The 104,338-nt window shown below is 36.2% G+C and carries 90 protein-coding genes, 4 pseudogenes and 4 riboswitches; of the genes and pseudogenes, 66 read left to right on the forward strand and 28 right to left on the reverse strand.

From position 1 onward, the window contains the following. Nucleotides 1–292 (reverse strand): hypothetical protein (locus tag LOK41_RS15855; RefSeq protein ID WP_241817373.1); only part of this gene is annotated, 292 nt, incomplete at its 3' end. Nucleotides 293–1,127: 835 nt separating this feature from the next. Further along, nucleotides 1,128–1,229: riboswitch (purine riboswitch) on the forward strand. A gap of 110 nt (nt 1,230–1,339) precedes the next feature. Here LOK41_RS15855 and purE point away from each other — a divergent pair. From purE to purD, 12 genes are all read left to right on the forward strand, one after another. Beyond that, a complete protein-coding gene (gene purE / locus LOK41_RS15860) occupies nt 1,340–1,825 on the forward strand; it encodes a 5-(carboxyamino)imidazole ribonucleotide mutase (RefSeq protein WP_174102294.1) in 486 nt (161 codons plus the stop codon). Further along, nucleotides 1,822–2,973 (forward strand): 5-(carboxyamino)imidazole ribonucleotide synthase, encoded by a 1,152-nt coding sequence (gene purK / locus LOK41_RS15865; protein WP_241817374.1) that lies wholly within the window; start codon nt 1,822–1,824, stop codon nt 2,971–2,973. The genes purE and purK overlap by 4 nt, the downstream gene beginning before the upstream one ends. Continuing rightward, nucleotides 2,970–4,271, forward strand: a complete 1,302-nt coding sequence (gene purB / locus LOK41_RS15870) for an adenylosuccinate lyase (protein ID WP_174102296.1) — start codon at nt 2,970–2,972, stop codon at nt 4,269–4,271. The genes purK and purB overlap by 4 nt, the downstream gene beginning before the upstream one ends. 94 nt (nt 4,272–4,365) lie before the next feature. Then, nucleotides 4,366–5,085 carry a phosphoribosylaminoimidazolesuccinocarboxamide synthase gene (gene purC / locus LOK41_RS15875; RefSeq protein WP_241817375.1) on the forward strand — a complete coding sequence of 240 codons (720 nt, stop codon included), beginning with the start codon at nt 4,366–4,368 and terminating at the stop codon, nt 5,083–5,085. Then, a complete protein-coding gene (purS, locus tag LOK41_RS15880) occupies nt 5,078–5,332 on the forward strand; it encodes a phosphoribosylformylglycinamidine synthase subunit PurS (RefSeq protein WP_000278826.1) in 255 nt (84 codons plus the stop codon). Before purC ends, purS begins: the two co-directional genes overlap by 8 nt. Continuing rightward, entirely contained in the window at nt 5,329–6,012 is a 684-nt protein-coding gene (purQ, locus tag LOK41_RS15885; RefSeq protein WP_174102298.1) for a phosphoribosylformylglycinamidine synthase subunit PurQ, read from the forward strand. The genes purS and purQ overlap by 4 nt, the downstream gene beginning before the upstream one ends. Next, nucleotides 5,996–8,215: a phosphoribosylformylglycinamidine synthase II gene (gene purL / locus LOK41_RS15890; protein WP_241817376.1), complete on the forward strand. Its 2,220-nt coding sequence runs from the start codon at nt 5,996–5,998 to the stop codon at nt 8,213–8,215. Before purQ ends, purL begins: the two co-directional genes overlap by 17 nt. Further along, nucleotides 8,200–9,615, forward strand: coding sequence for an amidophosphoribosyltransferase (purF, locus tag LOK41_RS15895; RefSeq protein WP_241817377.1), 1,416 nt, complete (start codon nt 8,200–8,202; stop codon nt 9,613–9,615). Before purL ends, purF begins: the two co-directional genes overlap by 16 nt. Before the next feature lie 99 nt (nt 9,616–9,714). After that, a complete protein-coding gene (purM, locus tag LOK41_RS15900) occupies nt 9,715–10,755 on the forward strand; it encodes a phosphoribosylformylglycinamidine cyclo-ligase (protein ID WP_241817378.1) in 1,041 nt (346 codons plus the stop codon). Beyond that, the gene (purN, locus tag LOK41_RS15905; RefSeq protein ID WP_174102302.1) at nt 10,752–11,339 is read left to right on the forward strand and encodes a phosphoribosylglycinamide formyltransferase; all 588 of its coding nucleotides are present in this window, start codon (nt 10,752–10,754) and stop codon (nt 11,337–11,339) included. The genes purM and purN overlap by 4 nt, the downstream gene beginning before the upstream one ends. 24 nt (nt 11,340–11,363) lie before the next feature. After that, nucleotides 11,364–12,899: a bifunctional phosphoribosylaminoimidazolecarboxamide formyltransferase/IMP cyclohydrolase gene (gene purH, locus LOK41_RS15910; RefSeq protein WP_241817379.1), complete on the forward strand. Its 1,536-nt coding sequence runs from the start codon at nt 11,364–11,366 to the stop codon at nt 12,897–12,899. A gap of 165 nt (nt 12,900–13,064) precedes the next feature. Then, nucleotides 13,065–14,330, forward strand: a complete 1,266-nt coding sequence (purD, locus tag LOK41_RS15915; RefSeq protein WP_241817380.1) for a phosphoribosylamine--glycine ligase — start codon at nt 13,065–13,067, stop codon at nt 14,328–14,330. Between the two features lie 361 nt (nt 14,331–14,691). Here the strand turns inward: purD and LOK41_RS15920 are convergent, their stop codons facing one another. Continuing rightward, nucleotides 14,692–15,888 carry a YbfB/YjiJ family MFS transporter gene (locus tag LOK41_RS15920; RefSeq protein ID WP_241817381.1) on the reverse strand — a complete coding sequence of 399 codons (1,197 nt, stop codon included), beginning with the start codon at nt 15,886–15,888 and terminating at the stop codon, nt 14,692–14,694. Nucleotides 15,889–16,102: 214 nt separating this feature from the next. On the opposite strand from LOK41_RS15920, the pseudogene LOK41_RS29000 reads away from it, so the two are divergent. From LOK41_RS29000 to LOK41_RS15945, 5 genes and pseudogenes are all read left to right on the forward strand, one after another. Then, nucleotides 16,103–16,183: pseudogene (locus LOK41_RS29000) on the forward strand (hypothetical protein); the annotation flags it as partial. Between the two features lie 18 nt (nt 16,184–16,201). Further along, nucleotides 16,202–16,894, forward strand: coding sequence for a LysR substrate-binding domain-containing protein (locus tag LOK41_RS15930; RefSeq protein WP_241817382.1), 693 nt, complete (start codon nt 16,202–16,204; stop codon nt 16,892–16,894). A 583-nt stretch (nt 16,895–17,477) separates the two neighbouring features. Continuing rightward, complete coding sequence (locus tag LOK41_RS15935; RefSeq protein ID WP_174102307.1) at nt 17,478–17,687, forward strand: hypothetical protein; 210 nt, start codon at nt 17,478–17,480, stop codon at nt 17,685–17,687. A gap of 1 nt (nt 17,688) precedes the next feature. Then, a pseudogene (locus LOK41_RS15940) lies at nt 17,689–17,972 on the forward strand (DUF4176 domain-containing protein). A 160-nt stretch (nt 17,973–18,132) separates the two neighbouring features. Next, complete coding sequence (locus tag LOK41_RS15945; protein ID WP_241817383.1) at nt 18,133–18,513, forward strand: BA_1872 family lipoprotein; 381 nt, start codon at nt 18,133–18,135, stop codon at nt 18,511–18,513. A 198-nt stretch (nt 18,514–18,711) separates the two neighbouring features. Here the strand turns inward: LOK41_RS15945 and LOK41_RS15950 are convergent. Continuing rightward, nucleotides 18,712–19,136 (reverse strand): annotated as a pseudogene (locus LOK41_RS15950) (ABC transporter ATP-binding protein); the annotation flags it as partial. Between the two features lie 172 nt (nt 19,137–19,308). On the opposite strand from LOK41_RS15950, the gene LOK41_RS15955 reads away from it, so the two are divergent. The 5 genes from LOK41_RS15955 to LOK41_RS15975 all read left to right on the forward strand — a co-directional run bounded on the left by LOK41_RS15955 (nt 19,309) and on the right by LOK41_RS15975 (nt 22,712). After that, the gene (locus tag LOK41_RS15955) at nt 19,309–19,605 is read left to right on the forward strand and encodes a WXG100 family type VII secretion target (protein WP_174100419.1); all 297 of its coding nucleotides are present in this window, start codon (nt 19,309–19,311) and stop codon (nt 19,603–19,605) included. Nucleotides 19,606–19,791: 186 nt separating this feature from the next. After that, nucleotides 19,792–20,067, forward strand: coding sequence for a TIGR04197 family type VII secretion effector (locus LOK41_RS15960; RefSeq protein WP_241817384.1), 276 nt, complete (start codon nt 19,792–19,794; stop codon nt 20,065–20,067). A 41-nt stretch (nt 20,068–20,108) separates the two neighbouring features. Then, complete coding sequence (locus LOK41_RS15965) at nt 20,109–20,471, forward strand: DUF3958 family protein (RefSeq protein ID WP_174102312.1); 363 nt, start codon at nt 20,109–20,111, stop codon at nt 20,469–20,471. Continuing rightward, on the forward strand, nt 20,468–22,075 hold the full coding sequence (locus LOK41_RS15970; RefSeq protein WP_241817385.1) for a T7SS effector LXG polymorphic toxin: 1,608 nt from the start codon (nt 20,468–20,470) through the stop codon (nt 22,073–22,075). The genes LOK41_RS15965 and LOK41_RS15970 overlap by 4 nt, the downstream gene beginning before the upstream one ends. Then, nucleotides 22,059–22,712 carry an SMI1/KNR4 family protein gene (locus LOK41_RS15975; protein ID WP_241817386.1) on the forward strand — a complete coding sequence of 218 codons (654 nt, stop codon included), beginning with the start codon at nt 22,059–22,061 and terminating at the stop codon, nt 22,710–22,712. Before LOK41_RS15970 ends, LOK41_RS15975 begins: the two co-directional genes overlap by 17 nt. A gap of 117 nt (nt 22,713–22,829) precedes the next feature. On the opposite strand, the gene LOK41_RS15980 is transcribed toward LOK41_RS15975, so the two are convergent. From LOK41_RS15980 to LOK41_RS15995, 4 genes are all read right to left on the reverse strand, one after another. Then, nucleotides 22,830–23,402: a tyrosine-type recombinase/integrase gene (locus tag LOK41_RS15980; protein WP_241817387.1), complete on the reverse strand. Its 573-nt coding sequence runs from the start codon at nt 23,400–23,402 to the stop codon at nt 22,830–22,832. Nucleotides 23,403–23,859: 457 nt separating this feature from the next. Next, complete coding sequence (locus LOK41_RS15985; RefSeq protein ID WP_003194620.1) at nt 23,860–24,024, reverse strand: type II toxin-antitoxin system antitoxin; 165 nt, start codon at nt 24,022–24,024, stop codon at nt 23,860–23,862. Nucleotides 24,025–24,038: 14 nt separating this feature from the next. Beyond that, on the reverse strand, nt 24,039–24,884 hold the full coding sequence (locus LOK41_RS15990; RefSeq protein WP_174102316.1) for an SPFH domain-containing protein: 846 nt from the start codon (nt 24,882–24,884) through the stop codon (nt 24,039–24,041). Nucleotides 24,885–25,196: 312 nt separating this feature from the next. Further along, nucleotides 25,197–25,577 carry a YgaP family membrane protein gene (locus LOK41_RS15995; protein WP_241817444.1) on the reverse strand — a complete coding sequence of 127 codons (381 nt, stop codon included), beginning with the start codon at nt 25,575–25,577 and terminating at the stop codon, nt 25,197–25,199. A 570-nt stretch (nt 25,578–26,147) separates the two neighbouring features. Between LOK41_RS15995 and pcrB the strand changes: the two genes are divergently transcribed. The 6 genes from pcrB (at nt 26,148) to pruA (ending at nt 34,885) form a co-directional block, all read left to right on the forward strand. Beyond that, a complete protein-coding gene (gene pcrB / locus LOK41_RS16000; RefSeq protein ID WP_174102317.1) occupies nt 26,148–26,837 on the forward strand; it encodes a heptaprenylglyceryl phosphate synthase in 690 nt (229 codons plus the stop codon). 12 nt (nt 26,838–26,849) lie between these two features. Then, nucleotides 26,850–29,084: a DNA helicase PcrA gene (pcrA, locus tag LOK41_RS16005; protein WP_241817388.1), complete on the forward strand. Its 2,235-nt coding sequence runs from the start codon at nt 26,850–26,852 to the stop codon at nt 29,082–29,084. A 14-nt stretch (nt 29,085–29,098) separates the two neighbouring features. Further along, nucleotides 29,099–31,108, forward strand: coding sequence for an NAD-dependent DNA ligase LigA (gene ligA / locus LOK41_RS16010; protein ID WP_241817389.1), 2,010 nt, complete (start codon nt 29,099–29,101; stop codon nt 31,106–31,108). A 16-nt stretch (nt 31,109–31,124) separates the two neighbouring features. After that, nucleotides 31,125–32,315: a CamS family sex pheromone protein gene (locus tag LOK41_RS16015; protein ID WP_174102320.1), complete on the forward strand. Its 1,191-nt coding sequence runs from the start codon at nt 31,125–31,127 to the stop codon at nt 32,313–32,315. 94 nt (nt 32,316–32,409) lie between these two features. Beyond that, complete coding sequence (locus LOK41_RS16020; RefSeq protein ID WP_241817390.1) at nt 32,410–33,180, forward strand: TSUP family transporter; 771 nt, start codon at nt 32,410–32,412, stop codon at nt 33,178–33,180. Between the two features lie 157 nt (nt 33,181–33,337). Continuing rightward, complete coding sequence (gene pruA / locus LOK41_RS16025; protein ID WP_241817391.1) at nt 33,338–34,885, forward strand: L-glutamate gamma-semialdehyde dehydrogenase; 1,548 nt, start codon at nt 33,338–33,340, stop codon at nt 34,883–34,885. Between the two features lie 241 nt (nt 34,886–35,126). Here pruA and LOK41_RS16030 read toward each other — a convergent pair whose 3' ends face one another. After that, nucleotides 35,127–35,684: a cysteine hydrolase family protein gene (locus tag LOK41_RS16030; protein WP_241817392.1), complete on the reverse strand. Its 558-nt coding sequence runs from the start codon at nt 35,682–35,684 to the stop codon at nt 35,127–35,129. A 334-nt stretch (nt 35,685–36,018) separates the two neighbouring features. Then, nucleotides 36,019–36,123, forward strand: a riboswitch (SAM riboswitch). A 121-nt stretch (nt 36,124–36,244) separates the two neighbouring features. Here LOK41_RS16030 and LOK41_RS16035 point away from each other — a divergent pair. Genes LOK41_RS16035 through LOK41_RS16045 form a run of 3 tightly spaced genes read left to right on the forward strand, consistent with a single transcriptional unit; the run spans nt 36,245 to nt 38,780 of the window. After that, nucleotides 36,245–37,264: a methionine ABC transporter ATP-binding protein gene (locus LOK41_RS16035; protein ID WP_241817393.1), complete on the forward strand. Its 1,020-nt coding sequence runs from the start codon at nt 36,245–36,247 to the stop codon at nt 37,262–37,264. Beyond that, nucleotides 37,254–37,919 carry a methionine ABC transporter permease gene (locus tag LOK41_RS16040; protein WP_241817394.1) on the forward strand — a complete coding sequence of 222 codons (666 nt, stop codon included), beginning with the start codon at nt 37,254–37,256 and terminating at the stop codon, nt 37,917–37,919. The genes LOK41_RS16035 and LOK41_RS16040 overlap by 11 nt, the downstream gene beginning before the upstream one ends. Before the next feature lie 21 nt (nt 37,920–37,940). After that, entirely contained in the window at nt 37,941–38,780 is an 840-nt protein-coding gene (locus LOK41_RS16045) for a MetQ/NlpA family ABC transporter substrate-binding protein (protein WP_241817395.1), read from the forward strand. Between the two features lie 221 nt (nt 38,781–39,001). Here LOK41_RS16045 and LOK41_RS16050 read toward each other — a convergent pair whose 3' ends face one another. The 3 genes from LOK41_RS16050 to LOK41_RS16060 form a co-directional block, all read right to left on the reverse strand. Next, nucleotides 39,002–39,196, reverse strand: coding sequence for a DUF3926 domain-containing protein (locus LOK41_RS16050; protein WP_174102324.1), 195 nt, complete (start codon nt 39,194–39,196; stop codon nt 39,002–39,004). Beyond that, nucleotides 39,189–40,367 carry an ArsA family ATPase gene (locus tag LOK41_RS16055; protein ID WP_241817396.1) on the reverse strand — a complete coding sequence of 393 codons (1,179 nt, stop codon included), beginning with the start codon at nt 40,365–40,367 and terminating at the stop codon, nt 39,189–39,191. The genes LOK41_RS16050 and LOK41_RS16055 overlap by 8 nt, the downstream gene beginning before the upstream one ends. A 78-nt stretch (nt 40,368–40,445) precedes the next feature. Next, nucleotides 40,446–40,928, reverse strand: coding sequence for a MarR family winged helix-turn-helix transcriptional regulator (locus tag LOK41_RS16060; RefSeq protein WP_241817397.1), 483 nt, complete (start codon nt 40,926–40,928; stop codon nt 40,446–40,448). A 432-nt stretch (nt 40,929–41,360) separates the two neighbouring features. Between LOK41_RS16060 and LOK41_RS16065 the strand changes: the two genes are divergently transcribed. The 10 genes and pseudogenes from LOK41_RS16065 to LOK41_RS16110 all read left to right on the forward strand — a co-directional run bounded on the left by LOK41_RS16065 (nt 41,361) and on the right by LOK41_RS16110 (nt 52,436). Further along, nucleotides 41,361–41,597, forward strand: a complete 237-nt coding sequence (locus tag LOK41_RS16065) for a YiaA/YiaB family inner membrane protein (protein WP_241817398.1) — start codon at nt 41,361–41,363, stop codon at nt 41,595–41,597. Nucleotides 41,598–41,739: 142 nt separating this feature from the next. Further along, nucleotides 41,740–42,030 (forward strand): Asp-tRNA(Asn)/Glu-tRNA(Gln) amidotransferase subunit GatC, encoded by a 291-nt coding sequence (gene gatC / locus LOK41_RS16070; RefSeq protein ID WP_241817399.1) that lies wholly within the window; start codon nt 41,740–41,742, stop codon nt 42,028–42,030. A gap of 15 nt (nt 42,031–42,045) precedes the next feature. After that, nucleotides 42,046–43,503: an Asp-tRNA(Asn)/Glu-tRNA(Gln) amidotransferase subunit GatA gene (gene gatA, locus LOK41_RS16075; protein ID WP_174102334.1), complete on the forward strand. Its 1,458-nt coding sequence runs from the start codon at nt 42,046–42,048 to the stop codon at nt 43,501–43,503. Between the two features lie 13 nt (nt 43,504–43,516). After that, entirely contained in the window at nt 43,517–44,944 is a 1,428-nt protein-coding gene (gatB, locus tag LOK41_RS16080) for an Asp-tRNA(Asn)/Glu-tRNA(Gln) amidotransferase subunit GatB (RefSeq protein WP_016112844.1), read from the forward strand. A gap of 483 nt (nt 44,945–45,427) precedes the next feature. Then, a complete protein-coding gene (locus LOK41_RS16085) occupies nt 45,428–46,333 on the forward strand; it encodes a diacylglycerol kinase (protein ID WP_241817445.1) in 906 nt (301 codons plus the stop codon). 311 nt (nt 46,334–46,644) lie between these two features. After that, nucleotides 46,645–47,391 (forward strand): HAD family hydrolase, encoded by a 747-nt coding sequence (locus tag LOK41_RS16090; protein WP_241817400.1) that lies wholly within the window; start codon nt 46,645–46,647, stop codon nt 47,389–47,391. Nucleotides 47,392–47,549: 158 nt separating this feature from the next. Then, nucleotides 47,550–48,911: a 4-aminobutyrate--2-oxoglutarate transaminase gene (gene gabT / locus LOK41_RS16095; protein WP_241817401.1), complete on the forward strand. Its 1,362-nt coding sequence runs from the start codon at nt 47,550–47,552 to the stop codon at nt 48,909–48,911. Between the two features lie 316 nt (nt 48,912–49,227). Further along, nucleotides 49,228–50,610 carry a sigma-54 interaction domain-containing protein gene (locus LOK41_RS16100; RefSeq protein ID WP_241817402.1) on the forward strand — a complete coding sequence of 461 codons (1,383 nt, stop codon included), beginning with the start codon at nt 49,228–49,230 and terminating at the stop codon, nt 50,608–50,610. Next, a pseudogene (locus LOK41_RS16105) lies at nt 50,588–50,890 on the forward strand (amino acid permease); the annotation flags it as partial. The gene LOK41_RS16100 and the pseudogene LOK41_RS16105, both read left to right, overlap by 23 nt. Nucleotides 50,891–50,984: 94 nt before the next feature. After that, nucleotides 50,985–52,436: an NAD-dependent succinate-semialdehyde dehydrogenase gene (locus tag LOK41_RS16110; protein ID WP_174102338.1), complete on the forward strand. Its 1,452-nt coding sequence runs from the start codon at nt 50,985–50,987 to the stop codon at nt 52,434–52,436. 282 nt (nt 52,437–52,718) lie between these two features. Here the strand turns inward: LOK41_RS16110 and LOK41_RS16115 are convergent, their stop codons facing one another. The 4 genes from LOK41_RS16115 to LOK41_RS16135 all read right to left on the reverse strand — a co-directional run bounded on the left by LOK41_RS16115 (nt 52,719) and on the right by LOK41_RS16135 (nt 58,423). Continuing rightward, nucleotides 52,719–53,948 (reverse strand): aminopeptidase, encoded by a 1,230-nt coding sequence (locus tag LOK41_RS16115; RefSeq protein WP_241817403.1) that lies wholly within the window; start codon nt 53,946–53,948, stop codon nt 52,719–52,721. Between the two features lie 101 nt (nt 53,949–54,049). After that, a complete protein-coding gene (locus tag LOK41_RS16120; protein ID WP_241817404.1) occupies nt 54,050–55,141 on the reverse strand; it encodes a polysaccharide deacetylase family protein in 1,092 nt (363 codons plus the stop codon). 462 nt (nt 55,142–55,603) lie between these two features. Then, a complete protein-coding gene (locus tag LOK41_RS16130; protein WP_241817406.1) occupies nt 55,604–56,722 on the reverse strand; it encodes a polysaccharide deacetylase family protein in 1,119 nt (372 codons plus the stop codon). 504 nt (nt 56,723–57,226) lie between these two features. Beyond that, nucleotides 57,227–58,423, reverse strand: coding sequence for a NupC/NupG family nucleoside CNT transporter (locus tag LOK41_RS16135; protein ID WP_241817407.1), 1,197 nt, complete (start codon nt 58,421–58,423; stop codon nt 57,227–57,229). Nucleotides 58,424–58,841: 418 nt separating this feature from the next. Continuing rightward, nucleotides 58,842–58,943: riboswitch (purine riboswitch) on the reverse strand. 121 nt (nt 58,944–59,064) lie between these two features. Here LOK41_RS16135 and rlmD point away from each other — a divergent pair. The 5 genes from rlmD (at nt 59,065) to LOK41_RS16160 (ending at nt 64,823) form a co-directional block, all read left to right on the forward strand. After that, nucleotides 59,065–60,441 (forward strand): 23S rRNA (uracil(1939)-C(5))-methyltransferase RlmD, encoded by a 1,377-nt coding sequence (rlmD, locus tag LOK41_RS16140; protein WP_174102344.1) that lies wholly within the window; start codon nt 59,065–59,067, stop codon nt 60,439–60,441. 514 nt (nt 60,442–60,955) lie between these two features. Next, the gene (locus LOK41_RS16145; RefSeq protein WP_241817408.1) at nt 60,956–61,933 is read left to right on the forward strand and encodes a tRNA dihydrouridine synthase; all 978 of its coding nucleotides are present in this window, start codon (nt 60,956–60,958) and stop codon (nt 61,931–61,933) included. Between the two features lie 496 nt (nt 61,934–62,429). Then, nucleotides 62,430–63,278, forward strand: a complete 849-nt coding sequence (locus LOK41_RS16150; protein ID WP_241817409.1) for a pyridoxamine kinase — start codon at nt 62,430–62,432, stop codon at nt 63,276–63,278. A 183-nt stretch (nt 63,279–63,461) separates the two neighbouring features. After that, complete coding sequence (locus tag LOK41_RS16155) at nt 63,462–63,992, forward strand: YehS family protein (protein WP_241817410.1); 531 nt, start codon at nt 63,462–63,464, stop codon at nt 63,990–63,992. 123 nt (nt 63,993–64,115) lie between these two features. After that, on the forward strand, nt 64,116–64,823 hold the full coding sequence (locus LOK41_RS16160) for a M48 family metallopeptidase (RefSeq protein ID WP_241817411.1): 708 nt from the start codon (nt 64,116–64,118) through the stop codon (nt 64,821–64,823). A gap of 177 nt (nt 64,824–65,000) precedes the next feature. Here the strand turns inward: LOK41_RS16160 and LOK41_RS16165 are convergent, their stop codons facing one another. Both LOK41_RS16165 and LOK41_RS16170 read right to left on the reverse strand, forming a co-directional pair. Next, complete coding sequence (locus tag LOK41_RS16165) at nt 65,001–65,696, reverse strand: N-acetyltransferase (RefSeq protein ID WP_241817412.1); 696 nt, start codon at nt 65,694–65,696, stop codon at nt 65,001–65,003. A gap of 13 nt (nt 65,697–65,709) precedes the next feature. Beyond that, the gene (locus tag LOK41_RS16170) at nt 65,710–66,819 is read right to left on the reverse strand and encodes a mandelate racemase/muconate lactonizing enzyme family protein (RefSeq protein WP_241817413.1); all 1,110 of its coding nucleotides are present in this window, start codon (nt 66,817–66,819) and stop codon (nt 65,710–65,712) included. 240 nt (nt 66,820–67,059) lie between these two features. Between LOK41_RS16170 and LOK41_RS16175 the strand changes: the two genes are divergently transcribed. Together LOK41_RS16175 and LOK41_RS16180 are read left to right on the forward strand one after the other, a co-directional pair. After that, complete coding sequence (locus LOK41_RS16175) at nt 67,060–68,166, forward strand: M20 peptidase aminoacylase family protein (RefSeq protein WP_241817414.1); 1,107 nt, start codon at nt 67,060–67,062, stop codon at nt 68,164–68,166. Nucleotides 68,167–68,443: 277 nt separating this feature from the next. Beyond that, nucleotides 68,444–69,061, forward strand: coding sequence for a class I SAM-dependent methyltransferase (locus LOK41_RS16180; RefSeq protein ID WP_241817415.1), 618 nt, complete (start codon nt 68,444–68,446; stop codon nt 69,059–69,061). Between the two features lie 85 nt (nt 69,062–69,146). Here the strand turns inward: LOK41_RS16180 and ahpF are convergent, their stop codons facing one another. Then, on the reverse strand, nt 69,147–70,673 hold the full coding sequence (ahpF, locus tag LOK41_RS16185) for an alkyl hydroperoxide reductase subunit F (RefSeq protein WP_241817416.1): 1,527 nt from the start codon (nt 70,671–70,673) through the stop codon (nt 69,147–69,149). A gap of 14 nt (nt 70,674–70,687) precedes the next feature. Continuing rightward, nucleotides 70,688–71,251 (reverse strand): alkyl hydroperoxide reductase subunit C, encoded by a 564-nt coding sequence (gene ahpC, locus LOK41_RS16190; RefSeq protein ID WP_241817417.1) that lies wholly within the window; start codon nt 71,249–71,251, stop codon nt 70,688–70,690. A 718-nt stretch (nt 71,252–71,969) separates the two neighbouring features. On the opposite strand from ahpC, the gene mtnK reads away from it, so the two are divergent. The 3 genes from mtnK (at nt 71,970) to LOK41_RS16205 (ending at nt 75,279) form a co-directional block, all read left to right on the forward strand. After that, entirely contained in the window at nt 71,970–73,199 is a 1,230-nt protein-coding gene (mtnK, locus tag LOK41_RS16195) for an S-methyl-5-thioribose kinase (RefSeq protein ID WP_241817418.1), read from the forward strand. A 12-nt stretch (nt 73,200–73,211) separates the two neighbouring features. Next, nucleotides 73,212–74,252 (forward strand): S-methyl-5-thioribose-1-phosphate isomerase, encoded by a 1,041-nt coding sequence (mtnA, locus tag LOK41_RS16200; RefSeq protein ID WP_241817419.1) that lies wholly within the window; start codon nt 73,212–73,214, stop codon nt 74,250–74,252. A 385-nt stretch (nt 74,253–74,637) separates the two neighbouring features. Beyond that, entirely contained in the window at nt 74,638–75,279 is a 642-nt protein-coding gene (locus LOK41_RS16205; RefSeq protein WP_241817420.1) for an L-fuculose-phosphate aldolase, read from the forward strand. 54 nt (nt 75,280–75,333) lie between these two features. On the opposite strand, the gene LOK41_RS16210 is transcribed toward LOK41_RS16205, so the two are convergent. Genes LOK41_RS16210 through LOK41_RS16220 form a run of 3 tightly spaced genes read right to left on the reverse strand, consistent with a single transcriptional unit; the run spans nt 75,334 to nt 78,341 of the window. Continuing rightward, entirely contained in the window at nt 75,334–76,335 is a 1,002-nt protein-coding gene (locus LOK41_RS16210) for a FecCD family ABC transporter permease (protein ID WP_241817421.1), read from the reverse strand. Continuing rightward, nucleotides 76,332–77,366 carry a FecCD family ABC transporter permease gene (locus LOK41_RS16215; RefSeq protein ID WP_241817422.1) on the reverse strand — a complete coding sequence of 345 codons (1,035 nt, stop codon included), beginning with the start codon at nt 77,364–77,366 and terminating at the stop codon, nt 76,332–76,334. The genes LOK41_RS16210 and LOK41_RS16215 overlap by 4 nt, the downstream gene beginning before the upstream one ends. A 51-nt stretch (nt 77,367–77,417) precedes the next feature. Continuing rightward, entirely contained in the window at nt 77,418–78,341 is a 924-nt protein-coding gene (locus tag LOK41_RS16220; protein ID WP_241817423.1) for an iron-hydroxamate ABC transporter substrate-binding protein, read from the reverse strand. A 315-nt stretch (nt 78,342–78,656) separates the two neighbouring features. Here LOK41_RS16220 and LOK41_RS16225 point away from each other — a divergent pair, with 315 nt between their 5' ends. After that, nucleotides 78,657–79,706, forward strand: a complete 1,050-nt coding sequence (locus LOK41_RS16225; RefSeq protein ID WP_241817424.1) for an NAD(P)/FAD-dependent oxidoreductase — start codon at nt 78,657–78,659, stop codon at nt 79,704–79,706. Between the two features lie 289 nt (nt 79,707–79,995). Here LOK41_RS16225 and LOK41_RS16230 read toward each other — a convergent pair whose 3' ends face one another. Continuing rightward, on the reverse strand, nt 79,996–80,364 hold the full coding sequence (locus LOK41_RS16230) for a hypothetical protein (protein WP_241817425.1): 369 nt from the start codon (nt 80,362–80,364) through the stop codon (nt 79,996–79,998). A 190-nt stretch (nt 80,365–80,554) separates the two neighbouring features. Here LOK41_RS16230 and LOK41_RS16235 point away from each other — a divergent pair, with 190 nt between their 5' ends. The 8 genes from LOK41_RS16235 to LOK41_RS16270 all read left to right on the forward strand — a co-directional run bounded on the left by LOK41_RS16235 (nt 80,555) and on the right by LOK41_RS16270 (nt 87,632). Continuing rightward, the gene (locus tag LOK41_RS16235) at nt 80,555–80,794 is read left to right on the forward strand and encodes a helix-turn-helix domain-containing protein (RefSeq protein WP_241817426.1); all 240 of its coding nucleotides are present in this window, start codon (nt 80,555–80,557) and stop codon (nt 80,792–80,794) included. A 322-nt stretch (nt 80,795–81,116) separates the two neighbouring features. After that, entirely contained in the window at nt 81,117–81,587 is a 471-nt protein-coding gene (locus tag LOK41_RS16240; protein WP_241817427.1) for a spore coat protein, read from the forward strand. 108 nt (nt 81,588–81,695) lie between these two features. Next, nucleotides 81,696–82,145: a spore coat protein gene (locus tag LOK41_RS16245; RefSeq protein WP_241817428.1), complete on the forward strand. Its 450-nt coding sequence runs from the start codon at nt 81,696–81,698 to the stop codon at nt 82,143–82,145. 204 nt (nt 82,146–82,349) lie between these two features. Next, entirely contained in the window at nt 82,350–83,018 is a 669-nt protein-coding gene (locus tag LOK41_RS16250; protein ID WP_241817429.1) for an LSm family protein, read from the forward strand. Between the two features lie 498 nt (nt 83,019–83,516). After that, nucleotides 83,517–84,770, forward strand: coding sequence for an ATP-binding protein (locus tag LOK41_RS16255; protein ID WP_241817430.1), 1,254 nt, complete (start codon nt 83,517–83,519; stop codon nt 84,768–84,770). Nucleotides 84,771–84,980: 210 nt separating this feature from the next. Then, a complete protein-coding gene (locus LOK41_RS16260) occupies nt 84,981–85,361 on the forward strand; it encodes a hypothetical protein (protein ID WP_241817431.1) in 381 nt (126 codons plus the stop codon). 106 nt (nt 85,362–85,467) lie between these two features. Continuing rightward, entirely contained in the window at nt 85,468–86,577 is a 1,110-nt protein-coding gene (locus LOK41_RS16265; protein ID WP_241817432.1) for a PRK06851 family protein, read from the forward strand. Between the two features lie 275 nt (nt 86,578–86,852). After that, nucleotides 86,853–87,632, forward strand: coding sequence for a nucleotidyltransferase domain-containing protein (locus tag LOK41_RS16270; protein ID WP_241817433.1), 780 nt, complete (start codon nt 86,853–86,855; stop codon nt 87,630–87,632). A gap of 28 nt (nt 87,633–87,660) precedes the next feature. On the opposite strand, the gene LOK41_RS16275 is transcribed toward LOK41_RS16270, so the two are convergent. Continuing rightward, nucleotides 87,661–89,187 (reverse strand): FAD-dependent oxidoreductase, encoded by a 1,527-nt coding sequence (locus LOK41_RS16275; RefSeq protein WP_241817434.1) that lies wholly within the window; start codon nt 89,185–89,187, stop codon nt 87,661–87,663. A 611-nt stretch (nt 89,188–89,798) separates the two neighbouring features. Here LOK41_RS16275 and desB point away from each other — a divergent pair. Beyond that, complete coding sequence (gene desB / locus LOK41_RS16280; protein ID WP_174101268.1) at nt 89,799–90,884, forward strand: Delta(10) desaturase DesB; 1,086 nt, start codon at nt 89,799–89,801, stop codon at nt 90,882–90,884. Between the two features lie 70 nt (nt 90,885–90,954). Here the strand turns inward: desB and LOK41_RS16285 are convergent, their stop codons facing one another. From LOK41_RS16285 to LOK41_RS16300, 4 genes are all read right to left on the reverse strand, one after another. Next, nucleotides 90,955–91,647 carry an amino acid ABC transporter permease gene (locus LOK41_RS16285; RefSeq protein WP_241817435.1) on the reverse strand — a complete coding sequence of 231 codons (693 nt, stop codon included), beginning with the start codon at nt 91,645–91,647 and terminating at the stop codon, nt 90,955–90,957. 98 nt (nt 91,648–91,745) lie between these two features. Continuing rightward, the gene (locus tag LOK41_RS16290; RefSeq protein ID WP_241817436.1) at nt 91,746–92,540 is read right to left on the reverse strand and encodes an ABC transporter substrate-binding protein; all 795 of its coding nucleotides are present in this window, start codon (nt 92,538–92,540) and stop codon (nt 91,746–91,748) included. Nucleotides 92,541–92,653: 113 nt separating this feature from the next. Then, nucleotides 92,654–93,376 carry an amino acid ABC transporter ATP-binding protein gene (locus tag LOK41_RS16295; protein WP_241817437.1) on the reverse strand — a complete coding sequence of 241 codons (723 nt, stop codon included), beginning with the start codon at nt 93,374–93,376 and terminating at the stop codon, nt 92,654–92,656. 502 nt (nt 93,377–93,878) lie between these two features. Then, nucleotides 93,879–95,219 (reverse strand): FAD-binding oxidoreductase, encoded by a 1,341-nt coding sequence (locus tag LOK41_RS16300; RefSeq protein ID WP_241817438.1) that lies wholly within the window; start codon nt 95,217–95,219, stop codon nt 93,879–93,881. A 409-nt stretch (nt 95,220–95,628) separates the two neighbouring features. Next, a riboswitch (cyclic di-GMP riboswitch) is annotated at nt 95,629–95,721 on the forward strand. Between the two features lie 146 nt (nt 95,722–95,867). Between LOK41_RS16300 and LOK41_RS16305 the strand changes: the two genes are divergently transcribed. From LOK41_RS16305 to argF, 5 genes are all read left to right on the forward strand, one after another. Continuing rightward, nucleotides 95,868–99,503: a SpaA isopeptide-forming pilin-related protein gene (locus LOK41_RS16305; protein WP_241817439.1), complete on the forward strand. Its 3,636-nt coding sequence runs from the start codon at nt 95,868–95,870 to the stop codon at nt 99,501–99,503. Nucleotides 99,504–99,536: 33 nt separating this feature from the next. Then, a complete protein-coding gene (locus LOK41_RS16310) occupies nt 99,537–101,198 on the forward strand; it encodes a SpaH/EbpB family LPXTG-anchored major pilin (protein ID WP_241817440.1) in 1,662 nt (553 codons plus the stop codon). A gap of 360 nt (nt 101,199–101,558) precedes the next feature. Further along, nucleotides 101,559–102,008, forward strand: a complete 450-nt coding sequence (gene argR, locus LOK41_RS16315; protein ID WP_241817441.1) for an arginine repressor — start codon at nt 101,559–101,561, stop codon at nt 102,006–102,008. 279 nt (nt 102,009–102,287) lie between these two features. Continuing rightward, nucleotides 102,288–103,520, forward strand: coding sequence for an arginine deiminase (gene arcA / locus LOK41_RS16320; protein ID WP_241817442.1), 1,233 nt, complete (start codon nt 102,288–102,290; stop codon nt 103,518–103,520). Nucleotides 103,521–103,550: 30 nt separating this feature from the next. Continuing rightward, nucleotides 103,551–104,338: ornithine carbamoyltransferase (argF, locus tag LOK41_RS16325; RefSeq protein WP_241817443.1), on the forward strand; the 788-nt coding region annotated here is incomplete at its 3' end.

A 104,338-nucleotide genomic window follows, 5' to 3' on the forward strand; every position in this document is an offset into this window, starting at 1 on the left:
TATATTCAGGCATAAAGGCATCATTTAAAACAACTATTGGAAAACTGCGAAAAACTTCGCTTTGAACTACTTCTTGAATTAATTCTCTTGCAGATATTTCTCCATAATCCCTAATAAATACTTTTTTATCTAATGGGAACTTCCACACATTCAACTTTTCCATTTCCTCATTATTATATCCTGCGGCATCTCTTAACCAAAAAACAGCAATATCTTTACTATTGCTAATAACAACTTCATAACAGCGATCATTACCTATTGCATAGGCTTTTAATTCTTTATCCTTTTTCATTGTTATTTGCTCTCTCTAAGCTTCTTATTTTTTATTTTAAACATATAGTGCTATTCAATTTGTATGATAAAAAAGAGCATTTTGTCCCAGATTTTTACGCTTACTACCAGAGCAGATAACAAGTCTAGGAACTGGATGCATGACAAAGTGTTCTAGCCTCGATATAAGAAAAAGTAGCTGTACCTATTTTGTTTGCCTTTCGTCGGAAGAGAGAATGGGGCGTCTTACATTACATACAGACACTACCGAACTCTTATCGTTGTATCCTCTTTGTTGAACGAGAGGAACTGTTTTTGTGAGGACAGTGACAGGAGAATCTCCCACCTCAAGCTCTTGTAGAGGTAGGTGGGAGTAGTTCAATATCTTTAAGGTCTACATACCATTGGGAATATTTTATCATTGTTTAATGTTCAATCTCCTGATACGATTGAACCGTTTAAACCACCTGAAAAGTCTAGTACTGTTAATTCATCAACTAGCTTTTCTCATAACAATTTTTTCCGTACACATTAATATAAGCACAAAGCTCATAAATAAAAAATATATGCTGAATCTTGATAACTGTAAATGATTCATATGCTTTAAAAAATGCTTGATTCATTTATGTAATTCTTTTTAGCTCCATTGATATAGTACCCTAATGAAACCTTGTAGTTACAGGGAAATCCTTGTATATCTATATTTTGAATTATTATCTTAATTTCCTTTCTGATTTGTATATATTTTCACTTCCTCTTTTGAATATAACTAAAACACGAACGTTATCAATAACTAATAAAAAAATATTCGATTATTTGTTGACATTGTTCATGGAATATTGTTAATATAGCCATAGAAACAATATTATATCGCACCTCATATAATCGCGGGGATATGGCCTGCAAGTCTCTACCTAACGACCGTTATTCGTTAGACTATGAGGGAAAGTCACTCGGTATTTTTCTATTCACAAAGGATACGTATGCCTGAGTAGAGCGCTTTCTCTCATAGTAAAAGAGAAAATGTTCTATTTCAGGCTTTTTTTATTTGAATCGGGGGGATTCTAATATGAAATCACTAGTTGGAGTCATAATGGGAAGCACGTCAGACTGGGAAACAATGAAATATGCTTGTGACATTTTAGATGAATTAAATATTCCGTATGAGAAGAAAGTTGTATCCGCTCATCGGACTCCAGATTATATGTTTGAATATGCAGAAACAGCTCGTGAACGTGGATTAAAAGTTATTATTGCTGGAGCTGGAGGAGCTGCTCATTTACCAGGAATGGTTGCAGCGAAGACCAATATTCCTGTAATCGGTGTTCCTGTTCAATCAAAAGCGTTAAATGGTTTGGATTCGTTACTGTCTATCGTTCAAATGCCAGGAGGAGTTCCAGTTGCAACTGTTGCGATTGGTAAGGCTGGTTCAACAAACGCAGGACTACTTGCAGCACAAATACTTGGCTCATTTCATGATGATATACATGATGCACTAGAACTGAGACGAGAAGCAATTGAGAAAAATGTGCGTGAAGGTAGTGAACTAATATGACAAGAATCATTTTACCAGGAAAAACAATTGGAATTATTGGCGGTGGCCAGCTTGGAAGAATGATGGCGCTAGCAGCGAAGGAAATGGGTTATAAAATTGCTGTACTAGATCCGACAAAACATTCACCATGTGCACAAGTTGCTGATATTGAAATTGTTGCATCTTATGATGATTTGAAAGCGATTCAGCATTTAGCAGAAATAAGCGATGTTGTCACATATGAATTCGAAAATATTGATTATAGATGTTTACAATGGCTTGAAAAACATGCGTATTTACCACAAGGCAGTCAGCTACTATACAAAACACAAAATCGCTTTACAGAAAAGAATGCAATTGTAAAAGCGGGTTTACCGGTAGCGCCATATCGACTTGTCCAAAAGCAAGATAGTCTTCTTGAAGCGATTCAAGAACTGTCCTTCCCTTGTGTGTTAAAAACAACAACAGGAGGATATGACGGTAAAGGACAAGTGGTTTTAAGAAGTGAATCAGATGTTGAGAGAGCAAGTGAACTTGCTAGTCAAACTGAATGTATTTTAGAAAAATGGGTGCCATTTGAAAAAGAAATATCAGTGATTGTAACTCGTAGCGTAAGTGGTGAAACGAAGGTATTTCCAGTAGCTGAAAATATTCACGTGAATAACATCTTACATGAATCTATTGTACCAGCTCGCATCACAGAAGCACTTTCACAAAAGGGAATTGAATACGCACAGGTACTTGCGGATGAACTTCAGCTTGTGGGAACACTAGCGGTAGAGATGTTCGCTACTGCAGATGGTGAGATTTATATTAATGAATTAGCACCAAGACCTCACAATTCAGGACATTATACAATCGATGCATGTGAAACAAGTCAATTTGGGCAACATATTCGAGCAATCTGTAATTTACCTCTAGGAGAAACAAATTTGTTAAAACCAGTTGTCATGGTAAACATTTTAGGCGAACATATAGAAGGGGTCCTAAGCCAAGTGAATAGATTTACCGGGTGCTATTTACATTTGTATGGAAAAGAAGAAGCAAAAGCGCAGCGTAAAATGGGGCATGTAAATATTTTAAATGAAAATATTGAAGTTGCTTTAGAAAAAGCGCATAGTTTGCATATTTGGGACCATCAAGAACAACTTTTGGAGGGAAAAAGATGATTAGTCGTTATACACGCCCTGAGATGGGTGCGATTTGGACGGAAGAGAACAAATTTAAAGCATGGTTAGAAGTTGAGATTTTAGCTTGTGAAGCATGGGCTGAACTTGGCGATATTCCAAAAGAAGATGTGAAAAAACTTCGCGAGAATGCAGCATTTGATATTGATCGTATTTATGAGATTGAAAAAGAAACACGTCATGATGTAGTTGCTTTCACTCGTGCAGTATCAGAAACACCAGCATTAGGCGAAGAGCGTAAATGGGTACACTACGGCTTAACATCAACTGACGTGGTTGATACAGCGTTATCTTACATCTTAAAACAAGCAAATGAAATTTTATTAAAAGACTTAGAAAACTTCATTGAGATTTTAGCGAACAAAGCAAAAGAGCATAAATACACAGTTATGATGGGAAGAACACACGGTGTGCATGCGGAACCAACAACATTTGGTTTAAAACTTGGTCTTTGGTATGAAGAAATGAAACGTAACTTAGAGCGTTTCAAGCAAGCAGCTAACACAGTTCGCGTGGGTAAATTATCTGGTGCAGTTGGTACATACGCGAACATTGATCCATTCGTAGAGAAGTATGTTTGTGAAAACTTAGGTTTAGAAGCAGCACCAATTTCAACACAAACATTGCAACGTGATCGTCATGCGCATTACATGTCAACACTTGCACTAATTGCTACATCTATTGAAAAGATTGCGGTTGAAATTCGTGGCCTGCAAAAGAGTGAAACACGTGAAGTAGAAGAGGCTTTCGCCAAAGGACAAAAAGGATCTTCTGCAATGCCGCATAAACGTAATCCAATCGGATCTGAAAATATGACTGGTATGGCTCGCTTAATTCGTGGTTACATGTTAACTGCTTATGAAAATGTCCCATTATGGCACGAGCGTGATATTTCTCACTCTTCTGCAGAACGCGTGATTTTACCAGATGCAACTATCGCATTAAACTACATGTTAAATCGCTTTGGTAATATCGTGAAAAACTTAACGGTATTCCCAGAGAATATGAAGCGCAACATGCAAAGAACATACGGCTTAATTTACTCTCAACGCGTAATGCTTACGCTAATTGACAAAGGTATGGTACGTGAAGAAGCTTATGATATTGTACAGCCTAAAGCGATGGAAGCTTGGGAGACACAAGTACAATTTAAAGAGCTTGTAGAAGCAGATGAGCGTATTACAAGCAAATTAACACAAGAAGAAATCAACGAATGCTTCAACTATGAGCATCATATGCAACATGTTGATACAATTTTTGAACGTCTTGGACTGAACTAATCTGAAAATTTTATATGGCACAGAATAGAGTCATTCTGTGCCATTCTTTATAAAAATACTATTCACATTTTTCAAACTACAGGGGGCTTGCGAAATGCAAAAGCTAGAATTGCTGTATGAGGGTAAGGCAAAAAGGATTTATCGTACAGAAGCAGCAGATATGGTTTGGGTAGAGTACAAAGATAGTGCTACTGCTTTCAATGCGGAGAAAAAAGCGACAATTACAGGAAAAGGTCGTCTGAACAATGAGATTACAACTCTTTTATTCAAAAAGTTACAAGAAGTAGGAATTAAAACACACTTTGTTGAGAAGCTGTCAGACATAGAACAACTTGTGAAAAAGGTAAGTATTATTCCATTAGAAGTTGTCACAAGAAACGTAATTGCGGGAAGTCTTTCAAAACGATTAGGAATGGAAGAAGGAACTGCACTTGCAGCACCAATCGTAGAGTTTTACTACAAAGATGATGATTTAGGAGACCCACTTGTAACAGAAGACCATATTCGTGTGTTAAACGTTGCAACGCCAGAACAAGTAAGTACATTAAGAGAAAAAGCTCTACAAATCAATCAAGTATTGATTGAGCACTTCGCAAGCTGTCGTGTAAGATTAGTAGATTTTAAATTAGAGTTTGGATTAACAGAAGAAGGCGAAATCATATTAGCAGATGAGATTTCACCAGATACTTGTCGTTTATGGGATGAAGAGAGTAATGAGAAATTGGATAAAGATGTATTCCGCCGTGATCTTGGTAATTTAACAGAGGCATATGAAGAAATTTTAAAACGTTTAGGGGGAGCTTCACATGTATAAAGTTAAGGTATATGTAACATTAAGAGAGAGCGTATTAGATCCACAAGGAACAGCAGTGAAAGGTGCTCTTCACAGTCTTTCTTTCACAGAAGTACAAGATGTTCGTATCGGTAAATATATGGAATTAACAATTGACAAATCAGTAACTGACCTGGATAGCAAGGTAAAAGAAATGTGTGAAAAACTATTAGCAAACGTAGTAATGGAAGACTTCCGTTATGAAGTTGAGGAGGTTGTCGCACAGTGAAATTTGCCGTAATCGTTTTTCCAGGTTCAAACTGTGATGTTGATATGTTTCATGCAATTAAAGATGAGCTTGGCGAAGAAGTAGACTACGTTTGGCATGATGCAGAGAATTTAGATGAGTATGATGCGATTCTTTTACCAGGAGGATTCTCTTACGGTGATTATCTTCGCTGCGGTGCCATTTCTCGCTTCGCAAATGCAATGAAGGCAGTACAAAAAGCTGCTGAGCAAGGAAAGCCAATTCTAGGTGTATGTAATGGATTCCAGATTTTAGTTGAATCAGGATTGTTACCAGGTGCATTAATGCGAAATAAAAACTTAAAGTTTATGTGCCGTACTGTTCAGTTACGTGTTGAAAATAACGAAACGATGTTTACATCGCAATATGAAAAAGGTGCAGTAATTAACATTCCAATTGCACATGGTGAGGGAAATTACTATTGTGATGAAGCAACGCTTAAAGAACTAGAAGAAAAGAACCAAATTGCATTCCGTTACGTAGAAAATCCAAACGGAAGCGTTTCAGATATTGCAGGTATTGTAAATGAAAAAGGTAATGTACTTGGCATGATGCCACATCCAGAGCGTGCTGTTGATGAACTTCTTGGCGGCGCTGAAGGTTTAAAAGTCTTTCAATCTATTTTGAAACATTGGAGGGAAACATATGTCGTTAATGCTTGAACCAAATCCAACACAAATTAAAGAAGAACGTATATATGCGGAAATGGGGCTAACAGACGAAGAGTTTGCCATGGTTGAAAAGATTTTAGGACGTTTGCCGAACTACACAGAAACAGGACTATTCTCTGTTATGTGGTCAGAGCATTGTAGTTATAAAAACTCAAAACCGGTTCTTCGTAAGTTCCCAACAACAGGAGATCGCGTATTGCAAGGACCTGGCGAAGGTGCAGGGATTGTGGATATCGGTGATAATCAAGCGGTTGTATTTAAAATGGAAAGTCATAACCACCCTTCGGCAATTGAGCCATATCAAGGTGCGGCAACGGGTGTTGGTGGTATTATTCGCGACGTATTCTCGATGGGAGCGCGTCCAGTAGCATTATTAAACTCACTTCGCTTCGGTGAACTACAATCACCACGCGTAAAATATCTATTTGAAGAAGTAGTTGCAGGGATTGCAGGATACGGTAACTGTATTGGGATTCCAACTGTGGGCGGAGAAGTACAATTTGATCCATGTTATGAAGGAAACCCACTTGTAAACGCAATGTGCGTTGGCTTAATTAATCATGAAGATATTAAAAAAGGGCAAGCACACGGTGCTGGTAACACGGTTATGTACGTAGGTGCTTCAACAGGACGCGATGGTATTCACGGTGCAACTTTCGCATCAGAAGAATTATCTGAGAGTTCAGAAGCGAAACGACCAGCAGTACAAGTAGGCGATCCATTTATGGAGAAACTTCTTATCGAAGCATGTCTAGAGCTAATCCAATCTGATGCTCTTGTTGGAATTCAAGATATGGGAGCGGCAGGTTTAACATCATCTTCTGCGGAAATGGCAAGTAAAGCAGGAATGGGTATTGAAATGTATTTAGATGATGTACCACAACGTGAAACAGGTATGACACCATATGAAATGATGTTATCTGAATCACAGGAACGTATGTTGATTGTGGTGAAAAAAGGCAGAGAGCAAGAAATTGTAGACTTATTTGAGAAGTACGGTTTAGCGGCTGTTACGATGGGGAAAGTAACGGAAGATAAAATGCTTCGCTTATTCCATAAAGGTGAAATGGTAGCAGAAGTACCTGCGGATGCATTAGCAGAAGAAGCACCGGTTTATCATAAACCTTCAAAAGAGGCAGCATATTTTAAAGAGTTCCAAGAAATGAAAATGGAAACACCAAAAGTAGATAACTATAAAGAGACATTACTAGCTTTATTACAACAACCAACGATTGCAAGTAAAGAGTGGGTATATGATCAGTACGATTATCAAGTACGCACAAGCACAGTTGTTACACCAGGGTCAGATGCGGCAGTTGTACGTGTACGTGGCACAGAGAAAGCATTAGCAATGACAACAGATTGTAACTCTCGCTACATTTACTTAGATCCTGAAATGGGCGGTAAAATTGCAGTAGCAGAAGCTGCACGTAATATCGTATGTTCAGGCGGAGAGCCACTTGCAATTACAGATTGCTTGAACTTTGGTAATCCAGAGAAACCAGAAATTTTCTGGCAAATTGAGAAATCAGTAGATGGTATGAGTGAAGCTTGTCGTACACTACAAACTCCAGTTATCGGCGGAAACGTATCAATGTACAACGAACGTAGCGGTGAAGCTGTTTATCCAACACCGACTGTTGGTATGGTAGGTCTTGTTCATGACTTAAAACATGTAACAACACAAGAGTTTAAGGAAGCTGGAGATCTAGTTTATGTAATTGGTGAAACGAAAGCTGAGTTTGGTGGAAGTGAATTACAGAAGATGGTATACGGTAAAATCTTTGGTCAATCACCAAGCATCGACCTAGAAGTAGAATTAAAGCGCCAAAAACAATTACTAGAAGCAATTCAAGCTGGACTTGTTCAATCTGCACATGACGTTGCAGAAGGCGGATTGGCAGTTGCAATTTCTGAAAGTGCAATCGGTGCGAAAGGCTTAGGTGCTACTGTGAAATTAGCTGGGGAAGCAACAGCAGCATTATTCGCAGAATCACAATCACGCTTTATCGTAACAGTAAAACGTGAACAACAAGAAGCATTCGAAAAAGCAGTAGAAGCAATTCAAGTTGGGGAAGTTACAAGTACAAATGAAGTAACAATTCATAATGAAGAAAACGAAGTATTACTTGTAGCAAATGTTGATGAAATGAGAAAGGCTTGGAAAGGGGCAATCCCATGCTTGCTGAAATAAAGGGGTTAAATGAAGAATGTGGCGTTTTCGGAATTTGGGGGCATGAAAATGCAGCACAGGTTACGTACTACGGCTTGCACAGTTTACAGCACCGTGGGCAAGAAGGCGCAGGCATTGTTGTAAATAATGGGGAGAAAATTGTTGGTCATAAGGGGTTAGGTTTAGTATCAGAAGTGTTTTCAAGAGGTGAGCTAGAAGGCTTAAATGGAAGATCAGCAATTGGACATGTACGCTATGCAACAGCAGGCGGAAGTGAAGTAGCGAACGTTCAACCACTACTATTCCGTTTCTCTGATCATAGTATGGCATTAGCTCACAACGGAAATTTAATTAATGCAAAAGTGCTTCGTCGCGAATTAGAGGCAGAAGGAAGTATTTTTCAAACGAGTTCAGATACAGAGGTACTACTTCATTTAATTAAGCGTAATACAAAAGGTTCACTCATTGAGAGCGTAAAAGATGCGTTGAACAAAGTAAAAGGCGCATTTGCGTATCTTTTACTAACAGGTAATGAAATGATCGTTGCGTTAGATCCGAACGGTTTCCGTCCACTTTCAATCGGAAAAATGGGAGATGCGTACGTTGTAGCATCTGAAACATGTGCTTTTGATGTAGTTGGTGCGACATACATTCGTGATGTTGAACCTGGGGAACTACTTATCATTAATGATGAGGGCATTCAAGTAGATCGTTTTACAAATGATGTGGAACACGCAATTTGTAGTATGGAATACATTTACTTTGCACGTCCAGATTCCAATATTGCTGGTATCAATGTTCATGCAGCGCGTAAAAACATGGGGAAAGCTTTAGCAAAGGAAGCTCCTATTGAAGCAGATGTTGTAACAGGTGTACCAGATTCTAGTATTTCGGCAGCGATCGGTTATGCAGAAGCAACTGGCATTCCATATGAATTAGGATTAATTAAAAATCGTTACGTTGGTCGTACCTTTATCCAACCTTCTCAAGAATTGCGTGAGCAAGGGGTAAAAATGAAGCTTTCAGCGGTACGAGGAGTAGTTGAAGGGAAACGCGTTGTAATGATCGATGATTCGATTGTACGAGGAACAACAAGTAAACGTATTGTTCGAATGCTTCGCGAGGCAGGGGCGACAGAAGTGCATGTGAGAATTGCTTCTCCACCACTTAAATATCCTTGTTTCTATGGCATTGATATTCAAACAAGAAAAGAATTAATCGCAGCAAACCACTCTATAGAAGAAATACGTCAAATCATTGGCGCAGATTCTTTAACATTTTTAAGTGAAGATGGTTTAGTAGATGCAATTGGACGCCCATATGAAGGGAAATATGGCGGCTTATGTATGGCGTACTTTAATGGGGATTATCCAACAGCTCTTTATGATTACGAGCAAGAGCTTTTAGAAAGTATGAAATAAAAAAAGTGAGGAGCTTCTACTTTATTTGAAGTAGAAGCTAGCTCTTTTCTAAAGCGCCCGCTTTGGTGGGAGAAATTAAAAGACGAGGTGTAAAAAACGATGGCGAATGCATATAAGCAAGCAGGAGTAGATATTGAAGCTGGATATGAAGCGGTATCTCGCATGAAAAAACACGTACAAACAACAATGAGAAAAGAAGTACTAGGAGGTCTTGGCGGTTTTGGAGGGATGTTTGATCTATCAAAATTTGCATTAGAAGAACCTGTATTAGTATCTGGAACAGACGGTGTAGGTACAAAATTGATGCTCGCTTTCATGATGGATAAACATGACACAATTGGTATTGATGCAGTAGCAATGTGTGTAAATGATATTGTTGTCCAAGGGGCAGAACCGCTTTTCTTCCTTGACTATATTGCTTGCGGTAAAGCAGAACCTAGTAAAATTGAAAACATCGTCAAAGGTATATCAGAAGGTTGTCGCCAAGCTGGCTGTGCGCTAATTGGTGGAGAAACAGCTGAGATGCCAGGTATGTATTCCACTGAAGAGTACGACTTAGCAGGCTTTACGGTTGGTATTGTTGATAAAAAGAAAATTGTAACGGGTCAGTCTATTGAAGAAGGTCATGTGTTAATTGGTTTAGCATCTAGCGGTATTCATAGTAATGGTTATTCTTTAGTGCGCAAAGTGTTATTAGAAGACGGACAGCTATCTTTAGATCGTATACATGGTCGTTTAGAACTACCTCTTGGTGAAGAACTATTAAAGCCAACGAAAATTTATGTCAAACCTATTTTAGAACTATTGAAGAAATATGAAGTGTATGGCATGGCTCATATTACAGGTGGCGGTTTTATTGAAAATATTCCACGTATGTTGCCAGAAGGAATCGGTGCGGAAATTGAACTAGGTTCTTGGCAAATTCAACCGATTTTTAGCTTGCTTCAAGAGGTTGGAAAACTAGAAGAAAAAGAGATGTTCAATATTTTTAACATGGGTATTGGTATGGTAGTGGCAGTAAAAGAAGAAGATGCAAAAGATGTTGTTAAGCTTCTTGCAGAGCAAGGAGAAAAAGCACACATCATTGGGCGCACTGTAAAAGGATCAGGTGTCACTTTTCATGGAGGCACAGAACTATGAGTAGATTGGCAGTTTTTGCCTCAGGAAGCGGCTCTAACTTCCAAGCGCTAATGAATGCAGTGGAAGAAAAAAGCTTACAAGCTGATATTAGTTTACTAGTATGTGATCAACCTGAGGCACGTGTTATCGAACGAGCGCATTATCATCATGTTCCATGCTTTGCTTTTTCAGCGAAAGAATATCAATCAAAAGAAGCGTTTGAAAATGAGATACTAAAAAAACTGCGAGAATACGAGATCGATTGTGTTATTTTAGCGGGATATATGCGTCTTATCGGGCCAACATTATTAGAAGCATATGGCGGGAAAATCATTAATATTCATCCATCATTATTGCCAAGTTTTCCAGGGAAAGATGCTGTCGGTCAAGCGTTAGAGGCAGGAGTGAAAGTAACAGGAGTGACAATTCACTACGTAGATGCAGGGATGGATACAGGACCGATTATTGCACAAGAAGCAGTAAATGTTTCTGACGTGGATACGAGAGAGAGTTTACAAAAGAAAATTCAGCAAGTTGAACATAGATTGTACGTAGATACGGTGAACGAAATCGTTCAATATATGAAAGAGAAGACTGTTAAATAACATTCAACTAGGGGTGAAGGATAAATGAAAAAGCGTGCATTAGTAAGTGTTTCAGATAAAACAGGTGTTGTAGAGTTTGTTAAAGGGCTACTTGAACAAGGGATTGAAGTTATTTCAACAGGTGGAACGAAAAAATTATTGGAAGAAAATAGCTTGCAAGTAATTGGGATTTCTGAGGTAACAGGATTCCCGGAAATTATGGATGGTCGTGTGAAAACATTACATCCAAACATTCATGGTGGTTTACTTGCAGTACGTGATAATGAAACGCATGTAGCACAGATGAATGAATTAGGCATTCAGCCAATCGACTTTGTTGTTGTAAACTTATACCCATTTAAAGAAACAGTTGCTAAACCTGATGTGACATTTGCTGATGCAATTGAAAATATTGATATCGGTGGTCCAACAATGATTCGTTCAGCTGCGAAAAATCATAAATTTGTATCAGTGATCGTTGATCCAACAGATTATGATGTTGTACTAGCTGAGCTAAAAGAAAACGGTGAAGTTACAGACGAAACAAAACGAAAATTAGCAGCAAAAGTATTCCGCCATACAGCGGCATATGATGCATTAATCTCAAACTATTTAACTGAACAAATGGGAGAAGAAAGCCCAGAAACATTAACAGTAACATTCGAGAAAAAACAAGATTTACGTTACGGTGAAAATCCGCATCAAAAAGCAACATTCTATAAAGCGCCATTTGCAGCAACTTCTTCTGTTGCATATGCAGAACAATTACATGGAAAAGAATTATCTTATAACAATATCAATGATGCAGACGCAGCACTTAGCATTGTAAAAGAATTTACAGAGCCAGCAGTGGTAGCTGTAAAACATATGAACCCATGTGGAGTTGGTGTTGGTACTGATATTCATGAAGCATACACACGTGCTTACGAAGCGGATCCTGTATCAATTTTTGGAGGCATTATTGCAGCCAATCGTGAAATTGATAAAGCTACGGCTGAAAAGTTACATGAAATCTTCTTAGAAATTATTATCGCACCTTCTTTCTCACAAGAAGCTTTAGAAGTGTTGCAAAGTAAGAAAAATTTACGTCTGTTAACTGTAAATATTGAAAAAGCAGCAAATGCAAGTAAAAAATTAACTTCTGTACAAGGTGGCCTTTTAGTTCAGGAAGAAGATACACTAGCACTAGATGAAGATGCAATTACAGTTCCAACAAAACGTGAACCAACGGAGCAAGAATGGACCGATTTAAAACTAGCTTGGAAAGTTGTTAAACACGTAAAATCAAATGCGATTGTTTTAGCAAAAGATAACATGACAATCGGTGTTGGCGCTGGGCAAATGAACCGCGTTGGCTCGGCGAAAATTGCCATCTCGCAAGCTGCTGACAAAGCGCAAGGTAGTGCCTTAGCATCTGATGCATTTTTCCCAATGCCAGACACAGTAGAAGAGGCTGCTAAAGCAGGGATTACAGCCATCATTCAACCTGGTGGATCTATCCGTGATGAAGATTCTATTAAAAAAGCTGATGCATATGGAATTACTATGGTGTTCACGGGCGTACGTCATTTCAAACATTAATAGAAATATACAAGTATATGAAATTTTATCGGCGCAAATTCAAATATATCGACCGTTTCTCATGATATATCGGCGTTTCGACATGGGATATCGACTTATCTACAAAATACGACACGGAAAATAGGCTTGCTCCTATTTTCCGTTTTAAAAAGTGGAGGATAATATATGAATGTTTTAGTAATCGGTCGCGGTGGGCGCGAGCATGCTTTAGCTTGGAAGTTTGCACAGTCTGAGCAAGTGGAGAAGGTGTACGTAGCACCAGGCAATGAAGGCATGAGAGATGTGGCAATGCCAGTTGATATTGATGAAAATGATTTTGATGCACTTGTTCTGTTTGCGAAAGAGAACAATATCGGTTTAACATTCGTTGGTCCTGAAATTCCTCTTATGAATGGAATTGTTGATCGTTTTGAAGCAGAGGGGCTTCGCGTTTTTGGACCGAATAAAGCAGCCGCTGTAATTGAAGGAAGTAAAGCTTTTACAAAAGAGCTTATGAAAAAATACGATATTCCAACAGCAGCATATGAAACGTTCACAAACTATGAGGAAGCAGTAGCATACATTCAAAAAGTTGGTGCACCTATTGTTATTAAAGCGGACGGTTTAGCAGCTGGAAAAGGTGTAACAGTAGCAATGACGTTAGAAGAGGCATTGCAAGCTGTAAAAGAAATGCTGCAAGATGTAAAATTCGGTGAAGCGAGTAAAAAGGTTGTTATTGAAGATTTTTTAGATGGACAGGAATTCTCTTTAATGGCATTCGTAAATGGAACAACTGTTTATCCAATGGTTATTGCACAAGATCATAAACGTGCTTTTGACGGTGATAAAGGACCGAATACAGGAGGAATGGGAGCATATTCTCCAGTACCACAAATTCCAGAATCAGCAGTTAGCGAAGCAATTGAGACAATTTTACATCCAACTGCCAAGGCAATGATTCAAGAAGGGCGTTCATTTACAGGTATTTTATATGCGGGACTTATTTTAACAAATGAGGGACCGAAAGTAATTGAATTCAACGCTCGTTTTGGTGATCCAGAAACGGAGGTTGTATTACCTCGTTTAGAAAGTGATTTAGTCGACGTATGTAATTATGTATTAGATGGGAAAGAGTTAACACTTGAGTGGTCAGAGGAAGCAGTTATTGGTGTCGTACTTGCTTCAAAAGGATACCCAGAAGCATATGAAAAAGGTGCTGTGATTTCTGGATTAGATACATTAGAAGATGTAATTGTCTTTCATGCAGGCACAGCTATGAAACATGGAGATTTTGTAACAAATGGTGGCCGTGTTTTATTTGTAGCTTGTAAAGCAAAAGATTTACAAACAGCGAAGGATAACGTTTATAAAGAAATCAAGAAAATTGAGAGTGACGGATTATTTTATCGAAGTGATATCGGATACCGCGCAATTGCAAAGGTAGATTGCTAGAAGCTAACATATTTTATGTTAGCTTTTTTTTATCCTGCATTAAAGGGCAGTAATACTCCCACCTCAAAATTCGGCGGGAGCAATGTCCAGCTCTAGCGGCTAGAATCTCCGGTCGTTTCACTCCCTCGGACGAGGCAAAAGACGCCTCTCTGCTTAGGGCTCCAACGTCCTGCGATTCTGAGCGAGCCGCTTCCACTTTTCTAAAGAGGGATAAACTGCCCGTAAAAGCCTGATTGGTGAGGGCCGATTAAAGTTTCACTTTATGAAGAGGGTTATGAGTTTATGAATGTCACATAAGTAAGATAGGAAAGTTTGCATACTATGTGGAATAACTTTAAGATTCATGCTTTCAAAAAGGTACTTAGCCATTGATATCTACATAGGATCGCTTTCTCTCGACTTGTTTACATCGTAATTCTCCAATCAACAATAGAAAAATAGAAATTACTAATGTAAGCGCAGCACCAATGAGTGGAAAAGAGAAGCTCTGTGTCTGTTTCGCGATAATCCCTGTAAAAATTGGTCCAATAATTTGTCCAATACCATAAATTCCAGTTGTATAACCGATAACTTTATTACTTTCATTTGGTTTGCTTCTTTTTGCTTCTGTCGTTGTTAAAATAGTGATACCTACGAATGTAGCTCCGAGAAGAAAAGCACTTAAAAATGCTCCGATTACGTTAGAAATAAGGAGTGGAGAAAGAACGCTTATAATTTGTAGACAGTAGGCGGAGATAAGAGCGCGTGTTGTTCCATACTTTTGAGCAATGCTTGACCAAATATAGCTAGATGGAATAACGGCGATACCAACAATAATCCAGCTGCACGACGCATAAAAGGATGAGAGGGTAATTCTTTCTACAATAGTGACAAGAAAAGTTCCGGTAATGATGTAGCCAAATCCTTCAAATCCATAAGCTAAAATGAGCCAAAATAAATAGTTTTTTCTATGAGTCGTATTTATTGTAGTAACTTTTGATTTTTGCACAGTATGTCTAGTATCTTCTTTTAACCATTTCCATACAAAAATAGTTAAACTAAAGCTAATAAGACCGAGTCCAATCCAAGATCCCTTCCAATACCAAAGCGAGTTGAACAGAGGGGCGAATAATCCAGCGAAAATAATTCCAATTCCAACACCACTATAAATCATCCCGCTTAGTACAATCTTATTCCGATGAAATAAATAATCTAGAACAATACTAGAGGCAAGAACAAACACGATAGCACTCGTAAAACCTCCAATAAACCGAAGAGGAAACCAAAGGGAAATTTGAGAGGTAAAGCCCATACAAAGGGTCGAAAGGACGTTGAAAAATAAACAATGATGTAACACTTTTTCACGATTTTTTAACGTAATAAATCCAATAAAGAAGGCACCAAGCAGATAGCCGAGATAGTTACTGGATGCTAAATATCCAGCGAGGTCTTCTTCTACATGAGCCTGTTTTTCCATAAAAGAGATAATTGGCGTGTAAGCGAAACGACTAATGCCCATTACAGCTATTAAGGCAAAGATACCGGATAGAATCATTTTCCATGTCTTTGTTTCTTGCATGTAATCTCCCTTCTTGACGCAGCTTTTAATACATATGATAGGGGAATATACATAGTGCGTAAAATACTGTTTTTTAATATGTAATATCAAAAATAATGATACGAATGAAAGGACGAGAAAAATGAACTTACAAGATTTTTTAGCTTTTTATATGGTAGCGCAGGAAAAAAGTATTTCAAAAGCAGCAGTTCGTCTTAATTTTGTCTAATCGAATATTACAGCTAAAATAAAAAGATTAGAAGCGGAGTATGAGACACAGTTATTTTACCGGCATCGCAATGGGGTCACACTAACGCCAGCAGGAGAAACATTATTGAAATATGCTGAAAAAATGATTCAATTATTGAATGAGTCAAAAAGAGAGATTAAATATACGAAATTGCCAGGGGGAATGTTGAAAATCGGAGCAATGGAAACGGCAGCAGCAGTTAGATTGCCAAACATTCTTTCTAATTATCATACAAAATATCCAGAGGTTGAGATTGGGATTCAAACGAACAGCACGGAAAAATTAACAAAAAAAATACTTTTACATGAATTAGAAGGAGCATTTGTAGCCAATATCACTGACGATCCAGCATTAGAAAAGATAGAAGTATTTCAGGAGGAAATGATGTTACTGTCAAAGAGAAAGTTTTTATTGGATCATAAATATATGGAAGAGCAGTCATTTATCGTTTTTCAATCTGGCTGTTTTTATAGAAAGGTATTGGAGGAATGGTTATTGTCGGAAGGGATTGTTCCGAGGAAGGTAATGGAGGTAAACTCCTTAGATGGTATTATCGGATGTGTAAAAGCTGGTCTTGGAGTATCCATGCTCCCGCGGGAAGTAGCAGAGCAAGTTGATTCTCATAGGGAGCTCGTCCGTACACCGTTATTAAATGAAAATAGATTTATTCCAACGTACTTTATTTATCGGAAAAATAGTGTGAAAACACCGGCATTATGTAAATTTATTAAATTGCTTTATAGCATAGAGGAAAAGAGGAATTGTAAATATTCCTAAAACATATCAAATGATTACCTAATATGAAAAGTAATTGGGATTATATTGCTCCTCATTCTTTTATTTATAAAGTTTGGGTAACTTCCTTCGCTGAAGTAGAAAATTAGATAAAATACGTTATCTCGCACTAACGCGGGCAGTAATACTCCCACCTCAAAATTCGGTGGAAGCAAAGAAGTGAGGTGAGAGCTAATAATTAGTGGGCGATGAAGCCCCCACTGATTAAGGTTTCACTTTATTGGAAAAAGTCGAACTTTTGATAACACTAATTATACGAACGAAAGTCCCTTCAAATCTTCTAAAGGGACTTTTCTAAGTTTCTAGATATATTGAATTCCGATAATGATATTTTATGTTAGTTTCATTTAACAAATGATTAATTGTATGATATGTAATCTATTTAATTTTATTTTACAAAGAGTAAATTCCGGTTTTTTACATGGTATAATTTTGAACTAGAGAGAAAGAGGTATATAAAGGCTGGAAACAGCGGATTCAAATTCCATTTACCATTTGGTCCTGATGTAGGTTTATGGGGATTTGGTTTAGAAGTTGCTGTTAAGGAGTAAAGGAGATAATTAGTATGAATAAAAAAGTGAAAAATTTTAAATATCTTATGATTATATTAGCGTGTATTGCAATTTTCGGTACAATTTTACCTAATGCATTAGATCCGAATGAAACACTAGCTGGTAAAATTTCAATTGTAGTTTTTGGTACAATTGGTACTTGTTTATTATTTTCTATTACTTATTTTATTGTAAAAAAAGCTATTTTAAGAAAGGGAAAATAAGGTGGGACAAAATTTAGAGTTAGAATTACTTCCAATAGGTTCTGTTGTAATGCTTAAAGATTGGGAACATCCATTAATGGTTTATGGAAGAAAACAGATCGATTCTGAAACAAAAAAACATGGGATTATGTATGTTATTATTTTCTTCATGGTAATATTTCTTCAGAGTATAATTTCTTTTTGAATCATGAAGATATTTCTAGTGTTTTACATCTTGGTTTTATTAATGAAAGAGAATTAGAATTTCAAAAATTATTTAAAAAGGAAGTTGAAGAAAAACAGTGATTCTTTTAAGCTGTTGGTGTTTTTGAAATAGTTAAAGAGTGAATCTTTATATATTTTTATAAGCTTTAATTTTGATGAATATGTTGGTTTATCAAAAAATGATAAAATAGTTACCGCAATGGTAAAATTTTATCATGATAAAAAACAAAGGGGAATCTCTATGAAATTGCTACGTTCATTTCTCATTCTCACTCTTGTTGTATTGTTAAGCGCATGCAATACAGCAACAAAAGTCACAAAGGTTCAAAAAAATGGCGAAACGACTTTAAAAATTGGCTCCCTGCAAGGGTATTACGATGTGCAAACGATTAAAGCTGAAAAAGGAAATGTGGAAATTCCTTATGAGGCCGCGGTTGAAGAAGGTACGATTTTATTGCAAGTCACAAAAGACGATAAGGTCATTTATGAAGAAGAAGTCACTTCTCAAAAAGGAGGTTTGCTTTCTTTTGAAGCACCAAAATCCGGATCATATGATTTAATTGTACGCGTGAAGGGTGAAGAAGAGAAAGCGAAAGGAATTCAAATACATACGAAGCTATGAAAAAACGGCAAGCGGGTACACCCCGCTTGCCGTTCCCATTTCCAGTTGGCTCTGGCATAACACATGCTCATCAATTTAAGAAGTAAACGTTAAACTTCAAAATATATAATAAAAGTTGATTTTGGAGTTACTTTCACTTTGGGTGATGTGACCCCTAATAAAATATTCAATAAATTTTTATAATCTAAATATTTAATTCTAATCATTAAAAATCCTACTTTTTCTTACTTTAATCGTTTCTAAAATATAAAGAAGAATACCTAAACCAAATATCTTTTCAGCATTAGAAATATTATTACCTAATTTAATAATAGGTACATTTAATCCAAATCTTTCACTCCATTCAAAGGCATATATCCTCTCTTACAGTTTATTAATATACGATCATCTATCGTACGAAAAGACGTTTCGAAAAAATCAAATTCAACTTCTACCTCAGAAAGTTTTATTTCTTTTTCATTCATTAAAGAACCACGTACCATTCCAAATCCCTGTATAGTATTTTCTTTAAACATACCTACACAATTATAATTTGAATCATAAATAGCCCAATCATAATTTTCAACTTCACTATGAAAATATGCAAGAATTTCTCCATCACTTGCTTCCAATCCAAAAACTTGAAAAATCGGTATCTGAAATTGAAAAAGAAGAGAAGGAAAAAAAACAAGAGTAGCCTCTTTAACTATTTTTATTTCTTTATTTTAGTAAAATAAAGTCTTTAAAAGATTCTTACAATAATTTATAATAAGTTAGTAAAATTAACCAATTCATATTTTTAAAGGGGAGATTAAAATGGCTGGACAAATTCGTATGAGCCCTGAAGAACTAAAATCAAAGGCTGCATTATATGGACAAAGTTCTCAACAAATTGATGATATTCTTCGTAAATTACAAGGATTGCAAAATGAATTACGCGGTGAGTGGGAAGGTCGTGCTTTCGAAGGTTTTGATCGACAATTTAACGAATTAAGACCAAAAGTAGAAAACTTCTCACAATTACTACATGAGATTAATGTTCAACTTTCCAAAACTGCAGAAGCTGTTGCTTCTCATGATGAAGAATTATCACGTAATTTCGGTTTGAAATAAAAAACGTTTTACTCTACATAACAAGAATTTCAAATGAGCCATACAACTTATATTGTATGGCTCATTTGATTGCGTACCCAGCTAGGTTGGGCACACGTTTAAAAAGAGCGATATTAATAGGGAAATCTCATATATTTATTGGGATTTCTTTGGCATGTTCTGAAAATCAGAGAAAGGATTTGAGCGATGGGACAATTTCAAAGTAATTTTCAAACGGCACAACAAATTGCTACGCAGATGAGAAATGCTTCGGATACAATCGAAAGTGCAACAAATCGTTCTATAAAGAAGGCGACGCGTACTACACTATCTGTTAACTCCAAAGCACAAGAAGCGAACCAACAAGCTTTAGATTTAACGAAACAATTTTGTTCCGCCCTTCAACAAGCGGTGGATAATATTCATTTAGTAGCCCAAGAGTTTGAGAGAATGGATAACGAACTTCACAACACTTTTCGCTAATGTGACAACCTACGTAAAGGTAAAACGGTAGGAGGAATATGATGAGTCAAGATATTGAAAACCAAATTAATCAATTAAACCAAAAGTTACGAAGTGTATTCGAAGAACAAGACCGAAATCAATCTGCGATTCACACTCAGGAGCAAGCGGAAGCAGATTTTCACGAATGGAAAAGTCGGAGTAATCGTTTATTTAACCGTATTCTAGAAACTTGGCATGGCGATAGAGAATTATCTCATTTTTTCATGAATATGCGTCAAGAAGCAGGACACATTGAGCGAAAACTTACATTCGAATTGGAAAACCAAAAAGAAAAGTTGCTTAAAGAAAGACGAGACCTTAGTGATTTAGAAAACGACCTTTCCTATCAGCAACAACAACTAGCAAGGGAGGTCAATGCATGAGTTTAAATATGTATTTGGGAGAAGTACAAAACCAAACTCAAAGCATGAATGCTGTATGTACCGCTACCATTCAAGGTATGGAACAAGCCATTCAGTCGATTGACGCTTTTGCAATTGATACTGTTTTACAAGGACAAACATATAGCAGTGCAAAAGCATTTTTTGCACAAACCTTTCGTCCTTTAGCACAAGGGATTATTTATTTATGTGAAGAATTAATCGTTCAGAATGATGCCTTTCCAAGTCAATTTGAATCAAAGGTAGCTTCAACTGATGTAATCGAACAAGAAATATTAGAACAAATTCAAGAAATTGACCGAATGAAAGCAAGTATGGAAGTCATCATTCAAACTATACCAATTCCAGGTATGGACGCTATGGCGAATCTTTTCACTGCTATGAGGAAAAAACTACAAGAAAAGTTAGATCACTTGTATGAGTTTAACCAAACATCTAGTAATAATTATAGTTCAGCAATTCAATTAGCTGCTAGCATTGCGACGGGTTTGGCTGAAGTCCAAAGTGGGAAAGGTTTTAGTCCCGCAAGTGGTACATTTAGTACACAAGGATTGAATATGGAGTGGACAACTTCTATTCAGTCGATTGGAGAAGAGAGGGCACGTCAGGCTGAAAATCATCTAAAGAGTAGTTCAATTGAAGAAGGAGCAATATGTGGTAAGTTACCTGAAAAATCTACTTTCCGAAAAGTTGTAGATGGTACTATAGAAGGTGCAGGAGAAGCAATTGGAGACACTATAGAAGGATTTAAAGCGCTTGGTAAACGGGAAACGTGGGAAAACATGGGGAATGCTGCGTTGCATCCTATTGATACCCTTAGTACCATGTATAATGTAGTGTCAGATTCATTTATTAATGATGTAATAAATGGAGATGCTGAAAGTCGTGCGAAATGGGGAAGTTATGCTTTAACACAAGTTGCAGTAGGTGTTATTGGAGATAAAGGATTAAGTAAAGCAAGTAAATTGGGTAAAGTGGCAACTAAAAAAGCAAAAGAGAAAATTCCAGAAGTTATTTCTCATACTATTGGTAATTTACAAATGGGGGATCGTTTTGTTCTTGCAGGTATGGGTTCTATGAAAATTGAAATACCTACAATTAAAGATTATTTTGTTAAAGCAAGTAATGGAATGAATGTGAATACAAATGTAGGTAATGCAAAACGGCCAGGGGGATATCAAAAAGGAGATATCGATGAACATGGTTATTTAAGTCCAGCAGTTAATCGTGCTCCAGGAAATAAAAATATAGCTGCTGATAAGCGAATACAATCCCATCATCCTATACAAAATGAGTGGGCTAAAAGATGGGCTAAAAAGGGTGGATTTGATTATAGCGAAAAGAAAGCTCAAGCAATACTTTTACCATCAAGTTCGGGTTTACCACACGCGAAAATTTCTGCTATGCAAAGGAAGCGAAGAAGACTTGAGGGATATGATACTGATATATATTATGAATTTAATGTAAGCTATAGAGAAATGATTGAGGCAGGGGTTGATCAAAAAATTGCAAGAAAAGTATTGGTGGATGCTTATAAATATTTCGATAGTTTGGGAGGTTTTGTAAAAAATGATAAATTTATCTAAAATTCCTGGTTTAATAAAAAATAATCCAGCAAATGATATTGAAATTCAAGGATTAGAAGATGTGATGGAAATAGAATTACCTAATGTATATAAAGATTTATTGAAATATACAAATGGTTTTTCGATTGGTGGAGGTTTAACGATTTATGGTACTGAGGATATTATAGAACGAAATGAGACCTGGGAAGTAACTGAATATGCAAATGGTTATGTTTCTATTGGTGATGATGGTAGCGGTAATGTTTTTTTAATGTTGCAAGGTGCAGATGTAAAAGAAGTATTGGTTGTTGATTCTGGTGACATGAATCCAAATCATGCTACTGTAATTACTTTAGATTTTAGTGAGTGGGTAAATACAGGATGTTCAAATGAAAAAATACAGAAAATAGAAGTGGAATTCCCTGATATGTGTAATATAGTGTTAGTAGAAACTCCTAATGGGGGATTAAAAGATTTAGTAAAGATAAAAAGTGTACTAGCAATTGATATTTCAACAGGAGATCTATTAAAAGGCTCGAAAAATCTTCCTTTTACATTAGTGAAGAAGTTTCCATATGGTAAGGCAAAAAAAATGATTGAAAAATTAGGACCTGTTGGAGTAGTGCTAAATGCGGTACCTATCGATACAAATAATTAGTGTTAAATATAATTTTGAACTTATGTTGAATTTTTTAATGTTAATTTAATATTTTAATTAGAAAAAAAGAACTAGCATTTTAAATGTTAGTTCTTTTTTAGTTATTTTTTAAAGGAATTAAATAAGGAATGTATCAAGGACATTATCTTTTTCTTCTTTGTTGATTCCAATATATTTAAGTGTAATTTGAGGTGTACTATGATTAAGAATTTCTTGTAACATAGCGACATCTTTTGTTTGTTTATAGAACCAATAGCCGAAGGTTTTGCGCATGGTGTGGGTACCGATGGACTCTACATCGGCAAAGTCTCCGGCTTTTTGCAATTGTCGATAAGCCTGGATTTTACTAATGGATTGATCTCCTTTTCGAGAAGGGAATAACCAAATGCTTTCTAAGTTTTGAACATAAGAATAGACCTCATCAAAAATAGAAGTAAGATTAATCATGCGTTCTTTCTTTGTTTTTCCCTCTTTGATTTTGAATTCTTTTCTCTTTTTTCGTTTTAGTTTTAATATGGTTTGCGTTTTGATTTGGAGTAGATCGCTGATACGTAGACCTGTATTGATTCCAATTATGAATAAAATGTAGTCCCGTTCTGAGCAATGACGTTTGAGAGCCCATTTCATATCTTCAATCTGTTCTTTTGTTCGAATGGGTTGGACATCAATGAGATGTGATTTTTTGTTCATGGATTTTAGACCTCTTTATGTATAGTGTTTTGAATGTATACTTTTGTTGTGTATTTTGAGGATATCAGGGTATTTGATGTAAAGTCAATGTTTTCGGGGAAATGAATGTAAACTAATATTCAAAAGTTTACATTCGAAAAAGGAGAATAATCTCGAATTATTAGATCAATTTTTGATAATTATATAAGTGGAAAGTTTTTCAATCTGTTTCTCGTATCATTTCTGTATTCGTTATTCGTTATTCGTTATAAAACCCGTGTTTCATAATCGATGTTATATGGATATTACAAAGTTTATCCCGTAAAAGCCCGATTGGTGAGGGTTAATAATCAGTGGGGATGAAGAAAGTCCCTGCTGATTAAAGTTTCACGTTATTAGTGATTTCATTTTCAATAATTAGAAAAAGCAACTAAATCTAGTTGCTTTTTTGTGGAGAAGAGAACGACTTAACATAAATTTAAGACTCTTTCTCTTTTTTTAGTTTCCCTTTTTGTTTCGCCATTTCTCGAAGTAAATACTCGATGTGAGCGTTAACACTGCGGAATTCATCATTCGCCCATTTTTCAATGACTGCGTGTAATTCAGGGTCGATACGTAATGGAAAACTTTTCTTTTTCGCCATATTACCTACAACCTTTAATATAGACTTCCTGTATTAATCACTGGCTGTGCGCCTTTATCTGAAACGATGGCAACCAATAAGTTGTTAACCATGTTCGCTTTACGCTCGTCATCTAAATCAAGTATGCCTTCTTCATCTAATTTTTGAATGGAATCTTTGGCCATTTGAACAGCGCCTTCAACAATCTCTTTTCGTGCAGCTAACACGGCTTTTGCTTGTTGACGTTGAAGCATTGCATGAGCAATTTCTGTCGCATAAGCTAAATGTGTTAAGCGTGTTTCTAGTACTTCGACACCAGCAATTTCTAATCGTGCTTCTAATTCACGTTTTAATTCCTCAGAGATTTCTTCAGCATTTCCGCGTAGTGTGATACAAGTGTCATCTTGAAAATTATCATACGGATATTTCGTTGCAACGTGACGAATTGCTGTCTCACTTTGAATCTCTACAAATTCATCATAATGTTCGACACCGAAAATTGCTTTTGCTGAATCAACAACTTTATAAACAACAACAGCCGCAATTTCAATCGGATTTCCATCGACATCATTCACCTTTAATTTTTTACTATTAAAGTTTTCTACGCGAAGGGAAACAGTTTGACGAAGTGATAAAGGAACCGTTAAATATAAACCATTTTCACGAATTGTCCCTAAATAATTACCGAAAAATGTAATAACTTTCGCTTGGTTTGGTTGAACAATTCCAATACCAGTAGCAAGAATTGCAGCTAAAATAATACAAAGTGCGGCTACTATAAATATTTCTTGTACGAGGAAAAATACACCAATACCAGCTAAGAGTAAAATTCCGATAATGCCTAGAAAGCCATTTACATAAAATACTTGTTTTTCTTTCATATGAATCGCCTCCTTCTGATATAAAAATGATATCACTTTTATATCATGAAATGCAAGGGGGAAAAACCTAATTTTCTGAAAAAACAAAAGCTGGTAAAGCCTAAAAATAAGTAAATTTAGAACAAGAGCAAGAATTATTCAAACGTAAGGGAAATAAAGGATAAAAAATACGCTCTTTTTTATGAAAATATTTTGGGGAAAATAAAATGAATAGGGAACGTTAGTTCTGTTTCGTGGTAAAATAAAGAAGACTTAGCCGCCCACTGCAGCAGCTAAGTCCCTTTGAGAGCATCTTGCATCGTGACAAATGATTCAAAGCGGTTTCGTCAGGATTGCTTCTGCAATCGCTGACTCAATCTCTTTGTCAGAAGCATCATAACTTCCTTGTGACTTTTTGGTGTCAGTACTGGAAGTGTGACTTACTTCTTCTTGTTTAGCATGTCCTTTTTTATTTAAATCCATGCTAGGTATTTTAAAATCACTCATGTTCATGTATTTTCCGAATTTACATGCTTCCGTAATAGGGCAGAAACGAATAATTCCCTCTGCAACTTTCATTGCACCAATCCACAGCAAAACTTTTGACCAAGTGCACCACGGTTTACGTGTGAGTTTCGCTGTGCTACAACTTAGGACGACCAAACCGATTGTGATTCGGATTAGAGCATTCATTATGCCGATGTTTTGCTTCATCAAAGAAAACACTCCTTCTTCATGAGCTTAGAAATAGAAAACGCTATTTCAGTTGTTATTATTCCGCGTAAGTTTCACGATATGTAATCCAACATTTGACGGTGAAAAAGATGTTGGATTGGGCGTGTGTATAGGTGTCTTTTTTTGTTATAATGTAAGAATGCATAAAAGGAAGTTTAAAAAGTCCGGTCAAGATAACCTTCGCATTTCTTCGTTGCTTTGCCAGTCCGGTACTCATGTAGTAAAAGCTACACTCCGTATCCTCCTGGCTGCAGCGCCTCGAACTGCTCGGTTCTCTAGATCCTCCTTTTTAAACGTGTATAGTAAAAGGAAGTTTAAAAAGTCCGGTCAAGAAAGCTGTCGCATTTCTTCGTTACGTCGCCAGTCCGGTACTCATGTAGTAAAAGCTACACTCCGTGTCCTCTTGACTTCCGTGCCTCGAACTGCTCGGTTCTCTAGATCCTCCTTTTTAAACGTGTATAGTAAAAGGAAGTTTAAAAAGTGTGGTCAAAATAACCGCTTTTTTGAAAAAGCATATAAAGATGATTAGATAAAAGAAAGGGTGTTTTCATGTACGATATTTCACAGTGGAAACATGTATTTAAGCTTGATCCAAATAAAGAATTAAGTGATGAACATTTAGAAATGATTTGTGAGTCTGGAACGGACGCAGTAATTGTAGGCGGAAGTGATGGAGTAACGATAGATAATGTATTACATATGCTAGTAAGCATTCGTAGATATGCAGTTCCTTGCGTGTTAGAGGTTTCTGACATTGAAGCACTTACACCAGGGTTTGATTTTTACTACATCCCAAGTGTTTTAAATAGCCGCAAAGTAGAATGGGTAACGGGGATTCACCATGAGGCATTGAAAGAATTTGGGGATATTATGAACTGGGATGAAATTTTCATGGAAGGATATTGTGTTTTAAATCCAAAAGCGAAGGTAGCTCAGCTTACAGAAGCGAAATGTGATTTAACAGAAGATGATGTGATTGCATATGCACGTATGGCAGACAAGCTTCTGAACTTGCCGATTTTCTATTTAGAATATAGCGGCACTTATGGAGATATTGAACTTGTTAAAAATGTAAAGGCAGAATTACAACAAGCAAAACTATATTACGGCGGCGGAATTTCAAGTGCGAAAGAGGCAAAAGAAATGGCGCAGTGCGCTGATACAGTTGTTGTAGGAAATGTAATTTATGATGATATAAAAGCGGCGTTACAAACAGTAAAAGCTGTAAAAGGAGAGTAGGTGCAGGCACATATGAGTATAACTGATAAATTATTAAATGGTTTAAACCCAGAGCAACAAAAAGCAGTGCAAACAACAAATGGACCACTTTTATTAATGGCGGGTGCAGGTAGTGGTAAGACGCGTGTGCTAACACATCGTATTGCATACTTACTTGGTGAAAAAGGTGTAGCACCTTGGAACGTATTAGCAATTACCTTTACAAATAAGGCAGCTCGTGAAATGCGTGAGCGTATCGATACACTTGTTGGTCCGGAAGCAGAAGATATTTGGATTTCTACGTTCCACTCGATGTGTGTACGTATTTTACGTCGTGATATCGACCGTATTGGGATTAATCGAAACTTTACGATTTTAGATGCAAGTGATCAACTTACTGTCGTAAAAAAAATCATGAAAGAGCGAAATATTGATCCGAAGAAATTCGATCCACGTTCTATTTTAGGTGGTATTAGTAATGCGAAAAATGAATTGTTATCAGCTGACAAATATGCAAAGCAAATTTCAATTGCTGATCCATTTGAAAAATTAACAAGTGATGTATATACAGAGTATCAAAAACGTCTTCTGAAAAATAATTCATTAGACTTTGATGACTTAATTATGACCACGATTCAATTATTTGATCGTATTCCAGAAGTATTGGAATTTTATCAACGTAAATTCCAATACATTCACGTTGATGAGTATCAAGATACGAACAGAGCACAATACATTCTTGTAAATAAATTAGCAGCTCGCTTTAAAAATCTTTGTGTTGTTGGTGATTCTGACCAGTCAATTTATCGTTGGCGTGGGGCGGATATTTCTAACATTTTGTCATTTGAAAAGGACTATGAGAATGCACAGGTTATCTTGTTAGAACAAAATTATCGTTCATCACAAAATATTTTAAATGCAGCCAACGCTGTAATTGAAAACAATTCAAATCGTAAACCGAAAAAATTATGGACGGATAATCAAATCGGAAGTAAAATTTCGTATTACCGTGCTGCAACGGAAAAAGATGAAGCATATTTTGTTGCGAAGAAAATTCGTGATGAAATTCAAATGGGAAATCGAAAATATACAGACTTTGCGGTTCTGTATCGTACGAACGCGCAGTCTCGTATGGTCGAGGAGATTTTCTTAAAATCAAATATCCCATACAAAATTGTCGGTGGCATTAAGTTCTACGACCGTAAAGAGATTAAGGATATTTTGGCTTACTTACGTTTAATTGCAAATCCGGATGATGAAATTAGTTTCGCGCGTATTATTAACATGCCAAAACGCGGAATCGGTGCCACGTCTATCGATAAAATTATTAACTACGGCGTGCAAAATGGTATTTCATTAACAGCTGTATTAGATGAAATTGAGCATGTTGGAGTAAGTGCAAAAATCACAAAAGCAGTAAAAGAATTTGCAAGTCTATTACACAACTGGGTAAACATGCAAGAATATTTATCCGTTACGGAACTAGTAGAAGAAGTAATTGAGAAGACAGGTTACCGCGATATGTTAAAGAATGAACGTTCTTTAGAAGCTGAAGGGCGACTTGAAAACTTAGATGAGTTCTTATCTGTTACGCAAACATTCGAATCACAAAGTGAAGATAAGAGTCTTGTTGCTTTCTTAACAGATTTAGCGCTTGTTGCGGATATTGATCGTGTGGATGAGGATCCAACTGCAGGTGAAGAAGTTATTTTAATGACGATGCACTCGGCAAAAGGATTGGAGTTCCCGGTTGTCTTTATTATTGGTTTAGAGGAGGGAGTCTTCCCACATACTCGTTCTCTTATGGAAGAAGATGAAATGCAAGAAGAACGCCGCTTAGCCTATGTAGGAATCACTCGTGCGGAAGAAGAGTTATATTTATCGAACGCTCAAATGCGTACTTTATTTGGTAGAACAAATATGAATGCCGCATCTCGATTTATTTCAGAAATTCCCACAGAGTTACTAGAGTCATTAAATGAAACAGCACCAAAGCGTGAAACATTTAGTGCAAAAGGAAGAACAGCTAGTGCGACGACAATGACAACACGTTCTCGCTCTCCATTTGTACGTCCGACTGCAAAAACGACAGGAGGAGAGCAAATTGGTTGGGCTGTAGGTGATAAAGCATCCCATCAAAAATGGGGAGTAGGTACAGTTGTAAGTGTGAAAGGTGAAGGTGACGCAAAAGAATTAGATATTGCATTCCCAAGCCCGATTGGTATTAAACGTTTATTAGCAAAATTCGCACCTGTAACGAAACAATAGAGAGGAGTAAGGATATGTCAAAAGAAAAGGCAAAGCAGCGTATAGAAGAACTGCGTGATATGCTGAATGCATTTAACTATCAATATCACGTATTAGACAATCCTTCTGTTTCTGACGCGGAATATGACCGTGATATGCAGGAGCTTATAAAATTAGAAGCAGAGAACCCAGAATTTTTAACAGAAGACTCTCCCACTGTTCGAGTTGGGGGAGCAGTGCTTGATATATTTGAAAAAGTAACGCATAAATCACCGATGCTAAGTTTAGGAAATGCCTTTAATGCAGGAGATTTACGTGATTTTGATCGCAGAGTACGTCAAGGAATTGATGGTTTAAATGTAAGATATATATGCGAACTAAAAATTGACGGTCTTGCTGTTTCCCTTCATTATGAAAAAGGACGCTTCGTTCAAGGGGCAACACGTGGTGATGGTGTAACTGGTGAAGATATTACGCAAAATTTAAAAACAATTAAAGCGATTCCTCTTCGTTTGAAAGAAGAAGTAACATTAGAAGCGCGTGGCGAGGCCTATATGCCAAAGCGTTCATTCGTAAAATTAAATGAAGAAAAAGAACAAAATGGTGAAGCAGTTTTTGCAAATCCACGTAACGCAGCAGCCGGATCACTTCGTCAGCTAGATCCGAAAATTGCTGCGAAACGAAGTCTGTCTATGTTTGTGTACGGTCTTGCTGATGTAGAAGAAAAGACGATTGCATCACATAGCAAGTCACTAAACTTCTTAGGCGAGCTTGGATTTAAAACAAATCCAAATCGCCGCACATGTGAAACAATTGAAGACGTAATCGCTTATGTAGAAGAATGGCAGGAAAAGCGTCCGGACCTTGATTATGAGATCGATGGAATTGTAATTAAAGTAGACGATGTCACGCTGCAAGAGAGTTTAGGAACAACAGCAAAGAGCCCGCGCTGGGCGATTGCTTATAAGTTTCCGGCAGAAGAAGTTGTAACGAGATTAACAGGGATTGAACTAAGTGTGGGACGCACTGGTGTTGTAACACCAACTGCGGAACTAGAGCCTGTTCGAGTGGCAGGAACAATTGTCCGCCGTGCATCTTTACATAATGAGGATTTAATTCGTGAAAAAGACATTCGAATTGGTGACTATGTTGTTGTGAAAAAAGCTGGAGATATCATTCCAGAAGTGGTTAACGTGATTTTTGATAAACGTACTGGTGAAGAAGAAGAGTATCATATGCCAACGCATTGTCCAACTTGTGACAGCGAACTTGTTCGTTTAGAAGAAGAGGTAGCTCTTCGTTGTATTAATCCGACATGCCCAGCGCAAATTCGTGAAGGGTTAATCCATTTCGTCTCAAGAAATGCAATGAATATTGATGGACTTGGAGAACGTGTTATTACACAGCTCTTTGAAGCAGATTATATTCGAACATTTGCAGATTTATATCCATTAACGCAGGAACAATTGTTACAGTTAGAGCGTTTTGGTGAGAAATCAGCTTCTAAATTAGTACAAGCAATTGAAGTCTCTAAAGAAAATTCGCTAGAGCGTCTATTATTTGGGCTAGGTATTCGTCATGTTGGTGCTAAAGCTGCCCGCACGTTAGCTGAGCATTTTGAAACAATGGACCACCTTGTAAAAGCAACAGAAGAAGAGTTAAAAGAGATTAATGAAATTGGCGAGAAAATGGCTCAATCAATCGTAACGTACTTCGATAATGAAGACGTGTTAGAATTATTACAGCAATTTAAAGAGTACGGCGTTAATATGACCTATAAAGGTATAAAACGTGTGGATTTACAACATGTTGAATCTTATTTCGCTGGAAAAACAATTGTCCTAACAGGAAAACTAGAAGTTATGGGGCGCACTGAAGCGAAGAAAAAGATTGAAGAGCTAGGTGGGAAAGTAACAGGTAGTGTAAGTAAAAGTACGGATTTAGTCGTTGCTGGTGAAGCAGCAGGATCAAAATTAGCACAAGCAGAGAAGCATAATATTGAGGTTTGGAATGAAGAGAGGTTCTTACAAGAGCTGAATAAGTAAGAGGTGCAAACTTACCATGAAAAAAATAGCGTTAGCGGTATTAAGTCTTGGGCTACTTGTAAGCGGATGTAGCGCAGGTATACAAAAAGAAGAAAAAGTTGTTGAAAAATCGGGTAACTCAAAGGAACAAGCAATCGTTCCGAAATATTCTATTTCTGATGAGTATTATAAAACGACAGTTCCATTTGATCCAGGTTCTGCACGTGGCTTAGTTGTACAAGGATTGAATAGTCGCCTAGATATTGATGAATTTGAAACAGGATTAATGCGTATTGCGAAAGGGTCATTTAGTACAAAGGATTACCTATTCAAAGGTGGGAACTTTTTAGATAAAGAAACAGTTCAAATGCTTGTAAAGAGAAAGCGTACAGATGCGGAGCAAAAAGAGTTAGAAGAAAAGCTGAAAAAAGACGCAGTGAAATTTCCTAACATTGGGTTGAATCCAGCGTTAGAAGCAGGATCGGAATCATTAGAGGTTCGAAACAAAAAAACACCAATATATCTTTCGAATATTTTAGAGCATGATTATTATTTGAAAAAAAATAATAACGAAGTTGAACTTGGAGGTATTGTGATTGGTCTTGCGATGAACTCGGTTCATTATTTTAATGAAGAAAATGGATATCCACGTGAAACAGAAATTAGTGAACAAGAAATGTTAGAAAAAGCAAAGCCAATGGCAGAAGAGATTTTAAAAGTGTTACACAAAAATGCAGATACGAAAAATGTTCCGATTACGTTCGCGATTTATCGCCAAGGACCAAAATCGGCACTTGTACCAGGGAAATTTGTATCGTATGCGCAAGTAGATAAAGGTAGTGAAAAGATAGAGGATTGGAAAGCAATTAACGAAAAATATTACTTGTTCCCTTCTGAAGCAGCCAAAACAGATGTGCGCGAAGATTATACAAACGTAGAAAACTTTAAAGTAGAGTTAAAAAAGTATTTCAAAAATGATTATACAGCTGTGGTTGGTACAGGATTTTATAAAGATGATCAATTGCAAGAAATGAAGATTGAAATTCCTGTTCAGTTTAATGGAAAAGCAGAAGTAATTGGGTTCACGCAATATGTTGCTGGCAAAGTGATGGAATACTTCCCGAATTATGTAAAAGTACAAGTGACAATTAAATCTGTTGAACGACCAGAAGCAATTATTATTCGCGAGGCGAAGCAGGATGAGCCATTTGTGAAAATTTTTGATTAAGAAAAAAGCGGTTCCTATATGGAACAGCTTTTTTTTTGCTGCAATTTTGTTATAATTTCTAATGTTATGAATTAAAGGGGTAAGGAGAAAAGGCATGGATGAGTTAAGTTTACAGATTATTGTATTACTCGTTGCTTTTGGTTTTTTGGCCGCATTTATTGATTCGGTTGTTGGGGGAGGAGGGCTTATTTCACTTCCAGCACTTATGTTTGTAGGATTACCACCAGCTTCGGCAATCGCGACAAATAAGTTAGCTTCGACGATGGGGTCATTAACAAGTACAATTTATTTTATTCGTTCAAAAAAAGTTGATTTTCGTATAGTAGGAAAGTTAATACCATTAACTATTATTGGGGCTGTTTTGGGAGCTTTAGTTGTAAAATTTATTCCACCAGATATTTTACGTCCACTTGTACTCGTTATGTTAGTATTTATTGCAATTTATATTATTGTAAAAAAAGATTGGGGAAGTGTCTCCACCTATAAAAAGATGACAAAAGGAAAAACATTAATGTTTTACTTCGTTATTTTAATTGTAGGATTTTATGATGGATTTTTTGGACCGGGGACAGGATCATTTTTAATTTTTGCATTTTTATTAATTGGTTTGGATTTTATTCGAGCAGCTGCATCTGGAAAAGTTTTGAATTTCGTTAGTAACATTGTATCTTTAATTACATTTTTATTTTTAGATATTATTCATTTTGAATACGGTATTATTATGGGATTATCTATGATTTTTGGAGCATATTTAGGATCGAAGTTTGCTGTGCAAAAAGGTGTTGGATATGTTCGTACTTTATTTTTATTAGTAACAATTCTATTAATTGGAAAAAATATTATGGAATATGCTCATATTATTTAGCTTTATACGTACGTATGAAGCTTTTTATTATTATTATTATATTTTAAAAATTAATTAATTTTTAAAATATAAGTCTAGGAATATTTGAATAAATCTAAATTATCGTGTAGAATAATGTTGTAAAATGTAAACGTTTTTCTAAGGGGAGGCTAAAAGAATGGTAGTAGCATACAAACATGAGCCATTTACAGATTTTTCAGTAGAGGCTAACAAGTTAGCGTTTGAAGAAGGTTTAAAGACAGTAGAATCTTATCTTGGACAAGACTATCCATTAATTATCGGGGGAGAAAAGATCACTACAGACGAGAAAATCGTTTCTGTAAACCCTGCAAATAAAGAAGAAGTTGTGGGTAGTGTTTCAAAAGCAAGCCGTGAATTAGCTGAAAAAGCGATGCAAGTGGCGGATGAAACATTCCAAACTTGGAGAAAGTCAAAACCAGAAATGCGTGCAGACATTTTATTCCGCGCTGCAGCAATCGTTCGTCGTAGAAAACATGAGTTCTCCGCTATTCTTGTAAAAGAAGCAGGTAAACCATGGAATGAGGCGGATGCTGATACAGCAGAAGCAATCGACTTTATGGAATATTATGGTCGTCAAATGTTAAAATTAAAAGACGGTATCCCAGTAGAAAGCCGTCCAATTGAATATAATCGTTTCTCTTACATTCCATTAGGAGTAGGTGTTATCATTTCTCCTTGGAACTTCCCATTCGCAATTATGGCGGGTATGACAACAGCTGCAGTAGTTTCTGGTAACACAGTATTACTAAAACCAGCTAGTACAACTCCTGTAGTAGCAGCGAAATTTATGGAAGTGTTAGAAGAAGCTGGTTTACCAGCTGGCGTAGTAAACTTCGTTCCAGGTAGTGGTTCTGAAGTTGGTGACTACTTAGTAGATCATCCTCGTACACGTTTCATTAGCTTCACTGGATCACGCGATGTAGGTATTCGTATTTATGAGCGTGCAGCAAAAGTAAATCCAGGCCAAATTTGGTTAAAACGCGTTATCGCTGAAATGGGCGGTAAAGATACAATCGTTGTTGATAAAGAAGCAGATCTTGAATTAGCTGCTAAATCTATCGTTGCATCTGCATTTGGATTCTCAGGACAAAAATGTTCTGCGTGTTCTCGTGCAGTAATCCACGAAGATGTGTACGATCACGTATTAAATCGTGCTGTTGAATTAACAAAAGAATTAACAGTTGCGAACCCAGCTGAACTAGGTACAAACATGGGTCCTGTTAATGACCAAGCTGCATTCGATAAAGTAATGAGCTATGTTGCGATTGGTAAAGAAGAAGGTAAAATCGTAGCAGGTGGCGAAGGAGACGACTCTAAAGGCTGGTTCATCCAACCAACAATCGTTGCTGACGTTGCGGAAGATGCTCGCTTAATGAAAGAAGAAATCTTCGGACCAGTAGTAGCATTCTGTAAAGCTAAGGACTTTGATCATGCGCTTGCAATTGCAAACAATACAGAATACGGTTTAACAGGAGCTGTTGTTTCTAATAACCGTGAACATATCGAAAAAGCACGTGAAGACTTCCACGTTGGTAACTTATACTTCAACCGTGGATGTACTGGTGCAATCGTAGGTTACCAACCATTTGGTGGCTTTAACATGTCTGGTACAGACTCTAAAGCTGGTGGACCTGACTATATCGCACTTCATATGCAAGGAAAAACTACTTCTGAAACTTTATAAGAAATAGATGAAAAGGCCTTCCTGTAATGGGGAAGGTCTTTTTTATATAAGAAAGATATTGATGGGAAAATTTCTTTAAAGATGAAAAGACACAAAACCAACAGAAAAAATAATCCATTCGTCATATTTTTCTGTATTAATTTTTCGAATTTCCTGTATAATACAATTTGAAAGGAAATCTATGGTTAGACAAGAGGACACTACTTTCGGTTTTGCTCACTGAAAGTAGTGTTTTTATTTTTTAAATGGAGTTTCTAAAACTTAAAAACTCTTCTGTGCTCATGACATCTGCATATATGTCATTTAAACTTGCTAAAATTGTATTATGGATATAGACAGCAGGAATCGTAGCATTTTTAAAGAGGAGATCTTTTGTTGCGCATGCATCATGCACAACAGTGCAACGAAAACCGAAATCAAAAGCAGCTCTTACTGTAGCATCAATGCACATATGAGTCATCATCCCGCATATAATCACATGTTCAATTTCTAAGTTTTGCAATTGCTCTAATAGGTCCGTTTCCCGAAAACTGTTTGGATAGTGTTTGAGAATAACTTTTTCATTTTTTAAGGGGCGAACATTCTCATGGATGTGGACGCCTTCTGTGTTAGGGAGAAAAAAAGTAGCATTTTCTTTAATAGATACATGTTGGATATGAAAAATAGATTGATTCACTTCTCGAAAATGCTGAAGTAGTTGACTTGCATACTCGCTAGCTTCAACGGTACCGCGCAGTTCCATTTTGCCATTTGGAAAATAATCATTTTGAATATCAACGAGTAAAAGGGCTGTTTTCATATCAGTTATCGGCCTCCATTTTGTTTCGTATTCATGTAATGTTATTCAATTAGCAGCGGATATTTTCCTTTTTGAAAAAGTAGACGAAGAAGAATTTTACATAAAGTTAAACTTTGATCAGTGGGTGGGAGCTTCATTCCATACTTAACTTCTTTGCTTCGCTGAATTTTGAGGTGGGAGTATTACTCCCTATTCATGCGGGATAAAAAAGAAATTTTCTTTTATTCGAAAATTTTAATAGAAAAATAATTAATATATTTTAGAATGTTTTATTGACTCTTGTTTTTCGGAGTCTTATAATAAAACTTAATTAAATGACAATTAAATCGATACACTCTTATCCAGAGAGGTGGAGGGACTGGCCCTATGATACCTCAGCAACGGGTTTTTGAATACCGTGCTAATTCCAGCAAGCTCTTAGAGGCTTGGAAGATGAGAAGATGTGAATGAGTATATAAATGCTCTTCTTCTTATTTTTATTACGGATAAGAAGGAGGGCATTTTTTATTTTACCTCAAAGCTCTGCTTCAAGTTATTACAGCATATAGGAGGGGAAAGTAATGATTTCTTTTGAAAATGTAAGTAAAGTATATGAATCAGGTGGTCAACCAGTTTACGCTGTTGAAGATGTAACCTTATCGGTTGAAAAGGGTGAGATATTTGGCATTATCGGCTTCAGTGGAGCTGGAAAGAGTACATTGTTACGTTTAGTGAATATGTTAGAACGACCAACATCGGGAACAATCTCAATAGATGAGAAAGATATTACATCGTTAACAACGAAAGAATTACGAAAACTGAGACAAAGAATCGGAATGATTTTTCAGAGTTTTAATCTATTTAATTCGAGAACAGTATTTGGGAATATTGCTTATCCATTGAAATTAGCGAAATTGCCAAAGAATGAGATAAAAGACCGAGTAAATGAATTGCTAAAGTTTGTTGGACTAGAAGATAAAGCAAACTATTATCCAGAGCAGCTTTCAGGTGGTCAGAAGCAACGCGTAGGGATTGCAAGAGCACTTGCTACATCACCAGATATTCTCATTTGTGATGAAGCAACATCAGCACTAGATCCTGAAACAACGGCAGAGATTTTGAATCTATTAAAGAAAGTAAACAAGGAATACAATTTAACAATACTCCTTATTACACACGAAATGCAGGTTGTGAAAGAAATTTGTCACCGTGTAGCTGTTATGGAAAAAGGAAGAGTAATTGAAGAAGGAACATTATTTGATGTCTTTACTAAACCTAAAACAAAGACGACGCAAAATTTTGTTCGTTTAGTTGTTAACGATCACTTACCAGAAAGTATTCTAGCGAAAATCCAAAATGGTGGACAGATTTACCGCTTAACATTTACAGGTGAAGAGACCGGACAGCCATTATTATCGTATATTGCTAAAAATTATAATGTAGATGTAAATGTGCTCTATGGAAATATTATTGAACTGCAAGGTATTTTATTTGGAAATCTTCTTGTAGAACTACAAGGTGAGCAGAAAGAAATTCAAAAGGCATTGCAACATCTAAGACTGCAAGTAGTACTGAAGGAGGTTGAAGGTCATGCGAGTTGATTGGAGTATATTTTGGCCCCGCATTTTAGATGCGACAGGGGATACCCTCTTAATGGTAATTGTAACCCTTATATTTGCTACAATACTCGGTATACCTCTAGGTTTACTGTTATATGTAACAAGAAAAGGGAACTTTTTAGAAAACAAACTGGTCTTTTCCATTCTTAATATTGTTATTAATACGATTCGTCCAATTCCATTCATTATCTTTTTAGTAGCGTTAAGTCCTTTAACACGTTCGATTATTGGAACAACAATTGGAACAGCGGCAGCAATCTTTCCAATGACACTTGTTGCCTCAATTGGGATTGCAAGAATGGTCGAAACAAATCTTGTTTCCGTTCCAAAAGGAGTGATTGAGGCAGCTCAAGCGATGGGAGCATCACCACTAAGAATTGTATTTGAAATTCTTGTTCCAGAAGCATTAGCACCATTAATTTTAGGGGTTACATTTATGACAGTTGGTTTAATTGAATTTTCGGCAGTTGCTGGTCTTGTCGGCGGTGGCGGCCTTGGTGATTTAGCAATGACATACGGCTATCAACGCTTCGATACATCCGTTATGTTCGTGACAGTTGTATTACTTATTATTCTTGTACAAATTGCGCAAAACTTAGGAAATTATTTCGCAAAAGTATTTTTACGTAGATCATAAGAAGGAAGAGAGGAAAAGAAAATGAGAAAGATATTAGCATTTGCATTATCAGCGTTGGTTAGTGCGTCAGTATTAAGCGGTTGCGGGGCTGATGCAAAAGAGAAGGTGGTTCGCGTCGGTATAACAGGAACAGATGGTGAAGCTTGGCCGATTCTTCAGAAGAAAGCTGAAAAAGAAGGAATTAAAGTTAAACTTGTAGAGTTTTCGGATTATACAACACCAAACAAGGCGTTAGCTGATGGTGATATCGAATTGAACTCATTTCAACATATTGCCTTTTTAGAACAGTTTAAAAAGGAACATAAGTTAGATATTACAGCTGTTGGAACAACTCAAATTGCACCAATGGGATTATTCTCTGAGAAATATAAAAAACCAAGTGAAATTCCATCTGGTTCAGAAATTGCCATTCCTAATGATCCAACGAACCAAGCGCGTGCATTAAAACTTCTTGATGCAGCTGGTTTATTAAAATTGAAAAAAGATTTTGGACTATTTGGTGACCCAAGTGGTATCGCAGAAAATCCAAAGAAATTAAAAATTACACCAGTTGTTGCGCAGCAAACACCACGTGTATTAAAAGATGTAGCAGCTTCCGTTATTAATAACGGCGTTGCGGGTCAAGCTGGCTTAAACCCAACGAAAGATCCTATTTTCTTAGAAGATCCAAAAAACGAGAATGCGAAACCATATATTAATATTTTCGCAGCTCGCACGAAAGATAAAAATGATCCAACGATTAAAAAAGTGATTGAATTGTACCATTCAAAAGAAGTAACAGATGCCATTAAGAAAGACACAAAAGATGGTGCAATTTCAGTAGATCTTTCATTTGAGGAGTTAGAGAAAATCGTAAAATAACATCGGGTTTAACGAACTAACAGTAGGAACCCCTCCGCTGTTAGCTCGTTCAACATATACCATGCCTAACGGCCGATACCCTAATTTTGTACCTTCCAATTCTGTATCATATAAAATCCAATGTCTGTTAGGTAGAGTAAAGGACCAGGAGTTTTTCTGGTCCTTTTTATTTGATCAAGTAAAGAAACTAACTGAAAAGAGGTTTCTTATTTTTACTGTAATTATTCAATTGTGATACGTTTTAATGATTTTTCTGTCGGTTGTTTCTTTTCCTGTATACAAGAAGAGAGTTCTTCTTGTAAAATATTTATCACTTTTTTAGCTTGTTGTCCAAAGGGAGTAGGTAGTTCATTTATGAGATGCATCCCAACCTCTATTTTTGTCCGAATGACTTTTCTTAATAACTCTTCACGCATGAACCACACCTCCAAAACGAATGTTTAGTACATCCCCTTCAAATTTCGCTCCTTGAATGGATAAATGTGTTAACGTTTTAGGTAACGTAATGTTACGTTTAACAGAACCGGCGCGAATGATAAGTTCATCACCTTTTTGATTTAAAGAGAGCTCACTTTTATCTGAGAATGGAATAGAGAGAACAAAAATATATACATCTCCATCTTTTTTTACATATTGTGTACGACCGTTAAATTTTACGGTGGTTGGTTCTGCATCATCTTTGAATAAAGCATCTCCTACACGCTCTAGCATAGGTAAACCAACTACTTCTTGTTCAAACATCGGAGCTTCATAAATAGGAAGTGGTTGAAAGCTATCTTGGATGAGTGCTTTATATTTCTTTTGAGCATCTTTCCACGCTTGGAAGTAGGAGTCGGTAACAGTATCAGGGATGACACGGTTAATCATGATGGCATCGACGTTATAATCATATAAATTTAAATAGGTGAAACTACGCTGCGCTTCTTTAATAACCATTTTTTCTGGATTGACAACAACGCGAATACTCGTTACTTCTCGATTCGATAAAATATCCCGCATTTCCCCTAGCTGTTCAAGTGTATTCGTTAATTCATCCATAATATCATCAGTAGGGAGTGGGACGCCGAGGAGCGGTTGTGCAACAGGACGGACAACTTTTAAAACTTTTCTTTTGATCGGAAAGAGTTTTTCCATCCACCAGCCGAGCATATCAGGAAAGCTTAACATGGCTAGCGTTTCTCCAGTTGGTGCGCAGTCAATAATGATGACATCATATGTTTTTTGTTTATAGTAATCGAGTACACGGAGTAAACTAATTAAGTCTTCCATGCCAGGAAACATTGTTAACTCTTCTGTTGTAATATCGTCAGCTGCTTTTGATGTGAATAGCAATGTAATATACTTCTGTAATTTCCCCCAGCCTTTTTCCATTTCATAAATTGTATTGATTTCCTGCGCCCATAAATTTTCACAAATTTCTAGTGGTTCAGAAGATAATTTTATGCCGAATGAATCTCCTAAGCTATGAGCTGGGTCCGTGCTCATGACTAATGTTTTTAACCCTTGTTTTGCACTTTGAAGTGCCGTTGCCGCTGAAATGCTAGTTTTTCCTACGCCGCCTTTACCTGTATACAAAATAATTCTCATATTTATATCCCCTTTGTTTCGAATGTCGAATATTACGAATGTCGAAATAATAATTTGAACAAAAACCCATAAAGGGCTTTATTCAATCGGAATGTTTTTCATCTTAGGTGTAGGAAGCTTTTCGACTTGTTTTTGTTGTGACGTAGCGATATGGTTCATAATCTTTTGGAAGATTTGTAGTAAGAATGCTTTCTCTTCTTCTGATAATGCTTCCGTCACAAGATTAAAGTAATGAGCTGCATTTTGTTTCACTTCTTGAACGAGTTGTACGCCAGTTTCGGTTAAACGAATGAGTACAATGCGTCGATCATTTTCATTCCGATAGCGCTCGATATATCCTTTTTTCACAAGTCGATTCACGACACCTGTCGTCGTGCTCATTGGAATATCAAGAAGTTCGGAGATCTTTGTCATTGTAATATCTGTATTTCGTTCCATCCATAATAGACAGAATACCTCCGTTTTAGAAAGTGATAAATCAAGGCTTACCCATTCTTCGGGATAGAAAAGCTTCTTGGCGTTATCTAGCAGTAAGTCTAAAAAATGTTCGTATTGCAACAATTATTTCCACTCCCGTATATTTCGAAGTTCGTAATATTTGTTTTTATTCTATGCTTATTGCAAATAAATGTCAAATGATTATTACCTGTTTTTTCAGACTAAATGAAAAAGAAACCTCATAATAGTAATATACTTATCTATCATATACATAATGCTAACCAGGAAATATCCAAGATATATAAATCCATTTTGATTTTCGACGTATGAACTGCGGCTATGAAAGTAAAAACAATTCTCCACTTATTTCCTCTTTTTGTTTTCACACGGCATGGGGCGAAAAAAGGCACTGACCGCTTCTATGCATGGCCGGATGCTCTCTCCCATCTGAAAAGAATGATTTGATGTTCGTTTTTTAATTTGGATTTACATAAAAATCCATAATAGTAATATACTTATCTATAATGGATAGATCGCTAGCAAGGGGGGAGAACAATGAGAAGGAGAAATACGCAAGCGTTCACATTTTTAGCATGGACTTCGTTTGTATGCGCACTTTCAGGTATGTTAATAGGCATTTATACGTTAGATGAACCACTTAGTGTGAAAGGATATTATTTAATAGGTACTTTGTTTTTAACAATGTCATGTTTTGTACTGCAAAAAACAATTCGTGATAATGAGGAAGATAATGAACATATTCCTAAAAAAGAACCAGTTGATAAATCGTAATTTGTAAAGAAAGGAAAAAGCCTTTCTTTTTTTTGTGTAAAAATGCTGTAAGTACCGTGTGTTGACTTGCTTGAAGTACTGAAAATTTGGTATCATCAATAGTATTGTAGATTGAACGATATATTATGGAGGTGGCCTAGCCGTGTCAAGAATTTCCGTTGAGAATGTAAAGCATGTAGCGCATTTAGCACGTCTTGCAATTACAGATCAAGAAGCAGAAAAATTTCAAAAACAACTAGATGCAATTGTTACATTTGCAGAACAGTTAAATGAATTAGATACAACAGGTATTAAACCAACAACTCACGTATTAAATATGAAAAATATTATGCGTGAAGATGTGCCAGAAAAAGGTTTACCAGTTGAAGAAGTATTAAAAAATGCACCGGATCACAAAGATAATCAAATCCGTGTTCCAGCAGTATTAGAATAGAGGAGGGGAATTTCGATGTCATTATTTGATCATTCTGTATCAGAGTTACATAAAAAATTAAACAACAAAGAAATTTCCGTTACGGATTTAGTAGAAGAATCTTACAAGCGTATTGCGGATGTTGAAGATAACGTAAAAGCTTTTCTTACATTAGATGAAGAAAATGCACGTGCGAAAGCAAAAGAATTAGATGCGAAGATTGGTGCTGAAGATAATGGTTTACTATTTGGTATGCCAATCGGTGTGAAAGATAACATCGTAACAAATGGTCTTCGTACAACTTGTGCGAGCAAAATTTTAGCAAACTTCGATCCAATTTATGATGCGACAGTTGTGCAAAAGCTAAAAGCTGCTGACACAATTACAATTGGTAAATTAAACATGGACGAGTTCGCAATGGGTTCTTCAAATGAAAACTCTGGTTTCTATGCTACGAAAAATCCATGGAATTTAGATTACGTTCCAGGTGGATCTAGTGGTGGTTCTGCAGCAGCAGTAGCGGCTGGAGAAGTACTATTCTCTTTAGGATCTGATACTGGTGGCTCCATCCGCCAACCAGCTGCATATTGCGGCGTTGTTGGTCTAAAGCCAACTTATGGACGTGTATCTCGCTTTGGTTTAGTTGCATTCGCATCTTCTCTTGACCAAATCGGACCCATTACACGTACAGTAGAAGATAATGCATACTTATTACAAGCAATTTCAGGTGTTGACCGCATGGATACAACTTCTGCAAATATTGAAGTTGGTAACTACTTAGCTGGTTTAACAGGTGATGTAAAAGGCTTACGTATCGCTGTACCAAAAGAATACTTAGGAGAAGGTGTTGGCGAAGAAGCCCGTGAGTCAGTGCTAGCTGCTTTAAAAGTATTAGAAGGTATGGGCGCAACTTGGGAAGAAGTATCTCTTCCGCACTCTAAATATGCTTTAGCAACGTACTACTTAATCTCTTCTTCTGAAGCGTCTGCTAACCTTTCACGTTTTGATGGCGTACGCTATGGCGTTCGTTCTGACAATGTGAATAACTTAATGGACCTTTACAAAAACACGCGTAGCGAAGGCTTCGGTGATGAAGTAAAACGTCGTATTATGCTTGGTACATTTGCTCTTAGCTCTGGTTACTATGATGCATATTACAAAAAAGCACAACAAGTACGTACATTAATTAAAAATGATTTTGAAAATGTATTTGCTAACTATGATGTTATCATTGGACCAACAACGCCAACTCCTGCATTTAAAGTAGGCGAAAAAGTAGACGATCCAATGACAATGTATGCAAACGACATTTTAACAATCCCAGTAAACTTAGCAGGTGTTCCGGCAATTTCTGTTCCATGTGGATTTGGTGCGAACAACATGCCACTTGGTTTACAAATTATCGGTAAACACTTCGATGAAGCGACAATTTACCGCGTTGCACATGCGTTTGAGCAAGCAACAGATTATCATACAAAAAAAGCAAGTCTGTAGGAGGCGAGCATAGATGAATTTAGAAACAATTATCGGTTTAGAGGTTCACGTTGAGTTAAAAACGAATTCGAAAATTTTCTCTGCGAGTCCAACAGAATTCGGAGCGGATCCAAATACACAAACAAGTGTAATTGACTTAGGATATCCTGGGGTGCTTCCAACTCTAAATAAAGAAGCAGTTAACTTTGCGATGAAAGCTGCAATGGCATTAAACTGTGAAATCGCAACAGAAACAAAGTTTGATCGTAAAAACTATTTCTACCCAGATAATCCGAAAGCATACCAAATTTCTCAATATGATAAGCCAATTGGGGAAAATGGTTGGATTGAAATTGAAGTAGATGGCAAAAAGAAACGTATCGGTATTACACGTCTTCACCTAGAAGAAGATGCGGGTAAATCAACGCATACAAGTGAAGGCTCATTAGTGGATTATAACCGTCAAGGTATGCCATTAATTGAAATCGTATCTGAGCCAGATATGCGTACGCCAGAAGAAGCATATGCATACTTAGAAAAATTAAAATCGATCATTCAATATACAGGCGTATCTGATTGTAAAATGGAAGAAGGTTCTCTTCGCTGTGATGCGAACATTTCCCTTCGTCCAGTAGGACAAGAGAAGTTTGGTACAAAAGCAGAACTGAAAAACTTAAACTCATTTACTTATGTACAAAAAGGACTTGAGCATGAACAAGTACGCCAAGAAAAAGAACTATTATCTGGTGGCATCATTCAACAAGAAACACGTCGTTACGATGAAGCAACGAAGAAAACAATCTTAATGCGTGTAAAAGAAGGATCGGACGATTACCGTTACTTCCCAGAGCCGGATTTAGTTGAACTTTACATCGATGATGAGTGGAAAGAACGCGTTCGTGCTTCTATTCCAGAACTTCCAGATGCTCGTAAAGTACGCTATGTTGAAGAACTTGGTTTACCAGCTTATGATGCACACGTATTAACATTAACAAAAGAGATGTCTGATTTCTTTGAAGCGACAATCGCAGATGGTGCAGACGCGAAATTAACATCAAACTGGTTAATGGGTGAAGTACTTGCATACTTAAACAAACAACAAAAAGAATTAAAAGACGTAGCATTAACGCCAGCTGGTCTATCTAAAATGGTTCAATTAATTGAAAAAGGTACAATTTCGTCTAAGATTGCGAAAAAAGTATTTAACGAATTAATTGAAAAAGGTGGGGACCCAGAAGAAATCGTTAAAGCGAAAGGTCTTGTTCAAATTTCTGACGAAGGCACACTTCGTAAAGTCGTAACTGAAATTCTTGATAATAATGAACAATCTATTGAAGACTTCAAAAACGGTAAAGACCGTGCAATTGGTTTCTTAGTTGGTCAAATTATGAAGGCAACAAAAGGACAAGCTAACCCGCCACTTGTTAATAAGATCTTGTTAGAAGAAATCAATAAACGATAAGCTGAAACGATTAAAGATTAAACAGAGAAAGCACCCATATTTGGGTGTTTTTTCTGAGTTAATCAAACGTTTGTTTAAATTAAGAAATTATTTAAACAAACGTTTGATTAACTGACAAATGTGAGAAAATGTTTGTATAGCAACTATGATATGATAGTTGCAAAAAGGTGGGAATAATGATAAATCTAGACATAGAGAGTTTTTCATCTCGTGAAATAATAGATACTTATTATTCGTTATATTTATTTTTTATGAAATAATGAGAAGTAATAAAGAATGGAAAGATATATTTCTTGGTCAAATAAAGCAAAACCTTCGTTAGTGAACATATACTAATGAAGGGCTACACGAATCGGGTTCTTACTGCCTATTTGAGCGGGATAAAAAGAAGGATAGGAAGATGAGAGGAGGTAGGCATAGGAACGCTGAATAAGGGTTCGGTATATTCTTTTTCTATGAATCAGAAATTTCCTGTGCTAATGAATAATGAAGCGAGCAAGAATAATTTATAATCCTACTTCTGGTCGTGAGTTATTTAAAAAGAGCTTACCAGAAGTATTACAAAAATTAGAACAAGCTGGATATGAAACATCTTGTCATGCAACAACTGGTCCTGGAGATGCGACTATGGCGGCGAGGCAAGCTGCAGATCGTAAGTTTGATGTTGTGATTGCAGCAGGCGGTGATGGTACATTAAACGAGGTTGTAAATGGTTTAGTAGGGCATGAACATCGTCCGAAATTCGGTATCATTCCAGTTGGAACGACAAATGATTTTGCACGTGCAATTGGTGTACCACGTTCTATTGAAGAGGCGGCAGATATCATTTGTGAAGGTAAGACTGTTCCACTAGACTTAGGCAGAGCAAATGATACATATTTTATTAACATTGCTGGCGGCGGACGTATTACAGAATTAACATATGAAGTACCAAGTAAGTTGAAAACAGTTTTAGGGCAGCTTGCCTATTATTTAAAAGGTATCGAAATGCTACCATCACTACATCCAACATATGTTGAAATCGAGTATGATGGAAAGCTACTACAAGAAGAGATTACGATGTTTTTAATTACGAATACACGCTCTGTCGGTGGTTTTGAAAAGGTTGCACCATATGCATCTATTAACGATGGTCTATTTGATTTATTAGTGCTGAAGAAGGGTTCTATTGCTGATTTAATTAAAGCAGCAACACAAGCGCAGCGTGGTGAGCATATTAATAACCCAAAGGTTTTATATACGCAGGCAAATCGTATTAAGGTTCATTCACCGGATAAATTAATGATTAATTTAGATGGTGAATATGGCGGAGATGCACCGATGGAATTTGAAAATATATATCATTGTCTTGAACTATTTGTTCCTGAACATCAAGAGGATGTCCTATAAAAGAAGGCACTGAAAAAGTCATTGCTTTGAAATAATAGCACGCATTTTATCAGGATGTTGAAAAGAGAAAGGAGTCCATTACCTGTATATAGTAGGTAATGAACTCCTTTTTCTTATAAAGTGGACTTTTTCGGTGCCCTCCTATAAAAGGCATCCTCTTTTATGGTTTATGTGTACATGGAATATTACCATTAATTTCTTTTGTAAATTGGGAGTTGGTTTGATTTTTATGGTATTTTTACAATGCGTTCATCTTACATCCACATTTACTTGCTACACTGAATGTGAGAAGGGCAGAAAGGTAGGGTGTTATGGAGAAGATAAAGGCAATACTCTTTGATAAAGATGGAACGTTAATGGATTTTCACTCAATTTGGATTAAAGTAGCAGAAGAACTTGTAGCTGAACTTATAGAACTACATCAATTACCTCAATCATTACGGTTAACTATTTTGGAGGAAATTGGTGTTGAAGGGGCGTTCGTTCATCCACGTAGTGTATTGGCAGCAGGAACAAGCCACGATATAGCGAAAATTTGTTGTAAGTATATACCGTCTGTTGAAGAGAGTGATATGCATCACTGGATAAGTGGAAAACTATTTACTATTATGTACGAACATCGTTCACATATGAGAATGACAGCAGACTTACCAAAACTTTTACAAGCATTGAAAGAAAAAGGGTTAATTTTAGGTGTTGTGACTGCTGATGATTTTGCGCCAACAGAACTCTTTTTAAAACAGTATCAATTAGAATCGTTTTTTGACTATATTATAGCTTCAGATACATTTCCAGCTCAAAAACCAGATAAACAAATTGTAGAATCGTTTTGTGAAAAATTCGGGATAGACCCAGGAGAGGTAGTAGTTGTTGGGGATACACCAACAGACTTGTATTTAGCGAAAAATAGCGGAGCTTGTTATGCAATTGGAGTTCTTTCAGGGACGGGGGATCGTCAAACGTTAGCACCACTTGCAGATATTGTATTAGATTCTGTCGGTAATTTCATTTCTGATTCTGGAGAACTGATTTGGGAACGAGAAAAGTCTAATCTATAAATAAAATAAGTCTATATTGACTTGTATTAAGTCGATGTAGACTTATTTTTTATGTCGAAATCTTGAGAAAACTAGAAGATGATTGTATTCATTAAGTTGGCATACATCTTGCAATATAGAAAAAGAAAATCATAGTCTAGAAAAGGATGGGAGAAACGATGAATAAAAAATTCGCTAAAGTAAATGAACAAATTCCAGGACCAAAAGCAGCTTCTTTATTAGAACGCCGTCAAAATATCGTACCAAGGGGCGTAAGTAATGGGATTTCAACATTCGTACAGTCAGCCGATGGTGCGCTTGTAACAGATGTAGATGGAAATCAATTTATCGATTTTGCAGGAGCAATTGGAACGATTAACGTAGGACATTGTCATCCTGCCGTGAAAGAGGCGCTTCATAAACAAGTAGATCAATACATTCATACTGGCTTTAATGTAATGATGTATGAGCCGTATATTGAATTAGCAGAGAAGCTTGCTGCATTAGCTCCTGGAAACTTTGAGAAACAAGTACTGTTTTTAAATAGCGGTGCTGAAGCGGTTGAAAATGCTGTGAAAATTGCTCGTAAGTATACGAAAAGAACTGGAATTATTGCATTTACAAAAGGATTTCACGGTCGTACATTGATGACAATGACGATGACAAGTAAAGTAAAGCCTTATAAATTTGGATTTGGACCATTTGCACCGGAAGTATATAAAGCACCATTCCCATATGAATACCGTCGTCCAGAAGGCTTAACAGACGAACAATATGATAACTTTATTATTGAAGAATTTAAGAATTTCTTAATCTCAGAAGTTGCCCCAGAAAGCATAGCTGCCGTTGTAATGGAGCCTGTTCAAGGTGAAGGTGGCTTTATCATTCCAAGTAAGAAGTTTGTACAAGAAGTACGTCGTCTTTGCTCGGAACACGGCATTTTATTTGTAGCTGATGAAATCCAAACAGGTTTTAGCCGTACAGGAAAATACTTTGCAATTGATCACTATGATGTCGTTCCAGACTTAATTACTGTTTCGAAATCATTAGGGGCAGGAGTACCGATTAGTGGAGTTATTGGGCGAAAAGAAATTATGAATGAATCAGCACCAGGAGAACTTGGGGGAACATACGCTGGAAGTCCATTAGGCTGCGCTGCTGCATTAGCTGTTTTGGATATTATAGAGAAAGAAAAATTAAATGATCGAGCTCTGCATGTAGGGAAAGTTGTGATGGATCGATTTGAGGAAATGAAGAAAAAGTACAACTGTATTGGTGACGTACGTGGTTTAGGAGCGATGTGTGCATTTGAACTTGTTAAAGACCGTACAACGAAAGAAGCAGATAAAGAATTAACAGCACGTTTATGTGCTGAAGCAAATAAACGTGGACTGCTCTTATTATCTGCTGGAACGTATGGGAATGTAGTTCGTGTCCTAATGCCACTAGTTATTACAGATGAGCAATTGGAAGAAGGGCTTACAATTATTGAAGATTCCTTGCAAGCTTGTTATGAGCAAGCAGATATCGCTCGTGTGTAAATAATAGCGATATAAAACCTTTTTTTGGGAGTGGGAGAGAGCGTCCGTTTATGCATAGAAGCCGTCAGGGCCTCTTCCTCTCCCATACCGAATAAAAGAAAAGAGAGAAAAATGAGTGCGGATTCCCTTTTGTTTTCATAGCAGTAACCTATCTGCCTGAAAATTAAAATGGATTTACAACAAATGTGCAATCATTCTAGTTTACTCCGTTTAGAAAAAAACACAGAAAATTCCCTTAAATAGAGATTTCACTTTATAATGAAATGTAAGCGATAATAAAGGGAAGATTGGATCCTGCATTTGAGGAGTGGCTGGAATGGTTGCAGAAAAGGAACGAGCATTTATGGATTTAAAAGATGTGTTTGAATTTGCATTTGATGAAATTTTTGTTACGGATGAGGAAGGGACTGTCGTCCGTGTAAATAGTACATGTGAAAGACACTATCAATTATCTGCTGAAGAGTTAGTAGGAAAACATGTAAAAGAGCTGCAAAAAGAAGGGATTTTTTATCCATCTGCAACATTGGAAGTAATTGAGAAGAAAAAACCAATTGAACTTGTTCAAACAACAAAGTCAGGAGAGTATTTGCACGTTCGAACAAGGCCTGTGTTTGATGAACAAGGGAATTTACGAAGAGTAATTAGTTACTCTCGTGATCTTACGGAACTCTATCAATTACGAAAAAAGGTAGAGGAGATGGATAATCAGTTAAAGACATATAAAAAAGAGTTAAGAGAAACGTATGAATATGAAGGGCTTATTTTTAAAAGTGTAGCTATGCAAAAAATAGTCGCAACAATCCAAAAAGTATCCATGGTAGATAGTACGGTTCTTATTTTAGGTGAGACTGGAGTAGGAAAAAGTAGATTAGTACGTCATTTGCATGAAGTAAGTCATCGTAAAAATGAAATGTTTTATGAAATTAATTGTGCGGCATTACCGACAAACTTAATTGAATCGGAACTGTTTGGCTACTCAGGTGGTTCTTTTACAGGCGCAAATCGCGAAGGAAAAAAGGGCATTTTGGAGTTAGCTCATAGAGGAACTCTTTTTTTAGATGAAATTGGTGAAATGCCGCTTGAAATTCAGGCGAAACTGCTGCAAGTACTACAAGAAAAAACATTCCGCCCAGTAGGAGGTAGAGAACTAAAAAAAGTAGATGTTCGAATTGTGGCAGCTACGAATAGGGATTTAGCTGAAATGGTAAAGCAAGGGACGTTTCGGAAAGACTTATATTATCGTCTTAATGTCATACCGATTCAAATTCCGCCGCTGCGCGAGAGAACGGAAGATATTTTACCGTTAGTTTATCATTACCTACAACATTTTAATGAAAAGTATGGACGTGATGTAAAGCTAGCACCTAGCACATTACAAATACTCGTAGGGTATCCTTGGGAAGGAAATAATAGAGAAATAGAAAACGTAATTGAAAGGATTGTCATTACTGCTGATGACATTGTCATGATAGAAGACTTACCGATATCTATGCAGGAATCTACAGTTGAGCAATCCGGTCAAAGCCTCTATAAAATGTTGGAAGAAGTAGAACGAAATATTATTCTTAAAGCGTATAAAACACATGGATCAAGTTATAAAGTCGCAGAATTCCTGAAAATAAGTCAATCTGCAGCTACTAGGAAAATTAAGAAGTTTATAGGGGAGGAATATTTAGTTGGGGGAGAAGAAGGAACTTAAAAAAGTACTATCACGTTTTGATGTTCTTTTCCTTGCGATAGGTGCAATGCTTGGATGGGGTTGGGTTGTGCTTTCGGGGGATTGGGTTACATCCGCTGGTTCTATGGGGGCAGTTATTGCTTTTATTATAGGAGGATTACTTGTTATTTTCGTTGGATTAACATATGCTGAGCTTGCCTCGGCTATGCCAGAAACTGGCGGCGGTTTATTATATGTATATGAGGCATTTGGGAAGAAGCCAGCCTTTATTGCTTCATGGGCAATGGTATTAGGCTGGGTAGTTTTTGGAGGCTATTTCTTTGTCAGAATGATTTCCGGTAAGTATGAAGGAAATAACTTTGAAAATGAAGAGAATATAAAGGAGGAAGAGAACATTGGATAAGAAAGCGACGTATGTAAACTTAGATCAAAAAGCGATGTATATAAATGGAGAGTGGATTAAGCTGCAGGAACAAATTGAGATTAATAATCCAGCGACACAGGAAGTATTTGCAACTGTTCCAAAGGGCGGAGTAACTGAGGCAAAGCAAGCTGTAGATGCCGCACACGAAGCTTTTAAATCTTGGTCAAAATTAACGGCAGCTGACCGTGCACAAAAATTAAAAAAGTGGTTTACATTAATTGATGAAAACAAAGAAGAAATTGCGGCGATTATGACAAAAGAACAAGGAAAGCCGTTTGCAGAAGCACTTGGGGAAGTGAACTATGCAAATAGTTTTGTAGAGTGGTATGCAGAAGAAGGGAAACGAGTATACGGTGAAATGATCCCAGCTTCCCACCCCAATAAACGCATTTTAGTAACGAAGCAACCTGTGGGCGTTATTGCGGCGATTACACCGTGGAATTTTCCAGCTGCAATGATTACAAGAAAAGTAGCACCAGCACTTGCAGCAGGCTGTACAGCAGTTGTAAAACCTGCAAGTCAAACACCGTTAACAGCATTAAAATTAGCTGAACTTGCACATGAAGCTGATATCCCAAAGGGTGTGTTAAACATTGTAACAGGTAGTGCAAAGGCAATTGCCGATACTTGGATGGAAGATGGACGCGTAAGAAAGGTTTCATTTACAGGATCAACTGAAATCGGCAAAGAACTAATGTGTGGAGCTGCGAAAACGATGAAGAAAGTTTCGCTTGAGCTAGGTGGCCATGCTCCATTCATCGTAATGAACGATGCGGATTTAGATAAAGCAGTAGAAGCAGTAATTGGTTCGAAATTCCGTAATGCTGGACAAACATGTATATGTACAAATCGCGTATTTGTACAAGAAGCGGTGTATGGAGAATTTGCGGCGAAGTTCCAAAAAGCAGTAGGACAGCTTAAAGTAGGCGATGGATTTGGAGAAGGTACGACTGTAGGACCGCTAATTGATGCGAATGCTGTAGAAAAAGTACAGGAGCATATTGAAGATGCAATCAAAAAAGGCGGTGAAATTCTGTATGGAGGTCAAACACTTACAGAATTAAATGGTCACTTCATTGAGCCAACTGTCATTGGAGACGCCAACGACACAATGTTGTGTATGACTGAAGAAACATTTGGTCCAGTGGCACCAGTAGCGAAATTTGAAACGGTAGAAGAAGTTATTGAGCGTGCGAATAACACGCCATATGGCTTAGCGGCGTATGTATTTACAAAAGATATTAGCCAAGCCTTTCAAATTAGTGAAGCGCTAGAATATGGAATTATTGGCTTAAACGATGGGCTTCCATCTGTTGCACAAGCTCCATTTGGCGGATTTAAAGAAAGTGGGATTGGTCGTGAAGGCGGTCATTTTGGAATTGAAGAGTATTTAGAAATTAAATATATTTCGTTAGGATTGTAATAGCTCCCGGTGTTAGTGAATGCTATTTCTCGTTATTAGTAGCTATCTTCTGCGGAAGGTAGCTATTTTATTTTGTTTTGTTTGTTGGGAAATAAGAGTTAGCAGTCTCTTATTTGTCGGTTAGTCGATATCCTTTGTAGAACCGCCGATATATTGTGAGAAATGGTCGATATATTTGGGAAATCGCTGGTAAAATTTCATTTACCATTTTGCATTATAGACTTTCCACAACCTAAATAAAAAAACACTCAAAAAAGAGTGTTTTTTACTTTGGATCTTCTATTAGAACGCCCAATTCCCTTTACGGAAGATTGGTTCATGTGTTCCATCAGCTGTAATACCATCGATATCAAGTTCAGCTGAACCAATCATAAAGTCTTCATGTGTAATACTAGCGTTTGCACCATTTTCTGCAAGCTCTTCTTTTGACATTGTTTTACCGCCTTCTAAGTTAAATGCATAAGCATTTCCAATTGCTAAATGGCAAGATGCATTTTCATCAAATAGCGTATTATAGAATAAAATATTTGTGTTAGAAATTGGTGAATCATGAGGTACTAATGCAACCTCTCCTAAGAAGTGAGAGCCTTCATCTGTCTCAACTAAATGTTTTAAAGCTTCTTCGCCAACGTCAGCTTTATAGCCTACAATACGTCCATTTTCAAATGTTAGTGTAAAGTTATCAATGATGTTGCCTCCAAAAACTAATGGTTTTGTGCTTGATACTTGTCCATTTACACCTGTTTTTAATGGCATTGTAAATACTTCTTCTGTTGGAATATTAGCCATAAATGGTACATTCTTTTCATTTAGGCTACCAGCTCCAGCCCATACATGTTTTTCTGGAAGTTCAATTGTTAAATCTGTTCCAGGACCTGTATAATGAAGAGCTTTATAATGCTTTTCATTTAAGTAATCTACTTTTTTATGTAATGTTTCATCATGTTCTTTCCATGTTTCCACAGGGTTTTCTAGGTTTGCACGAGTTGCTTGGAAAATTGCATCCCACAGTTTTGCTTCCTGCTCTTCCGGTGCGACATCAGGGAATACTTTAGCTGCCCATTCTTTCGTAGGAACAGAGATCACACACCAGCTTACTTTATCTGCTTGTACATAATCACGGTATACTTTCATTGCTTCTCCAGCAACTTTATGAGCACTTGCAATTTTTTTAGCATCTACACCTTTTAATAAATCTGGATTTTCTGCATAGATAGACATAAATGCAGCGCCTTCTTTTGCTAATTCTTCACGTGCATGTGCCTTCCAAGCAGGAAATTCTGAGAATGCTTCTTCAGGGGCTAAATCAAATTTTAAACGTGTTAATACTTCATCGTTCCAATCTACATATACATGTTTTGCACCTGATTTATATGCCTTTTCTGTAACAAGACGGACAAATGGAGCAGCTTCAAGTGGGGCATTAATAGATAATGTTTGTCCAGGCTGAATATTAACACCGACATTGACTGCAAGAGCAGCATACTTTTCTAACGTTTGTTCAAATGACATATGTACAATCTCCTTTATTCGAAATATTTCTTATATACATAATACAAGAAAATTTCAAAAATATAAATAGAACTCAGATGAGATTGAGTTCTATTTTTTACTTATTTAATAGCAAGTCCAAACTGTTCAACTGTTGTGGAATGATGCATGCGAACGCGCTTTATTTTTAACAGTTCATCTGTTTCACCTTTTGTAATAAACTGTCCCGTTTTTGTCGTTGTCGCAAATTGATAATATTTCTTTGTTTCTTCTACAACTTGATCATTTACATGTCCAAATGGATAGGCAACTGCAATAACTGGTTTACCAGTAATTTTTTCAAGTTTTTCCTTTGAACCTTTTAACTCTTCTTCATAGTTTGTGATTTTCGGTAAATCAGCGTGTGTTGCTGTATGAGATTGTACAGAGAAAATACCTGAATTAACCATTTCTTTTATATCCGCAGTGGATAAGGAGCCTTCTGCATCGATGTTATCAACAATCATATATTCAGTTGCTACTGGCTTAAATGTATCATCTTTTAACTTTTGTAGAATATGAAATGCATTCATATTATTTTTCATACCATCATCAAACGTAACAAAAATCGGTTTATTTACTTTATTCATGTCATTCCAGCGTTCGAACGTTAACAAAGTATAGCCGTTCTCTTTTAAATATTGCATTTGTGCTTCAAAGTTAGCGGGTGAGACAAATAAGTCTTTAATACCTTGACCATAGTAATCCTCAATGGCGTGATACATTAAAATAGGAACGTACTGCTCAAACACAATAGAGGATGTTGTTAATGGAATGTTTTTTCCATTTTCTTTTACACCAGTTGATTCAATTTGATACTCACCGCGTTTTCCTTCAAATTCTTTTACATCAAAAGGAATTGTAAATTGTTTGTCTTTCTCTTTTGATGAAAATAACTTTGCACTTTCCTTTCCATCAGCCGTTCGCCAAATTTTATATTGTACTTCGGTTAAAGAATCTTTTATATCCGTCATATAGATAGATGTGTTTGTGGATTCATGTGTAACGGGATTCCAAGATATTTTACCTTGTGGTTGTACTTTTTCTTCTTGCTTTTTTGGTTGTTCTTGAACCGTTTTCTCTTTTTTCGGTCCATTACTCGCATTGGTAGAGTTACAGTTACAACCTGCTAGAATGGCAGATGTACATAACGCAATAGCTGTATATTTTTTCATAACGGTCACCTTCTATTGTGTATTCACTTTTATCCAGCATCTCACCTCAAGAAACGAGAAAGATAGGTAGGGGCGGGCTGATTAAAGTTTCACTTTATATCGTTATAATAAAGTAGTAGCAGTTCAAAGAAATAAATAGTTAAGAAGTTTCTCTACTTCGAAGTCTTTTTCTCTTTGCAGGTTTGTTACAAATGATAACAATGTAGCAGACAACAAAGATGAAAGGAATTAAAAATACATAACTAGGAATGCCAAAAACATAATGACTTTTTATACTTAAAAATAATAGATGTAGGAAATCAAAAAGAGCATGTAATTTCATCGGGACCTCCAATTTGTTTTTTACAAATTATAACATTTACGAAAGTGGTGCCACATGTTCAAGACTAAAATTTAAGCTAATTTTAAAGTTGGGAAAGTAAAGAAAAGACTACTTTTTCATAAAAGTAGCCTAAAAAACGATTAATAGTTTTCTTTTACAAGCGACATGAACTGGGCCATTGTTGTATTAGGGCCAACAAAGTGTCGCTTAATTAAGTATTGTTCATTCGGCGTGCCTTTTGTAATATGAGTTCCATGATCGGTAGTTACTGCAAATTCATAATGTTTCTTCGTTTCTTCCACAGCTGGATCATTATAAGAACCTACCGGATAGGCAAGGGCAATGACTTTTTTGCCTGTAAGATTTTCGATTTTTTCTTTTGATGCACGTAATTCTTCATCATAATTAGTTGTATAAGCCATCATTGTATGGTTAGCAGTATGAGATTGAATGGAAAAAATACCTGAATCAAGCATTTGTTTTATATCATCTGTCGTAAGACGATTTGGTGTATCAATAGTACTTGAAACGAGGAATTCTGTTGCTGCTGGTTGGAATGTATCATCTTTTAATTTTTGTAAAATATGAAGAGCATTCATATTGTTTTTTCGACCATCATCCATTGTTACAAAGACAGGCTTATTGACGCGGTTTACATCACCCCAACGTTCAAACGTTAACATTGTATAACCGTTATCTTTTAAATACTGCATATGCTTTTCAAACTGTTCTGGTGGTACATATAAACCTAAATCACCATCACTTGGTCCAGGGTATTTTTCAATCGCATGGTACATAAGGAAAGGTACATGTTGCTGGAATGTAATCGTAGATTTCACTAGGGGAACTTCTGTGTCGTCATCTTTTAATCCCACTGTTTCAATTTGAAATTCTCCACGTTTTAAATGAAATGATTGTAAATGAAACGGGAGAGCAAAATCACGAGCTTTGTCTTGTGATACAAAGGTTTGTTTACTTTCAGGACCGTCAGCTGTACGCCAAATATTATAACGCACTTCTTTAAATGAATCTCTTAAACTTTTTGTATAAAGCGTCGTATTTTTTGCGTTGTATTCAAATGGATCCCATGAAATGATTCCTTGTGTCAAAGGTACTTCTACTGCTTTGGTCTGTACTTCCTTCGTTTCCTTTTGGCCCTTGTAAGTTGCTTCTTTTGTCTGTTTTTCACTAGCAGTACTAGTGTTACAACCTACGAGAATAGCAGAAGAAAGCAAAGCAATACATGCATATTTCTTCATAATATCTATCATCCTTCTATTGTGTATTTATTTTTTGCCTCTCATATGTAATAGGTTCTTTATTTTTTGTTATAAGAGACTGTTTATTCAAATATTCTTATTTGAATTATACCCTTGTCCATCATATCACTATAGAATATAGAGGGAAATACCTCTTTTGGGAGAATTCGACAAAAATGATGTGTATTTGCAAAGAATTTTTCTTATGTAAAATTTTTGTGAACAAAAAAAACTACCTTCGAAAATAGTAGTTTCCGAAGGTAGTTTTAAAGAACACTTTTTTCACTTTTGGTTTTTGTTGTTGGATATTTCTTCACTGTAAATAGACAAAAAAGATTTTCTGGCCAATACTAGTATATATTTATCTCTTGATATATAAAAGAGAAATTTTATGAAAGAATGTATGCAATTTTGCATATTATTAGATGTTTAGGATGCTTACCTTTTGAGATGAAAAAATCACCCTCATCCTCTCGAAATAGAAGAAGATAGGGTGATTTATGATTAAATAAATAATCCAGCGATCGTAGCGGATAAAATAGAAGCAAGTGTTGATGCAAATAGCATTTTCCAACCGAACTTAGATACTACGCCTCCTTGTTTTTCAGACAGGGCACGGATTGTACCAACGATCGCACCGATTTGGCTAATACTTGCGAAGCTAATTAAGAACACAGTAACGATTCCAACTGTACGTGGAGATAACGTTTTTGCAACTTCTTTTAAATCAAGAATAGCTACGAATTCATTTAAAACAATTTTTGTTCCCATAATTCCACCAGCTGGGATAATATCGTGAGCTGGAATACCCATTAGGAATGCAAATGGAGCAAGAATATAACCGAATATTTGTTGTAATGTAACGGCATATCCCATTGCGCCTGAAGCTGCGCTAATTACATAGTTAACGACTTCCATAACACCGATAAAAGCAATCATTAAAGCAGCAACGATACCAGCTACTTTTAAACCATCAAGTGCACCGTTAATCATAGCTCCGATAAAGCTGTCTCCGAATAGGCTTCTATCAAATTTTTGAACCACTTCTTCTTCTTTTTTCGTATCAACTGGTGTTAATAACGAACAAACGATTAAGCTTGAGAATAAGTTTAGTGGAAGAGCTGCTAGTACATATTTTGCATCTAACATCATAACGTATGATGCTGTAACAGAAGCAGAAACTGAGCTCATTGCTGAACAACAAATGATAAACATACGGTTTTTATTGAAATGTTGTAAATCATTTTTAATAACGATTAACGCTTCACTGGAACCGAAGAATACAGAGTTTACCGCATGGAATGATTCAACGCGTGGTAAACCAGTAATTTTTGAAATTGCACCGCCGACAACGCGAACGATGAATGGTAAAACACCTAAATAACTAAAGATAGATAGTAGTGCTGAGAAAAAGACGATAATGAGTAATACATTTAAGAAAAAGACAAAGTCTCTTTGAATACCGTTAAAGAGAAAATCGACACCTGTTGTACCAAGTTTAATCAGTTTGTTGAACACTTTACTAATAAAAATAATGATCTGTTGACCAATTTTTGTGCCAAACATAAACCAACCAATTAAAATTTGGAAACCAATCATAATAGCAATTGCACGGAAGTTGATTTTACTTTTGTTGTTTGACAAAGCAAAACATAAACCTAACACGGCAAGAATACCGATAACGCTCATTACATATTGCATGTAGTTGCCCCTTTCAGAAGTTCGTATAAAGTTTTTACATAAAACACTCGTTATATAACTAATAAATACAAATTGAAAATCCGGCATAAAGACCGATATAAAAACGACATAAAAACCCCTTTCCTTTTAGATGGGAGAGGATCCAGCCGAGCATAGAAGCGGTCAGGTCCTTTTTTAGCTCCATGCCAAGTGAAACCAAAAAGAGAAAACGAGAGTAGGTCACTTTTTATTCTTCATAGCCGTAACTTATATGCTTGGAAATCAAAATGAAAATAAATAAAGTTAGAGAGGTTTTATGTCATACGTAAGATGTCTGACCTTTTAGAGAAATAAAAAATAAAAAAAGACCCATATGGATTCACTTTCGTCTATGAGAGAAAGCTAATCAATATGAGTCTTTGTATACACAAAAAAGCTAATATTCATTAGTTTTCCCCATAGTCCAGCAATTTTCGGTTGCCGGGTAGAAACTCTCGATCCATATTATCGAGTATATATGAGGTAACATCGTCCGTATTAAATTAGTAGTAGCGTAACATTACTAGAGAACTATCGTCAATAGCTTTTTTTCTTCCAATAGAAATAGACCATATAAGTATGATAAAATGTAACGCAGTGTTATGAAAAAGAGAGGTCGGAAAATGAGTAATAAAATGACGCCACCAGTTGAAAAAAACGAGTTTATAGATGTAGTATTTGAAGATTTAACACATGATGGTGCCGGTGTTGCGAAAGTGAAAGGATATCCTATTTTCGTCAAAAACGGACTACCAGGTGAAGAAGCACAAATTAAAATTATTAAAGTAAAGAAGAACTTTGCATTTGGTCGCTTAATGAAGCTTCATACAGAAAGTCCATATCGTAAGGATGCAGAATGCCCAGTTTACAACCAATGCGGTGGTTGTCAGCTTCAGCACTTAACATATGAAGGGCAGCTAAAAGCGAAAGAAAAACAAGTACGTGACGTAATGCAGCGCATCGGAGGACTAAGTGATGTTCCTGTTCATCCTGTACTTGGCATGAAGAACCCGTGGGTATACCGGAATAAAGCACAAGTACCAATTGGAGAACGTGAAGGCGGACTTGTAGCTGGTTTCTATCGTCAAGGAACGCATGACATCATTAATATGGAAACATGCTTAATCCAAGCAGAAGAAAATGATACGTTAATTCAAGAAGTAAAACGTATTTGTGAAAGGCACGGCATCGCGGCGTACAATGAAGAACGTCATAAAGGAACGCTTCGTCACGTAATGGCTCGTTACGGACAAGTAACAGGGGAAATTATGCTTGTCTTCATTACACGTACAGCAGAACTGCCAAACAAAAAAGCAATCATTGAAGAAATTACAGCGAGATTCCCAGAAGTAAAATCAATCGTTCAAAACGTAAATACGAAGCGTACAAATGTAATCTTCGGAGATACAACGACAGTGCTGTATGGATCGGAATATATTTATGACTTTATCGGTGACATTAAATTTGCGATTTCAGCACGTTCATTCTATCAAGTAAACCCTGAACAAACGAAAGTGCTATACGATAAAACGTTAGAATACGCAAAATTAAATGGAAACGAAACAGTAATTGATGCATATTGCGGAATCGGTTCAATCTCATTATTCCTAGCGCAAAAAGCGAAGAAAGTATACGGTGTTGAAATCGTTCCAGAAGCAATCGAAGACGCAAACCGAAATGCGGAACTCAACAACATGACAAATGCTGAATTTGCAGTAGGAGAAGCAGAAGTAGTCATTCCAAAATGGTACAAAGAAGGCGTAATTGCCGACACAATGGTCGTTGATCCGCCGCGTAAAGGCTGTGATGAAGCGTTACTAAACACAATCATCGACATGAAACCAAAACGCGTCGTATACGTATCATGCAACCCAGCAACATTAGCACGTGACTTAAAAGTATTAGAAGCAGGCGGATATAAAACACAGGAAGTACAACCTGTTGATATGTTCCCTCATACTACTCATGTGGAGTGTGTGGCTTGGCTTACGTTGGTATAATAGAAAAGCAGTTGATATAGAAAAAATCTATACCATCTGCTTTTTTGTTTATCCCGCATTAACGGGCAGTAAGATCCCTACCTCAAAATTCAGCGAAAGCAATGTCCAGCTTTAGCGGCTAGAATCTTCGGTCGTTTAATCCCCTCGGACGAGGTAAAAAGCGCCTCTCTGTCAGGGGCGCGGGCGTCCTGCGATTCTGAGCGAGCCGCTTCCGCTTTTCTAAAGAAGTTAGGTGAGGGATCAACTGCCCGTAAAATCCCGATTGGTGAGGGCTAATAATCAGTGGGGGATGAAGAAAACCCCCACTGATTAAAGTTTCACTTTATAAAAATACCATTTAGGACCGATTTTAGTTAAAATAAATATTGTCGATTTTCACAAATTATAAATGTACTTGTGTTTGATAATAAGTTATGAAGCATGATATAAGTGTAAAAGAAGTGGAACATTTGGCTTTATATTTTTTGACCGAGAGTTTGAAGTTGTATTCATATTGAGAGGATTTGAGTTTGAAATGATAGATAATTTTTGGCGTGATTTACCACGACCATTTTTTGTACTTGCACCAATGGAAGATGTGACAGATGTTGTTTTTCGTCACGTAGTAAGTGAAGCCGGTCGACCGGATGTATTCTTCACAGAGTTTACAAACTCGGATAGCTATTGCCATCCAGAGGGTATGAAAAGTGTACGTGGCCGTTTAATTTTTACAGAAGATGAACAGCCAATGGTGGCACATATTTGGGGGGATAATCCCGAATATTTCCGTCAAATGAGTATTGGCATGGCAGAGCTAGGATTTAAAGGCATCGATATTAATATGGGCTGCCCTGTACCGAATGTGGCATCAAGAGGGAAAGGTAGTGGCCTCATTCTGCGTCCAGACGTTGCGGCAGAACTTATTCAAGCAGCAAAAGCGGGCGGACTGCCTGTCAGCGTGAAAACACGACTTGGCTTTAAGGAGGTAAATGAGTGGGAGGAGTGGTTAACGCATATTTTCAAACAGGATATTGCGAACCTTTCTATTCATTTACGTACAAGAGAAGAAATGAGCCAAGTAGATGCGCATTGGGAGCTAATTCCGGAGATCAAAAAATTACGTGACCGTATCGCACCAAATACGTTACTAACAATCAATGGAGACATCCCTGACCGTCAAACTGGGCTGCAGCTTGCTGAACAATATGGTATTGATGGCGTTATGATTGGGCGCGGTATTTTTAAAAATCCTTTTGCTTTTGAAAAAGAGCCAAAAGAGCATAGTAGTAAAGAATACCTTGATCTTTTAAGACTGCAGCTTGATCTTCAAGATCAATATGCGGAAGTACTGCCACGTTCAATCACAGGGCTTCATCGCTTTTTCAAAATTTATGTCAAAGGATTCCATGGAGCTGCTGAATTAAGAAATCAATTGATGAGCACGAAATCAACAGATGAAGTGCGTGCATTGCTTGATAACTTTGAAAAAAACGCGGACAGTGAAATGATGTAACTCTCAAAAAGTTAGAGGGAAATGAATTGCATCAATTTATGGATACTTATTTTATTTAGTTTCGAGTTCCTTTGTAGACAGAAACTTTTGTTTTGATAAAGTCTGTTTTCTGAAAGAAAAAGGTCTTAAGAATGTAATAAAATCACCAGCACCCCTGTGTTGCCACATACACTCTGCATATGTGGAGTGTGTGGCGGTACTTATTTTAAAATAAAGCAGCCAGCTCTCTGATAAGGGGGGCGCTGCTTTTTTAAGTTTTTTTAAAAGGATTAACGAAACTATATTGAATCCGAATATTTCCCAACGGTATCATAAGAGATGCTTTCTACTAGTGAATGTAGAATTGAAGGCGTAAGTTCTTTAGTGTAAGAAAGCCATTTAACTTAGTTGAAAGGTAAATGGTGAAGTTTTCCTCGGGATTATCGGGGATTTTTCCATTTTTCATTTGTGATAATATGAATAAAGCTTAAGTGGGATAGATCTTATGGAGGTTATTATGAAAAAAGTCGCTGTAATACAGGATTTATCATCTTTTGGAAAATGTTCATTAACAGCTGCGATTCCGGTTCTTTCGGTAATGGGGGTGCAGGCATGTCCTTTACCAACTGCTATATTGTCTGCACAAACAGGTTATCCAAGTTTTTTTTGTGAAGACTTTACATCTAAAATGCAATATTTCGAAGAGGAATGGAGCAAGCTTCATGTAACTTTTGATGGAATCTATACTGGTTTCGTAACTGGCCGAGAGCAAATTGATAATATTTTTCGTTTTTTAGATAAATTTCATACAAAAGAAACCATCTTGCTTGTTGATCCTGTGATGGGGGATATAGGTGAGGCCTATAAACTTTTTACAGAAGAATTGCTAGTGCGAATGAGAGAACTTGTGAAATGTGCAGATGTGATTACACCAAATGTAACGGAATGCTGTCTATTAACCGGATTATCTTATGAAAAACTATATAGCTATTTAAATGAAAGTGATTTTATCGAAGCGTTAGAAGAAGCTGGAAAGACATTGCAGCAAGAAACTGATGCTAAGGTGATCATAACTGGCGTGAATCCACCGTCAGCAGATCCAGATAAGCAGTTTATCGGGAATATGTATCTGGACGGGAATAAAACCTTTTATAGCACAATTCCGTATAATGGTAAAAGTTATTCTGGTACGGGGGATTTATTTGCTTCTGTCATAATGGGAAGCATGATGCGAGGAGAGGACCTAGAAAAATCCGTACAGCTTGCAGAGGCATTTCTAACAGCATCCATTCATGATACTTCCTTGGAGAAAATTCCTGAAGTAGAGGGAGTTAACTTCGAAAAATATTTGAGAATGTTATTATAAAGTGAAACTTTAATCGGGATAAAATGTTAAAGTATTAATTTAACGACATTAGCTTAAAAGTGCTCGGAGATACAATCTTAAGGACGGTTCTTAGTGATGCTATTTTAACATAATAGTTTAAAGCGTGTTAGAGAATACACTTTAACTGCTGTATAAATAATTAACATTTCAGGAGGAAAAACAATGGCAATGAGCAACAACGATATATTAAAAAGAGTAAGATACGCTATGGATATAAAAGATATAGATATGGTGGAAATATTTAAACTTGGTGGCATTGAAGTAACGAAGGAAGAAGTAGTTGATATGCTTACAAAAGTAAAGAAAAGTCCCCAACATGAAGCTGACAATGATGACGTAGTTGAAAATGATTACGTACTAACATGCGATATGATGATGTTAGAGTCATTTTTAAATGGATTTATTACTTTAAAAAGAGGAAAACAAGATCCGAAACCAGGGCAACCAGCTGGACAAACGATGCCTTTACAGAGTAATGAGAGTGCCAATAACCTTCTTCTAAAGAAAATGAAAATAGCACTATCATTAACGAGTGAGGATGTACTTACTATATTAGATAGCGTAGGAGTTAAGGTGACAAAGGGAGAGTTAGGCGCTCTATTAAGAAAGAAAGGCCATAAGAATTACAAAGAATGCGGTGATAGATACGCAAGGAATTTTGTAAAGGGATTAGCTGTAAAGTATAGAGGATAAGGAATAAGTGTTGTAAAAATTATGTTGAAACAGTAAATGATATAATAGGTAGAGTAGGACGTTTGTATCCTACTCTTTTTTTATTTGTAAAAATAATTATGAACGAATACGTTAGGTGATGAAATGGTACATACATATTTAGATGAGACAATTCATTTTCATATAAATTATAAGAAGAAAAAATCAGTACGTCTTTATGTAGATTCTTACGGGAATGTGGAAGTGCAAGCTCCGAAAAGTACACCTGTTGAATATATAATCCAATTGTTAGAGGAGAAATGGGATTGGATTCAGAAAACACGTAAGGAAATGCAGGAGAGAGTGCGTGGTCCACAGGAAAAGGCTTATGATCAAGGCGAGGGCTTTCTCTATTTAGGAAATACGTATCCGATACAGATTTCTCAAGATACAACTATTGATCAAGACAATGCAGTTTTTGAAGGGAATAAGCTACATATTTATGTGAAAGAGCTTAAGAATGAGAAAATACAACAAGCTTTAAAGCGATTTTACTATAAGCAGTGTAAATCGTTAGTAGAGAAGAGTGTGAAATCGTATCAAAGTAATTTTAAAACAAAACCACGTTCGATCCGTATTTCAGATAGTAACCGTACATGGGGAACTTGTGATTCAAATTTACAATTAACGTTTAATTGGAAGCTAGCAATGGCACCACAGAGGGTAATTGACTATGTAGTTGTTCATGAAATGTGTCATATGGTTCATTTAAATCATGATCGCTCTTTTTGGCGCCTTGTTGGGAAGATAATGCCTGATTATAAGGAAATGGAAAATTGGTTAGCGTTATCGAGTTGGAAGATGACGGTTTAGTAGTGCGTATTATATAGGTTGCGCCTATTGTCAATCTTTGTCGGTAAATCGATATATTCAAAAAATCGCTGATATAATTTCATTTACTATGGCACTGTTCACCAAGAAGAGAATAAAAAGGGATGTCACCTAGTCAAACTTTTGACTAGGTGACATCCTCTTATTTTTGCATAGGAATCATCGCCCAAACTTCACAATAAAACTCACATCTATTTTCTCCATTTTATATCCACGATACCCTTCTGTAAGCAATGTCTGCTGTTCACTAGTATTACTCATCGGAACGCTTCTAACATCCGTCCAATCTCTTTCTTTATCTTGATGCAACTCTTTTACAAAAACATACCGCATACTCCCGCCATACTTCTCCTTCAGCGCAGCAATCTCCATCCCTTGCGCAAATTTATCTTTTAAACTAGGAATGTTAAAAGGCGCAACCGTACAACAAACGTAATCGTATTTGCTATTGGCTTGCTGCAGTTCTTCCATAATCACTTTCGCTAATATTTTTTGCATTCCATTACCGCGGTACTTTGGATGAACATTTGAGATTTCTTGATAGATAACACGGTCTAATTCTTCATGCGCTAAACCGATATCAAGTCCTAAATGTTCGTCATCGATAGGGGGAGCTAGGAGTGCACGAAATGCGATCAGTTCTTGATCTACAAATGCACCAATCATTAGGCCATTCCCATTTAATATATATTGATATTCTTCTAACGTAAGAGGTTGCAAACTATTTTTATTTTCTAATGCTTCAATTACAATATCTTGTAATGATAGGATTTGCTCGATGTGATCTAAAGATAATGGTGCGACCTTGAATCTTTGTTCATTTTGTTTCAATGTTCCTTCATAAAGAGTGTTCATGTTGTGGCCTCCTTTAGCGAATAGCGTCTTGAAAAACGGTTAATTCATTCAGTATATCTTCATTAATATCAACGCCTAATCCAGGTTTTTCTGTTAGGCGAATAAAAGGTACGTCATAGGAGAGGTTACCGACATCTTTTGTGAATTTTAACGGTCCTGTTAGTTCAACGCTCGTGATGATTTTTTTCGAAAAAGCAACATGGAATCCTGCAGAAGATGCAACAGATGATTCGACCATGGAACCAACTTGACATTCAATACCGGCCATTTCAGCTTGATGAGCGAGTTTGACGGCCGGATAGATGCCGCCGCATTTCATTAGTTTTATATTCACTTTATCAGCTGCGTCTAATTTAATAATTTGACGCATTTCACGAGAGCCTTTTAGTCCTTCATCAATCATAAGTGGGAGGTCTGTTTTAGAACGAATATGAGCCATTGCGTCAATATCATCCGCTACAACAGGTTGTTCAATCCAATCGATGTTTAAATGTCCTAATGAACGAAGTGCGGTTAATGTGTTCGCGCTATTTTTCCATCCTTGGTTTACATCAACGCGAATGGCGATATCATTTCCTACACGTTCTCGTACAGCTTCAATTCTTTTCACATCTCCTTTGACATCTGTCCCGACCTTCATTTTAAAAGATTGATAGCCTTTCTTTATCATGGAAGCAGCTTCTTCTGCCATATCTGCTGGAGAAGCGATGCTTAAAACATGAGTAATTGGAAAATCTTCATGATAACGACCACCGATTAATTGATATACAGGTTGATTCAATTTTTTACCCATTACATCAAAGCAAGCAATATCGATAGCTGCTTTTGCTGTAGGAACACCGTAAATGGTGCTGTCCATAATATCATGTATTTTCTCGATGTTCATTGGATTCTTCCCGATTAGAGCAGGAGCTAGTGTATGTTTTAAAGTATGGAAAGTACTTTCCCATGATTCACCTGTAACGTGATCATCAGCTACACTTTCGCCGTAACCGACAATACCTTCATCTGTTTCGATTTTGACAATGATAGAAGGCATATCATAATAAGTGCCGTAGCTAATAATAAATGGATTTCGAAGTGGTAAACGAATTGCGTAAAGATGAATGGCTGTAATTTTCATTAGATAATTCACGTCCTTTGTATCATAGATTTAAAGTTACACATATTCATAAGGAGTTTAGACAAATGATGAGTAATTTTAAAAAGAATTTTCAGAATTTTAATCTTAATTATCTTATTATATTTCAAAAGAAATGAAGGGACAATCTATTGACATTTGAGTGAATATTCAATATGTTTTTCGAAATAGGATTTTTTATAAATGAAAAACTGCTTCGAATTTAGGAAGGAGACTAGAAAGTTGAAAACATTAGAGCTACAAGAACGTTTAACTGAAATTTTTCAGCATTTACACGAAAACCCTGAAGTAAGTTGGAAGGAATATGAGACAACAGCTTATATTACTAAATTTCTAGAAGAAGAAGGAATTTCATATAAAGTATTTGATGATTGTCCTGGCGTTATAGCTGAAATTGGAATGGGAAACCCAGTTATCGCGATCCGTGCCGATATGGATGCATTGTGGCAAGAAGTTGATGGGGAATTGAAAGCGAATCATTCCTGCGGTCACGATGCTCATATGACAATTGTGATGGGGCTTGTTTTACAGTTGAAACGAGAAAATTGGGGAAAAGGAACAGTTCGATTTATTTTCCAACCAGCAGAAGAAAAAGGGAATGGTGCACTGAAGATGGTGGAGAAGGGCGCTGTAGATGACGTTGATTTCTTATTTGGTGTTCATTTACGCCCAATTGAGGAACTCCCTTTAAAAAAAGCTGCACCATCTATCCGACACGGGGCAGCAGGGTTTTTAGAAGCGAATATACATGGGGATGATGCGCACGGAGCAAGGCCCCATCAAGGTGTGAATGCGATTGATGTCATCTCTATGATTAATATCGGATTAAAAAACATTTGGCTCTCACCGCAGAAATCATACTCTGTCAAAATGACGAAATGCCAAGCTGGTGGAGACAATTTAAATATCATTCCAGGGAATGGGCAATTCGGTTTGGATGTAAGAGCTGAGAGTAATATATTGCTAGAAGAGTTAATGAAAAAGATAGAGCATTTCATTCAGTCAGCTGAATCAATGGGAACGAAGATTTCTTACGAATGGGTTGACATTGCACCTGGGGCAGAGGTATCGGAAGAGGCAGAACAAATCATGCGTAAAGGAATTCTTGAAATATATGGAGAGGAAGGTTGCGCATGGCCGCTTTATACAACAGGGAGTGATGATTTTCATTACTATACGGTTAAAAGGCCTCATTTAAAAGCTGTTATGTTAGGATTAGGGGCGGATTTAAAGCCAGGATTACACCACCCTCATATGGTGTTTGATCACGCTTGTATAATGGATGGAGTAGAAATATTGAAACAAACTGTGCTGAAAGCTTTAAAATAAAATCCTAATTTTATCGAACTTTTTAGAGTATCAGGAAACAAGTACCGGCAGATTTTTTGTCGGTATTTGTTGCTTGGTCGATATCCTTTGTCGAATCGCCGATATATTTGAATTTGCGCCGATATATTGTGAGAAATGGTCGATATATTTGAAAAAACGCTGATAAAATTTCATTTACCAATTCTTGTTTTCCATTACAATCTGAAAGGCCTGATTTTATCAGGCTTTTTTCTGTGGTGTATAATAAAAAGTATTATTTCTTAACGGGAGAAAAACAATGAACGAACAATATTATGATGCGGTATTAAATATAAAAACAGTAGGAGAGCAAAAAGGATTCAATAAGTCTCTCCATTATCATCGTTACGAACCAACGCCATATAGCGGGCTAGAAGAACTGTTGAATCAATATGAAATAAGTAGTCATGACCAGATTGTAGATTTTGGGTGCGGAAAAGGGCGGTTAAACTTTTATATTCATCATAAGTGCGGTGCTTCAGCAGTTGGAATTGAAATGAATGAAGAATTCTTTAAAGAAGCGATGGAAAATCGTGAACGTTACGCGAGAAAGGCGAAGAGTAGTAAGAATAAAATTGAGTTTCAATGTTGTTTAGCACAGGAATATGAAATTGATTCACGTGATAACCGATTTTATTTCTTTAATCCATTTTCTGTGCAAGTATTTATGAATGTCGTAAATAACATATTGCTTTCAGTGGAGGAAATAGAAAGAGACATTGATATTATTTTGTATTATCCATCGGAGGATTATATCTTTTTCCTAGAGAATCAGACGGCATTTGAGTTGAAGAAGGAAGTTAGATTGCCGGGCGCTTATGAGAAGAATGGGAATGAAAGGTTTTTAATTTATAGATTAGGAGTAATGGGAAGATAAAAAATGGCTGTGCTATCTAATTGATAGTACAGCCATTTTTGTAAATCATATTTATTAATAAAACGTATGACTCACGTCCGTTTTATTAGTTACGGATTAAGTAATCAAATGCACCTAAAGCTGCATTCGCACCTGATCCCATAGAAATAATAATTTGTTTGTATGGATTATTTGTACAGTCACCTGCAGCAAACACTCCTGGTACGTTTGTAGCACCGTGCTTGTCTGTTACGATCTCACCACGAACGCGTTCAACTGTGTCGCCTAACCAATCTGTGTTTGGCACAAGACCGATTTGAACGAATACACCTTGAAGTTCGATGTGATGAACTTCTTCTGTTTCACGGTCGATGTAAGAAATACCGTTTACTGTGTCAGTACCAGTAATTTCTTTCGTTTGAACGTTCATTAGAACAGTTACGTTAGGTAAGCTGTAAAGACGATCTTGCAAGACAGCATCAGCTTTTAATTCTGGCATGAATTCAAGAACAGTTACGTGTTTTACGATACCTGCTAAGTCGATTGCTGCTTCAATACCAGAGTTACCGCCGCCGATAACTGCTACGTGTTTTCCAGTGAATAATGGGCCGTCACAGTGAGGGCAGTATGCTACACCTTTGTTTTTGAACTCAGCTTCACCTGGTACGCCAACATTGCGCCAACGAGCACCTGTTGAAACGATTACGCTCTTACTTTTCAGAACAGCACCGTTTTCAAGTTCCACTTCAATAAGTTCTTTCTTTTCTAAACGTTTTGCACGTTGTAGATTCATTACATCAATGTCGTACTCTTTTACGTGCTCTTCAAGGCTTGCTACTAGTTTAGGACCTTCAGTGCGTTTTACGCTGATGAAGTTCTCAATGCCCATCGTATCCATTACTTGACCACCGAAGCGCTCAGCAACGATACCTGTGCGGATACCTTTACGTGCTGCATAAATTGCTGCACTTGCACCAGCTGGGCCGCCACCAACAATAAGAACATCGTATGGATCTTTATCAGCGAACTCTGATGCATCAGGACCGTTACCCATCTTAGCAAGAATTTCTTCAAGTGTCATACGACCACTACCGAAAGATTCGCCATTTAGGTAAACAGTTGGTACTGCCATGATGTCTTTGCTTTCTACTTCTTCTTTGAATGCAGCGCCGTCAATCATAGTATGTGTAATACCAGGATTAAGAACGCTCATTACGTTAATTGCTTGTACAACATCAGGGCAATTATGACAGCTTAGGCTGATATAAGATTCAAAGTGATACTCACCTTGAATGTTTTTAACTTGATCGATTACTTTTTGCTCAACTTTTGGAGCACGTCCACTCACTTGCAGTAAAGCTAGCACTAATGAAGTAAATTCGTGTCCTAAAGGAATACCAGCGAAAGTTACTCCAGTGTCTTCACCGATGCGATTTACGCTAAAGCTTGGTGTTCTCTCAAGTTCTACTTTTTCTACTGTAATCTTAGATGACATAGTAGCTAATTCATCCACTAGAGCTAACATATCTTTAGATACGTCATCGGATCCTGCGCTAACTTTAAGTAAGATATCGTTCTCCATTAATTGAAGGTATTGGGCTAATTGTGTTTTTATGTCTGCATCTAGTATCATTTTGATCGCGCTCCTTAGATTTTACCTACAAGGTCAAGGCTTGGTTTAAGTGTTGCAGCGCCTTCTTTCCATTTAGCTGGGCAAACTTCGCCTGGATTGTTGCGAACGTATTGTGCTGCTTTAATTTTGTTAGCAAGAATGCTTGCATCGCGGCCGATACCGTCAGCATTGATTTCTACAGATTGGATAATTCCGTCTGGGTCGATGATGAATGTAGCACGAGCAGCAAGACCTTCTTCTTCAACTAATACGTCGAAGTTGCTAGTGATTGTGCGAGTTGGGTCACCAATCATAATGTATTCGATTTTGCCGATAGTTTCTGAGCTATCATGCCATGCTTTATGTGTGAAGTGAGTGTCTGTAGATACAGAGTATACTTCAACGCCTAGTTCTTTTAAAGTTGCGTATTGGTTTTGTAAATCTTCAAGTTCAGTTGGGCATACAAATGTGAAGTCTGCTGGGTAGAAGCAAACTACGCTCCATTTGCCTTTGAAACTTTCATCAGTAACTTGGATAAACTCTCCATTATGGTAAGCATTTGCTTTAAAAGGTTTTACTTCTGTGCCGATTAATAACATATTAAAATTCCTCCTAAATGTGGGTTTTAAGCAACATAAATTAGCTTGCTCATAAAATAAAGTTTTTAATTAACTATAATAATTCTAATTCGATATTTATTATCATATAAAATTGTTTATTTTGTCAAGGGGAATGTACAACTTTATTGAAAAGAATTATCAATTGATTTAGAAATATAAGGTTCTTTCTCTTAAAATGGATGCGATACTGGTAAAATTTATTCCTTTTCATTCTATTATAGTAGAAGATACCATCAATAACTCTAATTATAATTTGAATATTATTTGAAATTTCAAGCGAATCTTTTTCTATGATTTGTTTCATAGCAATCCTTATTTCGTTAGAGAATAATAATATGATTATGTGCATCGGAATGATGAATAAAAAAGTGAATAGATTAGGATAGATGAGGAATTTTAGTTATTCTTAAGTTGTATTCTATATTAACGAATGGTAAGAACCTGACCTTAAAATTCAGCAAAGGCAAAGAAGTTATGTGGAGGATAGAAGAAAACCACTGATTAAAGTTTTACTTTATGTATGAAAAGAAACGTTGACTCCCATTTTCAGCAAGCTATAATAAAAATTAGATGTTCGTTTCGAACAACATATGATACAAAAAGAACAATCTATAACATAGATTGAGCACAAAGCTTTCAATCTATTATTTTTTACGGCTTTTAGAAAACGCTTACATTTAGTGTGGAGGGAGAAACCATGGCTAAGTTCACAGAGTATTTTTTAATGGAAGCTAATGATGTGATTGAGTATGTGAAAGAGAAGTTACCTAAGTTTGAAAATATAAAGGGCTTACAGTGTAAAGAAATTGGGGATGGCAATTTAAATTATGTGTTTCGTGTTTGGGATGAGAAAAATGGAACCTCTGTCATTGTGAAGCAAGCTGGGGATACAGCGCGTATTTCAGATGAGTTTAAACTATCTACAAATCGAATTCGTATTGAGTCAAATGTGTTGCAGCTAGAGGGGAAGCTGGCATCTGGACTTGTACCTGATGTGTATGTATTTGATAGCGTGATGAATTGCTGTGTGATGGAAGATTTATCAGACCATACGATTTTGCGGACCGCACTTATTAACCATCAAATATTTCCAAAGCTTGCGGATGATTTAACGACTTTTATGGTCAATACGCTTTTCCTAACATCTGATGTAGTAATGAATCATAAAGAGAAGAAGGAACTTGTAAAAAATTATATGAATCCTGAGCTATGTGAAATTACGGAAGATCTTGTATACTCTGAGCCTTTTACAGATCATAACAAACGCAACGAACTGTTTTCACTAAATGAAGGATGGATTCGGGAGCATATATATGGAGATGATCAGCTTCGTCTAGAAGTAGCAAAACGTAAATTTTCATTTATGACGAATGCGCAGGCATTACTTCATGGTGATTTACATACTGGTTCTGTGTTTGTAAGAAAAGACTCTACAAAGGTGATTGATCCAGAGTTTGCTTTCTATGGCCCGATGGGATATGACGTTGGGAATGTGATGGCAAATTTAATGTTTGCTTGGGTAAATGCTGATGTGGTGATGGCCGATGGAGTAGAGAAAGATACATATATGAGTTGGTTGGAATCTACGATTATAGATGTAATCGACTTATTTGAGAAGAAATTTTTAGAAGCATGGGATATTCATGTAACAGAGATTATGGCAAAGGAAACTGGATTTGATTGTTGGTATTTACAGTCTATATTAGAGGATACGGCTGCTGTGACGGGACTTGAGTTAATACGTCGCATTGTCGGATTAGCGAAGGTGAAAGATATTACATCGATTCCTAATGATGAATCTCGTGCGAGAGCAGAACGTATTTGTTTACAAGCAGCGAAGGAATTTATTTTACGAGCAGATGAATATAGAACAGGAACGAGCTTTTTACAAACGCTAAAAGAACAGTCTATGCATAGTGCAAAGTAAGGAGAGAAGACAATGTCAGAGCAATTAATACCAATTCAGTGGAAAGATGATGCTTTAGTTTTATTAGATCAAACGTTATTACCGAATGAGGTAGTCTATGAATCTTTTACAACAGCTGAGGGTGTATGGGATGCCATTCAAGTCATGAAAGTGCGCGGGGCACCAGCAATTGGTGTTTCAGCAGCTTACGGTGTGTATTTAGGTGTAAAGGAAGCATCTGAAGATTCGTTGGAGTCATTTATAGGAGAAGTAAAAAAGGTCTGCACATACTTAGCGACGTCAAGACCAACAGCAGTAAACTTATTTTGGGCGCTTGAGAGAATGGAAAATGTGGCAAAAGAACATTCCCATTTATCTATCGATGAATTAAAAAATAGGTTGTTAGAGGAAGCAAAAGCAATTCATAAAGAAGACGAAGAAATTAACCGTCAAATTGGAGAGCATGCATTAACATTGTTCCAAGATGGTATGGGTGTACTTACGCACTGTAACGCTGGTGCTTTAGCAACAACGAAATATGGTACTGCAACAGCGCCGATGTACTTAGCCAAAGAAAAGGGATGGGACTTAAAAATTTATTCTGATGAGACCCGTCCTAGATTACAAGGATCAACACTAACAGCACTAGAATTACAGAGAGCTGGTATTGATGTAACTGTCATTACCGATAACATGGCGGCGATGGTTATGTCACAAGGGAAAATTGACGCAGTTATAGTTGGTTGTGACCGCGTAGCAGCAAATGGTGATGTGGCAAATAAAATTGGAACACTTGGTGTATCCATTTTAGCAAAATACTATAACATCCCATTCTATGTCGCAGCACCAACGCCGACAATTGACTTAAAAACACCAACAGGTAAGGAAATTCCAATTGAAGAGCGAGATGCTTCTGAAGTAATTAATCGATTTGGACAATATTCAGCTCCAAAAGAAAGTAAAGTATATAATCCAGCATTTGATGTAACACCGCATGAGAATGTAACAGCAATTATTACGGAAAAGGGGATTGTTAGGGCTCCATTTACTGAGAACTTAAGAAAGCTATTTTAGTCATTATGAAATATATAAATCTATTTTTATGAAGTGTGTAATAAACAGTGCATTACAAAAATTATTACAGATACAATGGTGCCACTAACACCATTTTAGCAAGAATGTATATAAATACAAATTGAAAAACCGACATAAGATTATTCTTTTTAGGTGGGAGAGAGCATCTAGCCATGCATAGAAGCGGTCAGGTCTTTTTCCTGCCACATGCCAAGTTAAAACAAAGAGAGAAAAAGAGTGCAGGTCACCTTTTGTTCTTCATAGCAGGGGATTATATGTTGAAAAATCAAAATAGATTTGTATATTAACAACTATAAAGAATATGGTACACCAATTATTTTAGCAAACTAGTCATCACAAGGTTCACATCAAGGGGGGTATAAATATGTTACTACAAAAAGAAAGAGAAGAGATTGTAGCGTATGGTAAGAAAATGATCACTAGCGGATTAACAAAGGGAACAGGCGGTAATATTAGTATCTTTAATCGTGAGCAAGGTCTTGTTGCAATAAGCCCAAGTGGCTTAGATTATTTTGAAACAACGCCTGAAGATGTAGTTATATTGAATTTAGATGGTGAGATTGTAGAAGGTGAAAGAAGGCCTTCAAGTGAACTGGATATGCATCTTATTTATTATAGAAAGCGTGAGGATATCAATGCGCTTGTGCACACTCACTCGCCTTATGCAAAAACAATTGCATCATTAGGATGGGAACTTCCAGCAGTATCTTATTTAATCGCTTTCGCAGGGCCGAATGTACGCTGTGCACCTTATGAAACATTCGGAACAAAAGAATTAGCTGAGGCAGCTTTTGAAGGCATGATTGACCGTCGTGCAGTCTTACTTGCTAATCATGGTTTAATGGCTGGTGGGAACAATATAAAAATGGCGTTTACTGTTGCGGAAGAAATTGAGTTTTGCGCACAAATTTACTATCAAACGAAGTGTATTGGAGAGCCGAAATTGTTGCCAGAAGAAGAGATGGCAACATTGGCGAAAAAGTTTGATGGGTATGGTCAACAGTAAGATTAATGAATAGAAAAATCCCTTGAGAACAACTTTATTCTCAAGGGATTTTTTCTATTTCTTCAATAATAGATACATAAAATAAGGAGCTCCAATTAAAGCAACCATGACCCCCGCAGGAATTTCACTTGGTTCTACAATATGACGACCAATTGTATCTGCAAGTAATAATAGCCATCCGCCAATTAATATAGCGACAGGGATGAACAGTTGATGCCTTGGCCCAACTAAAGACTTTGCGATGTGAGGAGCCATAAGCCCGATAAAGGCGATTCCTCCTGTCACTGAAACGGCAGAAGCTGCTAATGCGACGGCAGCTATGAGGAGTGAACGACGTTCTTTTTCGAGCGCGATACCAACGCCAATTGCTACATGCTCGTTTAAAGCAAGGAGATTTAAGCGATTTGCTTTATAGAGAGTAAATGGAATGAGTACAGCTAACCATGGAAGAAGGGCGAGAACAAAAACCCAGTCATCTCCCCAAATGTTTCCGGCAATCCATTTTGCGATAAAGTCTACTTTTGCACGCTCAGCCGATGAAATGAGAACAATCATCATTCCAGAAAGAGCAAATGAAAATCCAATTCCTGTTAGTGTCAGTCTTATTGGCTGAAGACCAGCAGTTTTACTATATGAAAATACATAGATGAGACAAGCTGTAAGAAAGGCACCGATAAATCCTACAATTGGTAGGAAATAAACAAATGAACCTGCGTCTACTGGAAAATATAAAAAGAAAACAGCAACCGCAACGCCTGCTCCTGAGTTAATACCGATAATACCAGGCTCGGCTAAATCATTACGCGTTATTCCTTGTAATATAGCTCCTGATAAGGCAAGTGCCATACCAGCTAATAGTGTAATCACAATTCGCGGTAATCGAAGAGAAAATAAAATAAATTCTTCTTTAAATGTACCTTGGCCCAATAGTGTAGGCAGTAGTCTATCATAGGATAATGAAGCTGCTCCTAGGCCCATTCCAATTGTAATGGTCGCTGCAATAAGTATAAGTAAGGCAAGTACGATTACTCTTTGTCTTTTAGCTTGTTGAATCATGAGAACGATCTTCCTCCTTTACGTACGATAAATAGGAAGAATGGTAAGCCTACGATTGCGATAATGGCAGCTATTGGCGTTTCATAGGGAGCGTTAATTGTGCGTCCAAGTGTGTCTGCTAATAGCATAAAGGAAGCACCCGCAATAGCAGACATTGGTATAACAAACCGATAGTCAGGTCCGACAATAGGGCGGACCATATGAGGTACCATTAAACCGATAAATGCCATATTCCCAACAAGTGCAACAGAAGCACCAGCAAGTAAAATGATAACGATAAAAAGAATGGTTTTAATGACGATAATTTTTTGGCCTAATCCAACGGCTACTTCTTCACTTAAGCTAAGAATGGTCAATTTCTTTGAAAATAAAATTGCAATGAATATGCTAACTGAAATAACTGGAACAATAACTTGTAATTGGCTCCATGATGTCCCAATTACACCCCCAGCAGTCCACATAGATACGTCTTGTGAGATTTTAAAGTAAATTCCGATTCCCTCTGAAACAGCGATTAAGAATGCAGAAACAGCAGCCCCGGCTAGTACAATTCGAAGAGGCGAAAGCCCACCTTTTTTCATCATACCAATCCCGAAAACCATAATGGCCCCGACAGCAGCCCCGATAAAGCAAGCAATCATCATATAAAAATAATTTACAGAAGGGATAAATGCAATTGTAATCGCGAGTGCAGCATTTGCACCGCCAGTTAGCCCAAGTAATCCTGGATCAGCGAGTGGGTTTCGCGTGATGCCTTGCATAATCGCACCAGAAACAGCGAGTCCAGCTCCAACAAAAATGGCTGCAATTTCACGTGGTAAGCGAAGTTCACGGATGAGGGAGAATTTTTCTCCATTAGCATTAGAAGTAAGCGCTATCCATACATCCTTTATAGTGGTATCTGCTGCGCCAAATACCATAGCAATCATAAATATAATAAAGAACACAATGATTCCTAAAATGAGCTTGTACACAAAGGAAGTGGAACGTAGATTGTCTTTTGTCATTAGTTTCACATCTTTTCTTTTCATAGAATAAAGGAAGAGGAATTCTTTAAATAAGAATTCCTCATTGTTGTTATATTATTTACCAAGAAAGCTTTTCTTGAAGAAATCTAGTTGGAAGTCTAATGTAATTGGATCATTAAAATAGAATTCTTTCGCGTTTACTTCAAATGCTTTATTGTTTTTAACAGCTGGAATGTTTTTATACGATTCTGTTTCTTGGAATGAATTATTCGTATCGTTGTTTTTACTAATAATTAAGTAATCTCCAGCGTACTCAGGTAGAACTTCAGCAGATAATGCATAATAGCCATCTTTTAAGGCTTTTTCTTTTACTTTTTCAGGCATTTTTAATTTCATTTCTTGATAAAGAATTTCTGTTCCACGACCCCAGTTATCGCCGAATACATAAATTTGTTTGTCAAAGTTTTCGATAACAGAAACAGTTGTATCTTCACCGATTTTTGCTCTAATATCTTCTCCAGCAGCTTGCGCACGTTTTTTGAAATCATCAACCCAAGCTTTTGCTTCTTTTTCTTTATTTAATAATTTACCGATTTCTAAATGTTGTGTTAAGTAGTCTACTTTTCCATATGTGAATGTTACAGTAGGAGCGATTTTCTTTAACTTATCGATATTTTTAATGTTTGATAAACCAATGATTAAATCTGGATTTAATTCGATAATCTTTTCAACATTTTCATCAGATACTTCTGTAACATCTTTTAATTGTTTTTCAAAACGTGGGTTCATTTTAGACCATGAATCTACACCAACAAGATTAACACCTAAAGACATCACGTTACCTGCGAATGATGATAGTACAACAACACGTTTTGGATTTGCAGGAACTTCAACTTTACCATTTTCAGATTGGTACGTAATTGTTTCTGATTTACTTCCCTTTGCAGTTGAATCGTTTTTCTTATCTGTCGAGCCGTTGCTACAAGCACTCATAACGAGTACGAATAGAACTGTAAGTGAAATGAATAATTTTTTCATTTTTCTTCTCCTTTTATAAAGTGTATGGAATGTATAGTTTTCTAACAAGATAGGTGTTTTAATTGTTCTTATAAATCTTGAAATTGAGATTTATTACCATGAAATATTGAGTGAGTTATAAATAAATAGTTATTTTCCCTCCAATTTTGTTAATAGTTTACATATTGATAATGATTATCAATACTAACTCTTTAAATAATATAATTTTATCTTTTTGTCTTGTCAATAGTAATTTTGATTGTAAATCTAACGGAAAAAAGGTATATTTTACTGAGAATGATAATCATTTAAAAAATGGTCGAGGAGTGAGCACAAATGAATCTAGAAGAATTATTTGATGTGACCGTGATTGGAGGAGGTCCAGCAGGGCTGTACTCAGCGTTTTATAGTGGGCTTAGAGAAATGAAAACAAAAATAATTGAATTTCAACCACAGTTAGGTGGGAAAGTACATGTTTATCCTGAGAAAATGATTTGGGATATCGGGGGATTGCCACCAGTTACTGGAGCAAAGTTAATTGATCAGCTTGTTGAGCAAGGATTAACCTTTCATCCAGAAGTAGTATTAAATGAAAAAGTAGAATCGATTACTAAGAATCAAGAGGGTATTTTTGTGTTAAGAACTTCCTATGGCCAAAAGCATTTTTCAAAAACAGTTATTGTAGCTACTGGAAGCGGCATATTAAAGCCACAAAAGCTAGCAATTGAAGGGGCAGAGAGATTTGAAGTATCGAATTTAAATTATACTGTTAAATCTTTAAAGCACTTTAAAGATAAGACTGTCATCGTTTCAGGTGGAGGGAACTCTGCGATAGATTGGGCAAATGAATTAGAGCCAATTGCGAAAAAAGTTTATTTAACATATAGAAAAGATGCTTTAGTTGGTCATGAAGCGCAAGTTACTCAACTTATGAACAGTTCAGTTTCCTGTATCTTTCATACATCGATTACGAAATTAATTGCAGGCGAAAATCATGAAGCAATTGAACGTGTGGAACTGACTAATCATGAAACAGGAGAAATTTCCTATTTACCAATTGATGAGGTAATCATTAATCACGGTTATGAACGTGATATGACATTATTGGAAAATAGCGATTTGAATGTTGAAATTGCTGATGATTATTTTATTGCTGGGAGTACGAATAGTGAATCTTCAATAGAAGGACTATATGCTGCTGGAGATATTTTAAAGCATGAAGGGAAATTACATTTAATTGCGGGTGCTTTCCAAGATGCTGGAAATGCTGTAAATAAAGCAAAACAATTTATTCAGCCAGATGCGAGTGAATATGGAATGGTATCATCGCATAATGATGTATTCAAACAGCGTAATAGGGAGCTTATTAAGCAAATGATGAAATAGAAGAAAAAACAGAGGGAAAATGAGTGTAAATCTCATTTTCTTTTTCGTAGCAGATATATGAAAGATGTTTCAATTACCTTTGATAACAAATAAACACCCAGTTACTTTCCTATCTTTATTAAGTAAGGAAGGAGGCTGGGTATTTATCTGTTTACTCTTTTTTTTATCATTTGTATTGCACCGATTTCTTCAGTTCACGTCTTTTACATGTATTTTGAAAGAAGAGAATACAGAGACGGGAACATTTTATTTGTAAAATTTTTCATTTCTTTTTTAAAGATAAGGAAAATTATGCTGTTCCTTGTGTGTACTGATCAGGAAATTGTTTATTTTGCACAGAAGAGATGTATTGTTTTCCATGTTTTCTAGCAACAGATTCTAGTATTTGACGTACACGTTTTGTAAGTTGCCCTTTGCTTTGGAATGCTTCGCAGTATGCGTCATAGTAAGCATATTTAGCCCAGAGAAAATCATCTTGCTTGAATAAGAAATGATTTTGATACCATTCCCCAATAGTATTATAGTTTGCGTCTTCATTTGCAGTCTTCGTTTGCTCAATAATTCTTTTTGGTAAAGCTTTAGAAAGTTGAGCAGCAGTGTTTGTTGTTTCCGCCTGTAATGATTGCTCTAACATTGTAATGATGTGACGAGTTGCCATGTGTTAACTCTCCTTTTGTAAATGGATAAATGCCATCTGTATTTTTTGAATACTCACTATATTATTATACATTATATGGAATGCATCTACCTGCTTTTTGATTTGGATTTACAAAATCTTTTTATTTTGTTTACAAAAGTGTCCTATAATAAAGTAAGATGAATGCTGTATAGGAAAAAATAATAAGGGAATGAAACCATTGTATATAACGATAAAAGAAGCAGCAGAATATTTAAATCTTCCTGAATCTTACGTTGAAGAATTAGTTCAACAAAAACGAATTCGAGCTTTGTATGACGGTGAGCAATATTTGCTGAATAAAGAACAGTTCAACACACATTTAGAGCAAATGGAAAAATATAAGCAGTTAGTAGAAGAAATATTAAATGAGCCAATTCCAGAGGATATGGATGTAAAAGACGAAGATTAATTTTCTTGGAGTTATAGCGTCGTATTCTATGAAAAATTATACAGAACCAGTTTTATAAATACCGTTTCAAGAGCTATAGGATAAGCATCTTGAAACGGTATTTTTTATGATGAAATAATAAAGTTTTTTGTATAAGATGGAGGGCTAATTTCAGGATGGGCATTGATAGAAGCCATGTTAGTCTTTTATACATAAGGGATATATGTACTCCCGTGTTAAAAACATATTTTTGTATAATGAGACAATCATAGAGAACGTAACCTGTATAGATACATATACTATCAGTGCAAACGACTTATAAGACACTGAAAGGAGTTTTCTCATGAGCACCATTAGTAGTGACTTGCTGTATGGATTGATTGGAGAAAGTGTTAGAGTGAATCGAGGTGGACCAGAGTCCCAAAAAGGTACAGTGGTCGCAGTGTATTTGGATTATTTCATTTTATTAAGTGAAAACAAAACATTTTACTATTATCAACTTCAACATCTAAAAAATATTACAAAGAATGCAAAAGACGTTGCTGCAGATATTGGAATTTTACCAACATTTGCAGAAGGTGAAGATTTTCAAGGTTTACTACAAATTTTAAAGCACCGTTGGGTAAAAATTAATTGCGGCGGTCTAGAAAAGATTGAAGGAATTCTACAAGATGTTTCTTCTGAATATGTGACATTAATTGTAAAAGAGGAAATTGTACAGATTCCGCATTTTCATATTAAAAATGTAAATTATGACATACAGGCACTAGAAGATGAAATATATGGTTATCAAGACTATCAGTCAAATAACTAATAATCCAATCAAAATATAATATATGTTTCATATTCAAAAAGTAAGAGGAATAAGACAATCAAGTGGATAATCGAGGCAAATCGTAATAAAGCAAAAGGAGGGATAAAATTGGAAAATATATTACCTGAAAATCAAATAGAAAGCTGGATTTATCAAAGCGTAAAAGTAAATCTTGGAGGGCCGGAAAGCTGTACGGGTGTTTTGTTAGAGGTAGGCGGTGATTATCTCATTTTGCAAGGAAATACGGGAGAAGTCATTTATTATCAACGGCGGCATGTAAAGGGTGTTATGAAAAAGAAAAAAGATATAGGATTAAGTCCTTATTTTATTGAGCAATATTATGTGGATGGTACCACCTTTCAAGAGATACTAGGTAGTCTTAAATATAAATGGATCAAAATCAATCGTGGGGGACTAGAAAGTGTAGAAGGGGTATTAAGTGAAGTAAATGAAGAGTACGTTACACTAATAAACCGTGATGAAGTAATCTACGTTATTAATGTTCACATTAAAAACGTGAATCAAATCGTTCAAACTAATAAAGATGAAGAAGAGTAATGTTTGATTAGTAAGAGGAGGAAAATATTTTTAGTTGAATTGCTATTATTTTACTATAGTTTAAATGTCCCCTCTGCTATTTATGCTGGTGGGCAGAGGTTATTGTGTCGTTCTGCATACATGCTTTCCCCTTATTATTCTTTTTTAGCTACATGTGAATGAGAGAAAGAGAGGAAGCCACTCTTTGAACAAAGGAGGATAAAGATGAGTGAACTAAGCAAAAATATTGGAGAATATATCTATGTTACATTAGTTGGTGATAAAAGGTTTAAAGGAATATTAATTGATGTGGGCAATGATATTGTTGTTATTTTTGATGGAAAAGATTACATCTACATTTCCTTATATCATATTCAATATTATAAATTTATGGCGAATTTTGTGGCCGAAATACAAAGAACAGAAATGGATTCTATCATGAAAATCGAGTCGCCGTCCATTTCCCTACGAAAAGTCTTGAGCACAGCTAAAGGGATTTTTACAGAGGTTTATGTGGCGGGTGATCACTCTATCCATGGTTATGTTACAGGTGTTATGAATGATTATTTAGTATTCTATAGCCCCGTTTATAAAATAGTATATATTTCTTTAAAACATCTAAAATGGTTAATCCCCTATCAAGAAAATCAAATTCCGTACTCCCTCAGTAGAAATGAACTTCCAGTTAATCCATTAAATATTACCCTAGCTAGAACATTTGAAGAACAGCTAATCAAAATGTCAGGAAAAATGATGGTGTTTGATTTAGGAGAACATGCAAATAAAATTGGGAAGATGACGAAAATTGAAGATAGTCATATTGAATTAGTCAAGGCGCGCGATGAAAAAATATATTTAAATATTCAACATGTAAAATCGGTTCATTTTCCGTAAGCGAGTTAAGAAGGCTTGCTTTTTCTTTTATATATGTAGAAGAAAAGGTCGAGCCTATTTTTATCCAGTTATTCGGGGGCAGTAAGAATCCTACCTCAAAATTCAGCGAAAGTATTGTCCAGCCCTAGTGGTTAGAATTTCCGGTCGTTTCGCCCCCTCGTCCGAGGGGGCTCCAATGTCCTGCGATTCTGAGCGAGCCGCTTCCGCTTTTCTAAAGAAGTTAGGAGGTGGACCAACTACCTGTAAAAGCCTGATTGGTGAGGGCTGATTGAATTTTCACCTTATATCGTTTTTTATTTAGGTATATAATAGCTATTTCCTATGGGATGATAGTATTATAAAATTTGTATGACATAATAATTAGATAGAGAGGAATCCCTATTTAAATTAAATAGGGTTAAAGAATTACAGGTTGCTGTGACAACAATTTCATAAGTACAATTTAAAGAATTAACCAATGCAACATCACTGTTATATTGCTTAAGAGGGGTTATTTGGATGAGTAAATTTCAAAGCTTAATGCGGGAAGAAAAGGAAGCATTAAAAGTATTTTTATTGCTATTCTATATTATTTTTTTTATATATGACATTATATATTATTACATATATCCTGTAATGAACATAAATGAAGCGCAAGTCGGATGGCCAGAGGGTGGACTAGGGTTTTGGATATATATTTTTGTAAGTTTGTTATTTCCAACTTCAATGTATCTTCAAAAGATAGGGCATACATATGCTGTTAAATATTTATTTTCAATGGGCTATATGCTAATTGATGTTATCAATAATTTAATGATTTATTTAAAAACAGATCGCGTATTTGAAAATGGAAATATGGTAGAAATATTTCTAATACTTTTTGCACCGGTTTTTGTAAATAAAAGATATTTTTATTTAGTTGCTTTCAGTGTAATTGGTAAATATACGTTTTTTACTGTAGTACTACAAGATATAAAAGTGGTCATCCCTTTAGTGTTGTGTATCTTTTTCTTCATCATTTCTAATTCTTTATTAAAAAGATTTCAATCGTACGTTCGCACAGTGGTGACAGTGTTGAAAGATAAGGAAAAAACTGAGAATCTTGTGTTGATTGGAAAAATGTCTACAGCAATTGGGCATGAAATTCGAAACCCGCTAACCGCTTTAAAAGGGTTTACTCAAATTCAAAAGGAACGCAATCCAACTGATGCTGTTAGTTACGATATTATGCTACAAGAAATTGAGAGAATCAATGGGTTTGTTAGTGAATTAATGCTACTTGGAAAGCCAAGACCAACAACTTATCAATTGTGTGATATGCAAAAGATTTTGTTATATGTTGTTCAATTGATGGAAAGTTATGCAATGCAGTACGCTGTAAAAATTGATATACAGGTAGATGGAGACCTACCTAATATAAAAGGTGACGAAAAACAATTAAAGCAAGTCTTATTAAATGTTGTTAAAAACGGAATTGAATCTATGATGGATGGTGGAAGCTTGAAGGTTTACGCATCTAAAACAACTGAAGAAAAAATTTATATTTGCATTCAGGATGAAGGATGCGGTATGAATAGTGAAAAAATAGAAAAGCTAGGAAAAGCTGTTTATACAACAAAGGAGAATGGAACTGGCCTTGGCTTAATTATTACACACAAAATCATTGCAGAACATCAAGGTAATATCAAATTTGAAAGTGATGTTTGTGAAGGGACAAAAGTAAAAATAACATTGCCAACTATATCGAAATTAGAAACAAGAGCACTTTTCTGAAAAGTGCTCTTGTTGTGTAAATATAAACATTTTATAAAAAGATTCGAGAATGCTTTTTTTTATAAAACACTTAGTTTATAATAGAGAAAAATATCGGTATGTAGCTTGTTGCTCATATAACGGTTTGTAGTTTTTTGTTTTACGTGAACTAAAAAGAGGGGTGCACACGCATCCTTTTTTCTATGCAGATATTATGAAAGAGGTGGTATGATGGAATTAACATTAAATTCGACTGTATGTTTACACACGATTCAATTTCGAAAAGAACAAAAGAATTATATTGTAAAAGATACAATTACAGGCGAAAAGTATGAAATGCCGCCACTTTGTATTGATGCACTTGCAATGATGCGTGACGGCTTTTCATTAGGAGAAATCGAAGAAAAATTAAAGGAAGAATATCCAAAAGAAGAAGTAAACATTCTAGAATTTACGAGGCAATTGTTAGAACTAGAGCTTGTTGGAATGGTTGACGGTGAAGAAATCATTTGTACGAAAAAGAAAGATAAAGATTATTTTGCATGGGCTCGTCCTCGTATTGAACAATTTTTCTTTCATTTAAACCGAAAATATCGAAGCAGAGATCAATGATGATCTCTGCTTTTTTATTGCAAGAACGAAAATAGATATTCACCCAACTTAGGCTTCAAGCATATTGTGACTTATGTAAGTAGACTGCTATAAAGGAGTGAGGGCAGTGACAGGGAAAATTTTAAATTATTATGCTGGAGGAAATACAGCGAGAGGTTTTTATAGTTTATATGAGGAAAATTTAATTGGATTGGAAAGACTTTTCATTTTGAAAGGCGGTCCAGGAACAGGGAAATCCTCATTGATGAAAGCAATTGGGCGTGAGTGGGCTGGAAGAGGATACGACATTGAGCTTTTACATTGTTCTTCTGATAATAAATCCATCGATGGTGTTATTATTCCAAAATTAAAAGTAGGAATTGTAGATGGAACAGCACCACATGTCATTGAGCCAAAAACACCTGGAGTTGTAGAGGAATATGTAAACTTAGGTGTTGCATGGGATTCCGAGAAATTACGAAAACATAAAGATGAAATTAAACGTTATATTTCAGAAGCAAGTGGTGCATTTCAATCAGCATATGCTTGTTTCAAAGAAGCATTAGCTATACACGATGATTGGGAAAGAATTTATATTGATAATATTGATTTTCAAAAAGCGAATGAATTAACAAATCAGCTTATACAAAAGTTATTTGCAGAAAATAAAGGAAAACAAGCTGTTGTAAAGCACCGTTTCTTAGGAGCAGCAACACCAAAAGGTGCGGTTGATTTCGTTCCAAATTTAACAGAAGGTATCCCGCATCGTTATTTTATAAAAGGACGGCCGGGATCAGGAAAATCAACAATGTTAAAAAAATTAGCAGCTGCAGCAGAAGAAAAAGGTTTTGAAGTTGAAGTGTATCATTGTGGTTTTGATCCGAATAGCCTTGATATGATTATTGTAAGAGAATTAGGTTTTGCAATCTTTGACAGCACTGCGCCGCATGAATATTTTCCAGAGCGAGAAGGTGATGAGATTATTGATATGTATGATCTCATTGTTACTCCAGGAACAGATGAAAAATACGCTACAGAAATTCGCGATGTTTCCATTCACTATAAAACAAAAATGAGTGAAGCGATGTCTTTTTTAGCGAAAGCAAAAGCAGTTCGAGATAAACTGGAGAGAATGTATATTACTGCGATGGATTTTACAAAAGTAGATGCTTATAAAGATGAAATACAGAGTGAATTTGAGCGAATTGCAAAACTTATTGGCAAACAGCAAAAATGAAATAATTGTAGAGCTGTCAGGAAGGACCTGACAGCTTTCTGAGAAATTTGTCCCGCATTAACGGGCAGTAGACCCCCACCTCAAGATTTAGAGAGAAACGGGGAAGATAGGTGGGGGATGAAGAAAACCCCCACGGATTAAAATTTCACTTTATTATCTTACATACGAAAGGGTTGCCGATATATTGATGTTAAAAGTAGAATAACACTTCAATAATAAGAATATTATATTTGTCGAATTTCCAGGGAAATGATCAGAAAATGAGGATGATACATATGAAGGATAAAATTCAATTGGAATTAGAAAGAATTGAGAAAGAGAATAATGTGAAAATTTTATTTGCAGTAGAATCTGGAAGTCGTGCATGGGGATTTCCGTCGAAAGATAGTGATTACGATGTTAGATTTGTATACATTCATCCGGTAGATTGGTATTTATCCATAAATGAAAAACGTGATGTTATTGAGTATCCAATTAGTGATGTTTTAGATATAAGTGGTTGGGATATTAGAAAAGCACTGCAACTATTTGCGAAATCAAATCCAGCATTATTAGAATGGATTCGTTCTCCGATCTTTTATTCTAAGAACTCGGATCTCCCAGAACGTCTACAGAAAATGAGCGAAAGCGATTTTGATCCAAAAGCAACGATTTATCACTACTTACATATGGCTTCAAAAAACTATCGTGAATTTTTACAAGGAGAGCGCGTGAAGTTGAAAAAGTACTTCTACGTATTGCGCCCTATTTTAGCTTGTAAATGGTTAGAAGAGAAAGGGACATTACCACCTGTAGAATTTGAACGATTCATTAATGAATTGTCGCTGGAACAAAAGCTTTTAAATGAAATTGAAGATTTACTAATAAAGAAAAAAGCGGGTGTTGAGCTGGATGCTGGTCCAAAAAATATAGTATTAAATGAATTTTTGGAGGAGGAGATAAAATATTATCAGGAATATGTGAAGGGGATTGAAAAAGGAAGGGGCATTGAAGTTGAGAAGTTGAATGATTTGTTTCGAAATATGTTATTTGAAATAAGAACCGAGCGCCAGTAGAGTGGTGCTCGGTTTGTTTTAGTTAACTTTATTCTCCATCAACCCGTTTCAGTGGTTTCTCTGCCGGCCCCTCAATTACATCTCCTTTGATTGAAAATCGGGAGCCATGACAAGGACAATCCCACGTACAATCACCGCTATTCCATTCTACTTCACAACCGAGGTGCGTACAGGTTGTATCGACAATATGTAGTTTTCCTTCATCATCTTTATAAGCACCTGCACGTTTTCCTCGAACTCTTACAACGGAACCTTCACCGTTTTCAAGGTCTTCGGGTTTACGGAGGGCAAATTCTAACTTGCCTTCAATTAAATGTTTTGCTACATCAAGGTTTTGAGAAAAGAATGTTTTTATATCTGGATCTGCATGGAAGCGGGATGGTGCAAAGAGTTCTTTATAAGGGCTATCTATTTTTGTAATAGAGTCTTGTAGTAGCTGAGCTGCAGCAGTCCCTGTTGTCATCCCCCATTTTCGATATCCAGTTGCAACAAATATGTTTGGATTTCCTTCATTGATGTGCCCAATGTAAGGAAGCTTATCTAGTGTAATTAAGTCTTGCGCTGACCATCTGTAAGGAATTTCATCTATTCCAAATGTTTCTTCTGCGAAAGAGTACAATGCTTCATAATGGAGCATTGTATTAATTCCTTGTCCTGTTTTATGGCTTTCGCCACCAACAAGAATGAGTTTTTCTCCATTCATGGTTGTATAACGCAAAGAACGCGTAGGATTGTCGATACTTAAATACATGCCTCCCGGATAATCTTTTTTCGCTTTTATAGCTAGAACGTAAGAGCGCTCAGCATACATTCTTGCGAAGAAAAAGCTGTTTGCATCATAGAATGGGAAATGGGAACAGGAGACGACATATCCACATGTAATGCGATGGCCATCTTTTGTAATGATTTGTGGATATGGGCCTTTCTCGATATCAATCGCAGTAGTTTGCTCATAGACAGCTCCGCCTGCTTCAACAAACTGTTCAACAAGATTTTTTAAATAATGAAGAGGATGGAACTGTGCTTGGTTTTTCATAACAAGTGCTGCTTGAACTGATATAGGAAGTGGAATGGACTCTACGTAGTCACAAGGAATATTTAGCTTTTTATAAGCTTCGTATTCTTTAGTTAATTTGTGTAATCCGTCGTTGCAAGTTGTATATAAGTAGGCATCTTCTTCAGTAAAGTCACAGTCGATGTTATTTGTTTGGATTGTTTCTTTAATAAATTGTAACGCTTTTTCATTTGCCTCGTAGTATAGACGAGCTTGATCAGCTCCAAAATGATGAATCAGCTCGTCGTAAATAAGGTCGTGTTGTGCAGTAATCTTTGCGGTCGTATGGCCTGTTGTTCCATTTAAAATGTTTCCGGAATCGATTAAAACAACTTTCATACCCTTTTTTGCAAGTAAATAAGCGGTTGTGATGCCTGTAATTCCAGCACCGATAATCGCAGCTTCAGTTCTTATATTTTCTGCTAGTTTAGGAAAAGTAGGGAGTGAAGTAGAATTACGCCAGTATGGTTCTGGAAATTGGGGAAATGAATCGTTTGTCATCATATATTCCTCCTGTGTTAAAACAATTTACTACTTAATTTTTCCAATTTATATGAAATTCATGTAAAGTATTTTCTTTTTAAGAGAAGAAAATACTATAAAGCGAACAGAAGGAAATTATAAATATTTACAAAGTGATAAAGTTATTTTAATATAATAAAAATCGCGTATTTCGTCATAAGGGTATTTTAAATGTCAGTTAATTCTATAAAGAATTATTTCTGCTCGTATATAAGCTATTCTTGAATGAAACTGATTTTCTTATATGTGAAAGCATTTATATATATAATGGATAAAGTCTTATAAAATCTATGTTTTTTCTTTGGTAAAATAAAATATTATTATGAAAATATAACCACATTTTATTACTAGGTCATAAAAGTTGTTGACAATACAGAAAGTCTATTGATATGATTCATCATGTGGAAAGGTTGATAAAGAGTAAAAAGAGAAATGTTTTTCATTGATAATAAAAGCGAAAATGAGTGACAATAGAGTGAGTATGATTTACGTATATAAATGCTTTTTATAATTACCTAGTTTTATCAATCTGGAAACAAGAATTGATTTATGCAAGTTGCGTAAGCGCGGCATAAGAAAGGGGCAAAAGGATGAAGGAGCTTCATACGTTTGGATGGTATGCAGCACGTGTATCGCCGCATTTGCCAAAAAAAGCATTTAAACCAGTTCCAACTCGCTTGTTTGGTGGACTGGCTTATTTACTTGTGGCGGTAGCTGGATTAATAACGATTGGTTTATTTGATTTGAATGTGTGGGCAAATCTTGGGATTGCAATTGTTCTGGGATTATGTTTTGCTTCACTTGGATTTTTAGGACATGAAATTTTGCACGGGACGGTTGTAAGAAAAGCTTGGCTTCGTGATTTCTTAGGGGCGATTGCATTTATGCCGTTGTCTACAGGACCGAAATTATGGAGAAAGTGGCATAATGCAACGCACCATGTTCATACGCAGCATGAAGAACATGATCCTGATGCGTGGCCAACGCTTGAAAAGATGAAGAAGAGTAAATTTTTAAGATGGGTGTATCGTATGCCCCTTCATGTACGTTCTTTCTTTAGTTTTCTGTCACTAACAATTCAATTTACAATACATTCGACTCGGATGTTCTTTCATTTTATAAAAGAATTTAAGTCATCGAATCAACGATCTGTATGGCTTCAACTTCTTTTGCCATGGACGGTGTGGATTAGCTTACTATTTATTATGGGTCCTGCAAAATGGCTATTTGCGTATGTGATTCCGTTACTAATTGCAAACTTTATTGTAATGGCATATATTGCAACAAATCACCGTTTAAACCCAATTGTTCCTGTAAATGATCCACTAGCCAACTGTTTATCTGTAACAGTGCCGCGCTGGGTTGACGTTTTACATTTTAATTTCTCATATCATACGGAACATCATCTGTTTCCGGCTATGAGTTCAAAATATTATCCGTTAGTAAAAGAGAAGATTAAAGAAATGTGGCCGGAGCGTTATCATGAAATGCCGATGACAAAAGCATTAGCAGCGCTTTGGAACACGCCTCGAGTGTACTACCAAGGTAGTGAATTAGTTGATCCTCATAAGGAACATTTCTATGGTTCTTTAGGGAATGGACTAGATCCTGAGAATATTTCATATCGTGAGGATCATATAGAGGAGCAAGAAACGATCAAAAAAGTGAATCCATGATTTTTGATGAATCATTTAGAAACCTCCAACTACAAAAGCAAGCTACCAAAGAGTAGCTTGCTTTTATTTTTTAAAGAGAGAGAGCTTTTTCTTTCTCTTTATTTACTTGTAAAGAATTGCTTTGTTTACGCTGAAGTCGTTTTTCTAAGAGGTTTACGAGATAGGTAAATAAAAGTACGAGTGCAAGGTAATAGGCACTAACAACAATGTATGTTTCAAGTTGCTTAAAGTTCCCGGCGGCTATAGATAAACCGGATCCCCACAGTTCAGACATTCCTACATATGCGACAAGGGAAGAATCTTTTAATCCAATAACGAATTGGTTTCCGAGCGGCGGGATTGATAATCGAAATGCTTGCGGTAAAATGATACGGCGCATAGCGAGCGGATAGGTCATTCCTAAAGAGCGAGCAGCTTCTAGTTGTCCACGATCAACAGATTGAATGGAACCACGGAAAATCTCTGTAATATACGCACCGTTATGAACTGCTAAAGCGATTGCACCAGCCCAAAAAGGAGACAGGACGACAATAGACGTAATACCAAAATAAAGAATCATGATTTGAACAATTAATGGTGTTCCACGAATAACAGCAATATATATATGTGCAATACTGTTTAAAATTTTATTATTGGAAATACGGAAGAAGGCAAATAAAAGGCCGATTAATGAACCGAGTAGTAAGGAAGTCAATGTTAATTGTAAAGTCATGATAATAGCTTTTAGAAATGTTGGATAAGTAGATATAAAAATATCTATCATTAGCGTCACCTCTATATGCGATTGATTTTAGAAAATAGATACAAATGCCCCACAGCTAAGATGAGGGGCATTGTTTTTTGATTAAAAACGGTTCTTTCTTATTTTGTCTGCTTCTCTTCTCCAAGAATGTTGCGTCCAAACCATTTTTTACTGATCTTTTCATAGGTGCCATCTTTAATTATTTCATCCAATGCCTTATTTACTTTTTTGACCATTTCTTTATCGTCTTTGCGAATTGCAATCCCCATCTCATCGAGGTTTAATGGTTTGCCAGCTTCTTTTATATTCGACTTACCTTCTTTAATCATACGAAGGCCAACCATTTGATCAGTAATAACTGCATCTACTCGGCCTGGTTCTAAATCCATAAGAGCCGTAATATCACTGTCGTATTCTGTAATTTGATCTGTTTGTTTTGCAACTAGTGTTTTAAAGGTACTTGCTTTTACAACACCAACTTTTTTACCTTTTAAGTCTTCTGCTGAAGAAATACTATTATTCTTCTTGGTAACGAAAATTTGAGCACCAGAACGGTAATATGGATTTGAAAAATTAACAGCCTTTAGTCGCTCTTCTGTAATTGCCATACTTCCTAATATGACATCATATTTTTTTGCTTTTAGACCTTGAATTAACGTTTCCCAAGGATTCGTAACTGGAACAGGCTTCATTCCCATTTTTTTTGCAAGTGCTTCACCAATCTCGACATCAAAACCAACTAGCTTTCCGTCATTTTCTTTAAAGTTAAATGGCTTATATAAGCCGCTCATTGCATAGCGAAACTCCTTCTCGCCACCACCCGAAGTCGTACTACTTTCCTTACTACAGGCTCCAAGTATGAATGATGCACATAGTGTAATAGCTGCAACAACAGTAAATATTTTCTTTCTCACAAAACCCCTCCTAGATATTTATCTTTTACATACGGACAATCATGTCACGTTTCAAAGTACTATGAGAGTTTTTCTATTGGGAGATAAGCTGCCCGTATGAGATTAAAATATTTTTATAAAATGTTTCGTAAAAATTGTTTGGCTCTCTCATTTGACGGCGCTGAAAAAAACTGTCCTGGTGGCGCATCTTCTACAATTTTTCCATCATCCATAAAGATGACGCGATCTGCTACATCTCGTGCAAAGCTCATTTCATGGGTGACGATAACCATTGTCATACCTTCCCCAGCAAGTTCTTTCATAACTTGAAGTACTTCTCCAACAAGTTCAGGGTCAAGAGCTGATGTAGGTTCGTCAAATAGCATGATTTTTGGATTCATCGCAAGTGCGCGTGCGATTGCAACACGTTGCTTTTGCCCACCAGATAAAAGGTGAGGTGTTACGTTTGCTTTGTCTTGTAATCCGACCTTTTTTAATAAATCATTTCCAAGTTCTTTCGCTTTTGTTTTGTCCATTTTTTTTACATGAATAGGTGCTTCTACGATGTTCTCTAATGAGGTCATGTGTGGAAAGAGGTTAAAGTGTTGAAATACCATTCCAACATTTTCGCGGATTTTGTTTAAGTTTGTACTTTTAGGATCAATTCGTTCCCCTTGTAAGTGAATTTCACCTTCATCGTACATTTCTAAAAAGTTAAGGCAACGAAGTAAAGTGCTTTTTCCTGAACCGCTCGCGCCAATTAAAACAACAACTTCTTTTTCTTTTACTTCTAAATTAATACCTTTTAAAACGTCCAATGAACCAAATGATTTTACTAGATTTTGAACTTGAATCATGCCAACCCCCCAGTCACTTTTGTATTTTACAAATGTTGCCCCTTATTTTTGTTATTAGTCATAAAGTGCCAAAACCCTTTATTTTTTGCCAAAAACATTGTTTTGGTATAGATTACGTGAGAGATATTTTCGTGATTTTTACAGAATTTGTGAGCGGGAAAGCTCACGTGCTTTAGCCGTGGGAGTGGTCAATATTGGTAGGAGAGACCTTGTATTGGAAAAGGAATTATATTAATTAGATTCTTGATAGTGAAACAATCTAATTAAAAGTCATTTTTGTTTTATCTCGCATTAACGGGCAGTAAGATCCTCACCTTAAGATTCAGAGAGAAACAAGGAAGATAGGTAGGGAATCAACTGTCCGTAAAAGCCCGATTGGTGAGGGCTAACCATAAGTGGGGGATGAAGCCCCCCCGCTTATGGAAGTTTCACTTTATGTAAGGAAGAACAGAATGCCATTCTTCCTAGTCTAAAATAAGATACTTCAAGAAAATTAAGTGGTTTATTTTAAACATTTAAAAGGGGGAATGCTCTGTGGAAATTTAAAAACAGTGCATGGATCGTATTTTGTTTTTACTGTCCGTAATTTAGAAAAGTTTGTCCCGTAGTAAGTGCGCTGCCAGTCCTTAATATCAATATCAGGCCAATTTACATAATCGCCTAATGTATACGGCGACATAGCATTCCGTAAATTTTTAATCCACTGTGTATTTTCTTCTTCCTCTTCATCACATTCCCAAGATGAAATATATTCTTGTGCAATAATTGCTTTTCGATGAAAATAAGCTGTTTCATTTGGAGAGGTGTTTTCTACAGCTCCTACAAGTGATTGGTGCCAAACGCTAGCTGAAGGGTTGGGAGCATGACTAAGAAAATGTTTTAGAACTTGAATTCCTTTAAGAGGTATTGGTTTATATACATAGGAACCAGAGCGTTTGAAATTTTCCGGGATATTACCACTATTAAAGAATTGAACAGCTTCCATATAAGGAACTTCATCAATAAAAAGGGTAGGGGATCCTACATGGAGTAGAGGAGATAATAAGTCAAGAAGAACAGAAGGGGGACCAACAAATTCGCCTTTTACTTCAATTTCATTTCGCTGTTTAGAAAATAACTCAATAGATGAAGTAAGGTGCTCATCTACATAAGGCGCCCAGCTTTGCCAAGCCTGAAATGCGCTAATAAAGTCTTCCCATTCCCAAGTGACCGAAAAAATAGAGACATTTTGAATGGGATGAACATGAAATGTTAATGATGTAACAATTCCGAAGTTTCCACCACCCCCACCACGGCATGCCCAAAATAAATCTGGGTTCTTAATTTTGCTGGCATGAATGAGTTTCGCTCCTTTTTTACCAGATGCTTGCACCATCTCTACCTCTAATAGTTGATCGCAGGTTAATCCGAATAAGCGTGATAACATACCAATACCGCCACCAAGTGTTAACCCAACCACTCCTACGCTGGCACTTGTTCCAGCTGGGAGTGTTACGCCGTATTGCCAAAGTTTTTTATAAACAGTGCCAAGATTTGCACCAGCTTCAATGGTTGCGGTTAAGCGATCTTGAGAGACTGTAATTCTGTTCATTTCACTTACATCGATAACAAGACCATCGTTTAATAGTGAAAAGTTTTCATAACTATGGCGACCACTCCGTACACGAAATGGTATATGACGTTCTCTAGCCCACTTTAAGGCATTGCATACATCTTTCTTATTTTGACAGAAGACAATTATGCAAGGAAGCTTTGGAATACTTAAATTTAAGTTTATACGGGCTATATCGTATTCTGGGTCTGTTGGAGTTACGATACGACCAGTTAGTTTTGTTTGACTCAAAATAGAGCTCCTTTCTTATGTAGAACATTTTATCCAGCATTAACGAGCAATAAGACCCACATCTCAAGCTTCAGTAAAAGCAAAGAAATTAGGCGGAGGTAGGGATGCCCGTAAAAGCCTGATTTGTGAGGGCTAATAATCAGTGGTGGATGAAGCCCCACTGATTAAAGTTTCACTTTATTACTATTGTATGAGAAAGCTTGTTTGGGAGTGATTACCAGCATTAACAGCTGAATAAGGTGTATAGTTTGCGAAAGAAGGAGTAGCAAATTGAAATTTGACAAGGATTCTATTAAAAAGGTAGAAACAGTGTAACTTGTTCAAAGTTATATTATTTGGTAGATTCTTTCCGTAATAGTGTTGAAAAGAAATCTTTTACCTAGTATATTAGTATATGTAATTTTTAAATAGGAATTTTTGGCACACTATTCGAAAGAATAGGTCGCAAAGCTTAGAGTCTAAGGTAATACATTATTATTACTAGGATTGTCGGGTTGCAATTTTTAATTGCAACCCGACAATCTTTTTATTTTGCGGAATTGTCAAAAAATACACGTGTAGTATGCACTCGCATTTACCTGAAAGGGGGTGATATCCAACAACGGCATGGATATCTAAACTGAAACATATTAATGGAGGGGCGTGAATATGAAGAGTAAGCAGATTAGTATATTTGTCATTTGTTTAATGGTAATACAAATCATTGCACAGCCGTTTATACATATAGTAGAAGCTGCAACATATGACAAAGAAGCAAATGTCAGTCTAAAGCTCTCAGTAGAGGACGGAGATGGTTCGCAAAAAGATGTAGACAAAGATTTTGTATATCAACTTGATTTAAGTACATTCGGATTAGAGGGTGGACATAAAGATGCAAAAATCATTGTTAAACTACCACCTGAAGTCGAATATGTAAGACATGGGAAGATTAGTGGTACGGATGCGATATATGATAAAGAAACGCATTCGGTCATTTATACATTTAAAGACTTCCTTCCAAATGGAGATTCTAAAGCAGTTCCAATTACAGTGAAGTTTCCAAAGGGAACGAAAAATGGAACGAAAGCTACAGCTGTAGCTGATTTTGTATCTGATCAAGGGGGAAAAACTTCTAATAATGTAACTGTTATAGCACATGAAAAGGAAGTCCCACCTGAACCTCCTAAGAAACCAGAATGGAATATAGGTAAAACCCCTAATAAGTGGACGATTAAGCCGGGAGAAGAAGTCGAATATACAATTCGAGATAAACATGTTAGTGGTCCAACGACGCTAGATTCTCTTTCAATCAAAGATCTGTTACCGAAGGAAGCACAATTTGTTTCGGCAAGTGATAACGGAAAATATGATGCAGATTCACATACTGTAACATGGGATTTGAAGAATGTAGAAGGCGAAAAGGCTGTTACAGTTAAAGTGAAGTTTCCGGAAGAAAATTTTGGTAAAAATCAAAGTCAATCAATTCCAAATAGGGTTGAAGCGAAGCTGAAGCCAAAAGGTGAAGAGGAACTGACAAAACAAACACATGCATATGTTACAGTTTCAAATAAAGAAACAAAACCTCCTGTTATTCCACCAGATCAAGCTTTTTCAAATTTAGTAAAAGCTGCTCAAAAGCCTGAGTACAGTAAAAATGAAGAAATTGCTTTTACACTGTATAACATTAAAAACCAGTATTCTAAGGAAATAGATAATTTTGTTCTTCAAGATGATCGCTTTGATGAACAACTACGCTTTACGAGAATGCACACCGGTGTATTCTTAGGTGTAAGTGAATATAAGCTTTTATATAAAACAAAAAACAATCCAGAGTGGAAAGAATGGAAAGTGATTCGCGGTAATACAGGAGAATGGTTAGATGTTTCTTCTTTAGCACTTTCTGAAGGAGACAAAGTAACCGGAATTCGATATGAATTTGGTAAAGTACCTGCGAATTTTGCTATAAGTCATGGGGTTTGGTTGTACTTTAAAGTAGACGATCCCAATTTTAAAGAAGGCATTTTAAAAAATACAGCACATATTTCATATGATATTGATGGAAAGCAGTATCAAAAAGATGCTACCGCACAAGTGACAGTAAAAGAAAATCCAGAATCAAAAGTTACATTTAAGAAAAAAGCATTAACAAAGCCAAGAGAAAAGTATATCAAGGGTGATATAGTTGAATTTGAATTAACTGGTAACGCAGATTGGCAGTCTGCTCCTTTCAAACAACCGATCATTGTAGATTGGCTACCAAAAGGTTTGGAGTATGTTCCTGGTTCTGAGCAGTATACACTTGCCAAAGGTGGTTGGGAGAAGAAGTCATATGATGCTGCAAAAGTAAAGGTAGAAACAATAGCAAACTATAAAGAAAAGGGAAGAACTCTCTTAAGATGGAATTTTCCTGAATTGGATATGTCATCAGGTGATGCGATAACTGTGAAATTTAAAGTGAAGGTAAATAACTTTGCAATGGCAGGTAAGTATTACAATAAAGCAGGTCTGATGTCTAATGAATCAACGATTAAATCTGCGAATGAGTGGCAGCAAAAAACGTTGAAAGATGAAAATGATCTGGATGGAGATGGTGATGTTACCGATCCAATCATTGAAAGTGAAGATGCTATAGAAATTGAAGAAGAGCAATCTTTAAAATCAGTTAAATATGTAAAAGGTGAATTAGACGATAGTTGGAAGGGTTCACCAGAAGTGGCGACGACAGTACCTGGTGGAGAAGTAAAATATCGCTTGAAGATTGAAAATGGCGGAACTGTAGCAGTAAGAAATGGTGTCTTAATTGATATATTCCCAGCAGAGGGTGATCAATCAGTTTTACAAACAAAGAATCATGTTCAAGAACGTGGTAGTAAATGGACTCCATATTTAACTTCACCAATTCAGCTTACTGAAGGCGACTTTATTAAAATTTATTATACGACTGCATCAAATCCGAAACGTGATGATTTGATACAAGATAATGACGTTTTCGTGAATCCACAGGGCGCCAATGACCCTAACTGGTCTTTAGAGCCACCATCAGATTTAACAAAAGTAACTGCAGTTAAGTTTGAATTTGCTAAGGATAAACTTGTATATCCTGGAGAAGAAGCAATATTAGAATGGACAATGCGTGCGCCAGTTGATATGGATGCTTCTGCTGGAATTGCATGGAATTCATTTGGATATAGTGCAATAAATGATGTAACAGGTAAGTGGATTCAGCCAGCAGAGCCAAACCGAGTTGGAGTACAGTTAAAGGCTTCGAAAAAGAGTTCATTAGGAGATTACGTTTGGCTAGATAAAAACAAAGACGGAATTCAAAATGACGGAAACACTGGTATGAACGGTGTAGTTGTAGAATTGCTGGATAAAAATGGAAAAGTCATTAGTATGACGAGAACTGGTAATGACAAAAAAGGAAATCCGGGTTACTACAAATTCGTAAATTTAGATCCAGGTGAATATCAAGTTAGATTTAAAATAGCAGATGGATATAAGTGGACGCAAAAGAATGCTGGAAATGATGAAAAAAGCGACTCTAACGTTGATAAAGATGGATATTCAGAAACTATCAAACTTGGTGAAGATGAACATAATATGACAATCGATGCCGGACTAGTTGAAGATACAGTTGATTCTGGAGAACTAGAAATTACGAAAATCGATAAAGATAGCGGTTCTCTGTTAGAAGGGGCTGTTTTCGAAGTTCGGGATAAAGATAATCAGGTCATTCAAACAATCGCATCAGGAAACGATGGAAAAGCTAGAGCAACTGATTTACCAATCGGTGAATATAAGTTAGTGGAAGTCACAGCTCCAGAAGGTTATAAACTAGACGGTAAATCATACAATTTTGAAATAACGAAAGACACAAAAACGCCGGTAGAGATAACTGTTGAAAATGAATTGCTAGATAAAGGACTCATTGAAATTGAGAAAGTGGATGCGAAAGACCACAACTTGAAATTAAAAAATGCAGTATTCCAAATTTTAGATAAAAATGGAAAAGAAGTAGGGAAATTAACGACAGATGAAAATGGTAAGGCAACTTCTGGTCAATTAGAATTTGGTAAATACACGATTAAAGAAGTGCAAGCACCAGATGGCTATATGCTTTTAAGAGATCCAATTGAAGTAGAGGTCGGATCCTCAGTACAAAAAATAACGATAGAAAATACGAAGAGTGAATGGGTAATTCCGGACACTGGTGGAATAGGGACCACTATTTTCTATCTTACCGGTACGATACTTATGGTAATCACGGTATTTTTATTTTTCCGTAAAAGAAGTAGTAACGAATAGAGTTAAAAATTAATAGAGAAGGAGATAATAAATATGAAAAAGATTTTTAGTATGCTTTTAATGTTTGTATTAACATTTGCAACATTACCGAGTATGTTTGCAAATGCAGCAGCTCCAGAGAAAGGTTCTTTAACAATTCATAAGTACGAACAAGAAAAAGGTGCAGCAACAGGTGAAGGAACTGGTGAAGCGGGTCAAACAATTCCAGGAGATGCTAAGGCACTAGAAGGAGTAACGTTTGAAATTAAACAAATCAAATCTTTTGAAAAGATTACAAAAGATGGCGAGATTGTAAAAGAAGCTGTAAAAGATGTTACAGATGCAAAAGCGATTACAAAAACAACAGGTAAAGATGGACAAGCTACATTTACAGATCTTTCTTTAGGTCGTTATGAAGTAAAAGAAATTGCTGGTCCAGCTCATGTTAATTTAAATAAAAACACGTATTACGTTGATGTTCCGATGACAGGTAAAACAGGAGAAAAATTGAATTACGATGTTCATATTTATCCAAAGAATGAAACAAAACGTGGTGCAGTAGAATTAATCAAAACAGGTGCAAAAGATAAAGTATTAAAAGGTGTAGAATTTACTTTATATCATGAAGATGAAACAGTAGTTAAAGATGGAGAAGGTTTAACTACTGGTAATGATGGTGCAATTCGTGTAGAAAACTTACCATATGGTAACTACTACTTTAAAGAAACAAAAGCGCTAGATGGATATGTTTTAGATCCAACAAAACATGCGTTTTCAATTAAAGAATCAGGTACAATTAATGCAGATGGTACAATTAAGTCTGGTGTTGTAGTGCCAGTACTAGTGAAAAACTATGAAGAACCAACGATTGACAAAAAGATTAATAATGATCTGGAATTTTTACCGATTAATCCGCTAAAAGATTACAACTATGATATTAAAACGTTAATCCCAGAGGATATTAAAGATTATAAGAATTACGTTGTAACAGATACTTTAGATAATCGATTAGTGATTCAAGGTAAGCCAGTTGTGAAAATTGATGGTGTAGAAGTGGATTCAAGTGTGGTAGAAGTAGTTGTAGAAGGACAAAAAGTAACAGCTACTGTAAAAGATTTTTCAAAATTAAATGGTAAAAAAGAGCTTCATTTACAAATCAAATCACAAATTAAAGAAGGCGTAGTAGCTGGAACAGAAATTCCAAATACAGCAACAATTGATTTTACAAACAACAATGATGTAAGTGGTAAAAAGGAATCTAAACCAGTAATTGTTGTCCCAACAACTGGTAACATTGCATTAACAAAAGTTGATGGTGCTGATGGTAAAAAACTAGAAGGCGCAGAATTTAAACTACAAGATAAAAATGGAAACATTGTAGTAGTAAATGGTAAAGAAATGACAGGTGTATCAAATAGTGATGGTGTAATTACATGGGAACAAATTCCATATGGTGAGTATCAAATCGTTGAAACGAAAGCACCAACATATAAAGATGGTACGGAAGTGAAATCTTACCAAAAATTAAGAGAACCAATCAATGTGACAATTGATAAAGATAACCAAACAGTGAAATTAACAGTAGAAAACAACAAGAGCGGCTGGATTCTTCCTGCAACAGGTGGTATGGGCACAGTTCTATTCACTGTAGTAGGTTTTGTGTTAATGGCTGTAGCAGCGTTTGTATTCTTTAGAAAAAATCCTGCAAAAAACTAAGGTTATAGAGAAATATAGTGATGTAATGTGAAAAGAGGAGGGCGAGTAGCTCTCCTTTTTTGCATTTTAAGACACTTAAAGGAAATGCAGATGTATCCCGCATTAACGGACAGTAACACTCCCACCTCAAAATTCAGCGAAAGCAAAGAAGTTAGGTGGGAGATGAACTGTCCGTAAAAGCCCGATTCGTTCAACTAATAATCAGTGGGGGATGAAGAAAACCCCCACTGATTAAAGTTTCACTTTATGTTTTAGGAAACGTTAAACTATGAACGTTTCCGCAACATTTAAGGATGTCTCTTTCGAATCAAAATTATAGCAATATATAATGAGGTTATAACATTCGAAAGGGTGTCTTTTATGAAAAAAGAGAAAAGACAGCGGCTCATTAAACAATTGGTTAGAGAGTATGAAATAGATACACAAGAGAAATTAGTAGAATTGTTAGAGAAACATGGTGTAGCGGTGACACAAGCGACAATTTCACGAGATATTCGTGAGTTAAATTTAATAAAGGTGACATCTTCAAACGGTTTAGTAATATATAAGGTTTTTTCAGAAGACAGTTTACAAACTGATATGAAATTAAAGAAAAAGTTGAGAGAAGTAGTAGTAAAGATTGATTATGTAGATCAATTAACGATTATTAAGACATTGCCGGGAAATGCTCATGTTATTGGTGTGCTATTAGATTCTTTAGACTGGAAAGAAAAAGTAGGATGCATTTGTGGAAATGATACATGCCTTGTAATTTCGAAATCAAAATTAGATAGAGAAATTCTAGAAGAAAGGTTAAATTTGATTATATAAAAAAGAGGTTGTTTCTAATTTATATTAGAAACAACCTCTTTTTTATGAAGAAATATAATATAAATTGATAGGTGTTTATGCATGGGATATACGTAATATAGGTTTATTCAGTAAAATTGATGGTAAAATCATTCATAAAAATACAGATAGATATTATTTTAAAAAACAACTTGTGAAATTTTTCACTTAAGAGTGTCAGCGTTTTCATAAAAAGGGAATGACATACCGTTTATGATGTACTTGTAAGACATCAAACGAACCTAAAAGGAGGTACAACAAATGAAACATCCGATACATGTTACTTCAGAAATTGGGGAATTACAAACGGTGTTATTAAAGCGTCCTGGTAAAGAAGTGGAAAACTTAACGCCAGATTATTTACAAGAATTATTATTTGACGATATCCCATATTTACCAATTATTCAAAAAGAACATGATTATTTTGCACAAACATTACGCAATCGGGGTGTTGAAGTTCTGTATTTAGAAAAACTAGCAGCTGAAGCGTTAGTTGATAAAGGGCTTCGTGAAGAATTTGTTGATCGTATTTTAAAAGAAGGACAAGCAGATGTGAATGTTGCACACCAAACTTTAAAAGAATATTTACTTTCCTTTTCAAATGAAGAATTGATTCAAAAAATTATGGGTGGCGTGCGGAAAAACGAAATTGAAACGAGTAAGAAAACGCATCTGTATGAATTAATGGAAGATCATTATCCATTTTATTTAGATCCAATGCCAAATTTATATTTTACTCGTGATCCAGCAGCTTCTATAGGTGACGGTTTAACAATTAACAAAATGAGAGAACCAGCACGGAGACGTGAATCATTGTTTATGGAATATATCATTAAATATCATCCGCGATTTGCAAATCATGATGTGCCAGTTTGGTTAGATCGTGATTATAAGTTTCCAATTGAAGGCGGCGACGAGCTAATTTTAAATGAAGAAACAATTGCAATTGGTGTATCTGCTCGTACTTCAGCAAAAGCAATTGAGCGTTTAGCTAAAAATTTATTTAGTCGCCAAAATAAAATTAAAAAAGTGCTAGCAATAGAAATTCAAAAATGTCGTGCATTTATGCATTTAGATACCGTATTTACAATGGTCGATTATGACAAATTTACAATTCACCCAGCAATTCAAGGGCCGAAAGGAAATATGAATATTTATATTTTAGAAAAAGGAAAGGATGAAGAAACTCTTAAAATTACGCATCGTACATCTTTAACGGAAGCATTGAAAGAAGTATTAGGGTTAAGCGAATTAGTACTGATCCCTTGCGGAGGAGGAGATGTCATTGCTTCTGCTCGTGAACAATGGAACGATGGATCAAATACATTAGCAATTGCGCCAGGAGTAGTTGTTACATATGATCGCAACTATGTATCTAATGCTTTATTACGAGAGCATGGCATCGAAGTTATCGAAATATTAAGCTCGGAATTATCTCGCGGTCGTGGGGGCCCACGTTGCATGAGTATGCCAATTGTTAGAAAAGATATTTAGTATAAATAACGGAGAAAGTAGGGATGAATCATGTTGATGACTAAACCAAACTTAAAAGGAAGAAGTTTTCTTGCTGAAAAAGATTTCACAGAAGAGGAATTAGTATATCTCCTTGACTTAGCGGCAGAGTTAAAAGAGAAAAAGAAAAACGGTATTCCACATCGTTATTTAGAAGGTAAAAACGTAGCGCTTTTATTTGAGAAAACCTCAACTCGTACGCGTTGTGCATTTACAGTTGCATGTACAGATTTAGGTGCAAATCCTGAATATTTAGGTAAAGGTGATATTCAGCTCGGTAAAAAAGAATCTGTTGAAGATACAGCGAAAGTTTTGGGGCGTATGTTTGATGGAATTGAATTCCGTGGTTTCGATCATGCGACAGTAGAATCTTTAGCAGAAAATTCCGGTGTGCCAGTATGGAATGGTTTAACAGATATGTGGCATCCAACACAAACACTTGCAGATTTATTAACTGTAAGAGAGCATGTAGGACGTTTGAAAGACGTGAAGCTCGTTTATGTTGGAGACGGACGAAACAACGTAGCAAATAGCTTATTAGTTGGTGGGGCGATTGTTGGAGCAGAAGTACGTATTTGTACACCAGAATCATTATGGCCAGCACAAGAAGTAATTGATATGGCAAAAAAATATAATGACCGGGTAATGGTAACAAGTAGTGTGGAAGAAGCTGTTGCAGGTGCAGATGTCATTTATACGGATGTATGGGTATCTATGGGAGAAGAAGATAAATTTGCTGAACGTATTGAATTATTAAAACCATATCAAGTCAATATGCAAATGATTCAAGCAACTGGCAA

Source organism: Bacillus sp. TL12, assembly GCF_022625245.1.
Classification (GTDB): Bacteria; Bacillota; Bacilli; order Bacillales; family Bacillaceae_G; genus Bacillus_A.

Excerpts from the sequence above, each read along its gene's own strand:
- purE (WP_174102294.1), top strand. The coding sequence starts at position 1,340 with ATGAAATCACTAGTTGGAGTCATAATGGGAAGCACGTCAGACTGGGAA.
- purK (WP_241817374.1), top strand. The coding sequence starts at position 1,822 with ATGACAAGAATCATTTTACCAGGAAAAACAATTGGAATTATTGGCGGT.
- purB (WP_174102296.1), top strand. The coding sequence starts at position 2,970 with ATGATTAGTCGTTATACACGCCCTGAGATGGGTGCGATTTGGACGGAA.
- purC (WP_241817375.1), top strand. The coding sequence starts at position 4,366 with ATGCAAAAGCTAGAATTGCTGTATGAGGGTAAGGCAAAAAGGATTTAT.
- purS (WP_000278826.1), top strand. The coding sequence starts at position 5,078 with ATGTATAAAGTTAAGGTATATGTAACATTAAGAGAGAGCGTATTAGAT.
- purL (WP_241817376.1), top strand. The coding sequence starts at position 5,996 with ATGTCGTTAATGCTTGAACCAAATCCAACACAAATTAAAGAAGAACGT.
- purF (WP_241817377.1), top strand. The coding sequence starts at position 8,200 with ATGCTTGCTGAAATAAAGGGGTTAAATGAAGAATGTGGCGTTTTCGGA.
- purM (WP_241817378.1), top strand. The coding sequence starts at position 9,715 with ATGGCGAATGCATATAAGCAAGCAGGAGTAGATATTGAAGCTGGATAT.
- purN (WP_174102302.1), top strand. The coding sequence starts at position 10,752 with ATGAGTAGATTGGCAGTTTTTGCCTCAGGAAGCGGCTCTAACTTCCAA.
- purH (WP_241817379.1), top strand. The coding sequence starts at position 11,364 with ATGAAAAAGCGTGCATTAGTAAGTGTTTCAGATAAAACAGGTGTTGTA.
- purD (WP_241817380.1), top strand. The coding sequence starts at position 13,065 with ATGAATGTTTTAGTAATCGGTCGCGGTGGGCGCGAGCATGCTTTAGCT.
- LOK41_RS15920 (WP_241817381.1), bottom strand. The coding sequence starts at position 15,888 with ATGCAAGAAACAAAGACATGGAAAATGATTCTATCCGGTATCTTTGCC.
- LOK41_RS15935 (WP_174102307.1), top strand. The coding sequence starts at position 17,478 with ATGAATAAAAAAGTGAAAAATTTTAAATATCTTATGATTATATTAGCG.
- LOK41_RS15945 (WP_241817383.1), top strand. The coding sequence starts at position 18,133 with ATGAAATTGCTACGTTCATTTCTCATTCTCACTCTTGTTGTATTGTTA.
- LOK41_RS15955 (WP_174100419.1), top strand. The coding sequence starts at position 19,309 with ATGGCTGGACAAATTCGTATGAGCCCTGAAGAACTAAAATCAAAGGCT.
- LOK41_RS15960 (WP_241817384.1), top strand. The coding sequence starts at position 19,792 with ATGGGACAATTTCAAAGTAATTTTCAAACGGCACAACAAATTGCTACG.
- LOK41_RS15965 (WP_174102312.1), top strand. The coding sequence starts at position 20,109 with ATGAGTCAAGATATTGAAAACCAAATTAATCAATTAAACCAAAAGTTA.
- LOK41_RS15970 (WP_241817385.1), top strand. The coding sequence starts at position 20,468 with ATGAGTTTAAATATGTATTTGGGAGAAGTACAAAACCAAACTCAAAGC.
- LOK41_RS15975 (WP_241817386.1), top strand. The coding sequence starts at position 22,059 with ATGATAAATTTATCTAAAATTCCTGGTTTAATAAAAAATAATCCAGCA.
- LOK41_RS15980 (WP_241817387.1), bottom strand. The coding sequence starts at position 23,402 with ATGAACAAAAAATCACATCTCATTGATGTCCAACCCATTCGAACAAAA.
- LOK41_RS15985 (WP_003194620.1), bottom strand. The coding sequence starts at position 24,024 with ATGGCGAAAAAGAAAAGTTTTCCATTACGTATCGACCCTGAATTACAC.
- LOK41_RS15990 (WP_174102316.1), bottom strand. The coding sequence starts at position 24,884 with ATGAAAGAAAAACAAGTATTTTATGTAAATGGCTTTCTAGGCATTATC.
- LOK41_RS15995 (WP_241817444.1), bottom strand. The coding sequence starts at position 25,577 with ATGAAGCAAAACATCGGCATAATGAATGCTCTAATCCGAATCACAATC.
- pcrB (WP_174102317.1), top strand. The coding sequence starts at position 26,148 with ATGTACGATATTTCACAGTGGAAACATGTATTTAAGCTTGATCCAAAT.
- pcrA (WP_241817388.1), top strand. The coding sequence starts at position 26,850 with ATGAGTATAACTGATAAATTATTAAATGGTTTAAACCCAGAGCAACAA.
- ligA (WP_241817389.1), top strand. The coding sequence starts at position 29,099 with ATGTCAAAAGAAAAGGCAAAGCAGCGTATAGAAGAACTGCGTGATATG.
- LOK41_RS16015 (WP_174102320.1), top strand. The coding sequence starts at position 31,125 with ATGAAAAAAATAGCGTTAGCGGTATTAAGTCTTGGGCTACTTGTAAGC.
- LOK41_RS16020 (WP_241817390.1), top strand. The coding sequence starts at position 32,410 with ATGGATGAGTTAAGTTTACAGATTATTGTATTACTCGTTGCTTTTGGT.
- pruA (WP_241817391.1), top strand. The coding sequence starts at position 33,338 with ATGGTAGTAGCATACAAACATGAGCCATTTACAGATTTTTCAGTAGAG.
- LOK41_RS16030 (WP_241817392.1), bottom strand. The coding sequence starts at position 35,684 with ATGAAAACAGCCCTTTTACTCGTTGATATTCAAAATGATTATTTTCCA.
- LOK41_RS16035 (WP_241817393.1), top strand. The coding sequence starts at position 36,245 with ATGATTTCTTTTGAAAATGTAAGTAAAGTATATGAATCAGGTGGTCAA.
- LOK41_RS16040 (WP_241817394.1), top strand. The coding sequence starts at position 37,254 with ATGCGAGTTGATTGGAGTATATTTTGGCCCCGCATTTTAGATGCGACA.
- LOK41_RS16045 (WP_241817395.1), top strand. The coding sequence starts at position 37,941 with ATGAGAAAGATATTAGCATTTGCATTATCAGCGTTGGTTAGTGCGTCA.
- LOK41_RS16050 (WP_174102324.1), bottom strand. The coding sequence starts at position 39,196 with ATGCGTGAAGAGTTATTAAGAAAAGTCATTCGGACAAAAATAGAGGTT.
- LOK41_RS16055 (WP_241817396.1), bottom strand. The coding sequence starts at position 40,367 with ATGAGAATTATTTTGTATACAGGTAAAGGCGGCGTAGGAAAAACTAGC.
- LOK41_RS16065 (WP_241817398.1), top strand. The coding sequence starts at position 41,361 with ATGAGAAGGAGAAATACGCAAGCGTTCACATTTTTAGCATGGACTTCG.
- gatA (WP_174102334.1), top strand. The coding sequence starts at position 42,046 with ATGTCATTATTTGATCATTCTGTATCAGAGTTACATAAAAAATTAAAC.
- gatB (WP_016112844.1), top strand. The coding sequence starts at position 43,517 with ATGAATTTAGAAACAATTATCGGTTTAGAGGTTCACGTTGAGTTAAAA.
- LOK41_RS16090 (WP_241817400.1), top strand. The coding sequence starts at position 46,645 with ATGGAGAAGATAAAGGCAATACTCTTTGATAAAGATGGAACGTTAATG.
- gabT (WP_241817401.1), top strand. The coding sequence starts at position 47,550 with ATGAATAAAAAATTCGCTAAAGTAAATGAACAAATTCCAGGACCAAAA.
- LOK41_RS16100 (WP_241817402.1), top strand. The coding sequence starts at position 49,228 with ATGGTTGCAGAAAAGGAACGAGCATTTATGGATTTAAAAGATGTGTTT.
- LOK41_RS16115 (WP_241817403.1), bottom strand. The coding sequence starts at position 53,948 with ATGTCATTTGAACAAACGTTAGAAAAGTATGCTGCTCTTGCAGTCAAT.
- LOK41_RS16120 (WP_241817404.1), bottom strand. The coding sequence starts at position 55,141 with ATGAAAAAATATACAGCTATTGCGTTATGTACATCTGCCATTCTAGCA.
- LOK41_RS16130 (WP_241817406.1), bottom strand. The coding sequence starts at position 56,722 with ATGAAGAAATATGCATGTATTGCTTTGCTTTCTTCTGCTATTCTCGTA.
- LOK41_RS16135 (WP_241817407.1), bottom strand. The coding sequence starts at position 58,423 with ATGCAATATGTAATGAGCGTTATCGGTATTCTTGCCGTGTTAGGTTTA.
- rlmD (WP_174102344.1), top strand. The coding sequence starts at position 59,065 with ATGAGTAATAAAATGACGCCACCAGTTGAAAAAAACGAGTTTATAGAT.
- LOK41_RS16145 (WP_241817408.1), top strand. The coding sequence starts at position 60,956 with ATGATAGATAATTTTTGGCGTGATTTACCACGACCATTTTTTGTACTT.
- LOK41_RS16150 (WP_241817409.1), top strand. The coding sequence starts at position 62,430 with ATGAAAAAAGTCGCTGTAATACAGGATTTATCATCTTTTGGAAAATGT.
- LOK41_RS16155 (WP_241817410.1), top strand. The coding sequence starts at position 63,462 with ATGGCAATGAGCAACAACGATATATTAAAAAGAGTAAGATACGCTATG.
- LOK41_RS16160 (WP_241817411.1), top strand. The coding sequence starts at position 64,116 with ATGGTACATACATATTTAGATGAGACAATTCATTTTCATATAAATTAT.
- LOK41_RS16165 (WP_241817412.1), bottom strand. The coding sequence starts at position 65,696 with ATGAACACTCTTTATGAAGGAACATTGAAACAAAATGAACAAAGATTC.
- LOK41_RS16170 (WP_241817413.1), bottom strand. The coding sequence starts at position 66,819 with ATGAAAATTACAGCCATTCATCTTTACGCAATTCGTTTACCACTTCGA.
- LOK41_RS16180 (WP_241817415.1), top strand. The coding sequence starts at position 68,444 with ATGAACGAACAATATTATGATGCGGTATTAAATATAAAAACAGTAGGA.
- ahpF (WP_241817416.1), bottom strand. The coding sequence starts at position 70,673 with ATGATACTAGATGCAGACATAAAAACACAATTAGCCCAATACCTTCAA.
- ahpC (WP_241817417.1), bottom strand. The coding sequence starts at position 71,251 with ATGTTATTAATCGGCACAGAAGTAAAACCTTTTAAAGCAAATGCTTAC.
- mtnK (WP_241817418.1), top strand. The coding sequence starts at position 71,970 with ATGGCTAAGTTCACAGAGTATTTTTTAATGGAAGCTAATGATGTGATT.
- mtnA (WP_241817419.1), top strand. The coding sequence starts at position 73,212 with ATGTCAGAGCAATTAATACCAATTCAGTGGAAAGATGATGCTTTAGTT.
- LOK41_RS16205 (WP_241817420.1), top strand. The coding sequence starts at position 74,638 with ATGTTACTACAAAAAGAAAGAGAAGAGATTGTAGCGTATGGTAAGAAA.
- LOK41_RS16210 (WP_241817421.1), bottom strand. The coding sequence starts at position 76,335 with ATGATTCAACAAGCTAAAAGACAAAGAGTAATCGTACTTGCCTTACTT.
- LOK41_RS16215 (WP_241817422.1), bottom strand. The coding sequence starts at position 77,366 with ATGAAAAGAAAAGATGTGAAACTAATGACAAAAGACAATCTACGTTCC.
- LOK41_RS16220 (WP_241817423.1), bottom strand. The coding sequence starts at position 78,341 with ATGAAAAAATTATTCATTTCACTTACAGTTCTATTCGTACTCGTTATG.
- LOK41_RS16225 (WP_241817424.1), top strand. The coding sequence starts at position 78,657 with ATGAATCTAGAAGAATTATTTGATGTGACCGTGATTGGAGGAGGTCCA.
- LOK41_RS16230 (WP_241817425.1), bottom strand. The coding sequence starts at position 80,364 with ATGGCAACTCGTCACATCATTACAATGTTAGAGCAATCATTACAGGCG.
- LOK41_RS16235 (WP_241817426.1), top strand. The coding sequence starts at position 80,555 with ATGAAACCATTGTATATAACGATAAAAGAAGCAGCAGAATATTTAAAT.
- LOK41_RS16240 (WP_241817427.1), top strand. The coding sequence starts at position 81,117 with ATGAGCACCATTAGTAGTGACTTGCTGTATGGATTGATTGGAGAAAGT.
- LOK41_RS16250 (WP_241817429.1), top strand. The coding sequence starts at position 82,350 with ATGAGTGAACTAAGCAAAAATATTGGAGAATATATCTATGTTACATTA.
- LOK41_RS16255 (WP_241817430.1), top strand. The coding sequence starts at position 83,517 with ATGAGTAAATTTCAAAGCTTAATGCGGGAAGAAAAGGAAGCATTAAAA.
- LOK41_RS16260 (WP_241817431.1), top strand. The coding sequence starts at position 84,981 with ATGGAATTAACATTAAATTCGACTGTATGTTTACACACGATTCAATTT.
- LOK41_RS16270 (WP_241817433.1), top strand. The coding sequence starts at position 86,853 with ATGAAGGATAAAATTCAATTGGAATTAGAAAGAATTGAGAAAGAGAAT.
- LOK41_RS16275 (WP_241817434.1), bottom strand. The coding sequence starts at position 89,187 with ATGACAAACGATTCATTTCCCCAATTTCCAGAACCATACTGGCGTAAT.
- desB (WP_174101268.1), top strand. The coding sequence starts at position 89,799 with ATGAAGGAGCTTCATACGTTTGGATGGTATGCAGCACGTGTATCGCCG.
- LOK41_RS16285 (WP_241817435.1), bottom strand. The coding sequence starts at position 91,647 with ATGATAGATATTTTTATATCTACTTATCCAACATTTCTAAAAGCTATT.
- LOK41_RS16295 (WP_241817437.1), bottom strand. The coding sequence starts at position 93,376 with ATGATTCAAGTTCAAAATCTAGTAAAATCATTTGGTTCATTGGACGTT.
- LOK41_RS16305 (WP_241817439.1), top strand. The coding sequence starts at position 95,868 with ATGAAGAGTAAGCAGATTAGTATATTTGTCATTTGTTTAATGGTAATA.
- LOK41_RS16310 (WP_241817440.1), top strand. The coding sequence starts at position 99,537 with ATGAAAAAGATTTTTAGTATGCTTTTAATGTTTGTATTAACATTTGCA.
- argR (WP_241817441.1), top strand. The coding sequence starts at position 101,559 with ATGAAAAAAGAGAAAAGACAGCGGCTCATTAAACAATTGGTTAGAGAG.
- arcA (WP_241817442.1), top strand. The coding sequence starts at position 102,288 with ATGAAACATCCGATACATGTTACTTCAGAAATTGGGGAATTACAAACG.